The sequence below is a fragment of the Bacillus infantis genome, from assembly GCF_008180445.1.
Lineage (GTDB): Bacteria > Bacillota > Bacilli > Bacillales > Cytobacillaceae > Bacillus_AB > Bacillus_AB infantis_B.
In genome coordinates this window covers 115,344-230,686 of the sequence record NZ_VTER01000007.1, presented here as the reverse complement: position 1 = coordinate 230,686, position 115,343 = coordinate 115,344, and the positions used below count along the sequence as shown (strand labels likewise).

123 protein-coding genes, 1 tRNA gene and 1 pseudogene are annotated in these 115,343 nt (G+C 41.7%); 21 read left to right on the top strand and 104 right to left on the bottom strand.

Features of this window, described 5'->3' with window-relative positions; translation table 11 throughout:
* Positions 1–249: 249 nt before the first annotated feature.
* Positions 250–1,500 carry an MFS transporter gene (locus FZD51_RS15190; RefSeq protein ID WP_148975552.1) on the top strand — a complete coding sequence of 417 codons (1,251 nt, stop codon included), beginning with the start codon at positions 250–252 and terminating at the stop codon, positions 1,498–1,500.
* A 389-nt stretch (positions 1,501–1,889) separates the two neighbouring features.
* Here the strand turns inward: FZD51_RS15190 and FZD51_RS15185 are convergent, their stop codons facing one another.
* Positions 1,890–2,207 carry a hypothetical protein gene (locus FZD51_RS15185; RefSeq protein ID WP_148975551.1) on the bottom strand — a complete coding sequence of 106 codons (318 nt, stop codon included), beginning with the start codon at positions 2,205–2,207 and terminating at the stop codon, positions 1,890–1,892.
* A 438-nt stretch (positions 2,208–2,645) separates the two neighbouring features.
* On the opposite strand from FZD51_RS15185, the gene FZD51_RS15180 reads away from it, so the two are divergent.
* On the top strand, positions 2,646–3,017 hold the full coding sequence (locus FZD51_RS15180) for a hypothetical protein (protein ID WP_148975550.1): 372 nt from the start codon (positions 2,646–2,648) through the stop codon (positions 3,015–3,017).
* A gap of 258 nt (positions 3,018–3,275) precedes the next feature.
* On the opposite strand, the gene FZD51_RS15175 is transcribed toward FZD51_RS15180, so the two are convergent.
* Positions 3,276–4,535 carry an MFS transporter gene (locus FZD51_RS15175; RefSeq protein ID WP_148975549.1) on the bottom strand — a complete coding sequence of 420 codons (1,260 nt, stop codon included), beginning with the start codon at positions 4,533–4,535 and terminating at the stop codon, positions 3,276–3,278.
* A 207-nt stretch (positions 4,536–4,742) separates the two neighbouring features.
* Positions 4,743–5,732: a selenide, water dikinase SelD gene (gene selD / locus FZD51_RS15170; protein ID WP_148975548.1), complete on the bottom strand. Its 990-nt coding sequence runs from the start codon at positions 5,730–5,732 to the stop codon at positions 4,743–4,745.
* Positions 5,733–5,852: 120 nt separating this feature from the next.
* Between selD and FZD51_RS15165 the strand changes: the two genes are divergently transcribed.
* Positions 5,853–6,743: a LysR family transcriptional regulator gene (locus FZD51_RS15165; RefSeq protein ID WP_148975547.1), complete on the top strand. Its 891-nt coding sequence runs from the start codon at positions 5,853–5,855 to the stop codon at positions 6,741–6,743.
* A 65-nt stretch (positions 6,744–6,808) separates the two neighbouring features.
* Here the strand turns inward: FZD51_RS15165 and FZD51_RS15160 are convergent, their stop codons facing one another.
* The 16 genes from FZD51_RS15160 to FZD51_RS15085 all read right to left on the bottom strand — a co-directional run bounded on the left by FZD51_RS15160 (position 6,809) and on the right by FZD51_RS15085 (position 21,453).
* A complete protein-coding gene (locus FZD51_RS15160) occupies positions 6,809–7,135 on the bottom strand; it encodes a YnfA family protein (protein ID WP_148975546.1) in 327 nt (108 codons plus the stop codon).
* Positions 7,136–7,642: 507 nt separating this feature from the next.
* Positions 7,643–8,179, bottom strand: coding sequence for a CBO0543 family protein (locus FZD51_RS15155; RefSeq protein ID WP_148975545.1), 537 nt, complete (start codon positions 8,177–8,179; stop codon positions 7,643–7,645).
* Positions 8,180–9,367: 1,188 nt separating this feature from the next.
* Positions 9,368–10,642 (bottom strand): IS110 family RNA-guided transposase, encoded by a 1,275-nt coding sequence (locus tag FZD51_RS15150; RefSeq protein WP_148975544.1) that lies wholly within the window; start codon positions 10,640–10,642, stop codon positions 9,368–9,370.
* Between the two features lie 567 nt (positions 10,643–11,209).
* Positions 11,210–11,629 carry a protein-tyrosine phosphatase family protein gene (locus FZD51_RS15145; RefSeq protein ID WP_148975543.1) on the bottom strand — a complete coding sequence of 140 codons (420 nt, stop codon included), beginning with the start codon at positions 11,627–11,629 and terminating at the stop codon, positions 11,210–11,212.
* On the bottom strand, positions 11,626–12,591 hold the full coding sequence (trxB, locus tag FZD51_RS15140; RefSeq protein WP_148975542.1) for a thioredoxin-disulfide reductase: 966 nt from the start codon (positions 12,589–12,591) through the stop codon (positions 11,626–11,628). The genes FZD51_RS15145 and trxB overlap by 4 nt, the downstream gene beginning before the upstream one ends.
* Positions 12,592–12,604: 13 nt before the next feature.
* Positions 12,605–14,377: an arsenical pump-driving ATPase gene (gene arsA, locus FZD51_RS15135; RefSeq protein ID WP_148975541.1), complete on the bottom strand. Its 1,773-nt coding sequence runs from the start codon at positions 14,375–14,377 to the stop codon at positions 12,605–12,607.
* Positions 14,378–14,392: 15 nt separating this feature from the next.
* On the bottom strand, positions 14,393–14,752 hold the full coding sequence (arsD, locus tag FZD51_RS15130; RefSeq protein WP_148975540.1) for an arsenite efflux transporter metallochaperone ArsD: 360 nt from the start codon (positions 14,750–14,752) through the stop codon (positions 14,393–14,395).
* A 90-nt stretch (positions 14,753–14,842) separates the two neighbouring features.
* Positions 14,843–15,262 carry an arsenate reductase (thioredoxin) gene (arsC, locus tag FZD51_RS15125; RefSeq protein WP_009792031.1) on the bottom strand — a complete coding sequence of 140 codons (420 nt, stop codon included), beginning with the start codon at positions 15,260–15,262 and terminating at the stop codon, positions 14,843–14,845.
* 28 nt (positions 15,263–15,290) lie between these two features.
* Complete coding sequence (locus tag FZD51_RS15120) at positions 15,291–16,586, bottom strand: arsenic transporter (RefSeq protein WP_148975539.1); 1,296 nt, start codon at positions 16,584–16,586, stop codon at positions 15,291–15,293.
* Positions 16,587–16,602: 16 nt separating this feature from the next.
* Positions 16,603–16,947 (bottom strand): ArsR/SmtB family transcription factor, encoded by a 345-nt coding sequence (locus FZD51_RS15115; protein ID WP_148975538.1) that lies wholly within the window; start codon positions 16,945–16,947, stop codon positions 16,603–16,605.
* 692 nt (positions 16,948–17,639) lie between these two features.
* Positions 17,640–18,137, bottom strand: coding sequence for an arsinothricin resistance N-acetyltransferase ArsN1 family A (locus FZD51_RS15110; RefSeq protein WP_148975537.1), 498 nt, complete (start codon positions 18,135–18,137; stop codon positions 17,640–17,642).
* An 80-nt stretch (positions 18,138–18,217) separates the two neighbouring features.
* Positions 18,218–18,523, bottom strand: a complete 306-nt coding sequence (locus FZD51_RS15105; protein WP_262380927.1) for a hypothetical protein — start codon at positions 18,521–18,523, stop codon at positions 18,218–18,220.
* Complete coding sequence (locus tag FZD51_RS15100) at positions 18,492–19,805, bottom strand: NAD(P)-binding domain-containing protein (RefSeq protein WP_148975770.1); 1,314 nt, start codon at positions 19,803–19,805, stop codon at positions 18,492–18,494. The genes FZD51_RS15105 and FZD51_RS15100 overlap by 32 nt, the downstream gene beginning before the upstream one ends.
* Before the next feature lie 179 nt (positions 19,806–19,984).
* Complete coding sequence (locus tag FZD51_RS15095) at positions 19,985–20,434, bottom strand: MarR family winged helix-turn-helix transcriptional regulator (protein WP_148975536.1); 450 nt, start codon at positions 20,432–20,434, stop codon at positions 19,985–19,987.
* 179 nt (positions 20,435–20,613) lie between these two features.
* Positions 20,614–21,045: a hypothetical protein gene (locus FZD51_RS15090; RefSeq protein ID WP_148975535.1), complete on the bottom strand. Its 432-nt coding sequence runs from the start codon at positions 21,043–21,045 to the stop codon at positions 20,614–20,616.
* A 171-nt stretch (positions 21,046–21,216) separates the two neighbouring features.
* Positions 21,217–21,453: a hypothetical protein gene (locus FZD51_RS15085; RefSeq protein ID WP_148975534.1), complete on the bottom strand. Its 237-nt coding sequence runs from the start codon at positions 21,451–21,453 to the stop codon at positions 21,217–21,219.
* Positions 21,454–21,659: 206 nt separating this feature from the next.
* Here FZD51_RS15085 and FZD51_RS15080 point away from each other — a divergent pair, with 206 nt between their 5' ends.
* Entirely contained in the window at positions 21,660–23,018 is a 1,359-nt protein-coding gene (locus tag FZD51_RS15080) for an IS4 family transposase (protein ID WP_148975533.1), read from the top strand.
* A gap of 119 nt (positions 23,019–23,137) precedes the next feature.
* Here FZD51_RS15080 and FZD51_RS15075 read toward each other — a convergent pair whose 3' ends face one another.
* The 3 genes from FZD51_RS15075 to FZD51_RS15065 form a co-directional block, all read right to left on the bottom strand.
* A complete protein-coding gene (locus FZD51_RS15075) occupies positions 23,138–24,913 on the bottom strand; it encodes an AIPR family protein (protein ID WP_148975532.1) in 1,776 nt (591 codons plus the stop codon).
* Between the two features lie 244 nt (positions 24,914–25,157).
* Positions 25,158–25,254: transfer RNA gene (locus FZD51_RS15070), tRNA-Sec, on the bottom strand.
* A gap of 80 nt (positions 25,255–25,334) precedes the next feature.
* Complete coding sequence (locus tag FZD51_RS15065; RefSeq protein WP_148975531.1) at positions 25,335–25,679, bottom strand: hypothetical protein; 345 nt, start codon at positions 25,677–25,679, stop codon at positions 25,335–25,337.
* 160 nt (positions 25,680–25,839) lie between these two features.
* Between FZD51_RS15065 and FZD51_RS15060 the strand changes: the two genes are divergently transcribed.
* The gene (locus FZD51_RS15060) at positions 25,840–26,274 is read left to right on the top strand and encodes a DUF2621 domain-containing protein (RefSeq protein WP_148975530.1); all 435 of its coding nucleotides are present in this window, start codon (positions 25,840–25,842) and stop codon (positions 26,272–26,274) included.
* 81 nt (positions 26,275–26,355) lie between these two features.
* Here FZD51_RS15060 and FZD51_RS15055 read toward each other — a convergent pair whose 3' ends face one another.
* The 3 genes from FZD51_RS15055 to FZD51_RS15045 all read right to left on the bottom strand — a co-directional run bounded on the left by FZD51_RS15055 (position 26,356) and on the right by FZD51_RS15045 (position 28,282).
* Positions 26,356–26,850 carry a CcdC family protein gene (locus FZD51_RS15055; protein ID WP_148975529.1) on the bottom strand — a complete coding sequence of 165 codons (495 nt, stop codon included), beginning with the start codon at positions 26,848–26,850 and terminating at the stop codon, positions 26,356–26,358.
* 135 nt (positions 26,851–26,985) lie between these two features.
* Positions 26,986–27,345 carry a response regulator gene (locus FZD51_RS15050; RefSeq protein WP_148975528.1) on the bottom strand — a complete coding sequence of 120 codons (360 nt, stop codon included), beginning with the start codon at positions 27,343–27,345 and terminating at the stop codon, positions 26,986–26,988.
* Between the two features lie 229 nt (positions 27,346–27,574).
* Complete coding sequence (locus tag FZD51_RS15045) at positions 27,575–28,282, bottom strand: cytochrome c biogenesis CcdA family protein (protein ID WP_148975527.1); 708 nt, start codon at positions 28,280–28,282, stop codon at positions 27,575–27,577.
* 322 nt (positions 28,283–28,604) lie between these two features.
* On the opposite strand from FZD51_RS15045, the gene FZD51_RS15040 reads away from it, so the two are divergent.
* Positions 28,605–28,778 (top strand): aspartyl-phosphate phosphatase Spo0E family protein, encoded by a 174-nt coding sequence (locus FZD51_RS15040; protein ID WP_009790949.1) that lies wholly within the window; start codon positions 28,605–28,607, stop codon positions 28,776–28,778.
* 49 nt (positions 28,779–28,827) lie between these two features.
* On the opposite strand, the gene FZD51_RS15035 is transcribed toward FZD51_RS15040, so the two are convergent.
* Both FZD51_RS15035 and FZD51_RS15030 read right to left on the bottom strand, forming a co-directional pair.
* A complete protein-coding gene (locus tag FZD51_RS15035; protein WP_148975526.1) occupies positions 28,828–30,627 on the bottom strand; it encodes an ABC transporter ATP-binding protein in 1,800 nt (599 codons plus the stop codon).
* Entirely contained in the window at positions 30,617–32,380 is a 1,764-nt protein-coding gene (locus FZD51_RS15030; protein ID WP_148975525.1) for an ABC transporter transmembrane domain-containing protein, read from the bottom strand. The genes FZD51_RS15035 and FZD51_RS15030 overlap by 11 nt, the downstream gene beginning before the upstream one ends.
* Before the next feature lie 204 nt (positions 32,381–32,584).
* Here FZD51_RS15030 and FZD51_RS15025 point away from each other — a divergent pair, with 204 nt between their 5' ends.
* Positions 32,585–32,854 (top strand): hypothetical protein, encoded by a 270-nt coding sequence (locus FZD51_RS15025; RefSeq protein ID WP_148975524.1) that lies wholly within the window; start codon positions 32,585–32,587, stop codon positions 32,852–32,854.
* Positions 32,855–32,899: 45 nt separating this feature from the next.
* Here FZD51_RS15025 and FZD51_RS15020 read toward each other — a convergent pair whose 3' ends face one another.
* The 7 genes from FZD51_RS15020 to FZD51_RS14995 form a co-directional block, all read right to left on the bottom strand.
* Positions 32,900–33,097: a hypothetical protein gene (locus FZD51_RS15020; RefSeq protein ID WP_148975523.1), complete on the bottom strand. Its 198-nt coding sequence runs from the start codon at positions 33,095–33,097 to the stop codon at positions 32,900–32,902.
* 408 nt (positions 33,098–33,505) lie between these two features.
* Positions 33,506–33,709: a hypothetical protein gene (locus FZD51_RS15015; RefSeq protein WP_148975522.1), complete on the bottom strand. Its 204-nt coding sequence runs from the start codon at positions 33,707–33,709 to the stop codon at positions 33,506–33,508.
* 65 nt (positions 33,710–33,774) lie between these two features.
* Positions 33,775–33,906: a hypothetical protein gene (locus tag FZD51_RS26665; protein WP_262380926.1), complete on the bottom strand. Its 132-nt coding sequence runs from the start codon at positions 33,904–33,906 to the stop codon at positions 33,775–33,777.
* 67 nt (positions 33,907–33,973) lie between these two features.
* Complete coding sequence (locus tag FZD51_RS15010) at positions 33,974–34,684, bottom strand: replication-relaxation family protein (protein ID WP_148975521.1); 711 nt, start codon at positions 34,682–34,684, stop codon at positions 33,974–33,976.
* 12 nt (positions 34,685–34,696) lie between these two features.
* A complete protein-coding gene (locus tag FZD51_RS15005) occupies positions 34,697–35,884 on the bottom strand; it encodes an FtsK/SpoIIIE domain-containing protein (RefSeq protein ID WP_148975520.1) in 1,188 nt (395 codons plus the stop codon).
* The gene (locus FZD51_RS15000; protein ID WP_148975519.1) at positions 35,884–36,216 is read right to left on the bottom strand and encodes a hypothetical protein; all 333 of its coding nucleotides are present in this window, start codon (positions 36,214–36,216) and stop codon (positions 35,884–35,886) included. The genes FZD51_RS15005 and FZD51_RS15000 overlap by 1 nt, the downstream gene beginning before the upstream one ends.
* Positions 36,195–36,389: a hypothetical protein gene (locus FZD51_RS14995; RefSeq protein ID WP_148975518.1), complete on the bottom strand. Its 195-nt coding sequence runs from the start codon at positions 36,387–36,389 to the stop codon at positions 36,195–36,197. Before FZD51_RS14995 ends, FZD51_RS15000 begins: the two co-directional genes overlap by 22 nt.
* A 249-nt stretch (positions 36,390–36,638) precedes the next feature.
* Here FZD51_RS14995 and FZD51_RS14990 point away from each other — a divergent pair, with 249 nt between their 5' ends.
* Both FZD51_RS14990 and FZD51_RS14985 read left to right on the top strand, forming a co-directional pair.
* Positions 36,639–36,851 carry a helix-turn-helix transcriptional regulator gene (locus FZD51_RS14990; RefSeq protein WP_262380925.1) on the top strand — a complete coding sequence of 71 codons (213 nt, stop codon included), beginning with the start codon at positions 36,639–36,641 and terminating at the stop codon, positions 36,849–36,851.
* A 92-nt stretch (positions 36,852–36,943) separates the two neighbouring features.
* Positions 36,944–37,306, top strand: a complete 363-nt coding sequence (locus FZD51_RS14985) for a hypothetical protein (protein WP_148975517.1) — start codon at positions 36,944–36,946, stop codon at positions 37,304–37,306.
* Positions 37,307–37,336: 30 nt separating this feature from the next.
* On the opposite strand, the gene FZD51_RS14980 is transcribed toward FZD51_RS14985, so the two are convergent.
* The 7 genes from FZD51_RS14980 to xerA form a co-directional block, all read right to left on the bottom strand.
* Entirely contained in the window at positions 37,337–38,035 is a 699-nt protein-coding gene (locus tag FZD51_RS14980) for a M15 family metallopeptidase (RefSeq protein ID WP_148975516.1), read from the bottom strand.
* Positions 38,032–38,430, bottom strand: a complete 399-nt coding sequence (locus tag FZD51_RS14975; RefSeq protein ID WP_420886261.1) for a phage holin family protein — start codon at positions 38,428–38,430, stop codon at positions 38,032–38,034. Before FZD51_RS14975 ends, FZD51_RS14980 begins: the two co-directional genes overlap by 4 nt.
* A gap of 26 nt (positions 38,431–38,456) precedes the next feature.
* On the bottom strand, positions 38,457–38,777 hold the full coding sequence (locus FZD51_RS14970) for a hypothetical protein (protein ID WP_148975514.1): 321 nt from the start codon (positions 38,775–38,777) through the stop codon (positions 38,457–38,459).
* A gap of 13 nt (positions 38,778–38,790) precedes the next feature.
* Positions 38,791–42,762 carry a hypothetical protein gene (locus FZD51_RS14965; RefSeq protein ID WP_148975513.1) on the bottom strand — a complete coding sequence of 1,324 codons (3,972 nt, stop codon included), beginning with the start codon at positions 42,760–42,762 and terminating at the stop codon, positions 38,791–38,793.
* A gap of 12 nt (positions 42,763–42,774) precedes the next feature.
* Entirely contained in the window at positions 42,775–43,491 is a 717-nt protein-coding gene (locus FZD51_RS14960; protein ID WP_262380945.1) for a M23 family metallopeptidase, read from the bottom strand.
* A gap of 89 nt (positions 43,492–43,580) precedes the next feature.
* Entirely contained in the window at positions 43,581–44,546 is a 966-nt protein-coding gene (locus FZD51_RS14955; RefSeq protein WP_148975511.1) for a hypothetical protein, read from the bottom strand.
* 53 nt (positions 44,547–44,599) lie between these two features.
* Positions 44,600–45,589, bottom strand: a complete 990-nt coding sequence (xerA, locus tag FZD51_RS14950) for a site-specific tyrosine recombinase/integron integrase (RefSeq protein WP_148975510.1) — start codon at positions 45,587–45,589, stop codon at positions 44,600–44,602.
* A 112-nt stretch (positions 45,590–45,701) separates the two neighbouring features.
* Between xerA and FZD51_RS14945 the strand changes: the two genes are divergently transcribed.
* Positions 45,702–45,920: a helix-turn-helix domain-containing protein gene (locus FZD51_RS14945; RefSeq protein ID WP_148975509.1), complete on the top strand. Its 219-nt coding sequence runs from the start codon at positions 45,702–45,704 to the stop codon at positions 45,918–45,920.
* Positions 45,921–45,974: 54 nt separating this feature from the next.
* On the opposite strand, the gene FZD51_RS14940 is transcribed toward FZD51_RS14945, so the two are convergent.
* The 15 genes from FZD51_RS14940 to FZD51_RS14875 form a co-directional block, all read right to left on the bottom strand.
* Entirely contained in the window at positions 45,975–48,479 is a 2,505-nt protein-coding gene (locus FZD51_RS14940) for a WD40/YVTN/BNR-like repeat-containing protein (protein WP_148975508.1), read from the bottom strand.
* A gap of 10 nt (positions 48,480–48,489) precedes the next feature.
* Entirely contained in the window at positions 48,490–50,310 is a 1,821-nt protein-coding gene (locus FZD51_RS14935) for a hypothetical protein (protein ID WP_148975507.1), read from the bottom strand.
* Complete coding sequence (locus FZD51_RS14930) at positions 50,310–50,690, bottom strand: hypothetical protein (RefSeq protein WP_148975506.1); 381 nt, start codon at positions 50,688–50,690, stop codon at positions 50,310–50,312. The genes FZD51_RS14935 and FZD51_RS14930 overlap by 1 nt, the downstream gene beginning before the upstream one ends.
* Positions 50,691–50,749: 59 nt before the next feature.
* Positions 50,750–50,872, bottom strand: a complete 123-nt coding sequence (locus FZD51_RS26660; RefSeq protein ID WP_262380924.1) for a hypothetical protein — start codon at positions 50,870–50,872, stop codon at positions 50,750–50,752.
* A 36-nt stretch (positions 50,873–50,908) separates the two neighbouring features.
* Positions 50,909–51,739 (bottom strand): major capsid protein, encoded by an 831-nt coding sequence (locus FZD51_RS14925; protein ID WP_148975505.1) that lies wholly within the window; start codon positions 51,737–51,739, stop codon positions 50,909–50,911.
* A 27-nt stretch (positions 51,740–51,766) separates the two neighbouring features.
* Positions 51,767–52,561 carry a hypothetical protein gene (locus tag FZD51_RS14920; protein ID WP_148975504.1) on the bottom strand — a complete coding sequence of 265 codons (795 nt, stop codon included), beginning with the start codon at positions 52,559–52,561 and terminating at the stop codon, positions 51,767–51,769.
* Between the two features lie 92 nt (positions 52,562–52,653).
* Positions 52,654–54,360, bottom strand: coding sequence for a portal protein (locus FZD51_RS14915; protein WP_148975503.1), 1,707 nt, complete (start codon positions 54,358–54,360; stop codon positions 52,654–52,656).
* 3 nt (positions 54,361–54,363) lie between these two features.
* Positions 54,364–54,579 (bottom strand): hypothetical protein, encoded by a 216-nt coding sequence (locus FZD51_RS14910; RefSeq protein ID WP_148975502.1) that lies wholly within the window; start codon positions 54,577–54,579, stop codon positions 54,364–54,366.
* 1 nt (position 54,580) lies between these two features.
* The gene (terL, locus tag FZD51_RS14905; RefSeq protein ID WP_148975501.1) at positions 54,581–56,107 is read right to left on the bottom strand and encodes a phage terminase large subunit; all 1,527 of its coding nucleotides are present in this window, start codon (positions 56,105–56,107) and stop codon (positions 54,581–54,583) included.
* Positions 56,108–56,124: 17 nt separating this feature from the next.
* Positions 56,125–56,331, bottom strand: a complete 207-nt coding sequence (locus FZD51_RS14900; protein ID WP_148975500.1) for a hypothetical protein — start codon at positions 56,329–56,331, stop codon at positions 56,125–56,127.
* Positions 56,332–56,385: 54 nt separating this feature from the next.
* A complete protein-coding gene (locus FZD51_RS14895; RefSeq protein ID WP_148975499.1) occupies positions 56,386–56,991 on the bottom strand; it encodes a recombinase family protein in 606 nt (201 codons plus the stop codon).
* A 172-nt stretch (positions 56,992–57,163) separates the two neighbouring features.
* Positions 57,164–57,571, bottom strand: a complete 408-nt coding sequence (locus FZD51_RS14890; RefSeq protein WP_187445777.1) for a terminase small subunit — start codon at positions 57,569–57,571, stop codon at positions 57,164–57,166.
* Positions 57,561–57,824 carry a hypothetical protein gene (locus tag FZD51_RS14885; protein ID WP_148975497.1) on the bottom strand — a complete coding sequence of 88 codons (264 nt, stop codon included), beginning with the start codon at positions 57,822–57,824 and terminating at the stop codon, positions 57,561–57,563. Before FZD51_RS14885 ends, FZD51_RS14890 begins: the two co-directional genes overlap by 11 nt.
* 58 nt (positions 57,825–57,882) lie before the next feature.
* Positions 57,883–58,083: a hypothetical protein gene (locus FZD51_RS14880; protein ID WP_148975496.1), complete on the bottom strand. Its 201-nt coding sequence runs from the start codon at positions 58,081–58,083 to the stop codon at positions 57,883–57,885.
* 420 nt (positions 58,084–58,503) lie between these two features.
* Positions 58,504–59,109, bottom strand: coding sequence for a type II toxin-antitoxin system PemK/MazF family toxin (locus FZD51_RS14875; RefSeq protein ID WP_187445776.1), 606 nt, complete (start codon positions 59,107–59,109; stop codon positions 58,504–58,506).
* A gap of 129 nt (positions 59,110–59,238) precedes the next feature.
* On the opposite strand from FZD51_RS14875, the gene FZD51_RS14870 reads away from it, so the two are divergent.
* Positions 59,239–59,643: a hypothetical protein gene (locus FZD51_RS14870; protein WP_148975494.1), complete on the top strand. Its 405-nt coding sequence runs from the start codon at positions 59,239–59,241 to the stop codon at positions 59,641–59,643.
* Between the two features lie 9 nt (positions 59,644–59,652).
* On the opposite strand, the gene FZD51_RS14865 is transcribed toward FZD51_RS14870, so the two are convergent.
* The 9 genes from FZD51_RS14865 to FZD51_RS14830 all read right to left on the bottom strand — a co-directional run bounded on the left by FZD51_RS14865 (position 59,653) and on the right by FZD51_RS14830 (position 68,000).
* The gene (locus FZD51_RS14865) at positions 59,653–59,892 is read right to left on the bottom strand and encodes a hypothetical protein (RefSeq protein ID WP_148975493.1); all 240 of its coding nucleotides are present in this window, start codon (positions 59,890–59,892) and stop codon (positions 59,653–59,655) included.
* Between the two features lie 77 nt (positions 59,893–59,969).
* On the bottom strand, positions 59,970–60,605 hold the full coding sequence (locus tag FZD51_RS14860; protein WP_148975492.1) for an HNH endonuclease: 636 nt from the start codon (positions 60,603–60,605) through the stop codon (positions 59,970–59,972).
* Positions 60,606–60,994: 389 nt separating this feature from the next.
* Positions 60,995–63,616: a hypothetical protein gene (locus FZD51_RS14855; RefSeq protein WP_148975491.1), complete on the bottom strand. Its 2,622-nt coding sequence runs from the start codon at positions 63,614–63,616 to the stop codon at positions 60,995–60,997.
* A 293-nt stretch (positions 63,617–63,909) separates the two neighbouring features.
* Complete coding sequence (locus FZD51_RS14850; protein ID WP_148975490.1) at positions 63,910–64,455, bottom strand: hypothetical protein; 546 nt, start codon at positions 64,453–64,455, stop codon at positions 63,910–63,912.
* Between the two features lie 1,151 nt (positions 64,456–65,606).
* A complete protein-coding gene (locus FZD51_RS26225) occupies positions 65,607–65,750 on the bottom strand; it encodes a hypothetical protein (RefSeq protein ID WP_187445775.1) in 144 nt (47 codons plus the stop codon).
* Positions 65,751–65,783: 33 nt separating this feature from the next.
* Positions 65,784–66,923, bottom strand: a complete 1,140-nt coding sequence (locus FZD51_RS14845; RefSeq protein WP_148975489.1) for an AimR family lysis-lysogeny pheromone receptor — start codon at positions 66,921–66,923, stop codon at positions 65,784–65,786.
* Between the two features lie 26 nt (positions 66,924–66,949).
* Positions 66,950–67,243 (bottom strand): hypothetical protein, encoded by a 294-nt coding sequence (locus tag FZD51_RS14840; protein ID WP_148975488.1) that lies wholly within the window; start codon positions 67,241–67,243, stop codon positions 66,950–66,952.
* 76 nt (positions 67,244–67,319) lie between these two features.
* Positions 67,320–67,565, bottom strand: a complete 246-nt coding sequence (locus FZD51_RS14835) for a hypothetical protein (protein WP_148975487.1) — start codon at positions 67,563–67,565, stop codon at positions 67,320–67,322.
* A 90-nt stretch (positions 67,566–67,655) separates the two neighbouring features.
* Positions 67,656–68,000 carry a hypothetical protein gene (locus FZD51_RS14830; protein WP_148975486.1) on the bottom strand — a complete coding sequence of 115 codons (345 nt, stop codon included), beginning with the start codon at positions 67,998–68,000 and terminating at the stop codon, positions 67,656–67,658.
* A gap of 186 nt (positions 68,001–68,186) precedes the next feature.
* On the opposite strand from FZD51_RS14830, the gene FZD51_RS14825 reads away from it, so the two are divergent.
* Positions 68,187–68,435, top strand: a complete 249-nt coding sequence (locus tag FZD51_RS14825) for a helix-turn-helix domain-containing protein (RefSeq protein WP_148975485.1) — start codon at positions 68,187–68,189, stop codon at positions 68,433–68,435.
* A 643-nt stretch (positions 68,436–69,078) separates the two neighbouring features.
* Here the strand turns inward: FZD51_RS14825 and FZD51_RS14820 are convergent.
* The 7 genes from FZD51_RS14820 to yneA form a co-directional block, all read right to left on the bottom strand.
* Positions 69,079–69,987, bottom strand: coding sequence for a tyrosine-type recombinase/integrase (locus FZD51_RS14820; RefSeq protein ID WP_148975484.1), 909 nt, complete (start codon positions 69,985–69,987; stop codon positions 69,079–69,081).
* 181 nt (positions 69,988–70,168) lie between these two features.
* Positions 70,169–70,384 carry a YneF family protein gene (locus tag FZD51_RS14815; RefSeq protein ID WP_009790944.1) on the bottom strand — a complete coding sequence of 72 codons (216 nt, stop codon included), beginning with the start codon at positions 70,382–70,384 and terminating at the stop codon, positions 70,169–70,171.
* 86 nt (positions 70,385–70,470) lie between these two features.
* Positions 70,471–70,908 carry a sporulation inhibitor of replication protein SirA gene (gene sirA / locus FZD51_RS14810; RefSeq protein ID WP_148975483.1) on the bottom strand — a complete coding sequence of 146 codons (438 nt, stop codon included), beginning with the start codon at positions 70,906–70,908 and terminating at the stop codon, positions 70,471–70,473.
* A gap of 199 nt (positions 70,909–71,107) precedes the next feature.
* The gene (tkt, locus tag FZD51_RS14805) at positions 71,108–73,108 is read right to left on the bottom strand and encodes a transketolase (protein WP_148975482.1); all 2,001 of its coding nucleotides are present in this window, start codon (positions 73,106–73,108) and stop codon (positions 71,108–71,110) included.
* Positions 73,109–73,287: 179 nt separating this feature from the next.
* A complete protein-coding gene (locus FZD51_RS14800; RefSeq protein ID WP_009791601.1) occupies positions 73,288–73,527 on the bottom strand; it encodes a DUF896 domain-containing protein in 240 nt (79 codons plus the stop codon).
* A 130-nt stretch (positions 73,528–73,657) separates the two neighbouring features.
* Positions 73,658–74,305, bottom strand: a complete 648-nt coding sequence (locus tag FZD51_RS14795) for a YneB family resolvase-like protein (RefSeq protein WP_148975481.1) — start codon at positions 74,303–74,305, stop codon at positions 73,658–73,660.
* A gap of 15 nt (positions 74,306–74,320) precedes the next feature.
* Positions 74,321–74,653: a cell division suppressor protein YneA gene (gene yneA / locus FZD51_RS14790; RefSeq protein ID WP_148975480.1), complete on the bottom strand. Its 333-nt coding sequence runs from the start codon at positions 74,651–74,653 to the stop codon at positions 74,321–74,323.
* Between the two features lie 158 nt (positions 74,654–74,811).
* Here yneA and lexA point away from each other — a divergent pair, with 158 nt between their 5' ends.
* On the top strand, positions 74,812–75,435 hold the full coding sequence (lexA, locus tag FZD51_RS14785; RefSeq protein WP_009791598.1) for a transcriptional repressor LexA: 624 nt from the start codon (positions 74,812–74,814) through the stop codon (positions 75,433–75,435).
* 13 nt (positions 75,436–75,448) lie between these two features.
* Here lexA and FZD51_RS26220 read toward each other — a convergent pair whose 3' ends face one another.
* Complete coding sequence (locus tag FZD51_RS26220) at positions 75,449–75,595, bottom strand: hypothetical protein (RefSeq protein ID WP_187445773.1); 147 nt, start codon at positions 75,593–75,595, stop codon at positions 75,449–75,451.
* Positions 75,596–75,688: 93 nt separating this feature from the next.
* Here FZD51_RS26220 and FZD51_RS14780 point away from each other — a divergent pair, with 93 nt between their 5' ends.
* Complete coding sequence (locus tag FZD51_RS14780) at positions 75,689–75,970, top strand: DUF4257 domain-containing protein (protein WP_094767396.1); 282 nt, start codon at positions 75,689–75,691, stop codon at positions 75,968–75,970.
* Positions 75,971–76,175: 205 nt separating this feature from the next.
* The gene (locus tag FZD51_RS14775) at positions 76,176–76,718 is read left to right on the top strand and encodes an IseA DL-endopeptidase inhibitor family protein (RefSeq protein ID WP_148975479.1); all 543 of its coding nucleotides are present in this window, start codon (positions 76,176–76,178) and stop codon (positions 76,716–76,718) included.
* Between the two features lie 117 nt (positions 76,719–76,835).
* On the opposite strand, the gene FZD51_RS14770 is transcribed toward FZD51_RS14775, so the two are convergent.
* Together FZD51_RS14770 and FZD51_RS14765 are read right to left on the bottom strand one after the other, a co-directional pair.
* The gene (locus FZD51_RS14770) at positions 76,836–77,369 is read right to left on the bottom strand and encodes a helix-turn-helix domain-containing protein (protein WP_148975478.1); all 534 of its coding nucleotides are present in this window, start codon (positions 77,367–77,369) and stop codon (positions 76,836–76,838) included.
* Positions 77,370–77,444: 75 nt separating this feature from the next.
* Positions 77,445–77,885: a hypothetical protein gene (locus FZD51_RS14765; RefSeq protein ID WP_148975477.1), complete on the bottom strand. Its 441-nt coding sequence runs from the start codon at positions 77,883–77,885 to the stop codon at positions 77,445–77,447.
* Positions 77,886–78,077: 192 nt separating this feature from the next.
* Here FZD51_RS14765 and FZD51_RS14760 point away from each other — a divergent pair, with 192 nt between their 5' ends.
* A complete protein-coding gene (locus tag FZD51_RS14760; protein ID WP_148975476.1) occupies positions 78,078–78,599 on the top strand; it encodes a hypothetical protein in 522 nt (173 codons plus the stop codon).
* A gap of 391 nt (positions 78,600–78,990) precedes the next feature.
* Here FZD51_RS14760 and FZD51_RS14755 read toward each other — a convergent pair whose 3' ends face one another.
* On the bottom strand, positions 78,991–79,428 hold the full coding sequence (locus tag FZD51_RS14755; RefSeq protein ID WP_148975475.1) for a hypothetical protein: 438 nt from the start codon (positions 79,426–79,428) through the stop codon (positions 78,991–78,993).
* Positions 79,429–79,730: 302 nt separating this feature from the next.
* Between FZD51_RS14755 and FZD51_RS14750 the strand changes: the two genes are divergently transcribed.
* Positions 79,731–80,960, top strand: coding sequence for a glycosyltransferase family 4 protein (locus FZD51_RS14750; protein WP_148975474.1), 1,230 nt, complete (start codon positions 79,731–79,733; stop codon positions 80,958–80,960).
* Between the two features lie 316 nt (positions 80,961–81,276).
* On the opposite strand, the gene FZD51_RS14745 is transcribed toward FZD51_RS14750, so the two are convergent.
* The 6 genes from FZD51_RS14745 to hflX form a co-directional block, all read right to left on the bottom strand.
* Complete coding sequence (locus FZD51_RS14745) at positions 81,277–81,966, bottom strand: N-acetylmuramoyl-L-alanine amidase (protein WP_148975473.1); 690 nt, start codon at positions 81,964–81,966, stop codon at positions 81,277–81,279.
* 28 nt (positions 81,967–81,994) lie between these two features.
* A complete protein-coding gene (locus FZD51_RS26215) occupies positions 81,995–82,138 on the bottom strand; it encodes a hypothetical protein (protein WP_187445772.1) in 144 nt (47 codons plus the stop codon).
* A 47-nt stretch (positions 82,139–82,185) separates the two neighbouring features.
* On the bottom strand, positions 82,186–83,520 hold the full coding sequence (gene glnA, locus FZD51_RS14740; protein ID WP_148975472.1) for a type I glutamate--ammonia ligase: 1,335 nt from the start codon (positions 83,518–83,520) through the stop codon (positions 82,186–82,188).
* Between the two features lie 34 nt (positions 83,521–83,554).
* A complete protein-coding gene (locus FZD51_RS14735) occupies positions 83,555–83,959 on the bottom strand; it encodes a MerR family transcriptional regulator (protein WP_009791586.1) in 405 nt (134 codons plus the stop codon).
* A gap of 158 nt (positions 83,960–84,117) precedes the next feature.
* Positions 84,118–85,386, bottom strand: coding sequence for a methionine gamma-lyase family protein (locus tag FZD51_RS14730; RefSeq protein ID WP_148975471.1), 1,269 nt, complete (start codon positions 85,384–85,386; stop codon positions 84,118–84,120).
* A gap of 47 nt (positions 85,387–85,433) precedes the next feature.
* Positions 85,434–86,690: a GTPase HflX gene (hflX, locus tag FZD51_RS14725; protein ID WP_148975470.1), complete on the bottom strand. Its 1,257-nt coding sequence runs from the start codon at positions 86,688–86,690 to the stop codon at positions 85,434–85,436.
* A gap of 294 nt (positions 86,691–86,984) precedes the next feature.
* Between hflX and FZD51_RS14720 the strand changes: the two genes are divergently transcribed.
* Positions 86,985–87,596 carry a trimeric intracellular cation channel family protein gene (locus FZD51_RS14720; protein ID WP_148975469.1) on the top strand — a complete coding sequence of 204 codons (612 nt, stop codon included), beginning with the start codon at positions 86,985–86,987 and terminating at the stop codon, positions 87,594–87,596.
* 206 nt (positions 87,597–87,802) lie between these two features.
* On the opposite strand, the gene spoVK is transcribed toward FZD51_RS14720, so the two are convergent.
* From spoVK to miaA, 3 genes are all read right to left on the bottom strand, one after another.
* On the bottom strand, positions 87,803–88,753 hold the full coding sequence (gene spoVK, locus FZD51_RS14715) for a stage V sporulation protein K (protein ID WP_094767522.1): 951 nt from the start codon (positions 88,751–88,753) through the stop codon (positions 87,803–87,805).
* Positions 88,754–89,052: 299 nt separating this feature from the next.
* Complete coding sequence (gene hfq, locus FZD51_RS14710; RefSeq protein WP_022543740.1) at positions 89,053–89,286, bottom strand: RNA chaperone Hfq; 234 nt, start codon at positions 89,284–89,286, stop codon at positions 89,053–89,055.
* A gap of 28 nt (positions 89,287–89,314) precedes the next feature.
* Positions 89,315–90,316 (bottom strand): tRNA (adenosine(37)-N6)-dimethylallyltransferase MiaA, encoded by a 1,002-nt coding sequence (miaA, locus tag FZD51_RS14705; RefSeq protein WP_262380923.1) that lies wholly within the window; start codon positions 90,314–90,316, stop codon positions 89,315–89,317.
* Between the two features lie 255 nt (positions 90,317–90,571).
* Here miaA and mreBH point away from each other — a divergent pair, with 255 nt between their 5' ends.
* A complete protein-coding gene (gene mreBH / locus FZD51_RS14700; RefSeq protein ID WP_148975468.1) occupies positions 90,572–91,579 on the top strand; it encodes a rod-share determining protein MreBH in 1,008 nt (335 codons plus the stop codon).
* Positions 91,580–91,725: 146 nt separating this feature from the next.
* A complete protein-coding gene (locus tag FZD51_RS14695) occupies positions 91,726–92,262 on the top strand; it encodes a CBO0543 family protein (RefSeq protein ID WP_148975467.1) in 537 nt (178 codons plus the stop codon).
* Positions 92,263–92,310: 48 nt separating this feature from the next.
* On the opposite strand, the gene FZD51_RS14690 is transcribed toward FZD51_RS14695, so the two are convergent.
* Together FZD51_RS14690 and FZD51_RS14685 are read right to left on the bottom strand one after the other, a co-directional pair.
* A complete protein-coding gene (locus FZD51_RS14690; RefSeq protein WP_148975466.1) occupies positions 92,311–92,997 on the bottom strand; it encodes an HAD family hydrolase in 687 nt (228 codons plus the stop codon).
* A complete protein-coding gene (locus tag FZD51_RS14685; RefSeq protein WP_148975465.1) occupies positions 92,984–93,535 on the bottom strand; it encodes a GrpB family protein in 552 nt (183 codons plus the stop codon). The genes FZD51_RS14690 and FZD51_RS14685 overlap by 14 nt, the downstream gene beginning before the upstream one ends.
* 217 nt (positions 93,536–93,752) lie before the next feature.
* On the opposite strand from FZD51_RS14685, the gene FZD51_RS14680 reads away from it, so the two are divergent.
* Complete coding sequence (locus tag FZD51_RS14680) at positions 93,753–94,157, top strand: nucleoside 2-deoxyribosyltransferase (protein WP_148975464.1); 405 nt, start codon at positions 93,753–93,755, stop codon at positions 94,155–94,157.
* Between the two features lie 59 nt (positions 94,158–94,216).
* Here the strand turns inward: FZD51_RS14680 and FZD51_RS14675 are convergent, their stop codons facing one another.
* From FZD51_RS14675 to pgsA, 17 genes and pseudogenes are all read right to left on the bottom strand, one after another.
* Positions 94,217–94,756, bottom strand: coding sequence for a helix-turn-helix domain-containing protein (locus FZD51_RS14675; RefSeq protein ID WP_148975463.1), 540 nt, complete (start codon positions 94,754–94,756; stop codon positions 94,217–94,219).
* Between the two features lie 106 nt (positions 94,757–94,862).
* Entirely contained in the window at positions 94,863–96,785 is a 1,923-nt protein-coding gene (gene mutL, locus FZD51_RS14670; RefSeq protein WP_148975462.1) for a DNA mismatch repair endonuclease MutL, read from the bottom strand.
* Positions 96,786–96,803: 18 nt separating this feature from the next.
* The gene (gene mutS, locus FZD51_RS14665; protein WP_187445771.1) at positions 96,804–99,455 is read right to left on the bottom strand and encodes a DNA mismatch repair protein MutS; all 2,652 of its coding nucleotides are present in this window, start codon (positions 99,453–99,455) and stop codon (positions 96,804–96,806) included.
* Between the two features lie 161 nt (positions 99,456–99,616).
* Positions 99,617–100,057: a VOC family protein gene (locus FZD51_RS26895; protein WP_262380944.1), complete on the bottom strand. Its 441-nt coding sequence runs from the start codon at positions 100,055–100,057 to the stop codon at positions 99,617–99,619.
* A gap of 288 nt (positions 100,058–100,345) precedes the next feature.
* Positions 100,346–100,657: pseudogene (locus tag FZD51_RS26890) on the bottom strand (VOC family protein); the annotation flags it as partial.
* A gap of 162 nt (positions 100,658–100,819) precedes the next feature.
* Positions 100,820–101,368 (bottom strand): outer spore coat protein CotE, encoded by a 549-nt coding sequence (locus FZD51_RS14655; protein WP_009791515.1) that lies wholly within the window; start codon positions 101,366–101,368, stop codon positions 100,820–100,822.
* Between the two features lie 252 nt (positions 101,369–101,620).
* Positions 101,621–102,049, bottom strand: coding sequence for a YlbF/YmcA family competence regulator (locus tag FZD51_RS14650; RefSeq protein WP_148975460.1), 429 nt, complete (start codon positions 102,047–102,049; stop codon positions 101,621–101,623).
* Complete coding sequence (gene miaB, locus FZD51_RS14645) at positions 102,049–103,593, bottom strand: tRNA (N6-isopentenyl adenosine(37)-C2)-methylthiotransferase MiaB (protein ID WP_148975459.1); 1,545 nt, start codon at positions 103,591–103,593, stop codon at positions 102,049–102,051. The genes FZD51_RS14650 and miaB overlap by 1 nt, the downstream gene beginning before the upstream one ends.
* A 778-nt stretch (positions 103,594–104,371) precedes the next feature.
* Positions 104,372–105,238: a 2-oxoacid:ferredoxin oxidoreductase subunit beta gene (locus tag FZD51_RS14640; protein ID WP_009791518.1), complete on the bottom strand. Its 867-nt coding sequence runs from the start codon at positions 105,236–105,238 to the stop codon at positions 104,372–104,374.
* Positions 105,239–106,975 carry a 2-oxoacid:acceptor oxidoreductase subunit alpha gene (locus FZD51_RS14635; protein WP_148975458.1) on the bottom strand — a complete coding sequence of 579 codons (1,737 nt, stop codon included), beginning with the start codon at positions 106,973–106,975 and terminating at the stop codon, positions 105,239–105,241.
* A gap of 245 nt (positions 106,976–107,220) precedes the next feature.
* The gene (locus FZD51_RS14630) at positions 107,221–108,165 is read right to left on the bottom strand and encodes a dipeptidase (protein ID WP_148975457.1); all 945 of its coding nucleotides are present in this window, start codon (positions 108,163–108,165) and stop codon (positions 107,221–107,223) included.
* Between the two features lie 232 nt (positions 108,166–108,397).
* Entirely contained in the window at positions 108,398–108,658 is a 261-nt protein-coding gene (gene spoVS / locus FZD51_RS14625; RefSeq protein WP_009791522.1) for a stage V sporulation protein SpoVS, read from the bottom strand.
* 199 nt (positions 108,659–108,857) lie between these two features.
* Complete coding sequence (locus FZD51_RS14620; RefSeq protein WP_148975456.1) at positions 108,858–109,655, bottom strand: TIGR00282 family metallophosphoesterase; 798 nt, start codon at positions 109,653–109,655, stop codon at positions 108,858–108,860.
* A 113-nt stretch (positions 109,656–109,768) separates the two neighbouring features.
* Positions 109,769–111,331 (bottom strand): ribonuclease Y, encoded by a 1,563-nt coding sequence (rny, locus tag FZD51_RS14615; RefSeq protein WP_009791524.1) that lies wholly within the window; start codon positions 111,329–111,331, stop codon positions 109,769–109,771.
* A gap of 324 nt (positions 111,332–111,655) precedes the next feature.
* Positions 111,656–112,702 (bottom strand): recombinase RecA, encoded by a 1,047-nt coding sequence (gene recA / locus FZD51_RS14610; protein WP_148975455.1) that lies wholly within the window; start codon positions 112,700–112,702, stop codon positions 111,656–111,658.
* A gap of 757 nt (positions 112,703–113,459) precedes the next feature.
* The gene (locus FZD51_RS14605; protein WP_148975766.1) at positions 113,460–114,701 is read right to left on the bottom strand and encodes a competence/damage-inducible protein A; all 1,242 of its coding nucleotides are present in this window, start codon (positions 114,699–114,701) and stop codon (positions 113,460–113,462) included.
* 47 nt (positions 114,702–114,748) lie between these two features.
* Positions 114,749–115,327 carry a CDP-diacylglycerol--glycerol-3-phosphate 3-phosphatidyltransferase gene (gene pgsA, locus FZD51_RS14600; protein ID WP_009791529.1) on the bottom strand — a complete coding sequence of 193 codons (579 nt, stop codon included), beginning with the start codon at positions 115,325–115,327 and terminating at the stop codon, positions 114,749–114,751.
* Positions 115,328–115,343 lie beyond the last annotated feature (16 nt).

Sequence of the window (115,343 nt, the reverse complement as noted above, 5' to 3'; positions counted from 1 at the left end):
TCCATTTGTAAATCACTTGTTGTTTAGATTATAACGTTTCATAGGGAAGGAATTAACTACTTAATCATTTTCCCCATACCAAAAGTAGTAAATTTAAAGTAAGATTGCTAAGGTGGAAAATAACAATTCTACTCAATAATGGAAATTTCCAATAAGGCTGGTGATTGTATTTGGGAGAGCAGCACAAGTTCAATGAATTATCCAACTCAGCGTTCGGCTGGAGCTTGATGAAACAAGGTGTAAAAGCGTATGAATAAGAGAGTTAGCATAATAGTAATTGCTTTAGGGACTCAGTCCTTGCAATCGAGCATTGTTTTCTTAACACTAGCTTGGTATTTCACTAATATAACAAATTCTCCTTTGGTATTTGGATCACTTATGGCTTTCCGTTACATACCGGGCATTTTATTAACTACTTTAAGCGGAATTGCCATTGACCGTATGAAAAAAATACCTTTAGGACTGTGGTCAAGCACCTGGCATCTTTTTTCTCTTTTGCTTTTGCTGGTGGTGGGATGGTTAAAGATTGATCCATCCGGAGCTAATTATTGGATATATGCTGGAGTCGTCATATTTATAGGGATCTCATCCGCTGTTCTCCCTCCCCTAGAAAGAACTCTGGTACCGATATTATGCAATCCTGGAGAATTAAAGTCCGTTAATAGTGTGATAACGGTTGTCACACAAGTGTCCAATTTATTAGGAACCAGCACGGCCGGGATACTTCTTCTGACAGGCGGTTTTACCTTATCCATGATTGTGGCTGTTATCCTGTCATTTCTTTCTGTCCTTTGCTATATCGTTCTGTTAGTTAAAGTAAAGATTCCTCACACCTCTAATCAAAATAATAGTGTGATGACTGCCTTTAAGATAACTGTCAGAGATCTGAAAGAACAAAAATGGATTTTCATTGCTATTTCTTCAGCTGTATTTACGAATATGTCATTTGTTATGATCATGGATGTTCTTTTGCCAACTCTATTTTCTGATCTGAAAATTAATGGCTCAGCTGCTCTAGGAATGTGCTTCACTGCCATTGGCGCTGGCACCTTAATAGGGGCAGCTTTAACCTACAAATTTAAACACATAAATTTTAATACCTCGATATTTTTATACATTGGATCAGCATTAGCGGCCATCATGGGCAGCTATTTCTTAGATTCAATCGTATTCAGTTTAATAGCTTTCGGCCTATTTGGATTGCTCGCTGCACCAATAACGATCATTTTTCAAACAACTCTGCAGGAAGCTATACCAGTTAACATTTTAGGAAGCGCAATGGGGGTATTATCTTCAGGAGCAACTGTAGCTCAGCCAATTGGTGTTTTATTGGGAGGAGTTCTTTTATTAAAACTTGAAGGAGCTACTGTACTCACAATTACGTGCGCATGTTCCATTATTGCGGTTTCAATCGGATGGTGGAGGTTGAGACTGCAGCAAATGCAATCGCAAGATCGTTCAGAGCCTATCATCGAGAAAGTGAACTCGCCTTCAGCATAGGCGGGTTTATTTTTTTGATTGTATCAGTAAAGGACACATCATTTACATCAAGATTGAGCACAACTTATTTGTAAAAGGAAAATGATGCACCGGGACGTATCTCGCTCTGTTCCGTCTCTGCTGGTCCATAAATGCCGTCAGCTGCTTAGTCGAATATAGCGGCTTACAAATTACGTTCAATTGCTGTAAATTCCATTGTGTCAGGTAAAAGTCTTTGCCTCTCATCACCCATGAAATGGTCAGCAACAGCAGCGCTTTTTGCTCTCAGGACTTCTTCAGAGATGCTGTTGTTGTTGTTGTTTTTATTCTTTCTATTCTTTCTTTATTTCTTTTCTCTATTGTGTATTCAGGTTCGATTCACGAGTCCTTCATGACCGATTCACATGCAGTCAGAAAAAGAGGATTCTGTCTGTTTTTAGACTGTAACCCGCCTGTACTTGCCTTTTCCGTTTCAGCCTGCTTTCGACCATATATAAAGACTCCTCCACACCAGGGGACGTAAATAAAAAACCATGCGGAAAAAGCTCCGCCGTAAACAGACCGAGCTTTTTCCGCAGCTTTATCGAAAGCTGAATCCTTGCATGAATATAAACATTCATCTTCTTCATGTAAAAAAACCACAGGTCTTCCCGTAATAATGGAATAGAACGGATAAACTGCTTAGTATTCAGCATAATCCCTCCGCAAGCCACTCCCTCCTTCAACATCCCATCACTCCTCAGCAGCATGTATAACCACAAGACCACCACATGATGATACACAACACTCCACCGAACCAGACTTTTGAACTGAGTCCACCCTTTGATCTGCATTCATAATCACTCCTATATGTTTGTTCATCTCTTATATATGGATTTAGATAGGAATTGGACATGGTGGGAGAAGAATTTTTCTTGCGACACAGGAGCAGGTCCCCTAGCTAATCTCTATTTTAGGTTCATACTCACTTAAAATCTCGTAAATAATTTCTGACGTAGCAAACATATGGTGCTGAACATGTGGGTACTCCTTACTTCCTGGACCAGGTAAGGTATCATACCACTGCAAAAAATCTGAGTGATCCACGGCTTTATACAATTACCAAGGAGATGTGCGGGAACCTAATCCCCTTTCTCTTGCATCTGCAGTAAGATGGAGTGATCAGCTTGAAAGAAATGATGCTTGAAGTTTGGAGACCTCATAAAAAGATATTGGGTGAAATGGAGTATGTCGAAATTATCTTATCTAATCATCTTACATTAATCTTTGAGGACATAAAAGGAACTAACTATTTAATTTTATCTTTGCCATACCCCACACACACTAAAGCAACAACCAATAAAAAAAACCGCACAGTTATACCACTGTACGGCGCTACTATGTATATTTGGCGGGACCGCCTGGGAATCAACCCAGCTGACCTGGCACGCAGGTCACGAGCGGTTTTGAAGTTTGCTGGCACCTGTTTTTATAGTGTCCTCTGGTTACTGAGAATGCCGACATATCAAGCTTCCTTGTCATCTTGTATTTTCCTGTGATCTTAAATTTTTTTAAATATGGCACCAAGCATGGCACCTTTTAGAAGAATCGTTCAACCTATATGACAACAATCATGTGCATTTTTATGGAGTATTTATTCACAAAATGTTGATCTTGTTAGTTTAATTATCAATTTAAACTAATTGAAAAAGCCACCTGAAGACGCGGCAACTCTATTCTTCAAACTTAAAAGAAGAAAAGCTGCCTGGTTTGGCAGCTTTAAGCTAGGTTATAAACATTCATATATATAAGACGAACTAGCGGCGAAACTTTAGAACCACCGGAATTAAAACTAAAGATAACAATCCTCCAGCCAATGATAAAATGGAGTAACTTGAGTGTGCAACCACCATGCCGGACAAGGCTCCTCCAGAAGCCCCTGCTAATGCAATGAAGACGTCTACTGCTCCTTGAGTCTTGGCCCTTTTAGTCGGTTCTGTCGAGTCAACAATTTGAGCAGTACCACTAATCAGGCCGAAATTCCACCCTATCCCCAGAAGGGCAAGAGCAATCAATAAGGATATCATAGAATCCCCAGGTGCCATGGCAGCCAGAATGCCTGAAGCAAGAAGGGTAATCCCAGAAGCACAAGCCATCGCCATTCGCCCAATCTTATCGACAAGAATTCCTGTTACAAGAGAAGGAAGATACATAGATCCAATATGAACACCAATCACTAAACCAATTGCATCTAGACCATGTCCATGATGTTCCATGTGTACGGGGGTCATGGTCATGATTGCGATCATGACCATTTGAGTAAGGATCATAATGGTCGCTCCCACCGTGATTCCATTTTTATTATTCAATGGTTGGTCATTCACTGTTGAGACTTCTTCATGCTTCGGTTTATTCGTTTCCGATGCTTTTACAATTAAGAAGGGATCAGGCCGAAGCATTAGAAAGATGACCAAACCTGCAGAAATGAATGCAGCTCCAGATAAAATAAAAGGTCCTGCAAGGGCTGGAACGCCAATGGAAAGAGCTAACCGTCCCATGAAGTCCACTAAATTAGGACCTGCAAAAGCACCGAATGTGGTAAATACCATTGCTGTACTGACAGCCGTTGCACGCTGGTTCTTATTTGCTAAATCAGTACCCGCATACCTTGCTTGTAGATTTGTCGCTGTACCAGCTCCATATATTAAAAGTGAAACAAATAATAACAAAATACTATTAATGATTGCAGCAATCACCACACCTAGTGCCCCTAGCCCTCCAACCGTAAAACCAATCGTTAAGCCAGTGCGTCTACCGTATCGTTGAGATAGCCTACCCACTGCATAGGCTGCACCAGCTGAGCCTAAAGTGAAGAGAGCAGCAGGAAGACCGGCATATGCATCGGTTCCCATCATCTGTTGAGCAAGGAGAGCACCCACAGTTATTCCCGCAGCTAAGCCAGCCCCACCGAAAATCTGAGAAATACTGACAGTTATTAATGTTCGTTTATAAAGCTTTTTTTGCTTTTCAGGAGAATCTATAAGGCTTTGTTCCGGAGGTGAAGCTTTACTAGACATATATTACCCCCTGCCTTTCTAATAAGAATCATCACGGCTAAATGCCAAAGAGGTCTAAAATTCCTTATAATAATAAGTTGAATCCCCAGTGCTTTCATTGTAAGACGATTCAACTAATAAAGGAAATGCATTATAATTATAGTTGTAATGCATAATATGCATTAGTTGAAAATAAAAAAGCAACCAAAGCGGTTGCTGAGGTTGCTTTTATATAATTGAATTTTTAGTAATAACGGAGAAATCACTTTTAACAATCACTTTTCCAATTACATGAGACTTAACACCGGCATTTGAAAGCAATAACTGTAGCTTTTTGGCCTCGTCTTGTGGCAATACAATGAGCAAACCGCCCGATGTTTGCGGGTCATGAAGGAGCCATTCTTCTTCCGGTGTAACTGTGGTAGTATACCGCACATTATTTTTATATGTAAAAAGGTTATTGAACATTCCTTCTGAAGTTGCCCCACTTTTTAATAATGAAAAGACATCATTCAGATAAGGAACTTTTTTCAAATCCAATTCAATAGAAATTTGACTTTTGTCGGCTATTTCAAATAGATGTCCGAGCAAGCCGAAACCAGTGATGTCTGTACAGGCATGTACATTGACTTTTCTCATAGCCAAGGAAGCTTCTTTATTTAATTGCATCATTTGTGCTACAACAATTTCCTGCTGCTCCCTATTGGCGGTTTTCTGGTCAATCGCGGTGGTATAAATACCATTTCCTATTGGTTTAGTTATAACAATGGCATCACCTGGGCATGCTCCATTCTTCTGAATAAATTTTTCACCCGCAGGTATTTTGCCCGTCACAGCTAGACCATACTTGGGACTGGTGTCGTCAATTGTATGTCCTCCTGCAATATACGCACCCGCTTCTCCTATTTTTTCTACTCCGCCCTTGATAATCTCCTCAAGGTAGTGCAAGGGGAGGGAAGATGAAGGAAAGCCAATGATGTTTAAACCAAATATTGAATCTGCCCCTTTTGCATAAAGATCACTCAAAGCATTAGCAGCAGCAATTGCTCCGAATTGATACGGATCGTCTACGATAGGTGTAATAAGAACAACTGATTGAACCATAATTTCGTTCTGCCATTTATATCCGAGGGCATCCTCGCCTAATCCAGCTAACAATTTATCATCTTGCGGTATGGGGATATTACGCAAAACTTGCGTAAGGTCTGAGGACCGTATCTTACTCGCTCAGCCAGAACCTGTTGAGTATGAAGTCAATGAGATTTGAGGTTTCACTCTAACCCCTCCTTTCTCTCTTATGCTAAAGTTTATCATCTTTATTTTAAGGAGTGAATAGACATGGAAATTCACCGATTAAAAACATTTTATGCTGTAGCGGCTCATTTAAATTTCACCAAAGCTGCTGAAGAACTGTCTTTAAGCCAACCAGCTGTATCAAGACAAATTGAAGCGTTAGAAAGCTATTACAAGATTCCCCTGTTTTACCGCACAAAGAAAAAAGTAGAACTGACTGATGCGGGCAAACAACTTTTAAGGTATGCCATACAGATAATTTCATTAGCTGACCAGGCGGAAAAGTCACTTTTATCACTCTCCAACCTAGAAAGTGGGGACCTCTCTGTCGGATGTGGTACCACGATAGGAACTTTTGTCATAACTAACATGGTGATTGAATTTCAAAAAAAGCACCCTAATATAAGAGTGAATTTGGTAATCGATAACACCTCGACCATCATTGAAAAATTGACAGAAAATCAAATTGATCTTGCAATCGTAGCCAAAAGTATGAACGATTCCAGATTTAATTATCAACCTTTGCTTCAGGATAGAATAAGTGCATATTGCTCTTTTCAAGCAAAAGAGAAGTATGAGGATATACAATCTTTGAAGGATTTGGAAAATGAAACGCTTTTACTGAGGGAAAACGGCTCACATACAAGAGAATGCGTTCAGAGTGAATTCGATAAATCAAATTTTAAGCCAAATAATATCTTTGAAGTCACGAGTAATGAAGGAATAAAACAAGCAATTTTGAATATTTCGGGCATAGGATTTCTTTCCTCCACCACAGTTCGGACAGAGTTGAAGCATGATTTGATGTTCGAAATACCTTTGCTGGAGGAATGCAAAAGGGAATTTTGCATAATAACCCCAAAAGGAAAATATCCTTCCCCTATTTTGCTCATATTCAATTCCTTTTTATTGAAGAATACAAGGAGATTGATTTAATTGCGTTATCAAGCTCTGATCAGGAACAGCAAAAAGAAAAGCTGCCTTATTTGGCAGCTGATCATTTATTGGCGTGGGGCAAATAACATCACAGAAACACCTATTAAACATAATCCTGCACCTGCCCAATCAAATATATCAGGTGTTTTTTTATCAATTCCCCATCCCCATAGAACAGACAAAACGATAAATACTCCACCATAGGCAGCATATACTCTTCCGAATGAGGGAAAGGTTTGAAAGGTGGCGATTACACCGTACAGGGCTAACGCTATTCCACCAGCTACTCCCCAATAATACGGCTTCCCCTCTCTTAGCCATAACCAAATTAAATAACCTCCACCAATTTCACAAACTCCTGCAAGTATAAATAAAGCTATTACATGAATCACCTAATACACCCTTTAATACTAAGTTGATATTTTGAATATATCACATATTGTCTAACAAAAAGGCCCTTTTAATGAAATAAAACATAAATACCCTATAGTTTAGTTGCATCCTTTAACAAATGTGTACACTCACCAATATTTATTAGAGGGTGTTGCTTTGAGACGGGGATGTTGGTATATATAATAGTTAAAGCAATGGGGAACGTGGAGGTCAATATGTAAATCGTGAAAGAATACACTCAAACTAAGCTTCCCCTTTTATGAAATAAGAAAAGCTGCCTGGTTTGGCAGCAGATCTGGAACATAAGCACCCGTTCGTAATATAAGGTTAGCCGGATTTTTCTGAGTTTAAGTACAATCATTCACAGATGAAACTAATTACAGAAATGATATCTCTTTTTTAAATAGAGATCTGTCTGTTTTGGCAGCTGATCTTCACCATAGGCCCCTAATTTAAATTCGGAGACACATTTAGTTAAATGATAAATACTTGGAAACATTTCAAGGCTATATACTCGATTTAAGTCTGGCTGTTATCACATACACAATCTGAGATAGAAGAATAAATCCTAAGAAGGACTTTGTATGTGTCCAGTTATGTAAAATAAACATTTCTCCCTTAATAAATAGGGGTTCAAAGACATAAGCAAACAGTGCCGATCCTAGCACAGACAAAATAAAATAACTATAAAACTTTTTAGAAAGCTGGTAAATAAACATAAATAAAACAGGAATTACTGTAATATCTGCCGGAAACAAAGGAGGGACCATTGGCAACAATTTGTCTGGGTATCCCCATAGGATCAATTCTCCGCCAATGACATCAAAAAGTGAAGCCGCAGTTGCCCAGATAAGTCCATAGCTTAAAATTATAAATGTTCTCCTTTTATCATGAAATTTAAGCCATAAAATCCAGGGTATAATTGTGGCAGCAAGTAATACCCACCATTTCCAAGTGAATAAATCATCTTGAATCCAATGTTTAAAAGCAACTTCTTTTAATAATTCTCTAGCTTCTTTAACATCTTCATACGATGGTTTCATCCCTTATCAACCTCTATCCCTAAACATACACTTATCCATTCCGTTATTATATGTTAATATCCATATCCCAATTCAAGCTGCACAAAATTATCATGGAGCTGGCCGCTTCCCTTGCTCCCCTACGCTATCATCTTAATGTCTCTTTTATGCCAGTGGTTTATATTTTATTATTCAATGATAGAAGAATTATTATATTTGGATGCTTCTGCTATGTCATGCTTTATCATTTGTATTAAAGTTAACTATGGTTGGGTTTGGATTGTTTCAATTTCGTTAAAAAAGATATATATATTCGTATCCCTTATCTTTAAGTTGCTTACGGACATGTTCCTTTAGCGAAAACGAAGAAATGGAGGCTTTATCTTAAGTGAGGCAGATTATCTCCCTTACCTTATAAAGAACTCTATGCGTAATTTATAAAGTGGCTTTTAATCAGAGATTTTTACCAACTGCCCTGTTTGCAAAAATAGATTTGACTTGTTGACAATCTAATACATATTTTTATCGTTCTGTTCGTTGGTAATTGGATACTAAAGTGTTAGTGTTAAAAGACATAGTGTCTTGTCCTATGTAAAGGAGAGATCGCTATGGTAAGTGTAGAGGAACGCTTACTAATAATTAAAGAACTTGGTCGCTTACTAATTGATCTCAATAATTGCAACGATAGCCAAGTCCGTACCAACATCTACCTTGATATTCTTTTACTTCGGGAAGCCTTAAGAATGACTGCTATTTATTAGCAGTCTTTTTCAATGTACAGGGTTTCAAAAATAATTAAACGGCCTTCTTCAACTCCCTCAGTTTAATACGATTTTCTCACGAATACTCGCTTATTCGCAGGATTTCATCCTCTATGGATATAAAGTTTTTAATTGATAGGAGTGGATTCTGGACAAATGGCTACGTGAAGACATAGTTAAATAGAGGAGTAGGATTATACTCCATATTCTACCATATAATGTACTTCTCCACGCCGCCCCTGGAGGCTATCCCTCCCATGTCTCAACGGGTCAATTGCCCTCTCATTCCTTCGTCATGCCTATCCAAGGGGTGGAGGCCAGTTTTGCTAACCTGATGGGTCAGTGCCCTTTTGTTGAAGAAACCTGGTACTCCGTACATATTTGAAATCCTGCGAATAAGCCAACACTCGATTCAATAGCTCTCTTCGAGAACTAACGATTGATTTGCCTAAGCTGCCAACTCCGTAAAAGGTTGAACTTTCTTGGCACAATACGATTCATTTTTACGTGCTATTCCTACAAATATTCTGGCCAACTTACCAACTAATTTCATAATAGATTTCATCTTTTTCATTTTCTTGACTTTCACATTGTTGGAATGAATGGCTTTGAATTCCGGGTTGTTCATCACTAGGCTCATAGTGGCTAAATAAAGGAATCGCCTCAGCCTTGATCTTCCACGCTTGGAAATGACAATTTGTCCTTTCCACTTCCCTGAACTAGCTTCAGCGAGATGCAGTCCTGCATGGCGAAGTAGAGAATTGCCGTGTGAAAATCCACTTAAATCTCCTGCTTCCCCTAATATACCAGCTAACGAAATTTCACTAATTCCCTTAATCATAAGCAACTTATTTGCGAAAGGTATTTTAGGTAGTTCATCCTTAATTGCCATTTCAACTCTTTCAAGTTGTTGAATCGCAAGATCATACTCTTCGAGTAATTGCTCAAGATGAAATTTATAAGCATCTAATGCTTGTCTTGTACCAACTGATTTCCTGGCTACATTGAGGAGTAAATAGGCTTTCTTTAATCCAGGCTGCCGCTTCATGAGTGACTTCCACCCATCCACGACCTCTTCCGGCTTCATGGAACCCAGTTCCATTGGAGATGGGAAAAGCCGAAGTGTTGCGATGGCCCCTTTAGCAGTGATGTCTTTAAATACTTGCCTAAGCTCGGGGAAGACAATATCCACCCAGCGATTCAATTGATTAATCGAGCTTACAAGCCTCTTAACAATTACATCCCGATTTGACATGAGTACCCTGAGCTTTTCAAACGACTCAGAAGTATTCCTTACAAAAGCGTAGTAACCGTTCTTCACCATATCAGCTATTACAAGAGCGTCTTTTTTATCACTCTTTGATTGGGTATTATCACGGTTTTCTTTATTTCTTTTCACCAAATGAGGGTTAACTGTCACTACCTCAATATCCTGTTTCATCAGCCATTTAGAAAGGTTAATCCAATAATGACCGGTAGGTTCCATACCAACTATGGCAGCCTCAAGTTTATGTAATCTTTTAAGGTTATTAATCCAGATTAACAGGGACGAAAATCCCTCTTCGTTGTTTGGAAAAGTGATTGGATCTCCTACGACAATGCCACGGAAATTCACTGCTCTGGCTACGTGAAACTGTTGTGCTATATCCACACCAACCACAAGATGTGTATCTGTAATTCTTTCTATTAGTTGATTTTGTTTGTCCTGCATTTTAAACTTCATAGTAAGGGTTCCTCCTTAAGGTTGAGTTTGAGTTTGAGTCGTGTCTTACTCATATCTTACTGAGGAGCCCTATTTTTATCAAAGCTCAAAATTAGTGATCTACAGGAATGCTAACCTGTCCCTATTGTTAATTAAGAAAAAAGCTGCCTATAGTTTATAGTGTAAAACTTCACAAAGAAGATGGTTCAAACTTATTAGAAAAAAGAGGAGATGGCATTTCCCCATCTCCTCTAAACAGGCCTAACAGCAATCACTTTCATTCCCGGATAGCACAAGTCCATTGGCTTCCTTGCTAAAGTCTAATACGAGGTCTTGTGCTATCGTTTCGATGTTAGGTTCAATTGCCACCGTAATGCTGTTTACGTTAATAATTTTGTCCTCTTCACCTGGTTCATCCAGAGCCAGTCCTACCTTTGGCTGTCCTCAGCCAAAGCCTGCAAAATAAAAACGTATGTTTTTGGCATTGTGTTCTTTAAACAATTGTTTCAAGAAATCACGAGCCGGATCTGTGATATTCACGTTCTCCTCACCCTCCAGTATTTTATATAGACTGACTTATTATTTTAATCAAGCATTAGGGAAAAGGCGCTGAAGGGACTCTTTCATCTCTGGCTTCACATTGATTTTTGGCCGGACGGCCTTAGCCATTTCTTCTGCTTCCCCAATCGTCTTGGCTTTCCCTAAAGAGAGTAATGTACCAATCGCAACAGTCCCTGTACGATTGCTTCCGCCTCCACAGTGGAAGTATACTTTTTCCCCTTTATTATAGGCATTTACCACATGCTCAACAGACTGTTTAATGGATTCATCCTGTTTCCCGGCATCATCTACAATCGGGCTGTGAATCCGCTCATAGTCCGCTTCAGAAGCCTCTGCCCGAAGATCGAAAATTACATCTGCTTTTTCATTTTTCATCATTTCTTTCACATCATCTGCACCGCCAATGTAGATGCGATCTTTAATAAGTTCATGATAATTTTTTGTCATGCTGTTCCCGCCTTTTTTAATGATTTGCTCCAATCATGTGTTGCCGTTCCTTCAAGATATCGTTCGGCATCAAGTGCTGCCATGCATCCTGTCCCTGCAGCTGTAATTGCCTGGCGATATTTCTTATCTTGTACATCCCCGCAGGCAAAAACGCCAGGGATATTGGTTTCTGCTGTACCAGGGACAACATGAATATAGCCTGTTTCGTCTGTTTCAATTTGCCCATTGAGGAAAGCTGTATTTGGTGTATGTCCAATCGCCACGAAAATTCCGTCTGTTTCAATTACCTCTTCTTTTCCAGTCACATTGTTTCGGACTTTTAAGCCTGTTACTTTGATTTCATCTGATACCACTTCAATCGGTGTGTTGTTAAGCGCCCAGGATATTTTCGGATTCTCTTTCGCGCGGTCCTGCATAATTTTTGAAGCACGGAGTTCGTCACGTCGGTGAACAATGGTCACTTCGGAAGCAAACTTCGTTAAGAAGCCTGCTTCTTCCATAGCCGAATCTCCGCCTCCAACGATTATTACTTTCTTGCCCCGATAAAAGAATCCGTCACAAGTGGCACATGTGCTGACTCCCCGTCCGATATTTTCTGATTCACCAGGAACATCCAGAAGTTTAGCAGATGCACCGGTGGAAAGAATCAGCGCTTCTGTTTGTATCTCTCCTAATCCGCTCACATTTAGTATAAATGGCTTTTGCGAGAGGTCTGTTTCAGTGACCCATCCCCTTTCAAACCTGGCTCCAAATCTTTCTGCCTGTTTTCTCATATTGTCCATTAATTCAGGACCCATTACACCATCAACAAACCCGGGAAAATTCTCTACTTCGGTTGTTAACGTCAATTGTCCTCCTGGCTGTGTGCCCTCAATCACCAGCGGCTCCATATTTGCTCGCGCTAAATAGATGGCAGCTGTCAATCCAGCTGGACCGGTCCCTAAAATAACGACTTTTTCCATCCTAATCCCTCCATTAGTGGTTGATGAACTTCTTCAATTCCTGATATCCAGTGCCTGCTTCGCCCTGAATCGGGACAATGGCGCATTTCTCGCTCAGCTCATCGGCCACTTTTTCAATCCAGCTAAATTCGGCACCTGCTCTTCCGTTTAGAACAGGATCCTTTGTTTCTGTCGCATACAGACTTTGGTTAATCAGCCACCACTTGGGTGTGATATCCGCACGTTTCAAATCCTCCTGCAGCCTGCCAGCTTCCAGCACAGGAGTTACTTCAGCCAATGTCACAATGACGACACCCGTTTCCTTTGGGTTCCTTAACCTTGGAAGAAGCATTTGGACACTTTCAGGTATATCACCCGTAGAGCGGGCAAGTTCTTTATGAAACGACTGTGCTGCGTCCAAAAGCAGCAGGGTATGTCCTGATGGGGCAGTATCTATGACCACCACTTCATTCTCCGATTTCGCCACAACTTCTGCGAATGCTCTGAATACGGCAATTTCTTCAGTACATGGGGAATTTAAGTCCTCTTCTATATAAGCTAAAGACTCATCATCCAGTTCATCCCTTACATTGGACAGTACCTCGGCCTTATAGGCCTCAACTTCTTTTTTCGGATCAATCCGGCTGATAGTCAGGTTTTGATTCAACTGGCTGTTCTGAAAAACAAATTCAAGATGAGCAGCAGGATCAGTGGTGGTCAAATGCACACGAGGACCTTTTTCTGCTAAACCAACTGCAATGGCAGATGCCATTGTGGTTTTACCAACTCCACCCTTGCCCATTGTGAAGATGACCCGGGTGCCGCTGGACGAAAAGTCTTCAATAACATCACTTAATCCAGGCAAATTGAAGAACTTTTGATCAATAGCCAATCCTGTCTGCGGAAGCGTAAACTGCTTAAATAGGTAGCGCAGATTGTTAAGCCCTGTAAGGGAATATGATACAAACGGAATAGAATAAGCAGCCACTTGCTTCAATTCGTCCGGCATCCTTTTTAATGCACTCCGCTGACGGTGGAAAAAAGATGCTGAAACCTCATCATCAGGAATATGCGACTGCATGAACCCATTGATAATCAGACTTTGGTTCTTGATTCCAATCTCTTTTAATTCCCTGGAAGCACGGCTTGCTTCCAGCAAAGATGAGTCATCCGGCCTTGCCACCAGAATCAGTGTGGTCAGGTCTGGATTGGCCAGTGCTTCCATGGTTACGGAGTAAATCTGCTTCTTCTCCGCTAGTCCGGATAAAGGACCCAGACATGAGGCACCATGTGTACTTTCCTCCAAAAAGCCGCTCCAGGCTGTTGGCAGCTGAAGGAGGCGAAGGGTATGCCCTGTTGGTGCTGTATCAAAAATGATGTGGTCGTACGCTTCTACAACAGAAGCATCTGAAAGCAAGCTGGTGAATTCATCGAACGCGGCAATCTCGACTGTACAGGCACCTGACATCTGTTCTTCCATTGTATTTACGACTGAATCCGGAAGCTTGCCGCGATAAGGCCCGATTGTCTTTTCGCGATAAGCGCGTGCAGCCTCCTCCGGGTCAAGATTGCAGGCTGAAAGATTGGAAACTCCGGGAATGGGCATGGGTGTGTTTGTTAAAGCAACCTCCAGCACATCCTGCAAATTCGATGCAGGATCTGTACTGACGAGCAGCACCTTTTTTCCTTCATCAGCCAGCTTTACAGCAGAAGCACAAGCGGTTGAGGTTTTGCCCACCCCACCTTTCCCTGTAAAGAAAAGGAATTTCGTGTTCGCAACAGCCCTTGTATCAAAAGGTTGAAACATGCTTATTCCTCCTTCCTAGTTCAGGTCGATTTTGAATTTAACACTGGGCTTTTTCTCAGCCAGTGAGTCAGCATCCACCCCGAACCATTGAGACAATTCCTCGTTAGATGGGTATCTGCCCGCTTTGGCTACTGATCCGTTTACCAGCGTAACCGGCAGGGCGTCTGGCCCCTTTTCATGAAGAACCTTGTTGACTTCTTTATTGTCGGCAAATACAGCAGGTTCATTTGCCAAGTTAAATCGTTTAATGTCAAAGCCCTTTTTTTCCAGAATAAATACGGCAGAAGCCATTCTAGTCAGTACCGGATCCACACTTGGTCCGCACACACCTGTAGGGCAGCATAGGGCCGGATCAAAAATTTCCACTTTTGTCATTTAAATCGCTCCTTTAAAATAAGATAAGCATATACTTATACACAAGGTGAAAGGATAGCCAAGAGAGTGATTTCTCTTGGCTATTTTCTTTTACTTGCCAGTTTCGGCAAACGTCTTGATGCGGTCGCCGATTTCGTCGCGTACACGCTGGAAGAATGCCCATTTTTCTTCTTCGGTTCCTTCGGCTTTGGCCGGATCGTCAAATCCCCAGTGTTCGCGTTTTACATGAGGAGGAGTCATCGGGCACTTGTCTGCTGCATCACCGCAAAGTGTTACAACCAGGTCCGCATTGTTTAAAATTTCAGTGTCAATGATATCAGAAGTCTGATTGGAGATGTCGATGCCGGCTTCCTTCATGGCCTTTACAGCATTCGGATTTAAACCATGTGCTTCAATTCCTGCACTGTATACATTCCACTCATCACTTAAATGCTGCTTAGCCCATCCTTCTGCCATTTGGCTGCGGCAAGAGTTTCCTGTGCATAGAAAGTAGATTGTTTTTTTAGTCATGTTGAGGTTCTCCTTTTAGGTAAGTTTTTTAGATGATCATTAACCAAATATATAGACCAACTAATGTGATGAACAATGTTGGAATGGTTAGCACAATTCCAGTCTTGAAATAGGTTCCCCAGGAGATTTTCACTCCTTTTAGAGACAATACATGCAGCCACAGAAGGGTTGCCAGGGATCCAATAGGTGTAATCTTCGGCCCCAGATCAGATCCAATGACATTTGCATAAATCAGTGCTTCCCGGATCACTCCACTAGTATCAGTGTCAGCAATGGCCAGTGCGTCAATCATGACGGTTGGCATATTATTCATCACAGATGAAAGAATGGCTGCAATGAATCCCATCCCGATGGTTGCCGCAAATAGTCCCTGGTCTGCTGTCATTTGAATCACATCAGCCAGCACATTGGTAAGGCCCACGTTTCTCAGCCCATATACCACTACATACATGCCGATGGAGAAAAACACAATTGCCCAAGGTGCCCCTTTAATGACTGTGCGGGTATTGACGGCTGGGCTCCTGCGTGCCATTACTAAGAAGAAGATGGCAACGACTCCGGCAATGATTGACACAGGCAATCCAATAAATTCACTTGCAAAGTAGCCGATTAATAAGATTCCCAGTACAAGCCATGACAGCCGAAACATCTTGCTGTCCCTAACCGCTGCGGAAGGTTCTTTCAGATGGGATAAATCATAATTCTTCGGTATGCTTTTTCTAAAGTATAAGTACAGGACAATGATGCTTGCTGCGAGTGAAAAGAAGTTTGGAATAATCATCCTCGATGCAAATTCCACAAACCCGATTCCAAAAAAGTCAGCCGAAACGATATTAACAAGGTTGCTGACAACCAGCGGCAATGATGTTGTATCGGCAATAAATCCACTCGCAATGATGAATGGGAAAACCATTTTTTCATCAAATTTCAGGTTTCTGACCATCGCAAGCACAATTGGCGTAAGAATCAGTGCGGCTCCATCATTGGCGAAAAATGCCGCAACCAACGCACCCAAAATGGAAACATAAACAAACATTCTAACGCCGCTTCCTTTTGCTGCTCTTGCCATATGGAGAGCTGCCCATTCAAAGAATCCAATTTCGTCCAGAATCAGTGAAATAATGATGATGGCAATGAAAGCAAGCGTTGCATTCCAGACAATGGATGTCACATCAATCACATCATTGAAGTCAACTACTCCTACAATCAAGGCAAGAATAGCTCCCCCACAAGCAGACCAGCCAATCGATAATCCTTTCGGCTGCCATATTACCAATATGAGGGTGGCCAGAAATATCAATGATGCCAAAACTATTTGAGTCAAAACATGTTACCCCCTCTTACTCACATGAAATTCTTAATCCCCGTTCTTCAAGTTCTTTCAATTTATAATCCTGGCTCGGAAGGTGATCCAGTACATCCTTCACCAGCGGGTAGTAGTCGCTCGCTTTGTTCAGAGAATAAATGATCCACTGGCCTCTCCTGGCTTCCCTTACCACATCTGCATCCTTTAGCTTTCGGATATGCTGGCTGATGGCTGGCTGGCTCATTTGAAAAATCTCAACAAATTCACAAACACAGCAATCATTATTATCCAGAATCTTCAGCATAGTTAACCGCGTTTTATCACCCAATAACTTTAAGATACTGGCAGCTTTTTCAACTTCAACTGTGGACACTTTCAACGTGTATTCACCTCCCGCTTTACGATATCAATATATAATAATTTACTTATGTGCGCAATAGATTTTGCTTTTTTTTAGAAACCTTTACTTATTTTTAATGTCCCTTTTTAGGTTTTTCATCATGCCTTTTATACTTCTTCGTCGTCTTTTCCTGAAGTCTGTTCTTTGGGGCCATGTTAAGAATCATTATAACAACACCAAAAAACAAGGCGCAGAAAAGGATAGGAAGGACAATTGCAGTCATATTCTCAGCCTCCATATTATATCTGTTCATATTCATAGATTGATAATTGAATGTTGAATAGTGTCCGGTGATGATAATTTTTTTGATGAGACACTATTTTATAAGCATATGTTTATGAACCAATGAAGGTGAAAGGATACAAATATGGATTAGAATCATTCTGTTTATGTTTTTTTGGGGGTGGGAATGACCGTTAATTAAAGGACAGGTATCAAGTATAAATCCAAGCATATAGATTCCTTTGTATTGACCTATCCTTCTGTGGCATTGGAAGAAGTAAAAAGGGAATTACTGCCTATGGGGGAATTGTTTCAAAAGGTTTTGGTGAAGTGTTAGCTTATCTTAAAAGACGCATCGGAGAGCATGGAGTTAATATCGCTGAAACACTCACGGACACAGAGTAATCAAATGGCGGCTGTTCAGCCGCCATTTTAATATGCGATCAAGGTCATAGAAGTTTTTCCATAGCCATTACATCAACAAACTCCCCGTCTAAGACACCTTGATTCTTAAAAATTCCCACTGCCCGAAATCCCAGTTTTTTATAAAGCCCCTGTCCTAATCCGTTAAATGGGAAAGTAAAAAGAATTAATTTGTGAAAGTTATTTTCTCTGGCTTTGACTTCTAAGGCAGAAAGGAGTTTCCCCCCTACTCCTTTCCCCCTGAATTGCCTCGAAATATAAACTGAGATATCTGCTACCCCATTATATGCACAACGGTTATTATAGGGGTTTAAGGAAGCCCAGCCGATTATGCTTCCTCCCTCTTCTGCAACTACGACACTATATCTATCCTGATGCTGCCTGAACCATTGTGTCATATATAGAAGGTCTTTTGCTTCTGTTTCTAATGTGGCTATCCGATCTGCTATTCCTTGATTATAAATGCTTAGAATAGCAGTTAAGTCTGATTCTCTAGCTCTTCGAACAACGGTTTCACTTATCATTGATTTCCTCCACTAAGATTATACAATAGGGCTCACAGCCCCCATTTTAAAAGCACGAGTCGCCATTTAGGAAAAAAGCTTCAAGATTCTTTGGAGCGCTTCAATAATTCTTGATACGCCAAGTGAAATTGTGCAAATGTTTCCTTGCCCATTTCATTTTCATTTAGACGAAACAGCCGTTCAAAGGTTCTCTCTTTAGCTTCATCAACTGAACATTCAAAAGCCTTCATAAGTAAGTTCATATAAGAAATAAAATATTCTTTTTTAAGTGATCCAGCATGATTAATAGTCATTTGCCTCACCTTTACTTTTGTCTTAGGGGCAGCGCCTGCTTCCCCTTTAATAAAACTTCTGCTAATTGCAGCAGGAAGTTGAAGATTCACCACAAGAGGAACTCTTACTATTAAGATTGACGCTGCAGACACCTGTTTCCGGCAGATCCAGCTCCACTTTTTCAGCAGCCGCCAAGTCACCGCTTAAATAAGCCGCCACTGACCTAACCTGTTCATATCCTGTTGCCATCAAGAAGGTTGGCGCACGGCCATAGCTTTTTGCACCCACAATATAAAAATCTTTTTCAGGCTGTCTTAATTCCATTTCTCCGTGTGGACGGACAGTACCACAGCTATGAATATTGGGATCAATCAAGGGTGCTATAGCTTCCACACTTTCAGTCGCTGTGTCTATAGAGGTCCGAAGCTCATTTATGATTGTAAAGTCAGGACGGCTTCCCGTATTGACAATCATTTCGTCAATCCCGGTATAGCTCTTCTGTGTGCCATTTTGGTCGCCTGCTAACTCAATTCTGTCTTCTCTCTTTTTGACTAATTGGATTCGGAACGGAGTAATGACCTTCAATTGCTGATGATCTACCAGATAATGAATCCTGCTGCCGAGAAGTCCGCGGGCTTCAAGGGCATCCTTCTCTTCACCGCCGTACGCATCCTCAACCCGCTGCCTTCGCATCATCCATAAAATCTCCGTATCAGGATAGGTCTCCTTCAATTTGGCCAGATCCAATAATGCGTTAATGGCTGAATGGCCGCCCCCAACGACAGCTATGCGTTTATTGGCATAACGCTGCCGTTCCTTTCCCAGAATATCTGGAATTCCATAAAATATCTTTTCCTTAAGGGACTTTTCTTCAGCGAGCCATATACCGCTTGAAACAGCAGGATTGGGATTTCCCCATGTCCCTGTAGCATCTATGACTGCCTTGGCCTCAAAGGTTTTATACTCTCTATCACTTTCAGCATGGATGACGAATGGGACACTTTCCCGGTTTGCCGTCTTCATCTTATCCATATCTTTTCTGCCTATTGATAAAACTTTAGTATTGAGATGAACGAAAGGTTTAATTTCTGGTACCATAGACAACGGCTGTAAATACTGTTCCACCAGCTCCAGTCCAGTCGGCAAACTTTCTAAATCCGGATGTATCCAACCGCTGGCCCTCAACAAGTCCTTAGCAGCTTTATCAACATTGTATTGCCAGGGTGAAAATAATCGTATATGTCCCCAAGTTAAAATGTTTGCACCTATTTGTGAACCCGCTTCTAAAAGGATGAATGGAATTCTGTTTTTCGCCAAATGCGCTGCAGCTGCCAACCCTACAGGACCTCCGCCTATAACTGCAACGGGAAGTATACTTGTTTCACTATCAACCATAATACTCTGAGTTGATGGGCAAACATTTGTACCACAGCAGACATTTTCATTAATTAAAATATTATTTTTCTTTGCCAAAATAATCTCCTCTTTTCTTTTATTTAAATATTGATAACGCTTGTTCAGCTGAACTGTATATATATATTATTTGCAATTTGCAACTATTAATCACAGGAGCATTATCCCTGTATTGGTTTGCAGCATACACTAGAGTTAGCCATCGCGTTATTCAATAATTGAATCGAGTTGATGACTGTCTCTCTTTCCTGCTCATCCATGTGAGAAAAAACTTCGTTCAAGAATGAATTCATTTGCTCATCAATTGTCGCTGCGATATATTTTCCTTCTGTAGTCAGTGAAAGAATATTGATCCGTTTATCATCTGGGTCTGGTGTTTTCTTAACTAAATTCATCTTAACTAATGATTGGACCTGCCGGCTAAAGGTAGTAATATCTGTCCCCAGGGTTTCAGCAATTTGTTGTATGGATGGCTTGTGCCGATTATCAATTTCATAAAGAATGTGACTCTGAATGAGAGAAATATCGCATCCTCCTACACTGCAGCAATTTTTGTTAAGCAGGCCAAACCGGCGTGTCATTACTTGAAACATCCCACGAATATTTTCCAATATTTTCACCTCTTAATCACATTGTATGAAAATTATTTGCAAATTGCAACCATTTTGTGAAAGAGCCAAGGGGACAGGTCCCTTGGCCCAATATGAATATGATCCAGGGAACCTGCCCCCTTGGATACAAGAACAAATAAAACAATTAAAGCCTCTCTATAACATGAGGGGCTTTATAGTTAGCTGATAATCTCTATTTTAGGTTCATACTCACTTAGAATCTCGTAAATAATTTCTGACGTAGCAAACACATGATGCTGAACATGTGGGTACTCCTTACTTCCTGGACCAGGTAAAGTATCATACCACTGTAAAAATGTGGAGTTATCCACCACTTTATACAATGACCAAGGAGATGTACGGGAACCTAATTCCCTTTCTCTTGCATCTGCAGCAAGATGAGAAATGTCTCCTCTAATAAAGTCATCAGTAAAGCGGCTTGCCCAAACAACACTTCCATCAATATTTTGATCATATATAAACTTTATTTTAGTTCCTTTTATGTCCTCAAAGATTAATGTAAGATTATTAGATAAAATAATTTCGACGTACTCCATTTCACCCATTATCTTATTATGAGGTCTCCATACTTCAAGTTTCATTTCTTTCAAGTTTATCACTCCAGATACCTAATTTCCCTTTGCCACGTCGCGTCTCAAACCATTCTTACCCGGACAAATTTGTCTCTTCTACTGGTTCCGTGAGCGAATTTGAAAACTCCGATGCATTAGGAAAGAATGGTGCCAGATCCCGCACACTTTAAAGCTTTAATAAATGTGGGGTCAGGCACCTATATTTCTTGAATATAGAGGGGCCTCTTGAAAGCAAACTACCTCTTGTGATCCAATAATAAAACCTTTAGTGCTACCTGCAAGATTTTTTTCATTGAGGATCTTTATTAAAACATCTATTGCATTTAAATTCTTGTCATCCTGCCTTCTAGTTAAATGTGTTAACATTCCCGTTAAATCAGAGCGGGTTTTTTGAATCACTTTCCAATCCATTGCTTGAAATGCCACTGTCCGCCACCCCCTTCCCTCTATTAACGTATTAATATTATTACTCAACTTTCGCACCTTAAAATAGCTGGTCTAGTCGGTCGTCTCTAGGTACCTTGTCTATAAAGAAACACTCTTGATTTTAAAATTGAATATAAAAAAAGCACCCTTTGTTTGGTATAGTGAGATTGTCGAGAAATCACTAAAACAAAAGAGGTGCTCTCCTTATGATAGCGAATTCGAACCACTTTAAGCAACTACCAAATGAAATTAAATCTGCATTTACTGAGTTGAATGTTCTTCAACACTTGCGAAAAGCCGGAATCACAAAGTCATTTGGGTTTTCTTGTGCATATGTGTTCCAGTTGGTTTTCTGTTTAATTTTCGAGCATAAAAACTGGTTTCAGACTCTTAAAGGAAAGAGGTCAAACGAGCTGCCTGGGAAAGATGCTGTTTATCGCTTTCTTAATCCATCAACCTTTAATTGGCGGCGTTTCCTCACTCTTTTAAGTACACATACGATTCAAAAGGTCACCCAGCTGACGAATCACGATCGGCCAAAAGTATTAATCCTGGATGATTCCGCTTTTGAAAGAAATAGAAGCAAAAGTGTTGAACTTTTATCCCGCTGTTTTGACCACGCATCTCAGAAAATGCGTTTCTATAAAGGATTCCGTATGCTTACGCTTGGCTGGTCCGATGGTTCTACGTTCATGCCTCTTGATTATGCGCTATTGAGTTCCAAGAATCGCCTGCAAGAAATATCTGAACACATTGACAAGCGCAGCTCAGGGTATCGCCGTCGAGCAGAGGCATTGAAACCGGCTCCTGAAGTGATTCCACCTATGATTCAACGTGCACTTGATACGGGGATTGATGCCTCCTATGTCTTGATGGATACTTGGTTCACCCAACAACCGTTGATTAAAGCCATTACCGACCAAGGTTTGGATGTCATTGGGATGGTTAAAAACCTGAAACAACGCTATATTGTGAATGGAGAACGCGTGAGCTTAAAAGAACTTTACCGGTTTGCCAAGCCGACGAAAGGAAAGAAGGATCTTCTGCGATCCATTCATACTGTCCAAGCCAATGGAGTTCCCGTCAAGGTGGTATTCGTCCGCAACCGCAATAAAAAAAGCGACTGGCTCGCCATCTTAAGTACCGATGGTACTTTGAGCGACCAAGAGATTATTCGTATCTATGGCATCCGATGGGATATCGAAGTGTTTTTTAAAACGACCAAGTCTCTTTTACGTCTTCAAAAGGAATTCCAAGGACGTTCGTATGATTCTCTGATCAGCCATACAACCATTGTGTTCAGCAGATATATCATATTATCCTGGCAGAATAGGTGTAGCACCGACGACCGCACGCTGGGTGGAATGTTTTATGAACTTTGTGATGAAATCAATGACCTTGATTGGGCTGTAGCTCTTCAACAGCTGATTGAGCTTCTTGAAGATGTTTTGAAAAAGACCAACAAACAAGTACAAAAAATGATTACACGTCAACTACAGCAATGGATTGCAGGTCTTCCCAGCTATATCAAGGGATACCTGTCTATTTCAGTCTGCGAAAGTTGAGTTATTATATATGAAATTTATGGTTATTTTTCAAAAAAATGTACATACCCCTTTCTAAACATTCATAATTAGGTTAACTCATATAAAAAGCCCTCCTAATTTAGAAGGGCAAATAATCTTTATTCTTCATATCGGTGGTTAACTTTTTGAATAAGTGCCTTATGAAAGGCTTGACTTTTCGTTAGTGTTGCAACTTGCTTTCCACTTGAATCTTCCGAAAGACACTCATACATAATTTGTACACTTTCTTTAAATATGTCATCAAAAGCTTGTTCAACCTCTTCAGACCATAAATTAAAGTTGACTTTTCCCTTTTCACCTATTACAGGTAGTTTACCGAAACGCTTTTGACTTATAGCAGAAAATGTAGATAAAATAAAGAAATCACCGGTGTTTAAAAAGGAGTAGTCATTTATTTCTTTACCTTTAATATCAAGGTATTTTAGAATATTTCTGTTTTTCTTATTTCGTTTATAACTCCTATACTCGCTAATCTTCTCCATCATTTTATTATAGATTTCAAAAGCAAATGCCACCCTTGAGGCATTAATATTTTTTAGAATTGTTTCTAAATTTTTTCGTTCAAACAGTTTTGCTTTATTCAACTTCGCTACCGGGGCTAATCCCTCATAAAAACTAGCCTGTAGTTGTATTGCTAAATCAAGTTGTATTGCCTTGCTATTGTTGACACCTAAAAGCTGGGTTTTTTCTTTCCTACTAAGGCGTTTTTTCAATAAATCCAGATTATTAGCTTGTCTTTCAAAAAAATAACCCATTCTTTTTAAGTCATCTTCCAGGGTCCTTATAATTGGCAAGTTAGATATTAAATAACTATCTTTTATTTCTGTTTGTGAATTCAAGTATATCGAAATATTTTGTTTAATGACCGAATCTTTAATATCTATAATAGTTACCTGAACTAATCCTTCTTTTAATGTTCCTTGGTTTTTAGCTTCTAATAGACTATTCATAGTTTGACAGCCATTTACAACCATTGGATTTTTTATTTTAATAATTTTTCTAAGATCAGAGTTTTGAACTTTGGGAGATACAATAACTATTCCGTTATTGTACAAATGGAAGTGACTCACATCATTTCCAGATGCAGTTTCAATAATTCCCTTATTGAATTTATTTTCTATTCCGTGAAAAAGTCTGACGTTCTCATCAAAAATTACACTTTGATATTTTTCACAGAGATCTGCTAGTTGCTGTAAGGAAGCATAAATAGTATAGGTTGTCGAATCCTCATCCATTAATACGCCCGTGCTTGTTCCAAATTGTTGTAACTCAACTGTAAATTCTTGCTGAAATTTACCTTTTTCATAAAGGATATCAGTTAAGTCTTTTTTATCTAAAAGTACCCAATCCAGATTATTCCCTGTTCCTTTAATCTTCTCTAATTCTGTTTGTAAGGTTATTTCAGCTGTTTCACTCAAATTATCAGTATAGGATACAAAAGTTAATCTAAAAGAGAAAATGTTACTTTCATTAATCTCTGCTACTTTGAGTCTTAATTCCTCATTTGCATTTGAAGGCACTTTGCCACTCGAACAGATATTGTAACCTCGGAGAAAACTTGATACATCTTCCTGTGTTATTTTTTTTGATATATTTTCTTCCTTATCAGGAAATTTAAATTGATATATATTAATTAACTCGTTATCATCATCAATTATAACAGCATCAATTCCCCAGTCATTATGACCGTCTGTTATTGATTCTTGAACTATGTTCTCATTGAAGCCTTCTACGTTGTGGAGATACCAATGTGCAAATGCCTGACTCTTCTTTTCATAATCAATCTTATTCTTTATTTCTATCACTTCTTCACATATCCTTTGATAATACGAATTATATAAACCCTGATAATCATTAGAGATGTTCTCTAACATTTAAACCCCTCCGAAATTTTCATTTTTAGTATAATTTTACCTTATAATAAAAAGTTTGTCGAAGTTACTATTATTGACTATTTTTTATAATCGTCCTCCCTATCGTTTTGTGATTGTAGAATTACAAAAAAAATTATAAAAATTTGTTGAACAAAGTCAGGGGCCTGACCCCACACACATTAAAGCAGTAAACTACAAAAAACCGCACAGTCTCACCAACTGTACGGCACTAATATGTATATTATGGCGGGACCGCCTGGGAATCGAACCCAGCTGACCTGGCACGCAGGTCACGAGCGGTTTTGAAGACCGTGAGGGACACCAGTACCCCATTCAGCCCCGTGAGTAAAGCAGTTATGTGCTGCTCTTGTTATTTGGCAATAATGATATTATGCCGGATTTGAGCTGAATTTTCAAGCCTTTAGCTCCAGCTGCCGGTTCCTTTGCCTTTATTCTGCGCCTGGTCATCTTCCGCAATCATTTTCAGCAGCTTTTTATTATTCTTGTTAATTTCAAATTGCACCTTGTATACCCGGAAAAGCTGCACCATGAAGCGGATCCATAGAAAGACGGCCAGTGCTGCCAGGACAAAGAAGATGATGGTTTCGACGGCTCCTTCAATAGGCCTGAAAAAGCTCATGAAGAGTCCATAGGCGATACCTGCTGCCACGAGAAGAGCGATGCGCAGGAAAATCTGCAATAATAGCCCATCCTTTTGTTTTTGAAGCTTTTCTTTTTCCTGCTGAAGACTGCTTCTGCTTTCCATTATGTTCTCCTCCTCTTTTTCCTTATTGTACCATCAATTAAGTTTTTATGGCTTGGCCATTTCCCCTATGTTTCACTTTTTATACAGGATTCGGCTTGTCTCCTTCCCTTCATATGCTTATAATAAAATTAAATAAGAGAATGTAATGTAGGTGAATAGAATGACAACAGAGCTTACTGGCTGGTTTTTGGTATTTATTTTGTTTTGGGTGGTTGTGCTGGTATCACTGTTTGCGATCGGCGGCTTTTTTATGTTCCGGAAGTTTTTGAAGCGGATGCCTAAAGAGGATGGGAAGTCGATCCTTGATTGGGAAGAGCATTATGTGGATAAGACGAGGAGCTTATGGGCCCAGGATCAGAAGGTGCTCTTGGAGGATTTGGTGAGTCCGGTGCCTGAGCTTTTCCGTGATGTGGCTCGGCAGAAGATTGCCGGGAAGATCGGCGAGCTGGCATTGAATGAGAAGGCGAAGCGCATTACGGAGGATCTTATCATCCGCGGTTATATTCAGGCGACTCCAAAGCGTGACCATAAATTCCTGCGCCGCAAACTGACTGAAAGACAAATTGATATGGCTCCTTATGAGCATTTATTCTAGAAACCATTCTGCTGTACGTGGAATGGTTTTTCATTTTTGCCCAATAAAAAACACCGAAAGCGAGTTCGATGTTTTCACTGTTTATACGGTTGTCTTTGTATCCAATGATGTACCATTGAGCTCATTGTAGATCTTTTTGTAGTTCAGGTACATGGCGATCCGCCAAGGGACGATCATGCCGAAAGCAAGGATCCAGAACATGCCGCTCAGCTGTCCGACGTCGATCGAGGAGCTGAGGATCAGCTTGGCCACAATCCGGACGACAAGAAGGCCGACCAGGATAAAGGCAAAGGCCTTTGATCTTTTTAAGAAAATATCATTATCACGCACTTCAAATGCCGAGGTTTTGATCAACAGGATTGAAAACAGCATGCCGACTCCGGCAGCTTCTAATATCTCAAGCGGTGTGACGCGAAAGTACGGAAAGACGAACATCAATGCGCCCGTGCTCATGAATAGCGGCGGCAAGATGATCTTTTTGGCTGAAGCAGGTTTCTTGGCTGCCCGCATCCGGATGAACATGACAAATACAGCCATGCAGATGGCTCCGATCGAAGAAGCTACAACCATGTTCATAGCATTCATCCTTTTTATGTTTAATATTTACCATTATATTATATCCTAAATTCCTCTGTTTAGAAAATATTTTTCAGGACTTTGGACATCGGTGCAAAAAGAAAAGCCATTTAAGCAGGCTTAAATGGCTTTGGGTCAGCTGAGGACCCGGTTGACTGCATCGAGCACGCGGCCTTCATCAAATGGCTTTACAATAAAATCTTTGGCGCCGGCTTCGATGGCTTCAACGACCATCTTCTGCTGGCCCATCGCTGAGCACATGACTACCTTGGCTTCAGGAAATTCCTGTTTGATTTCCTTCATGGCTTCCAGGCCGCTCATCTCCGGCATGGTGATATCCATGGTTACAAGCTCCGGCTTGAGCTCGCGGTAAAGGTCAATTGCTTCGCGGCCGTTTTCGGCCTCCCCGACGATTTCATGTTCGGCTTTCTTTAAGATGCCGGTTAAGGTGAGTCTCATGAATTTTGCGTCATCTACAATTAATATTCTTGCCATGCTGGTTCCCCCTCGACACTGCAACAGAAATCAATCTATTATTATGTATCTTTCTATATTTACACACGTCAAAAAACAGTTTCAGATAAAAGAGCACATATTTCAATATAACGGAATATGAGGGAGAATTCAATCCATAGAATCCGACAAATTTCGCTTTTTCTTCATTTTTCAAGTTGTAAATGATGGAAATATAAAAGAAGACCCGGCAATTTCGCCGGGCCGTCCTTTAGAAGCCTTTAAATCCGCCAAACATAGCTGTGAATAATGAAATGATCTGTGTCATCCAGTCAAAGAACAGCACAATACCCATGACAATCATCACATAGCCGCCGATCTTCATGATTTTCACGTTATTGCGGCGGATCCATTGCATTTTGCCGATAAAGAACGACAGCACGAAGAATGGAATCGCAAATCCGAGTGAATAGGCGATCATATACACAAGGCCTGAGCCGGGATTAGAAGCAGCGAGCGCCCATACCGACATAAGGATCGGTCCTGTGCATGGCGTCCAGCCGGCTGCAAAGGCAAGGCCGATCAGGACTGAACCCAGGTAGCCGCCAGGCCTGTTCTTGAATTCCAAACGCCTTTCCTTCATAAGCGCCTCCGGCTTAAAAACGCCTACAACCATCAATCCGAAAATGACGATGAATATGGCTCCGATCTGCCTGATCAGATCATTATGATCGCTGAATATTCTTCCGATAAAAGATCCCCCAAAGCCGAGGGCAATGAAAATAATGCAGAACCCGAGCAGGAAGAAAAGGGTATGCAGCATGCTGCGCTTCTGCAGCATCGCGTTTTCTTCTTTAAGCTCGCCCACTGACATGCCGGTTATGTATGATAAGAATGCGGGATACAATGGCAGGCAGCAGGGAGAAATGAAGCTCAGGAAGCCCGCTCCAAGGGCGATGAATATATTGACATCTGTCATTCAAGACACCTACTTTTCCTTGATTCTTTACCATTTTAACAAAATCTCGCCAAGAAAGATAATGGACACCCTGTGAACACTTTGTGACCTACAATAACTATATTAAAAACATATAAAGGACATGTTATAATTTTGATAATGTTTTTGTCATATCCGGGAAACTTTCTTTTGAATTAATTACCATTATTCGATATACTGTATGAGTAACTAACATTATTTGTTATAATCTTTCATGTTTTTACATGGTTTTGATTTGGAAACATACATAAGGACAATAATAAAATGGTGCCTCTTTTAAATCCACAGGAAAGGACTATCAGCCGTGGCAGGAAAACAAGAATTACTGTCTCTGATTGAGAATAAGCGGGCTGAACTAATCCAAGTCGCCATGAAAAATGGCCTGCATTCAACTGCTGCGATTAAGTACAGTCAGGAGCTTGACCATCTCTTGAACGAATATAACCGTATTTTTATAAAAAAAGTTCAGACACAATAGAAAAACAGCTTGGAAGCTATATAAGCCCAAGCTGTTTTTATTTTGTCTGCTAAGCATTGCCGACTGCGTCTTCCACCCTATCGACTGAGCCATTCTGCAGCAGGTACATTTTATGGTACAAGCCTTTTAATGCGAGCAGTTCCTGGTGGGTGCCCCGTTCAACGATTTCCCCCTGATGAAGGACAAGGATCAATTCGGCATCCTGGATGGTGGAAAGCCTGTGGGCGATGGCAATGGTTGTGCGCCCCTTCCTCATCTTTTCCAGGGCCGTCTGGATGGCCTCTTCTGTCTCAGTATCGATATTGGCGGTCGCTTCATCGAGCACAAGGATTTTCGGGTTGGCTGCAATCGTCCGTGCGAAAGCGATCAGCTGCCTCTGTCCGCTGGAGAAGGTCGAGCCCCTCTCAACCACCTTGTGATCGTAGCGGTCATCAAGCTTCTCAATGAAGGTATGCGCCTGAACGAAATGGGCAGCTTCTTCTATTTCCTTATCGGTCATCTCCTTATCATGGAGGCGGATATTGTCCTTGACCGTTCCATAAAACAGGAAAGGATCCTGGAGGACAAGGCCAAGCTTTTCCCTCAGCTCTTCCCTTGGATAAGACTTAATCGACTGCCCGTCAATCAGAATGTCGCCCCTTGAGAATTCGTAAAATCTCATCATCAAATTGATGATCGAGCTCTTTCCGCTTCCTGTATGGCCAACCAGCGCCACTGTTTCGCCCGGCTTGCTAGTAAAGCTGATGTTTTTCAGCACATCCCGCTTCCCATCATACGAAAAGCTGACATCCTTGAATTCAATCTGTCCATCCCCGATTGAAAGCTTCTCTTCCTTCTGCGCGGGCGCAAGCTCTTCTTCATCCAGGAGCCTGAAGACCCTCGAGCCTGCAATGATGGCCTGCTGGTACATGGAAAGCCGCTGCATCATATTGTTGACCGGCTCGAAAAAGCGGTCCAGATAGCTGACAAACGCGAACAAGACCCCGACTTCAATCGGATTGCTGAATGAGGTGATCCCGAAAAAGCCCAGGACTATTACAAGCGCAAGTGTATAGACAAGATCGATTGCCGGCCTGAGGAGCAGCCCATCGACCTTGATGTTCCTCATCCCTGCATCATAATGCTTTTGGTTGATGTCTGCGAACTCTTTGCGCAGGCGCTTTTCCTGCCTGAACACCTGGATGATCCCCATTCCCTGGAGCGACTCGCTGAGCTTCGCATTGAGCTGGCTGAGCCTTTCTCTCATATCCTGATAAAAGCGCGAGCTGTATTTGCGGTACATCTGCATGATCATAAAGATGATCGGCAGGATCACCAGACAGAATAAGGCCAGCTGGACATTCAGGGCAAACATCGCGATGAATATCCCGATCAGGAGGAAGCCGCTCTGGATGAAGATGACCAGTACGCTGACAAACATATCCTTGATGGCCTCTGTATCATTTGTGACGCGAGAGACGATGCTTCCGGCCGGCGTCTGGTCGAAATATTTCAGGCCGAGCGACTGCACCTTTGAAAAAACGTCGATCCGCAGCTGCTGAATGATTTTTAAAGCGATCTCCTGGAACTTGAGCAGCTGGAAATAAGAGATCAGGACATTCATGATCTGGATGCCGATATAGCCTGCACCGAGCAGGAATAAAGGCTCAAATGACAGATTCCTTGGGGTCAGATAATCATCAATGAATATTTTGACAAGGATCGGCCCCATGATATCGCCGATCGTTGTCAGCAGCAGCAGGCTGAAGGCGAAGATAAGCGTTGCTTTATGCGGCTTTGTATAAGCAAGGAGCCGGTATAGGACGGTCCGCTGTTCTTTCTTATTGATATCCTGCTGGTTATGCTCCATGATTTCTGCCTCCGTGCTCTACAAGTTCTTCAAGCTGCTGGCGGAGATACATGCTCTTATACCAGCCTTCTTCTTCCATCAGCTCGTCGTGTGTGCCTTTTTGCGCGATCCTGCCCTCATCGAGCACAAGGATCAGATTGGCATGCTGAATCGCACTCAGGCGGTGGGCGGTGATGATGGTCGTCTTGCCTGCCCTGTTTTTCCTGAGGCCGTTCAGGATGGCTTCCTCTGTCTTCGCATCAACTGCTGACAGGGAGTCATCCAGGATCAGCACTTCCGGGTCCATCATGAGCGCCCTGGCAATGGAAATCCGCTGCTTCTGCCCGCCAGACAAGGAAACGCCTCGCTCACCGACAACCGTTTCGTAGCCTTCCGTAAATTGAAGGATATCTTCATGGATATTGGCAAGATTTGCTGCCTTGAATACTTCCTCCCGCTCAGAGGAAGGATTCGCAAAGGCGATATTTTCTGCAACCGTGGCTGAAAAAAGGAAATGATCCTGCGGCACATAGCCAATGGCCTCATGCAGCTTTTCGAGCGTATAATCATTGACTGAGTGGCTGCCAAAGCGGACATCACCTTCAAAACCGTCAAATTCCCTGATCAATAGCTTTAGGAGCGTTGTTTTCCCGGCACCTGTCTTCCCGACGATTCCAAGGGTTTCCCCTCTTTTCAGTTGAAAATGGATGTCTTTGAGGACAGGTTTTTCCTCGTTAGGGTAATGAAATTTATTGATATCATAAACAAGATCCCCGCTCGGCACGCTTGCGAGGGCCCCCTCCTTGTCAGCCACCTCTGCCTTTTCGGCAAGCAGGCTCATGATCCGGTCATTAGAAGCCCGCCCTCTTTCGACTATGTTAAAGAGCCAGCCAAAGGCAAGCATCGGCCAAATCAAAAGGCCCAGATAAGTTGTAAATGAAACCAGTTCCCCGATCGTCAATTCGCCTGAAATCACATATCCGGCACCAAAAGCGACTGACAGGAAAAACGAAACCCCGACGATGATGCTGATTGTTGGATCGAATAGTGAATCTACCTTGGCCACTGAAATATTTTTCTCCACCACATCATGTGATTGCTTGCGGAAATCCTCTATATCTTCTTTTTCCTGGCCAAAGGTCTTAATGACCTTGATGCCTGTGATGCTCTCCTGTGTCTTATCATTTAAAGCAGAAAAAGCTTCCTGTGCCCCATGGAAGCGCTTATGGAGGAGCGTCCCATACCAGCTGGTCAAAATCGCCATGAGAGGCATCGGGATCAGGCAGATGAGCGTCAGCTTCCAGCTGATGGTCGCAGCCATGGCGATAATGACAAATCCGCCTGTGGCAAGCGAATCGACAAGGGTCAAAACGCCTGAGCCGGCCGTCTGCTGGACCGCCTGCAGGTCATTTGTCGCATGAGCCATCAGGTCCCCGACCCGCCTTCTTTGGTAAAACGATTGCGGCATTTCTGTAAAATGCCGGTACAGCCTGTTCCTCAGCTGCCTGGACAGCTTGACGGCAGACCCGAAAATCATGATCCGCCAATAATAGCGCAATATGTACATCATGAGTGCGGCTCCGATCAATATCAGGAGCCAGTTGACAAGAAGGCCGCTGGTCAAAGTATCGTTTTTGATATGATCAACCACAATCCCGATGACTTTTGGCGGAATCAGCTGCAGGAATGCTACAAACAGCAGCAGGAAAATCCCTGTCACATACGATTTCTTCTCTTGCTTAAAAAACCACATTAAATCTGCAAATACTTTCATGCTTGCTTCCCCCGGCTCTCATGTTCCTGAATTTTCCTCCATTATGCTCCAAATAGTTTATCAAATATTTTAAAAATAAGAAAGATTTTTCAAGGGTCACACTAAAGACAAATTCATCATTTATCTGAATCCGTGACATTGGCAGGGACAAGTTGGAGCGTACAAGCATTAACTATAGAGATAAAAAGGAAAAGAGGTGTTTAAATGTCTGCTGGTATTCCATCTTTGCCAAGCCTTCCGACTGTCGTAACAGTCTGCTGGTTCCGGAACCCATTAAGTCCTGTATCACTGAGAAGGATTTCCCAGGCGACTGTTCTGGGAAATGATGCAGAAGCCTGCCTTGAGACACTTGAAACAGGAGCCCTTTATGGCCCGGCATCAGAATGTCTTCTGGCTAACGGCTTTCAGCTCGTGACTCTTCTTGATTTCGGCATCTACGGATTTTCCGTTTTCACATCCACGCCGGAAGAATAATAAAAAGAGGACAAGTATCCCTGTCACCCAGGTGCTTGTCCTCTATCAGCTTCCGTTTCCGTCATAAAGACGCACAAAATGCTTTATCAGCTCTTCTTCTGAAATTTGGATCCGGTGCTCAAGGTCTTTCGTCCGCAGGACATATTCCTTAATGCCGATAAATTCGGATTCAGCAATCAGCCAGAATACTGTACCAGGTTTGAATCTGCCGTTAAAGCCGGTTTTCAATCTGTATTTTTTCATGTTACCCTCAGCTTAACATTTACTATATTTATCTAAAAAGCCGCTTCCTCTGTCATGATCACAGAAAAAGCGGCTTTCTTGATGTACAGTGATGGCCCAGTAATAGATTCTATTACAACCAGCAGTCCTATGTAAGCCTTACTTGCCGGACTGCTTGTTCATGGCAGACATCATCTGATTGATTTTCTTCTGGGATGGTTAAAGTCTTTAACAGTAAATAATACGAATAAATACTGTTATATCAACGTTTTGTTAACTACACGTAACAACTTTTTCTACTAAGAAAAATATACCGTATATTTACTAGATTGTCTAACCTTTTCTATCAAATAGTGGCTAATCTTTCATACTATATAATAGAAGGAAAAATAAAAAGCACTACTCCTTTTATAGAGCAGTGCTGGTTAATCAACCTTGAATCTTCAATGTCCTTCCGTCAGCCTGTAGTTCTAAAGTTTTGTTTGACTCCATTCTTACTTTTCCTGCTTCATGAATAAATTTAATCCATGTACCATCATCATACTTGCTAACTGAAACCACTCTTTCCGGTTTCATTTCTAAGGCTTCTGATTCAACTAATGTTCTTCCATCTAAATCAAGAACCCACTCCATGAAATCACCTCGCTTTCCATCTGTATATTCGACAATTTCTCCTATATTCCTTCCTGATTATTCCGTCACAATATTTTTAAAAGCACCTCATAATTCATCCTTTTAAGCTCACTATCCAAGTGCTGATCCATTAACTCCAATAGGTTATCAACGTCATCTTTTGTTATCTCTAGGGTGCGTGCTTCAACTTGTGTCATATCACCCACTCCCTTCTACCTATAAATTCTATATAGAAGAGTAGTTTTCCTTTTTTATCCATTAAATTTAGAAAGAAAACTTTATAACGCCATTCTGACTCTTTATAACAGGCTCTGAGACTGCGTTAGAGACCGACACAGGCGTTTTAACAAGTTGCTTAACATTCCCTTTAAATTTAGAATACTGTAGCTCCTTAAAAGTTTTAATGGTGTCTCTGAGGTCATCAATACAATGCACCTGTTTTACCTTAAAAGGATAGTCATCAGGATTAAATTTCATATTAATTTTCCCAACAATCAGCACCCTTTCATTCTTCCATAGTCCTTTATTGTAATAGGTAACATACCTACTTAGTTTGTCGTAAAGTTGCTTAGTGCTGTACAGGCTATTCTGAAACTCAATGTACCATTCATTATCTAGCCAAGAGGCTTTTACATCAGGTATAAAGTCGGCATTTTCAATCTTAGGCTCAATCTGATATTCCTTGATATCTGAATATCTTTGCATATCAATGAATCCCTGAGCAATCATCAGATAGTGGTCAGTTTTCTGGCTATTAATTTTTATTGGTGCTGGATTATTGTAGTAAAGGTACTGCTGGAATGATCGGTTAGTGTCTGCAATGATATACTGACTATTTCTTAATCGTTTGAGTACACGGTTGGCTGTTACTTGTGGGTAGGCATTCTCTTTGAAATGTAACTCAGCAATTTGACCAGATGAAAGTACTTTGAATTTTTCTAATGACTTCAATATCTCTAAATCCCTTTTCTTCATGAATTACTCCCCCTATAGAAATAAGTCGATTTCTTTATTTTCCTCTGGCGCAGACGGTGGTTCAACCTGAACTGCTGACTGTTTAGGTTCTCTTTGACCCTGAGTAATCTTAAAGTCATGATTCTTCCACTTATCAACCTTGAAAACATCCAGTATCTTTTCCGTTGCATCCTCATCCAAGTATGGAGATTTCAATTCAATTAGCTCATCTAGGTTCAGTAAAAATCTACCCGGATCTTCCTTGCTTATCTTCTCAGAACCCGGAGTCTCCCCTATCTTGGCGTTAGTTTTATCAACTGTTCTAAAGCCCATTCTGACAGATATAACTCCCCTTACATCCGTACTTAATATTTTGTGTGATGGTCGCTGCATAGACAAAATTACATAGATCCCATATGCCCTTCCGAGTGAACAGACCTGCAGCAAATCAGCCATAATGTCATCATCTTTAATCATTACAAATTCATCTATAGTCAAAAGAATGTATGGTGGCTTCTTATCCTTAGGTAGCTTGTTAATGTGCCTAACTTTATTCTGCTTCAGTAGCTCCCCTCTTTTAGCTAATTCATTTTTCAAGTGTGTTAATACTGGTGCTAATTCTTTCGCCAAATAGCAAACAGATTTAACATGCTTTACACCTTCATACACGTTAAACTCGCTCATCTTGAAGTCTGCCATATAGATGTGTAATTCTTCTGCAGAATACTTCTGAATTAATGTAGAGTGAATTACATGTAATATAGAACTTTTCCCCGATCCTGGCTGCCCGAATATAAGCAGATTAGGGTTATTAGTGGCATCATACATGTGAAAATTATTACTCCTATCCATACCTGCAACGATTGGGAATAAATATCCCTTTTCGTCTATCTGTTCCTTTATAAAGTTGTAATCGTACAGAATAGAATCTTGCTGCGAATTTTTTTTATAGATGGTCAAAACGTATTTTTTCAAGTCGCCTTTTAACTCGATATTCTTCCCGAAATACTGCATAAAAACAAACTCTTTCTTTTTGACTAGCTTTGGATCAGTGCCATTTAATAAGTTGAAGATAATCAACGTTTTGTTTGGTTTTCTCAGGATAGAATTGATTGTAGGGTAGATGTATTGAGTGTGATTATTATGCTTATAAGTTAGACATAATTCAGCAGCCCTGAAGCAGTCGTGTAATTTACTTTTAAGGATATACTTACCGAACATCAGTAAAACACCTTTGTAATTCCGAATATGAGGAAGCTGTAGAATGCAACAGGTAGCAGGAAACTTGTCATTGATGCAACTCTTTCTGCCGTGCTAAATTTACCTTTATTTATCAATGTTTTTTCAATCAATGTGGATAGGATAACTACTCCTGCAACAATGAAAACGCATGTATAAGGAGCATTAAAGGAGTTAATAGGCATTATTGATTGAGCGTGCATATCAAGTCCCATAAAGCCGTATAATGGCATCAGAGACTTTTCTTCTATCGTGTGTGTCCGGGCAAGGAATTCACGAAAAGGAATTGTCTCTATTTTGTTGTGACTAAACATTTCTCCTCACTCCTCTTCTTTAGTTCCCCTTCAACTATTTCCAACATTGTTATGAGTTCTTCGGACTCTTCTCGTTCAAATTTCACCATGATTTCATACCAGAATGCCTGCAAAACTGTTTCTGAGTATTCAGTTAAATCATCTTTTATAATTCTCGCTTTATCGTTCGCCATCCGTTATCACTCCTGCCTCTCTCTAAATGAATTTGCAAATATGGCTGTATTCATTTCCAACGGACTATTAATGTATTTGGCTGCAATTAATTTGGAAATATATTTGCTGATTCATTTGCTGATACTGCATTGTATGGGCAAATGACTATATTATTGCCTGTCTTCCAAGAAATATTGTGCAAAATATCTCAGAAAAATTGGGAAAGGATAATTAGTAGCGTTTGTAGAATTAATCATTGGGTGAGGTATATGGAAATTAGAAGTAAAATTGGACAGTTAATTGATGAATCCCCCTACAAAAGAGAGTACATAAGAAAGAAGTTTAATAAATCCAGAAACACGATCAGTAACTGGGCAACAGGAAAAAGTTATCCTTCAGTTCCTGAAATGTTTGAACTTGCTGAACTACTTGAGGTTAAAATTGATGATCTTTATGAAGTGATAAAAGAAGAAGAATATTAGTTTATTTTGTATTGGGAATAAATTCAAATTATTGGTGATTTTAGGTATTATTCAGTGATATAATTCTCCTATAAACAAATCAGGAGGATATCATGATACTTGAAACTGTAGGCAGTATTATCGGTTCATTGGTGGGTGCGTGGATTGTATTTTCTTTGTTTTCCTTTTTCCTTGCAACTATTACAAGATATAGATGGAGTATCAACAAAAACCTAAACTTTTCACTAGGTTTGTCGATTATCTTTGCTTTATTCTGGGGAGATTTTTGGGGATTAACCCCTGATCAATCAATTTTGCTATATGTTCCAGCAATTATCGTAATCTACTTCATTGATAGAAGACTAAAATTATCTAAAAAGTGTCCTAATTGCAAAGAACGAATTAAAGTTGATGCTGAAAAGTGTAAACATTGTCATACTGAAAATTTAAATAGAAATGTAGCATTAGAAGGATAGCCCCTCACAATTAAGTGAAGGGCTTTATTATTACTTTTTACTACCTTGTATCATTTCTTCTTTAATCGCATGGAATAGGAGTCCAACAGCATCGTCTAGAGACAGTTCACCATTGTTCAACTTTTCCCTATGTACCTTATCAATGCTTTTTTCTCCTTTATTCTCAAAACGAGCCAATACAGTTTTAGTGTCATCTAAGAATACTCTACTTGGTTTATACATGCGTACACTCTCCTTTTCTTCTTCGACTGCTGCCTTAAATACAGGTGGTTTCTTTCCATTCCTTAAATCAGCACAAGATAGGCCGTATGTCAGCTGGAAATGAGGTATATCACGGAAGCCACTCCATGCGCCTCCCCATTCCATTTTTAAATCCTGACCAATCTTACCTACTTGATACCAATCCTTTTGCCTGTCTTTGTTCGTATCAACGTTAGTATTCCAATAGATAACCGTTCCGTTACTATTAGCAATTGCAAAATCAAACGCAAGTCCAAAATTGTGGTACGAACTTCCGCCGACAGCGTTAGTCACTATTTCACCCGGAGCAGTTCTACCTTGTGCATACAATGCATTCTGTTCAGCAATCGTCCTTAAGCCTTGTGTAATTACAACATAAATCCCCATATTAAAAGCCCGTGTAATTAGCTCACGAGCCTTTAAGCGTAACTCTGGATGTATAAGGGATAGTTTAGGTTCTGCTTTGGCGAGTAATTGTTCTAAATTCACTCTTTATCACCCTTTTCTTGTTGAATAACAAGTAATTTGTCCTTAATGAATGAAGGGACTTTAACACCTAGTTGAGTAAGGTTTTCGAGTATTGATAAGCCTTCATTGGCAATATAAAAAAGCACTGTAACAAATGCTACAGAGCCTTTAAGATCCAATACAACATCAATTACATTGGCAAGAATTATAGCTCCGAAGATTCCTAACTTCCTTGCATAACCGAACCATGCTGTACGACTTCTCAGCTTCCCTTCCTTATATGCTTTTGCGACTCCTGTTACAATATCAACTATCATTAAAACGAAAAGCAGGTCTAAGTATTTTACGCTGCCAAACAAGTAAGCATGAAATACTTCTAAGTTTGCTCCAATTATCATAATTTCCACCTCCAAAATAAAAAGAGGACTGATTATTCAGCCCTCTACATGATATCTGTGAAATTCTTATTTACATTACTGTTTCCTGATGGATCATCGTCACCTTTTCCATGTACTCTGAATCCACCTTCCCAGAAGAATTGAATGGCAGTAATGAGGAATACTCCACCTAAGAATAAAACTATAGGCCAAAATTCTTCAGGGTTAAAGAAGTGAATCAGATAGAAAATTGGGTAAGTCCAAACTATTGTCCAGAAAAGATATTTAATCCTCTTCTGCCACTTTTCATTAAACTTCCCAAAAATGTATAACGGCAGCATTAAAACTAATAATGCTAACGCCACCATAAATGCATTTTCAACCAAAAAGACCATCTCCCTATTGAAGCGATTGTAATTCCTGATAATACTTCATGATCTTTTGCATTTTTTCTTTATCAGATAAAGATTTATCTTTTTCTACTTCCTTTATCTTATTCTCAATCGTCTTTACTTTTCGTTCGGACATGAGATTTTTATAATACTCTTGCTCTGTTCCAGTAAGTTTTGCATCCTCATATTCTGCTGTTTGGTTTTCGCTTAATGGTCTACGTCTTTCATCATAGTAGTCCCTGGCCTCATTAAAAGCACCTGCACCAAATAATAAACCTTTAGTGTTATTCCAAAGGTTAGGATCAACCGGATATTTCAACTTCTCATTATCTCCAAGCATAGGAATACTTACTGGAGAATCTTTCTTGTAAGAACCTTCATTGTTAATCGCATCTATTCCACTAAGTGTTTTCTTTAACTGATTCCCACCAAATGGAAGTGCAAACTTAAATAAAGCATCATTTACACTGTTAGCTGCGACCAATCCAGTACCAAATCTTTGAGGATCTCTTTCTCCAAATAATTCTGCTCTTGTTGGGCCTTTGATATTAAGAACCTCTCCATATTCAGGATATAACCCAGCAATATGCTGACCTAGTGGGACGTTTGTTAAAACTTCTCCAACTACCCTTCCTGCTTTTTGAGTATTGCTCAATTCATCATTACCTAAGGCATCAGCTAATGCATCAATTGGATCAAAAGTAACTGCAGAACCTCTTGTTTCTTCCATACCCTTATTAAGGATGTAGTTAGCTACAAAGAGAGTGGCAATTCCACCAAAATCTTTCTTTTTACCCATATCTCCAATTACTTTCCAAAGGTTAGCTACTTCCAGTGTAAAGGGCATTACCAATTGAGTAGTTTTAGCTTTTTGGAGTAAAGGAACTTCGCCAACTCCTCGACCTGCAATTAACTTCCTTGTTTCATCATCTGCATATTTAATTGGATTCTGAACACCTTGCTTCAATCCTTTTTCATAAACAGAATTCCAAACAAATGAAGAACCAACTCTGTCTGTTGTTTCAATCAACCAACCTGCTAACTTCTCAGGCTGATCAATTAACCTTTGATCAAATTCCCTGAACAATTTACCTAAGTAACGCTCTTTAAGGAAATCTGACTTGTGAATTGGTGCATTTTTATCGAATATTGATGTTAGTGTCCTCGAAGCACCTTTTACAGAATATTGCTTTGCAAATGCTACTCCATTCGGAATATTAGCCATCTGAGCTAAGACAGATCCAACGTTACCTAAAATAACGTTCTTTTTAACTCGATTGTTTACCCAATTCAATACAGACATCGTTTTCCTTCCAACTAATTGCTGAAGGTTTCTGTCAAAGTATGGATTGGTTTTTCCTGCCAAGTCATTAGAGTAATTATACAGGAATTCAATGAAATTGTTAATATTTCTTGAATCTTCTGTACCATCTGCTAATTGCCTACGCAGGTTTTTAAAAACAGGTATCACTGGATCAATATTTGTTGCGAACGAAGCACCCGGTATGTATTCCAAGAAACCTCCAACAGCGTCCTCTTTATATGGCCCCATTCCTCGTTTTTGCATGAAACTATGCCATTTACTACTAGGATTTGTATGCTGTGACATCCCTGCTAAATGAGGGTCAATCTGTGAAGGTGAATCAAAGATATTCTTCAAACCAGTCAGACCATTCATTTCCCTAAAGTGACGATAGTAATTATCAAGTTTAGGAACTTGTTTATCAGGACTATTAGGGTAAGCCGTTTGCCTAGCCTTATTAACACCTTCGTAAATATTGTCATAAGATTGACGGAACCATTGATCAGCTTTAACAATGTCTTTCCATTTGTCAGGTGAAGCTGCTTTTAACTCATCCAATGTCATTTTCTTTTCACCATATCGCTGAACAAGTGCTGATTCTTTACTTCCCTTTTTAATACCCAATTTGTCTACAACTTCAGTTTTCAATTTATTCAACCATTGTTGCTGCATGTTTACATACTGACCTTTAGCAGAATCAAGTTTGTTTACAATTGGCTTTCCAACAGTCTCATAGTCTTTACCAAAGGCATCCCTGAAAATGCGATAAACATCCGTTGTGGCTGCTTTAAATCCTGAAATATCCTTCATTTTCTTAGGATCAAATGTCATATCAGTAATTGGATCATCTGCCCTTAATAAAGGTGGTTCACTTTCAACCATTGCAGGTTCAATAGCTTCAAAATCTTTCCCAGCTTTAATTTTTTCTGATGTCGGTTTTACTTGCTCAACTGCTGCAGCTGCCTCAGGATTCAATCTTTGTAACAGTCTTTCAGTCACATCAGGAGTACCTTGAGACTGTTGTCCCTTTTTTGGCGCAATCTCCTCCAGCCTCCGAACCATTTCATCTAGATTTGCAGGACGAGAAATTTTAGGCTCTGAATTAACTTTAGGAAATAACCCTTTAACCATATCATTGATACGTGGGTCTTCTTTTAAGTCATCCTTAATTGTTCTAGCAGGTTCTTTAACAACAGGAGGAGCTTCAAAACCTTTCGGATAAGCTAAATCAACTACATCTTCAAGTTTTACAGGTTCATCATACCTTGCAAAAGAACTCCATAAGTCTTCAAGTGCTTCAGGTGTTAAGGAATTCAAGTCATGTCGAGCATTAACTTGCTTTGCGAATTCCTCATATCTGCCCTGCCAATAAGCCTGATTCCTATTCATAGGATCAATTGATGCAGTGACAGGTGATAAGTCTTTTCTAGCCTGTGGAGCATTCTTCGTGTTAAATCCAAAGTTTAACCCTTGTGATTCAAGACGATTCCTTGTTAAAGGTTGACTTAAAGCTTTTGGCATCGGTGGAATAGGGTTATTTAGACCAGTAGGACGTTTAAATGTGTTGTTTAAGGCATCAAGGGAAGGAGTAACTTTTCTAGGCTCTGATAGTCTTAATTGAGGCTCAGGAAGTGCTTTTTGTGGTTCAGGTAAGCCTAATAGAGATTCCTCACTAGTATTTCCTTTAGGTACTCTTCCACGCTTAATAATGTTGGCAATTCCATGTAAAGCAGGATCTAAAATAGCTCCACCAGCAATACCTAGACCTGTACGGATAGCATAATCCCTCATGTCGTTAGCTTCAGAGTTTGCTAATTCATTTGTTGCAGATATTCCAGCTTCAGCCATACCACCAGCTAATGCTCCTGTAACAGCCTTTTTAGCATATGGATTAGCAATGTTAGCAAGCTTAGGAACTTTGTTCACTGCTAAATTAGCAGCCTTGTAAGCTCCTGAATATGGAGCAGCAAAAGCACCAATCATACCTGCAGCATTCAGAATATCCGTTTCCAATCCCCTATCCTTCTGAGCAGCCTTGACTACAGGGTTATCAGGATTGTTTTTAGACATTCTTTCAGTATTCCCCGGAATAATTGAATCTGTCGCACCCTTAGAAATAGGAACAACAAAACGGTCTATAGCTCCAAGCAATCCATCACGTTCACCATCATTATCTACGTCTTTACTTGTTAGGAAATCACCAATTTTACCAAGTACACTCTTTTTCTTCTTATCATCCTTTTTCTCATCCCAAGAAGGAGTAAGACCCCTTTTCTGCTTCTGATAAGGAGTTAACTTAGTAATATCAACCTTTGCACTATCTGTCTTTTTCTTCTCTTTCATTTGATTTTCACGAGTTGGCAGATGTCCACCACGACCTTGAGCCTGTGCTTTTTCTTGCTGTGCTGTAATTTTCCCCTGTTCCTTCAATCGAACTTCAAAAGTTTCCTTGCTAACTCCGCCATATGTCTCTTGCTCTTCAAGTTGCTTTAAATATTCCTCTTGAGCTTTCTTTAATGCTTTTAACCTTGCATCGGCTTCCTGTTTAGCAAATGCTGCTTGGGCTTTTGTAGCACCAATTTCTCTAGCTTTGGAAAGACCCGCATCATACGAGCCTTTCCCAAATCTTTGTTCAAATAACTGTTTGTATTTCGATGAATTAAAATTTGAAGCCACTTAACCACCCCTTTAGTAATAATTGTGTTTATCCCAAAACACTAATGCTTTTTCAGGTGAGCCGTATCTATCTTTAACATACTGAGCAGTCATAATAATTTGGTTAACTGGATCATTGTATTTCAACCCTGTCTTCTTTTCATAAGCAGCACGAGTCTTGTCAATAAACTGACCATATCCGAATGCAGAACTTATATCGTTTTGTGCTGAAGGATTCCAAGAAGATTCCCGTCCAATCAATTCAGTCAATCCAACAACCCAATTTGCAGGAATCTTACCTGACTGTAACGCCTGGGCAAGATGCTGCTTATAAGTTTGATATGTTGGCGTCTTTAAAGCTTGGTAAGTTGTCTTGTAAGTATTCTTGTATGTACTTCCGCTGGCAGGTTGTTTAGCAGCAGTATTGTTAGTAGGCATACCTTTTATATAAGCTGTTGGATCAATGGAACTTCCATTAGCAGTAGTTACACCATAGTCAAGGTGATTTCCTGTAGATTTACCTGTACTACCTGCCCCACCTAATAAAGCTCCCGCAGGAACCTTTTGACCCAATTTAACTTTGATGCTATCCAAGTGGGCATATCTATGTATATTTCCATTAGCATCTTTAACCGCTACTGTATTGCCGTATCCACCATAGCCCGAACCTTTTTCGCCAAAATCAGCAAAGACAACTGTTCCACCTACTGTAGCAGTTACTGGAGCACCTTTAGGCATTGCTATGTCAATTCCATTATGGAAAGCTTTCTGGCCTGAAATAGGATCATTCCTAGTTCCATATCCTGAAGTTATCTTGTACTTATCATACCCCCCTCCGTTTACGGTAGAAAACCCAAGGCATTATAATAATCCATTTCAGCTTGTGATTGAGATAATGCCAGATTTCCGTTGTATTCGAGTTGATACATCTGCCAAGCTTTATCTTCACCATGTTGCTGTTTAGCCCAATCCATTTGAGCTTTCTCAGATGCAGACATGTTCCTATAGACGTATTCTCTCCATGCTTTATCTTGTGAATTAAGACGTCTCGTGTATTCGTAATCACGTTTATCAATTTCTTTCTTGTATTCAAACTCATTCTGATAACGATTATCTGAAACTTTATCACGGTATTGTTGATACCCGACATCCTGAGAACGGTTAAAGGCATCAAATAACGCCTGTGACTTCTGAGCTTCAATAGATGCAATCAAAGCCTGTTCAGAAGCAGGATTATTCAAATCAGAAATCTGACGGTCAATGTCATTCATGGTTTGTTGTTCCTGTAGGTTCAATGAGTTAATGGCGTTAGCACGTTCATTATTCATTGCTACATTGGCAGAAACATTCTCTCCACTAGATGTAAGGCCAGCAGCAGCGATTACTTCTTTTAATCGCTGGACATTTTGTGCATTTACAACATCAGACTGATTCCTTTTATCTTGATATTGTGGAGCAACTTGTGTCTTTTGCTGATTCAATTGACCAACAGCCTGATCACGTTGAGCACGTATCTGAGCAAGTTGTGATTCTTTTTGCTGATTGTACATGTTCTCAAGGTAACTTTTCTGTTGATTGAACATGTCGTTTATCGGCTGTTGTTGATACTGCTGATAAAGATTGTTCTTGTACTCATTTGGCTTATCTAACGATTGACCAGAGTACACTTTCTGCTGAATCAAGTTGTTCATGTTCTGCTGATAGGTATCATACAGCTTTTGCTTCTCAGGCGTTACTACTGCTAATTTTTGACCACTTTCAGCCTTTTGTTTGATTAGTGCCTGAGTCCTTGGATCAATTGCCATACTTTCACTCCTTTAAAAATGGCTAAAATAAAAAGACCAGCAAAATGCTAGTCTTATAAAACCAAATGTTTTTTATGTTGTTCTCTTTTTCTCTCTTCAGTAATGCGAGCGTATCTGAGCGTTGTATCAGGACTACTGTGCCCAAGAAGCTCTTGAACAGCCGTGATTTCAGCTCCGTTATTTAATGTTAAACTGGCGAAGGTATGTCTTAATACGTGTGGACTTACCTTGCTTTGTAACCCTGCATTTTTTGCGATTGCGGCTATTTCCCTCTGAATGCCTCGCTTAGTAAGCCTCCTGTATGGTTTCCTGTGTGTGACCATCAATGCTTCACAATCATCAGTCCTTGTCCCAAGATATTTTCTCAGATGGTACATAGCTTTAAATGAGAAGTACACTTCTCTCTCTTTATTGCCTTTTCCAACTACATTGGTGGACATAGATTGAATATTGATGCTGTTTCTATCTAGCTGATGAATTTCAGATAGCCTACATCCTGTAGCATAAAGAACTTCGATAAATGCCCTCTGCCGAACCGTTTGACAGCTTTCTCTAAGCAATTCAAGCTCTTCAATAGTTAGAGCCTTAGGCATCCTCTTTTCCGTTTTTGGTGACTTTAATTTAGCTGTGGGATCTCTTGGAATGATTTCTTCTGAAGCAAGCCAAGAAAAGAAACTTTTTAAGACGGATAACTTCCTTCCGATTGTACTCATCTTCAATCCTTGCAAAGAACCTAAGTACACCCTAATGTCAGCAGCAGAAACATTTTCTGCTTTCTTTTTTATCTTTTCAGCGAAAAGCTTTAACTCTAAATCATATCCTTCAAGAGTTATAGAACTTAAACCTTCGAGTTTCTTAGTTGATAAGAAGAAGCTTATTTTTTCATAAAGGTCTGGATGAGTTTCATCTTCTTCAACCCTTTGAACATGGTATTTAGATGTAATTACGGAAAGTCGATTTCTAACGTCATCCACATTGATAGGCACTAATTCAGAGATATATCCAACGACATCGGTTAGTAATTGCTCGCTTGAATTATTCATGATTACCTCCTAATTTGATACGAATAACGTATTGATAGTTTGAGTATAATATAATACACTTACCGTATCAATAATTTAAACGTATCGAATTTAAAATCAGGAGGATTGTCCTATGGAAGTGATTATCAAGCTTGATCAAGTTCTTAAGAAGAAAGAGATGTCACAGCATGAACTTTCCAGACTCACTGGTATTAGACAGCCATCTATAAATGAAATGTGCAGGAATCAAACTGTCAGGTTGCCATTACCTAATCTGGCTAAAATATGTGAAGTACTTGAGTGCGACATCACAGACATTTTAGAGTTAAAAATAAGCAATCCCGACAGTTAATTGTCGGGATTTTTTTGATACTTTGCTTAGTGAACTACATCGTCCGATTGTTCCTTAGACTTCTTTAATAATCGGCTTTGTTATCTTACTATTTCCAAGATAAATGAAATCTTTTGTTTCTATAAATTTATAAGGAGAATCAATCAACTCATCTCCAATATCTTCGAGCAATAAAGGAGTCGAGCCGAAATCTGGTGAAATAAATAATGCACTGGAAACATTGGTCTGATACTCTTTATGACCAAACCACCATAAGTACCCACTGCTATCAGTATTAATAGCATATACGTTTTGAAGATATTTGGATGTTGGATTGGATAACATCCTAATTGTTTGCTTGTTTTTTTCATAAATTCTGATATGTGTCCCGCCAGTAATTGTGTCAGAACCAAGAAGAACTGCGTTTTCAGTGAAAGCAATCGGCATATTTTGATGATATGATTTATCAGTAACCATAATCCAAGTTACTCCCATATCAGGGGAATACTCCGTACCTTCAATGTTATCCCCCCATGTGATCCATAGGTATCCTGTAAAAGGATCAAACTTTGAACTATGCACATGTCTTGAATCAGGTGGTAAAGTCTTTATTACATTAAAGCTATTACCTCCGTCTGTACTAAGAAACACTCTCGCCAAGTTCACTCCATCGCCACTTCCGTACTCACTTACAACGATGTTCCCATTGTAAGAATCGAAGTTGTATCCATTTGCCATTAGGAATCCTTTGTTAAAGGTTAAAACTTCGGTGAAAACAGGTGAATCAATTGAACCTTTCCGCAATTCAAATATATCTGTGGCTTCTTCCTCAACCCCAACATATATGTCACTGCCTACAAAATCAACAGAATAGATACGATAACCTGTTGTAAAGTCGTAGTATTCAGTCCATGTTTTTCCCTCATCAGAGGAAATTAATAATTTGTTGCGAACACTACCGTTAATTCCGTACAATATTCCTTTGTGATAGTTAAGCACTACTGTACCCTGCAATTCTCTCTTATAACCAACTACATTAAAACGCTGTTTATAAACAGAGGAGTTGAATATAGTTTCCATGTTTATAGGGGAACGGTGCAATTTCAATATCCCTGATGTATCCAGCTTATCAAATGTAATAAATACAGATTCTATAACGCATTGCGCAGGTCTATTTAAGGCAGTTTGATTTCCTATAAGGATTTTATCTGCATCAATGGGTACATATATTGAAGAAAATGTTGTAGAACGTTCAATCAAACCATCAATGTAGAAAGATATATTTCCGTCACCATTACCATCGTAATTCCATGTAACTGCCATAGAGTAGACTGTATCATTCTCAAACTCCAAATTATTCACTGTAAGTCGTTTAAGGTCAGAACCGTTTCTGATAATCACTTCAACTCCGTTGTATCCTTGTGCATCTAAATAGTGAAGTTGTGCAGAAACAGCAGTAGACCCATTTGAATCATAAAGATTAAACAACTTATATTCCATATTTAAAGAGTCATCGAATTTTTGCAGCGTCTTAAATCTCATAAAAACAGTTCCAGATTTTAATGAAGAAGATTCAGCCACGGGTATTTCAAGAAGTTGACCTGCATCAAACTTCATTCCTTTATAAAACAAAACATCTTCGTAAGTAGGTGAGCCAGTGATAATACCGTTCTGTCCTACATAGTTACAAGCGTTTTCACTTAATGGTGCTAATACTCTATGTTTACTTGGAGGTAAAACTGAAGGCACTCCAAGTCTAGGTAATGATGTTTGTAAATTATTGATTTTTTCGCCACTATATTGAGCATTTTCTGCCAAGAGTTCATCAAAGGCATCTTGTCTATCCTTGAACTGAACCGCAGATAAACCATTCAAATCTTCAAGCCTTTGCTTTGTGACTTCCCCTTGTTCCTTTGCAAATGTAGCTTGGGTTTGAGCTTCCTCAGCAGCACTAAGGGCTTCGTTTTTAACGGTGGAAAAATCATTCTTCATACCAGCAATTTGATCCTTTATTCCACCTGTTGAATTAATGGCATATTCCACATCATACAGGGAATCCATAGCTTCATTCATTGTCCGTCCATTAGGGTTATCATAAAGAATGTCAGAAGAAAGAAATCCATGTTCATCTAACTGAACTTTCTTTTGTTCAACTGTAGACAATCGACTAGTCAGGCCATTAATATCGGTTTGAATGTCTTGGGTAGTATCAATCATGCCATTATGTAAATTCTCAACATAATCAATATCAGCCTTATCCCTCTGCAACTGTCCTACACTTTGATCAAGTCCAGTTAAGTGAGTACTAGCCGCATCATCTTTTTCCTTAAGTTTTTGTAACACTGTTTGAACATCGCTACCTGCAATTCCCTCAATAGTACTGACCCCTATATTCTTCGCTCCTGAATCCCCTGAAGTAGTCTTTCCAAGGTCATCAATTAGCGTGTTAACGGTCTTCTTTAACTCTTCGCCCCTGCTGTCAAAATCCTTTTTAATCTGAATTGAATCCTTTACCCTATATAAATCATCCTGTTGGTCAGTATGATTAAATGGAAATGTTCCTTGTTTCTTTAATGGCAAATCTAAACACCTACTTCACAAAGTTTTGATAGTTGTATTTAATCCCCAATGAATACAAACCAAAGCTTTCATCAAGCTTGTCGTTCCGTATCTCCAACTGGAAATATACAATTTTTTTAGCTTTTATCTTGTTGCTGGCTTCCTGCGGAAATTCATTCGTACCATAAGAAAAAACGCTATAATCAAAATGACTATAGTCGTAAAGGTCTTTCCTTGTAGTTTTTATGAACTTCCTAGATTTCTTATCTGATATATAGTAAAGGTCTGCACTTGTTCGGATATCAGGCTTCAAGGAGAAAAACACTTTTTCAACCATTTTTCTTCTTTCATCTGCTCCAAAGCTCATCAATTTACTAAACCAATGTGCTTTAATTGGCTGCCCATCATCGTTGTATGGATATGGTTCATCAGGCGTTTTAAAACGATAAACAAACCCTGTAGTCTTATGACCAAAATAGAGGAATCCATCGTCATGCTCAAGGAAACAGGATGCCTGGATACCGTCATACATGTACCATTCCTTTAGCACATAATCGAAGATATAGACATTTCCATTTACAGCAAGCCAATATTTTTTATCGTAATCCACGGATATAGCCTTTTCTAAATTCGGCTCCTTCAGTAACTTTCCGTCAATTGCTCTAGAAATATGCTGAACATTCCGTTCATCCCTAACGTTTGAGGAAATTAGCATATAGACCCCATCTTTAGTAAGCCATACCGGGTTATTTTCAATGATTTGTATACTTTCAGGTGCAAGTGTGGTGATATTGTCGTTAATTGGTTTTATCGGGAAGCTAGCTGATCCATTATTCAATTCATAGCTCATATTCCAAAGGGAATATTTCTTGTGAATGATTAAGGTATCATACTGTTTACTGAATCCCTGTATAGGATCTGTATCCTGGCCTATTTTATAAAATCCATTCTCCGGGAAATATGTAGGGTCATATAAGCCACTTCTCCACATTTGACTAGGATGATTGGGGTTTCCACTTACAAATAAACGAGTATCATTTTGTCCACCGTACATTACACTGAATCGGCAATTTTTGATTCTGGATTGAAAATCTGAAAAGTATTTTGATGCTTTTATAATAATGTTGTTTGTTCCCTTTGCTGGAGGAGTCTTAAAAGTAACTTTCCCAAGTGATCGGTTAACTGTATAATCACCTGCTACCTCTCTTTTTTGAAAGGTTGCTCCACCATCATATGAAACCTCAACCTCTCGACCCACGTCTAAATCCTTTAGAGACAGGAGGTATTCCACGCTTGTTCCATCTCCGCTGAATGAATCCTTGAACCAAGTGCCCAAAAGGTTAAAATCTTCATAGGCTGTTCCACCACCAGCAGGATTCTTGGAGATTGAAATAGTGGGAATGTAAGGTGTGACACTTTTTAGATTAGTACCATCAAACTCATAGTAACTTACCCCATCCATGACATAACACTTGTCATTCATATTAAAGAAAGTAACTCGATCCATATTGTTGATTGGACTTATAATTTCTACGGGTTGCTCTTCTCCGACTTGTTTAAATATATTAAATCCATGAGTAATCAAGTTTACTCTTGAGCCATCCCTCTTTCTGTACTCAAACATACCGCTAACAGGTTTAACTTCAGCGTATTTTTCTTGTAAAGTACTGGGATGAGCTTTTTTAAATCCTGTTCTTTTGTGAATAGAACCATGCTCATCCAAATTAATGTTTAGCATATCTGGTGAACGATGTTCGTCTAATAAGGTTGGTGAAGTACTTAAGTCCATACCTCTAAATGGTTCAATTTTTAATAAGGGAGGGCTATTTTTTGAAGACCTAATAACAGCCATTACATCATCCCCTTCAATACCCCATACTTATCTTCAATTAAAGTAGGTGTAGTTGGTATTCGTCTTTTTAATTCCTCATATCGACTATTCAGGAATGCAGCGATATCCGTATCCTCAGTCATTGCAAGGTGTGCTGCTAATCCATATGGAAGCACACTTAAACAAACTCGATCAGATAATATTAAGTTTTGGCTTAAATCAGTTATAGGCTCAGGAGATTGTGATGCAGGAAGTAATTCAGATTGCAGAGAAGTTAGAATTGATTTAGACCTGACCTTGTAATTTTCAGGATTTTCAGGGTTAATTGAACCAACTTCACTGACTTCATCCATCAAAATCAAAGCCATGTCGTATACTTGTTGAGCAGTAACTGCCATCATTTCCACCTCATTTAACGAAAAATAAAAAAGGGCAGGATTTCTCCCACCCTCAGTTTAGATTACTTCTTTTTAGCTTCTACTTTTTCTTTAAGTCCTGCAGAAGAAAAGGCTGCTGCTTGAATTTCATTAGATGCAATCAACTCAATTCCTTCTTCAGAAACAAAAACTTTAGGAAATTCCATTTTTCTTCACCTCACATTAATCAATTTACCATGTAATTAAGCAGTTTTGTGGACATATAGAGCTTTCTTCTTTTGCTCAAGAACGAATGCATCATAAACAGTACGCCCTTCAACCAACCAACCGTTGATTCCAGGAGGGTTATCATGTGTTTTGTAATCCTCAAGCTTATCTGCCGCAACAGTTGCAACCTTATGAGTAAGCAAGAATGGAGTATTCGCAGGTAGGTAATTTGCTGGAACTTTAATGATTTTCAGGCCATCAATTTCCCCTACAAGACCCGATGCAACAATCTTTTGAGAAGTATCGGACTGTTTCACGAATGTTGGATCAAGTTTAATAAAGTTATAGAATGCTGGTGTAACGAATGCAATACGACCACCTGTAGGTACACTATTATTATCAAGATATTCAGTACCTTTTAAGAATTGAGCATATGCATTTGAAGCAGTAATTGCTGTAGCTGCAGAAACTCCACCCGCTGCAACAGCCGCTGCAGACATTACTCCAAGACGATAAATATCAATCTCCGGTGTAATTACTTCATCTTGTTGACGTGCAAGAGCTTTACCTGCTTCCTGTGTCATTTGTGTATCAAGGTGATTCCTGCGGTCAATTGTAAATGTAAACGCACGGTCACGAGTTACAATCATATCTTGCTTTGTATTATCTAATTCTGCAGGAGTACCGTATCGGTTTGCTCCAGTCATTGTATAGTTACCCATTGCAACTGTTGGTACAGAGAATACGCTTATAGAACGTACACCCGTCCATTCGTAATCACGGTTTACAGCGATTTCCGTAAATGATTTATTTTTAAACCTCTCATCAACCTTACTTGAATACTTGCTCGCTAAATTTACTGCCATTTTTTATTCACTCCTAATTTGTGTGTTTTAGATTGAGTTAAATCCTTTAAGGAAATCATCATCTACAGCAGTTTCAGTGCTGCCATGTGTAGTGACACTTCCTACAGGAGAACTCTTTGCATTTTCTTCGTTTTGTTTAAGAATCTTAACTTGTGAAAGCAATTGATTGTTATGATGCTCCATGAATGCATACTTCAAAGGAACTCCACTCTTATTCGCTTCCCATACTTCCGCAGGAATCTGATCAGTATTTGCATCAAAATCCTTTCCATTGACAGACTTGTAATAATCAAAGAAATCAAGGTATTCAGCATTAGCTTTTTCCTGATTAGACTTCTCTTCCTGTTCCTGTTTCCGAGTTTCACGGTCTTTACGACTTTCAAGGATTTCCTTCGCTAACTCTTCAGGAATATTTTGCTGAATCAATTCATTCAGCCTTTCTTGTTCCTTTTGTTGCTGGACTGCTTCCAAATATTCAGGGACAGTCATATTAAATTCGCTTGCTAGCTCTTCAACAAATGTAAGACGAGGATCACTTTCCAGAGCTTGTAAACGTTCAAGTGTTTTATCATAATTTAAGCCTTTTTGAGCAAGTTCCCTTGCCTCATCTTCACCTAAATCTAATTCCTCTTTGTTGTACTTAACCTTTAGAAACGCTTGTCTCTGTTCCTCTGCTTGTTGTTCACTTGTTGTAGAATCTTCTGTTTGTCCGGTGTCAGTGGTATCCTCAACCGTTTCAACAGTATCTAAATCATCAGACTGTGGTAGGTCTGCAGCTTCCTGAAAATCATCAGGAAGAATCATATCTTCATTTTCAAACATTAAAAATTTCCTCCTTCGCTCTGGTTGGCGACGAATTATTAAAGGGCTAAGGAACTCTCATCCCTAGCCCAATTTGAACATAATAAAAACACCTACATTTGAGGTGCTGGCGGTTGTTGTACTTGTGCTAATATCTGCTGCTGTACTTCCGGTGGAGCATTATTGAACGCTTGTTGCTCCTCAGGTGACAATTGTGCTATCAAAGCAGAAGGATCATTTGCTACCTGTTGTTGTGCTGCCATATTTTCTTTAATCTTAGACATTAGTTCTTGCTTCTGAGGTATGTATTCTTCTGGAACACGCTCTAGGTAATCAAGGAAATCAATCTTGTCTTGTGCAAGAAGGTTATCAAGCGTTTGAATAGAAGCAAGTTCAGACCAGTAAGTTGATTCACCTACATCCGCCCTAATATCTAACCAAGTATCTTTAAATTGACTGAAATCAAATTCAACAATTTCCTTTTGTCCATTTCTTTCTATTTGAATAGGACGAACCCCATATTTAGCACTCATCATGTCAAATAATATTTCACCGATAGTTTCTATCCACTCATATAGATTAGCTTTAGGATTCTCTAGAGGGATTGCTGAACTTTTCTGAACGGCAATTATGGCACTCGTATTTTTCGGGTCTATTTGTCCCAAAGCAGCATCTGAGATACCAAGTGTCTCCTTCGTATATTGCATGGCTAACTCAATGATATTATTAATCTGTGAAGACATGTTACCCGGCTCAAGATAACCTGCAATACTCTTAATATTTGCAGTTTGATCCAATCCCCTTACAGGAATAGCTTCACCTATCTGATTATTCCAGTTTGGTATTACATCGGCATTGTATACCGCTTTAGGAAATGCAGTAAGCATTGAATTGTACATCACCATTGCAAACATACGGTTAATGTAAATCTGATTAGGAATGATGCCTGTACATAATGCCCTTCCATGATACTGATTCTTCTGTTTTTCCCAGTTAAACCAAGCAATCGGATAATGTGATAACCCTGTATCAATATCCTTGTAAATATAGGCGTTTTCTACACTTTTTGAAGCTAGGATTCTACCTGTCTTCTTGTCCTTGCGGTAAACAATAATGTAAAGTGCTTTTCCATAATCATCGGCATCAACTTCAATTTTACCTGAGTCACCAGCTTGATCTTCATAATCACTGTCTGATTTAATACTGTCAATTTCCTGATTTTTTTGCTTATATAGTTTAGCTTCAGCCTTTAGGTTATCGACCATATCTCTTCCTGACAAGATAATGTAAGGTTGATTTGAAACTAAAGATGAGTTAGCATTCCCAAAGAATACGTTAGTACCATCGACAAGTTCCATCTCAATTTCACCTTTAACATCTTTCACAGCTCCACCATAAGGCTTTTTGTTAACATTGAAGAAGAAATGAGCACAACCATCACCAGTTGAAGCACCATCAAATAATACATCTTTAATTTTGAAATCAAATTTAAACTTTTCCAAAAGGTTCTGAACCTGTGCATTAGCAATATCTGCAGGTGTGATTTCCTCATCATTTTTCGCTGCTTCACTATACAGTAATGGTTCAAAGTGAATCTTAATTTTACTTGATGTTAAACTAGCTACGAAGAATTGAAGGACACGTTTAATAATATTGAACGTAGGTTTAGGGATCTCTTCACCTTCCAACCCTCTCCACTGATTACCCTCAACAAAGGCCAGGTTAGTATCAACAGTTGAGTAATATGAAGGTTCAAGCCTGTTGTTGTAATTTCTTCCTGCTTCATAAAGTTGCCAGTCTTTTGTTCGTTTGTCGCTCAAATATTACACCTTCTTCCTCTTGTAAGCTGTAGTCACATCATAGTTCATCAATTTCTCAAAGGATTTCTGTAAAGATTCATTCCTTCTTATTTCTTCATCTGTAGGTTTAGCAATAGGATCAGGCTTACGTTTAATTCCCATCTTATAACCATTGATGAAGACAACTCCAAGTAAAATAAAAAAGACTACTCCTGAAAGTAATCCAATTACAAATTCCATATTATCCCCACTTCATCATCTGACTTGGAGGAGCACCCCCAGTTATTTTCTTTAACATTGAAGAATGTTTCTCTTCTGGTGTAGGAACGAATGGATCAGATGGTTCAGGTATCTCAGCATAGTAATAAAACAATTTATTCAGTGCTTGGGATGCTGAGTCAACATCATCATCATTCTTACCTTTTGGAAATGCTGCCCATTCTTCAATAAACTCTTCTGTCCAAGGCTCATCCTTAGGCAACCATACATTTCCTGCTTGTATGTAATCTGATACAGCATTTACACGAGATATTTTCCCACCTTTAGGGTTAACAGGAATAATACCAGGCATCTTACTTCTAAGCATGGATATAATGGCTGAACCATTTGCTTTATCTTCAATGAATATCCCACTTATATCAGGATGTTTAGCTTTCATTTCCTTTATTGATTTAAGTGTTGTTGGAAAATCCATACGTGCTTTCTTACGATCAATGAGGTAAGCATTTACTCCTGATTTACCCCATACCTGAATAGAAACAAAGTCAGATGTATCAGCATCCTTGAATGTAGCATCAACAGACATTATTTTTCTGGGAATACGAGGTAATTCAATGTATTTCTTCCACCATTCTCTCTTAACAAGATTACCCTCTTGAGAGGTTGGTCTACCTTGATATAGTGCATGGAATGAGGAAGCAGACATTTTCTTACGTGTAGCAATGTATTCCTTATCAAACCTATCCCACAGTGGATCACCTATTTTTCTACCTAGTGGATCATTCTCATCTTCACATTCCATAGGTAAATTGATAACTTTCCACGGTAAAGGTTCACCATATTCAGGGTCTAACAGGCGGCCTACTAAGTCATTCTCATGCCATCTGGTCATAATAATGATAACAATTGCTCCGGGATGCAGACGAGTAGAGAATGAATCAATCCATTCACCCCATATCTTATCCCTTGTTACCTGACTATCAGCCTCTTCCCTTGTTTTAACAGGGTCATCAATGATCATTAAGTCAGCACCTTCACCAGTTACACCTGATAAGATACCACGGCTAATAACTCCACCTCTATGACCTTCAATATCCCAGTCTGTTGCGGAAGATGAACCTTTCTTCAGTTCATTACCGAATATTTTCCTGCCGAATCGTTCAACTTTTTCCTTATTCTTCTTACCAAATTTAGTTGCAAAGTCCGTATTGTACCCTGCAAGTATTACTCGATCATTAGGGAATTGACCTAAATAGAAACTTGGTGCAGTTTCCGTTATAGTCATTGATTTGCCATGTCGAGGTGGGATTGATAAGGCTATGTATTGATTCCTCAAAGGCATCTCACCAGAAAGCATACGTTTCTTATTATCAATTGCTTCCTGTACAATGTTACATAGGTATCTGGTGTGTTTTGCGTGCTGATATAAGCCCTCATGGACGTATTCAACATACTCTGTGTAATCATCTTTAACTAATCCAAGCTGCTTCTTTTCGAGTAGGAATATTAATTCCCTTTTTTCCTTCTCTGTTAAGTTGTTTAGGCTCATATCATTGCTTCACCTACCTAATTAACCTGATTCTTTACTGTTTCTACAATATATCTTGGCTTTGATTGATCCTCACCAGCATAATTTTCACACTCTGCATTCAAACAAAGCATAGGCATATTAATGAAAGCAACGATTGGTGATTCTTCTGTGTTATTTCCATCAAAAGTGTAAAATGTCTTACCTATTCGCAGCATACCTTGGCATTTCGGGCATGAATCCATTCATTAACCTCCCTTTTTAGGCATAATAAAAAGACCTTTCGCAGTGGAAGGGTCTTAAAGTGTCGCCTCATATTCTTTAACTTTCTTATAAAATGTAGCTTTTTTCATACTAACCTTACCCATGAATTCGACAGCAGTGATTTTACCGGATTTCCATTCCTTATAGAATTTACTCCACTCTTTAGGTAACTCCATAACTGGTCTTCCCAGATGCTTACCCTTAGCTTTAGCAGATGCAATTCCTTCTGATTGGCGTTTTAACAGTGTTTCCCTTTCTTGTTCAGCCATTGACGTATAAACCTCTATAATAATGTTATTTATCATGTCTATGACCCACTCTTGACCTTCTGGTTGATCCTGCATTGTTGTAGGTAAGTCGATTATTTTAACTCTTACACCTTTTTTCTTGAATACCTCTAAGTAATCCTTAATTTGCTGCTTATTTCTTCCTATCCTGTCAATGGATTTTACGTATAGTGTATCGCCTTTCCTTAAAGCTCTAAGCATATTCTTAAAGCCTTCACGCTCCATATCCTTTCCAGAAGCCTTATCATGATATAAATTATCAGGATCACTTACATAAGGCTTTAAAGCATCATATTGCCTATCTAAGTTTTGTTCCTTTGTACTAACCCTTATATAACCGAAGTTTTCTCCCATAAAGCAACACCTCACCCATTTGATACCATTATTGTATCAAGATAGTACATAAAGGTCAATTACTTTATAGACGTTTATAAAGGTTTATTTTTCATTTAAATAGACACATGAAACAACCTAATTCAGATAGTCTACAAAGGTACACCATATTAGACGCTATAAAATACAGTTTTTATTTACCTTGATCTAATTTAGACTGCAATTCCTTAAGTCGCTTATTTAACTCATCGTCAGATAAATCATCAGATGTCTCATTCTTAATGACTTGCTGATCAACCCAGCCATAGTTATTTTTAAGGTTGAAGATTCCACCAACAACTGACTTGCCTCGAAAAAGGAAACTTTCTGCAAAATTCTCACAGCGAAGTTTTGCCCTTTTTATCGTGTTACTGTATTCATCTTTATCTTGATATTCAAGTAATACCTTCCTGCTGGTATCTAACGCTAAAGCTAATCCAGTAATAGTATACGGCTCTTCTTTTTCATCGCATTTAGTAAAGTAAGCTTCAATCTTATCCTCTAATGCTTCTACAGACTCAAACTTTAAAGGTCTACCTACTTTCCTTTTCTCATCCGCCATTTTCCTCAACTCCATTCAGATTCTTCTTTAAATCCATTACCTCAAGCTCTAAGTTTAGAATTCTTCTCTTCATTAATAGTTCATTCACATACACCAAAGGATCTTTATCAGCAGCTTTAATTTCTTCATTAACATGCCTGATACTCATCTCCATAGCTTCACACCTTAATCTATCTGACTCTGCAATTATCCTCTTAATAATACTCAACTCATCCATTATCGCTTGATGTATATCCATTGATTTATTTAACATTAACTTTCATCTCCCATTAAACAAAATAAAAAGCACTCCCGAAGGAATGCTTAACTCATTATCCAAATGTTGCGGTTCCAGAATCTTTTTTGAGGGTTTGAATCTGGCCTTCTACAGATGACATTCTTCCTTCTAAAGAAGGGATTCTACTGTCGTGCGAAAAGGTTTTACTTTCAAGATTGTTTATTCTTTGTAATAGTTCATTTTCAAGTAGTTGCACTTTTTGCTTAAGTAGCTCTAACTCATTGTTCTCAGACATATTAACACCTCCCATCTTCTTACAACATTCTTCAAAAAAGGGAGTATTTCCTGCAAATTTGTATTAATTTGTAAAATAAAACCACAACAAAAAACACACTCCTTCAACCCAGAGTAGGGAAGAGGGGAGTGTGTTTTATTTATGAAGTATTTAGTTTTTGGACAATGTAAAAGACCTCTCACATGGTTAGTGAAAGGTCTTCAGATATTAGGAATAATCAATATCCCCATATTTGAAATCAATATGCCCAAAACATCATGTTTCAGGATATTTGTATTAACTTATGCAGATCTAGATATATTATGCAAGATAATGATAATGGGGAATCGTCATGACTCCCCATCTTTGAAAAGTAGTATTATTTACTCGTCATGAGCAAATGTATTTGTAAGGATATATTCTCATATTATTTTACTGATGTCAACTCTTTTGGAAGAATTCCTCAATTTTTGCTAAAATATCCTCATCATCGCCAATTTCTAATTTAGATCTGATATCTTTTAACAGTTTTTTATTCGTGTAATTTTCATTTTTAATGCGTTCAATGAATTTTTTATCTCTCTCTAACTTATCTTTCAAGTTTTTAAATTTAGCATACAATCCTAAAGACACCATCATTTTCTCATCTACTTCAATTAGTTCATCAGTTGGTAAAGTGGTTATTAAATTACCTAGCCTAGCCTTACTAACTGTTACAATATTGCCCAGTAATACATTTCCGGACAAAATCACTTCGGAACCGTCATACTGAGTTACAATAGGCACTGTAACCTTTTTTTCTCCGGGAGTATTGGTAATCGGAGCAACAATTGTATTTGGTGACTTTATATTACCAACGTCATTCTGCAGAATTAAACAGGGTCTTTGCTTACTTTCTTCACTACCTATATTTTCCCCGAAATAACACTCGTAAACTTGCCCTCTTTTTACCTTCCTACTTTTTGCGCTTTCAGCTCTGGAATGTAAAGATATCTTTAAACTAGACCAAGTAATCAGCCTTGAAACTTTTGATAAATCTACTTTCATTATATTCCCTCCCATTCTTCTCTATATTTTACCATATTTCGAGAATTATAGGAGATTTGTTGTATGAATTCGACTATAAATTTGTTATATTGTAGGTATATAGTTAAATATTACAAATGGAGGTAGTCAATGTATAGGAATGATGGCCCGTATTATAGCTTGGTTGTGTTTGGATTAATGATGTTAGGAATATCAATTTATCAATATCGAACTAATCCCCCTATTAAAAACCTGCCTGATTTTTTAGAGTTAACTCAAGCGAGTCAGTTTAAGCCAGCCATTTTATTAGCTCTTTTTGTAGGAACAGCTTTAATAATTGCCTATATAGCGTATCAGTCAATAAAAAGAGCTTGGTCAAAATTTTATGAAGGTGAAATGACACACGGTTTAATCTCTTTAGCAATTTGCGGAAGTGCAGCAGCCGGATGCTATAGTTTTTCGTCTTATACACTAAATAAATTTACGTTCTTAATTGTCGCTGGAGCATTAGTAGCTTTTTTCATGATAGATACAAATTCAACAAGAAAAAACTGAAGAGTCCATTTAGGACTCTTTACTATTTTGTTCAACAGCATCCACACCTTTGTATGTAATGGTGATTTCCCATCCCTTTTCAGGATCACTATCAGGTATTCTGATATATCCACCATCTTCAAGATAATACAAGTCAAATCCACTTGCAGCTAAATCCTCAACACTATATTTAACTCCTGCATCGAATGTTCCAAAGGATACTGCTTCATTGTATATTTCTTCTAGAATATTCAATCTTTCCTGCTTCATCTAATCAATCTCCCTTTAATATAAATAAGGTATATACATTGTATACACCCTCAGTATGTATTAAATAAACCTATGTATTAATTATCTTTTGTTACTTTGGAATTACTATAGCCCAGGACTGTATATTGAATTGTTTGCCATACACAACCAAGTTCAGATGCCATCTTCTTATAGAAATCTCCTTTTCGTCCGACCCAATCGGCAAAAGAATTGAAAATGTAGATAACTTCCTCTTTTGTCAGTCTTCTGCTTGGCTTCCTGTTACTGATTAGTTCATGATTTTTTTCCTTAGTGACCAACTGTAAATTTTTAAATGCATTATCATGTTTTACTCTGTTGCGGTGATGGATCTCAAGGTTCTTCGTTTTCCACCAGTTCATAGGAAACTCAATGGTTGCTGACATAACAAGCTCGTGAATAAATACCATTTCAAATTTATCATCATCAGATTTGAGAGTAGTTTTAACATACCCAATATCATTAGGTTTTTGTCTCAACCACTTACCTTTTCGTTTCTCAGTTGGCTTCCTGTAGACTTTTCCCTTTGCAGTATCACATAGATACCTACTAAAACCCGGTATTTCTTTAACTGTTTCGCTTACCCGTACTTCATTACTCATTGCCTTTTCTAACTCCTTCAAAGTGAATTCGGAGGGCGTTTCACCCCTCCTTCTCCTCACTGTCGCTAAGCATTTCACCTTAGCTTTATTCACTGTTTGAAGGCACTTCGGATATTGCGCAACCTGCTACATTACAGATTAAGAGTAGTTTTCACCTCTAAAAGGGATGCCTTACCCAGCCCAAATGAGGGAGAAGCATCTGAGCAGATAAGAAATCCCTTTTACAAATGAAAATTTCTTTATTTAATACTTGCTTAGTAAAATCCATTCTGTTATACTTTGGTTAAGTAGCATTTGATAATTGCGGAATCGTCTATACTTTTTTAGGCGAAATAAAAAAAGAGAAGGACAAAGTTTGCCCTAAAACGCATATGTTAACTGTCTTTTTCCTTCCCTTAAAGACCATTATCTACAAAAATAGAAAAGCACTAGAAAGCTTGATATTACTAGCTTTCTAGTGCCTATTTGAGTTTATGTCACGGTTATGCGATTGTCTTATTTCTTTGCTTTCTTTTCCTCAAGGTTGTTAATCTTGTTTCCCTTATCTTCTGGCAAGAATCACTACATGCCCGTTGTGTCTTTCTGTGTGGTCTAAACTTACTATTGCAGACTTCACATTCACAAGCTTCCTTTAAATTCTTCTCTAAACTATACTCGATGGTTTCTCCAAAGCTTCCCCATAAAGTATCCTTATAGGCACTATCTTCAATCCCATACAGATATTCAATTAACATGTCAGCAACATTAACTGGGTTAGGATCAATCTTTAACAATTCACCCTTAACATACTTATAGAAATACTGTTTCCCTTTCTTCTTATTATCGTCAACCTTGATGAAGTCCTTTTTCTCTTTGTTGAGGCTATTGTATTTTTCAATTACCTCATCATTAATTTGAACCTTTTTCTTTCTCATCAACATTCTGTAATCGAATTTACCACCTGAAACTTTACGGAAGTAAATATTCTTGTTCGGAATAATATCTTCCAGCCTGTTCACTGTACTGTTGGTCTTTTCTTCTGTCTTAGCTTTCTTTACAACTCTCCCTACCTTCTTATTCTTCCTCTTATCATATTTGAAGTAATAAGGAAGCTTCATGTTGACATACTCTTTCACTTTTTCATCAACATGCGGTGGCCTTGTTAATCGGAAGAGGGTTTTTGCAAAGTCGATTTCAAAATTCACTTCCATACACATCCACTTAATTACATCTAAATCAGGCTTTTCAGATCCCCACACCTTTGTAATATTGTTTGATACTTCTCCTATTGCTCCATTAGTATCAAACGCTGCCTTTAAACCTTCATAGATATTTTCCTCATTAATTTCAACAGCTTTTGCTTTCTCCATCTCATAGTACAAAGGTACAATGTTATCGTTCTTCATGTTCCTCTCTGCTACTTCAATGAGTTTTCTGTCCTTATGCTCACTCAGCACTAATACCTTATCACCGTCCCAATCGCACTGGATTAATTTGGACAAGAGGCTTTCATTGGACACGTAGAGGGCATCTGTTTTGAAATATTCACTTTTGTCCACATTATTTTTCAATCCCCATTCACGGCTTAAATGAGGTGCTCTGAGTATACCTACCCTTCCTTCATCATGCATTTTGCAATAAACTTCATCTTCGTTAAGTAACGGTTTAGCTTTTCCTTTGAATAAGTACTCTGAGAAACTGTATAAGTCAGGAATGATAAATGTGAATGATCCATTGACATTTAACTTTCCTGTTCTAGCCTCATTCACAAGTGACTTTTTCTTGGTCTTAATCGTTTCCTTAGAGTACTTGTCATTTAATAACTCAGGGTACATCATTAGGGCTTTCTGCAGACTTCCCTTGCGGTCATTTCCACTAGTAGCTCCCAATACCTTCAGCATTGTTTCCTGGCTCTCACCGATGCTTAAAATGTCCTTAGAAGTCGATGCAGCAATCTCTTCTAATTCAGCATCAGTAACATCCGTTAAACTCTGGAGCATCTGATAACTGATTTTACCTTCATTTAATTCGTCTTCCTCTTCATTTAACTTAGCAGCCTTGCAACCAAACTTTTCAAACCTGTCTTGATAATCTTTCCAAGAATCGAAGTAAGAGTGCATTTTCCATTGCGACTTAGTAAAAATGATTGATATTTCTTCTTTAATCACATCATGAGTCACACCGTCAATATCCTTCACATATCGGCCATGTTGAGCAAAGTCATAGCTTGCCAATAATCCTTTAACATAAGGCAACCTAACCATGAAATTCTTCTTTGATACAGAAGGTAAGATCATCCCACATCCATCAGTAGCAGTAATTGGAATAGATTTAGGTACATTCGGATCAATCTCATATGTTTCCCGGTTTATGTAATCCACTTCAGATTTAACTACTAATTCCATATCATCAACACAGATAGCTTTTCTAATATCAAAGTCTTCCCATTCTTCTGAAGCTGAGAAGATTAAAGCTTTGTACGCAAGTAACTTATTTACATTACAGCCGCCTTTTTCATTTATCTCATCCAACGTAAGTCCACATGTTAAGGAATTAATGTGCTCTAACCAAGCATCCTCCCTGATCCAGACTCCCCGTTTTTGTCTAATTTGGCCAGCAGATGAACTTAGATAAATATACTTTTGTCCTGATGCATCATAAAATCCGTCTTTAATTAATCCCTCTAATACCTTTTCGTGATAGGACTGGATAACCATTATCTCTTTTGACAGCTCATCTTTCTCTAATCCAAGTGTCCTTGTTAACACAGAGGAAAAGACAGAGATAATATTATTCTTTCTTAATTCTTCAATCCTAAGTGCTCTAACTCCCTTGTGAGCATCAATCAATTTGTATAAATCTATTTTTAACTGGTTCATTCCCTTTTCAATTTCTGATCCATGAATGACCCTTTTAATTTCTGCGTTGAGTTCTTTCTTCATTAAACGGATCTTACTCTTGCTTAATGAATTATCTTTCTTCAAATTATCCTTGCGATACCTTAAATGTTTCTTATAACTCTTTAAAGTTTGATACCTTTTGAAAATTTTATATTCCTCATCTGTAAAAAACGAATGGGTACCTAACGAAAAAATATATACCTGATTTTCTAAAGCTTTTGACATTTAACATTCTCCTTCACATGTGTAATTGTATAAATTTAAACTGACCAAATTATGTACAAATTTTTCAAGTTCATCGGAATGAGCAAACTTGTTTTGCGCATTCTAATACTGGTTCTGATATGTATCTGAAACTGAATCTGATATGTATATGGTATGTATCTAATTATTACTCTTATTAGTCTGTAATTTATCCCGGAAAATGTTCCAAGTTATCTCGGAAAAAAGGGATTATTATCTAGGTATTTTTTCTATGTATCTAGGAATTATTTCTTCACATCTCGGAAATTTTACAACTAAGCGTTTTGAGTTAAATTCGACCTATGTTCCTCACAAAATTTATCAATCTCATCTTGCCTCAAAAAGTAGTGATTATTGTACTTAGTGAAGAGTAATTGTTCTTGCCCATGCTTATTGTCACCGTACCCATGACCCACTTCATGCTTATCAATTTTTAAAAACTTCCACTTTTTCAGTAAAGTGTTGTATTTAATAATCGTCTTAACAGTTATTCCTAAATCCTCTGCTGCTGTTTCCTCTGCAACAAAGCAGTATTGTTTAGACCAATCTTTAGCATTTATGTAGGACTTATAGTAATAAAGCATCCTTACACCAACATGACCAGCAACCTGAATAACTTCTCGATTCAGCACATTGGTAGGTAATTGTGTGAAGAAACCACGTTTCTTATTTAATTCTGGAATGACTAATTCATTCAGTGTTATTTCTAGGCCGTTTTTTCTAGGTAATGATTTAATCTCATTGGTAATAATCTTCTTTTCACACAATCCTTGGAGATGCTTTTTAAACGTCTTATTATCCTCAAGGAAGAGGTAGTACATTATAGATTTGTGATCTACCTTGAAAGTTAGCTTCTTTTCTCCTTTCTGTGCGTAATAACTCTGAATCAATTTGGCAAGTAGGATAAACTCACCAGAAGTAAATTTACTGCTGCGTATTACCAGAATCTTCGCTGATCATTACTGATTGCTGTTGTTATGTACTTGATTCCTTTGGCCTTTATTTTGTTTTTAAGTGCAAAATCATAGCAGAAGAATAATTGGTCTTTTGTCATTTGTTTTCACCTCCCTCAAAGTCCTGTGTTAGTTTATTTCTTATTGCGAAATTATTTCGTAATTGATTTAAATTGTCCTCACCCCTTTCAAGGTCAATCTCATTGACTAGAAGCCTCTAAGACATTTCAGCTTTCTATATGAATTATTCATATAGGACTTGCTTGCGAAATTATTTCGCCTGCCACATATGAATTATTCATATATGCCTTTTTAGAATAAGAATTATTCATACTCTAAAATGAATCACAATTCACGAATAACAGGTAGAAGCAACGTTCTGCGTACATTTTCTGTTGACTCTGATTAAATCAGATGCTAAAATAGGGTCAACAAGTTGTTATTAGTTTAATTTTTATTAGATTTTCAAAGAACAATAGATCAGCACCCCATATTTGAGGGATAGGGATTATACCCAAACCTGATGCAAGAATTGTTTGCATCAGCTTTAAAAGGTAGCAATAAAACGTAGCCACCTGATTGAATTATCAAGTACCCCTGCCCGTCTAATTATACGGCAAGGTACCTCAAATTTGTGACACCCTAAAAAATGAATATGCAAAACTAAGACATCACCAAAAAGGAATGTCTATTTGACGTTCGCTCACTTTTTTTGCTGTCCACTTCTTATTATATCAGTTTATTTATTTTTGACAACCAAGTTTTGTAAATTTATAGTTTATTTTGTATTAAGTAGTTTGAACCATGCTTTGATGTATTCTTTATGTAGGTTTCTTTTCAGATTTGAATAATTCCTATCTGATTCTAATCGGTGCCCCGGGGCACCAACATACCCATAATACTCTCTATAAGCCTTCTCAGCCTTATGCTGACTCAATTTAACTACTCCCATGGCAATTCCCCTTATTATGAAGGAAGCACCCTAAAGTGCCCCCTCACAGTCTTATGTAACCCTCAGATTACATGTCTACTTTAACTGATGTTGGGATAATACGCCCTCCACCGCCTGGATCTGCAGTGTGCGTATCATTGTTTCCAAGAATACCTACAGACCCAGCAAGGATTAAAGCTGCTGCTACGATTTTAATTACATTCTTCTTCATTATTAATCACCCCCTTTCAAGCTCCAAGTAATATTACGCACTAAGAGCTTTTAACACGTATTCTTTAACTCCAACACTCTTTAAGGCTTTGATAGGAATTTGAATAAACAATCTTTCCCCGGCCTTTTTGAAGTGCTCAATTGACTTGTACAGCATCGAAACATCATTGAATAGCAATGACCTATAGTACCAGTGGAAGCCCTTCTGGTGCTCTGTCAGGGCTTCTATATCGGTGTATTCTAGAATCTCCATAGCCTGTTCCCTGTTGTTTAATTTAATCTGATAGAATAGCTCATTGCTTTCTGTTCCATCTGAAATGTAAGCATCTAACTTGTCCCAATATATAGCAGCAAAATTCATACTCTGACGGATTTCATTTTCTGTTTTTTGATTAGCATATTCGAGAGCGAGGTTAAAATACTTCACAGCTTTGTTGTAGTCCTTCATGATGTACGAGTTTCCAATCTGCAGATAAACAGCACTCTTAGTAGGATCATGTGCATTCTCTAATTGAAAGCCTGAAGATAGGACTTGAGCTAACTTGTCCGTATGGAGATTAATATCCACCTTAATTCTAAATATCCTTCCCTCATAGGCGTTCCTGAGGAATGGATTCTTTATGAGTTTTAATTCATGTTCAATCTGAGGTAATGCACAGTCAATCATATGGATATTCCTCATGTCGTAATAACAGTATATTTGAGCTATCCTTTGATATACTCTAGCCTCCACTTTCTTAACCGTCCTGGAGAAAAGAGTATCAATCCCTTCACATAGAGGCAGATTTCCCATAGCAATATCATCATCCGTACTATAAACAAAGTACCAATCCATTGTTTCTTGCTTAGTGCTGCTTTTCATCTTATTGAGCAAAATCCTTTTAATGTAGTACAGGTGATGAAGGGTTGCGTATTCAAGGAGTAATCGGCATGTTAACCTGTCTGGATTCAACTGCATTGCAAATCGTACTAATAACTGCTGATAATCGCTTGGAAAAAGGTACTGGACAACTTTTATAAATCCGTCAATCTTTTCAATATCCTTTGATTCATCCTGAAGGATCTTCCTGAAATTTCCTCCAGTAGAATAACCACTCATTTCTGCTAGTTTAGTCGCTAATCCATAATTCAAATCCAGCTCATTAACAATCATTTGCCGAAGTGATTTCTCCACTTAATTTCCCCCTTCACCCATTTACCTTAATTCCATGAAACTTTACCGCCTAAAGCTTTTACATACTGCTCAAGGCGGATACGTCCTAGCCAGCTTGTAGAAATATACCCGTATTCCTTGTCATATTTAAAAGCACCGATAACTTCATCATCATCTTTGATGGTAAATTCAACCGAGTACTTGTTTTCTTTAGCGGATACAGGTTTATAAGTCTCGTTCTCAAGCTGCCCTTTGATTAGATCAGTAAACTTGTCTGATGTAAGTTCTTTCAGAGCATCGAAATCGACAGTTCCATTAGCAATAATTTGATCAGTATTCATCTTATTCACTCCTTTTTAAGTGGGAGAGAGAAGTCAACTCCCCCCCACTATTCAGATATTTAAAGATAATTGAGTATCAAACAATATCACCAATGTAACTGTCGTCATAAATTTCATCGTGTGTGTAAGGATCAAACGCTGCTAACTCAACTTCGTGAAACTCATTTACTGTTGCTTCGATTTGCTGACCATTTGACAAGACAAGAATTAATTTACCGCCAATAAGTGTTTGCGGATGAAGATTTACTTTGCTTTCCCCAGCAGACATTTGAGTAAGTGTACTAACATTTAAAGTAACCGTTCCGTTTAATAGAGTATTCATTTATGTAACTCTCCCTTTGAGTTAGATTTTTTGGTGAGGTAGCACTGAATATCGTGCAGCCTCTAGTTTTAATTAGTGAGGCAAACTGCTCTACACTTTTTTAATTCTGGAACCGTTCACTGGCATAATTCCAAGGCTACCTTCTGGACAGTATTCGTATACTTTTGTTAGGTAATCATGGAAAGATGCTTTAAGTATCATTTCTTTTGCTTCCTCTAACTGCTGCTCTTCATCCACTTTCTTGATGTGTGTAGCTAGGTATATCCTTTTATCCCCCTCCACGTAAAGCAAGCTGGATTCACTTGTAGGATAGACTCTGGATAGGTTGAGCGTGTATTCCGTGAAGAATAGTGCGTGATCATCGTCTAGCATTAAGCAATTGTAGGCTTGATACATGTTGTCTTCCATGATGAGTACCTTGTTTAACAGCGTCACTTCTTAACCTCCTATGTTTGACTTCGAGTTCTTTTTGTTCGACTTGTTGTACTTCCTGTACTTAATATACAACACGCTAAATCAGTTGTAAATACTTTTACGTAAAAAATATTTGAGATATCGAACATTTAGTCAGCAATGTGATATAATTTATCTGTAATCAGTTATTGTTGTTGAGGTGGGAAAATGACGGAGATTAAAAAGAGAAAGAAACCAGAAACAATTCGTCCATCGTATAAGCCAATGGAAATCACACTTATTAAAAGGGATAAGACAAGAAGTCATCTTAGAAATGAGTTAGGTATCTCACCATCAACCCTTGCAAAGATGAGCAGCAATGAATATGTTGCTTTAGATGTAATTGGCCTAATTTGCGAATACTTAAGTTGTACAATTGGAGAAGTAGTTGAGTTTGTAGAAATTGACGGTCAATAATGATCGTCTTTTTTTTATCTATATATGGTACAAAGTTCTTGCATTTGGTTTTGGTTTTTGGCTTGATGGGTGCGAAAGTAAGGAAAACGGATTTGAACGAAGATTGGCTACCTGCTAACGAGACATAAAAAAAAGAATCGTTAGCAAGCAGCAGACGATTCGTTTCTTGATGGTATGCATCAAGTTAAGGTATCCGGTATATCACGCCCTATTAATCGTCAGAGTTTCCTCTGAACAAGCCTACTGTTTCAAGTAGCCCTCACAGGTTCTGATAACGCAAAATTGCGTTCTCATATTTATGGCTTGTCCTACAGCGTCCGTAAACGCTCTACCCTTCCTTCGACAGCACTAAGGTAGCTTTCACCATTCGGACAACAGAACGCAATAGGGAGCGTTTAAACGTGTCCTATCCCCACTTTATGCAAAGGCTGGGTCATTACCTGACGATGGTTATTTATAGTCGATTTATCGGCAACCTCGACTGGATTACCCTAAAAAAGACAATAAGTAAATAAGCCTTGCATCATCTAAATTTTTTAGATAAAATGAGGTTAGGGTATATTCCGTATGCAATTGTATATGGGGTAACAATCAGAACCGAGAGTCACTGTGGGGACAGTAGGCTCTCTTTTTTTGTGCTTTTTTAGATATTCATCAACGGGCTGCTCTTTATCGCTTTCTCTGATAGCTGCTCTAGTGTCATTGATGATAGATACCGTTGTGTTATTTCTACAGAGCTATGACCCAGAAGCATACTAAGACTATGCAAATCTAATCCATTCTTACCAGACAAACTTTGAACAGAATAGAAATGTCTGAAACTGTGTGGGCTTACCCTTTTATTAGCTATCCCAACCCGCCTTCCAGCTTCTTTAATGATATTAAATAAGGCTACATGTGACAGACAACTTCCTGTGTATGTAAGAAAGTAATGGTCATCTGATGTAGGCCTGTCAGCAAAGTACTCCTTTTTCAGACGCTCATATCTAATTAGAATCTTCTTTAACTTTGGACTGATAAAAACAGTCCTCTCTTTATTTCCCTTACCGTTCACCAATAAAGTTGTAGCATTGACATTTGATGTCTTTAGCCCTCTTATCTCCATTGATCTGAGGCCACAATCAGCAAGCATAGCAACGATTGCCTTATTCCTGACTTCTAGGTAGTCTTTATTAGAAAACGCCTCTATCATGCTCTGTACCTCTTTAGGAGTGAACCCTTTTAGTACCTTTTTAGGGACTTTCGGACGTTCGACTTTTTTCATAAGATTTTCAGCCAAATAACCCTCATTATGACACCAGTTAAAAAAGGCGGTAATCATCTTATGCATGGAAACAATACTCGAAGGTTGAAGACCTGCTTTCTGCTTTTCACGGAAATGGGCTTTTAAATCAAATGCGGTTATACTTTCCAACTCAGTGATGCCTCGTTTTTCTTTTAGGAATCGTTTTAATTGTTTGTATTCCTGAAGCTTATTTTTCATCGTCTTAGCTGTAAATCCTTTGGCTAAACAATGATATTCATACTCCTCAAGAGCATCTTCCAACAACAAAAAAACCACTCTCCCTATGAATCATTCTCATAGAAAAAGTGGTCTTATGTAGTCTGGCGAAGGATTAAGTAAAATCAGGGCAAATTTATGTAGAAAGATTAAGTCTACAACTCAATTGCTGAGTAATATTTGTCCTAATTTAACTTAAAAATCGTCTTCAAACCGTTGATATTACTGACTTTTACTTGCCGGACTGCTTGTTCATGGCAGACATCATCTGATTGATTTTCTTCTGGGATGGTTTCATGCCCATTTGCATCATCATCATTTTAAGCATTTGTTCGTTGATTGGCGGATTTTTCTTTAAGTAGCTCATCATATATTTACGAGCGATGAAAAATCCTAGTGCTACACCGGCGATCAATGCCAGTATACCAACTAGAATAACGTCCCACATTCAAAACTTCCTCCTTCATGTTGTCTATCATACAGTGTACTAAACCAAAGGTTATTATACAATATTTGCACCTGTTTTTCCCCTATTTAAATAAATTTTCTTTCTTTGATCGGCTTCAGCCAGCCAAAGCGCCTGTTGGTCATATCAACCGCCAGATAAGAGGATTCATTTTTCCGGAGGATTTCAAAGAACACCGTTTCTGCATCATAATTCCCATGTGATTCAATCACTAAACATCGGTCATAGATTTCAAGCCGCGCCGAACTGTTTTTTCCGTTTCGGATTACATAGGCCCCCTGATCGGCTGATGCTCCTTTTTTCCTTGAAAGCTGCTGTGTAAGATACTGGTGAAGCCTGAGGGCGGGGATCGGCCTTGTGATAAACTCAATCTGGCGTGACAGGATCGATCTCAGCTCTCCCTTCGAACGGCTGTATTCCTGAAAGAGCTGGTAGAACATCCGCTCTCTGCCGAAATAATGGGAAGCAAATTCGTCTTCTATTAAATAAAGCTGATAGGTTCTCACCAACATCTCCTCCAATATCTTCTATATTGCTTCAAGTATAAGGGAACAGAATCAGTTACTTTGTCTTTCAGCGTCAAAAAAGGGCACTAATTTTGTCGAACAGGCTTATTTGCGTACAAATTATATAAAAAATAAAAATATTCAATCTATTATAAGGAAATAAAAAAGAGAGCGTACTCTGACGCTCTCTTTATACCCTTTACAGAAGGGCCTTTAAACGTGCAACCACGTTTTCTACTGCGAAGCCGTACTCTTCGATAATCTTCTCGCCTGGTGCAGATGCGCCGAATGTATCGATCGCCAATACTTCGCCTTCATCACCGGCATAACGGTGCCAGCCAAGTGAAGAGCCCATTTCAATGGCAAGGCGCTTCTTGACAGCTTTCGGAATGACGCTTTCTTTATATTCCTTGGACTGTGCTTCAAAGCGGTCCCATGCAGGCATGGAAACAACAGCTGCATCGATGCCTTCTTTCTTCAGGGCTTCCTGAGCTTTTACAGCCAGATGCACTTCAGATCCGGAAGCAAGCAGCAGGGCATCTGCCTGATCTTTGCCAGCCGGTGAGACAACATAAGCCCCTTTAGATACGCCTTCATACGCGTTTTTGTCTGTATCCTGGAGGGTAGGCAGGTTTTGGCGCGTCAGCACAAGAGCTGTCGGCTTATCCTGTGATTCTACCGCCACTTTCCAGGCAGCTGAGGTTTCATTGCCATCAGCCGGGCGGATGACAGACAGATTAGGCATCGCACGAAGTGATGCAAGCTGTTCAACCGGCTCGTGTGTAGGGCCGTCCTCACCAACAGCGATGCTGTCATGCGTGAATACATAAGTAACAGGCAGACCCATCAGGGCAGCTAAGCGGATTGCCGGGCGAAGATAGTCAGAGAATACGAAGAATGTTCCTCCGAATACCTTTAAGCCTCCATGAAGGGCCATACCGTTTAGGGCGGCACCCATGGCGAATTCCCTTACGCCGAACCAGATGTTGCGGCCTTCGAATGAAGCAGGGGTAAAGTCGCCTGAGCCTTTGATCATCGTTTTGTTTGAACCGGCAAGGTCAGCAGACCCGCCGATGAAGAACGGAAGATTCTGCGCGATTGCGTTCAGTGCTTCGCCTGAAGAAGCGCGGCTTGCCAGGCTTGAGCCTGTTTCGTATACTGGAATATCCTTATCCCATCCTTCTGGAAGCTCGCCTTTCATTGCTCCTTGAAGCTGGGCGCCGAGCTCAGGGAAGTCCTGCTTGTAGTTTTCAAGCATAGAGTTCCATTCCTGCTCAGTCTTTTCTCCGCGTTCTGCGATATGCTTCTTGAAGTGGCTGTACACTTCATCCGGAACATGGAAATCTTCTTCAAAAGTCCACTTGTAAGCTTCCTTCGTCAGCTTCAGCTCATCTGCACCAAGCGGTGCGCCGTGAACATCTGATTTCCCGGATTTGTTAGGTGAGCCGAATCCGATGACCGTTTTTACTTCAATCATAGTCGGATGGTCAAGGTCGCCTCTTGCTTCCTCAAGCGCTTTCGCCACTTCGTGAAGATCATTGCCGTCTTCAACACGGATATACTGCCAGCCGTAAGATTTGAACCTTTGCTCCACACTTTCAGAGAAAGAGCGGTCAAGGTCGCCGTCAAGGGAGATATCATTTGAATCATAAAGGACAACGAGCTTGCCAAGCTTCAGGTGGCCTGCAAGCGATGCCGCTTCAGCAGATACACCTTCCATAAGGTCACCGTCGCCGCAAATGCTGTATGTAAAGTGGTCGACTACATTATACTTGTCTTTATTATAGACGGCTGCCAGGTGGCGCTCAGCCATGGCCATGCCGACTGCCATTGAGATTCCCTGTCCAAGCGGACCAGTTGTCGCGTCAACGCCCTTTGTATGTTTGTATTCAGGGTGGCCGGGAGTCTTGCTTCCCCATTGGCGGAATTCTTTCAGGTCATCGATCGTGAGACCATAGCCTGATAGATGAAGCAGGCTGTATAGAAGCATGGAACCATGTCCTGCAGATAGGACAAAACGGTCGCGGTTAAACCACTCAGGATTGGCCGGGTTATGGTTCATGAAACGGCTCCAGAGTGTGTACGCCATAGGAGCTGCCCCCATAGGCATGCCAGGGTGGCCGGAGTTTGCTTTTTCAATAGCATCGATAGATAGAGTTCTGATCGAGCTTATGGACAAATCATCGATAGATTCAAACATATACTACATCCTCTCTTTAAAAAAATCCTGCTCAATTAATTTTATAGCGGCTCTTTATTTTACACAACTGAGAAGCTTCTGTATATCTTGTGCATTTTGGAAACCTGTATGTAAAAAAGAACCAAAAAATAAATCCAAAAAGGAACACAGTTTGTTGTATTCCTTTTTGGCCTGATGCATTAATGAAGGCGCTTCTTCTCGTCCTCACGCAGCTTTTTTATCTTTTTCGGTGTAACATCATTCCCCTTTGGATCCATGATGGTGACACCTTTTAAGGTTGTGAGCATATTGGAACGGAATGTCTGCAGATATTCGCTGCGAAGCTTTGTCTGTTCCTTTGCCTCTTCATTCGTCAGCCCTGCGGTCTTAGCTTTGTTTGCCAGCTCATTGATTCTGGCCATTTTATCTTTAGGCAGCATAATAACGCTCCTTTTTCATTCATTTCATTTGGCTTTCCCTAGTCGTCTTCCCCTTTGGACCCTGGTCTAAACGGCCGGAGAATATATCAAATGTTACTATAAAAAAAAGCGTTTGCCAAGGCAAACACTCTTACTCTTCCTGTGCATCTATGTATTCCTGATAGCGCCTGTGCACCGTCGCCTTGGAAATGGGATAGCCGAAGCCCCTCAGAGTAGCCGCGATCTCTGAAAATGTCAGCCTGCTGGCTCTCAGGCGGACAATTTCTTCTATTGGAACTTCGATCCGCTCCCTTCCAGAGTGCTCCCCCAGATTCTTCAGGTTCTTCTCTGGCCTGAACCCTTTGTCCACTGCCCTTTTCATGCCTCTTTTGATCTTGATATTATGCAGCTTGCGCTGATATTCTTCCACCATCGAGACGATATTAAGAACCATGGAATCTGATTCGGAAAGCTGCAGCTCACCATTGTGGGAAATGCTGTAGAGCACAGCGCCCTCTTTATATATGAAGTGAAGCAGGGCGATTTTGGCATTGCCCCTTCCGAGCCTCGTTTCATCCTGGATAAGGACCGCTTTGATGCCTTCATCCTTTATAAGATCAAGAAGCTCGAGCACACCGTCCCTCTCCAGGTCGTACCCGCTGGCCTGTTCCCTGATGATTGCGGCTACTTCAAAGCCTTTTTCCCCGGCAAGCGCAGTCAGTTCCTCCTCCTGCCTTTCCAGGGATGTTTCCTGCGTTTCTTTTGTTGTCGATACCCTGCAATAGATTACTGCTTTCATATATGCTCCTTTATGTCATTCACCTGCAAAGTTCTGCAGATCATCCTGCAGCTGCCTTGTATGTCTGTCTGCTTTAACCGGGATCATAATCTGCTCCCCCGCTTGGATTGCACTGCCGGCGATTCCATTCTCCTCTTCCACCCACATCACAAAGTCTTCTGCAGACAGCTTATGCTTGTCCGAAAATTGCTGAGACAGCCCCCATAATGTATCTCCTTCGTCTACCGTCACCTTTATGTAGTCTTCTTCACCGAAAATTTTATCGTATCCGGCAAGCAGCAAAGCCGCCCCAAAGCTTAAAACGATAAGTATAATAGCATATGAGTATTGATTCCACAATTTTTTCATACAAGACACCCCGCCGTAAGAATATATGTTCGCATTTCGTTAAATTCATTATAAACCGAACATGCGTTTTCCGTCAACAAAAATTCGAACTTATGTTTGTATCTGTTCCGGGTACATGCTATAATTTAATCAATAATAACCATACGGGGTGCGAATACATGGCTAAAATATCAAAAAGGCAGCAGGATATACTTGAATTTATCAAGGAAGAAGTGAAAGCGAAGGGCTATCCCCCTTCAGTCAGGGAAATCGGGGAAGCAGTCGGCCTGGCCTCCAGCTCGACTGTGCATGGGCATCTTGCCCGCCTCGAAAGCAAAGGGATGATCAGAAGGGATCCGACAAAGCCGCGCGCAATTGAAATCCTGGAGCTTGATGAAACATCTCACATCCCTAGGAATAATGTCGTCAACGTTCCTATTCTCGGGAAGGTTACAGCAGGACAGCCGATCACTGCGATTGAAAATGTGGAAGAGTTCTTCCCGCTTCCTGAAAGCATGGCACCGGCAGCAGAACAGGTCTTCATGCTTGAAATCATGGGTGAAAGTATGATTGAAGCCGGCATCCTTGACGGAGACTATGTCATCGTCCGCCAGCAGCAGTCAGCCAACAATGGCGATATCGTCGTTGCAATGACAGATGAGGATGAAGCAACTGTCAAGCGTTTCTTCAAGGAAAGGGATTATATCAGGCTTCAGCCTGAAAACTCTACAATGGAGCCTATCATTCTCAGGAATGTTTCCATTCTTGGCAAGGTCATTGGCGTATACCGCCATATCCACTGATTATATGATTCTCTCAGCCCGGGCCCTTTGCCGCCTGGGCTGTTTTCTGCCCGAAAAGCCCTGCAGGCACTAGAATAGTCGCATATATACTGCTTATTTTTTCCTGAAGAGTACATATGTACCATTCTTTATAGACTGAAAATTCAGTCGATTTATGCATATCTTTCCCCTCCCGGTCTGTTATATAATAGAGACAGCACCATGATTGACCTAAGGTCGCTCCAAAAATTCCGGCTTTAGGAGTGTGAGGCAAATGTGGCAGCATGTCGTCTTCGCAATATTCATTGGTGGCCTTGTCGGCGCGGTTGGGCATCTTAAGAAACACGGGAAGCTGATCATGCCGAAAAGAACAAAGCAATTCATCTATCTCGGCTTTTTGGAGGAAATGGTATTAGGATCACTCGCCTCCGCGCTGCTTGTACTTTCATCAGATGCAAGCTCCCTCTTGAAGGTAGCATTCCTGTCCATGCTGGCAGGACTTGGCGGTGAAGCTCTGATCCGCAGCCTTGACCTCATCAGGGCCGAAAAGAAATGAAACAGGAGGAAATGCAGAAGCTATGCTTAAAACAGCAAAAGTAAAGACGTAAGAAGCCTCTCCCTGGAAATTGGGCAGAGGCTTTTTTTATGTCTGAAACTGTAAACAATCCTCTGCATTTTAGTAACCTTTCTGTAATTCTTTTGAGGAGAAGTGAAGGTAATATAAGGATAGCAAGTGACTACAACTTATTGGAGGCTTTAAAATGAAAAAGTTATTATCCATCCTGCTGGCTGCTGCCGCCCTGTTTACATTCAGTCTTGGCGCCTCCGCCAAATCCGCGAGCGGAGATTTAAGCAGCAAGAAAGCAGCCGAACTGGCACAGAGCGCACGTGTACACCACTGGAATGCTATGAATGGACATATCCCATCTAAGAAGAATACAGCCTGCCCCATCAGAACTTTTCAGTACAAAGGGACAGAATATCGCTATCTCTGCAGTGAAATCAATACGAAAGCAAAGCTGACCAAGTACCTTAATGAATCTTTCACCTTGAACGCGATTGATAAAGGCTACAAGAAATACAGATTCATTGAGTATAAGGGAAAAATGGCACAGCCGAATGCCGATGGCGGCAGCCTGCTGGAATGGAATAAAGCTAAGGCTAAGCTGATCTATTCCAGGAAAGATATCCGCCAGTTTGAATTCACGGTGCCTTACGGCGAAAAGCAGCATGAAAAGAAAAAGGTTACGTTTGTAAAGGTACGCGGGAAGTGGCAGATCAATGCTTTTGATGCGGTGAGATAGTTTAAGAAAGAAAAGGGAAATGCCTTGGACTTTTGTTCAAGGCATTTCCCTTTTTTCCTGGCAGCGCTGTTTGTTTATGACCACTTGGAATATCTGCAGCCCACATTAAACCAGGAATCATAAACCTAACGCATTTATTTTGATCCCGAATGTGCCAATGCCAATTAATTCGCCTTCTTCCCCCAGCAGGGGATATCCTACTATGTAATGCGTGTGTACTTCATTGTTATATTCATATTCTGCAAATGTTCCTGATGTTTCTTTTGTATCCAGTACTCTTTGTTTGAGAGATATCAATTTTTGGGAATCAATGCAAAAACTTAATTCATCATCCCTGGCACCGATAAACTGATTAACTTCCTTCTGATTGGCCGAATCAAAAATCCATGTATATCTCAGCTCAAGGTCACTGTGTGCAAGCATGCATTTCGTTTGCGTAAACACCTCTTGAAAGGCGGCTAAATCAGACAATAAAAGCGAAGGGTTTATATCTAAAACCTTAGCAAGGTTCCTGCTTATATCTACACTGGGATTTCTTGTACCAGATTCGATCTGCGAATAATAGGCCCGGTCGATAAAAATCGAGTCTGCCACGTCCGCTTGAGTCATGTTCTTGCTTTTCCTAAGTGTGATCAGCCAGTCGCGCTTCATCTCATTCCTCCTCTTTCCCATAATAAAGCCCTTCTGAAGAAATGAGAAGGGCTGGTCATGGTTGAATGTGCTATTTTAATAAAAATTTTTGCTGCAATCTGCCGACCTTTCATTGGAATCCAAATCTTGATTGAGATAAAAAAATCTTTCCATAGGAATCTCTTCGCAACTGCAGCCAATTTTCCTTTTGATATGGTCATTCAGCGCACATTCTATATCTCCCACAGAAAAATTCATTCTAACATGGCAATGTGCATGTGCAAGATGATCAGTAAAGCTTTTTGCCAGCTGATCCAGGTGATAGATATGATCATCGAGTACCTTTTCCTCTGAGTAAACTTCTGCTTTGATGATGTTTGATTTCATCTCGTCAGATAGTACATGATCTTCCTGAGAAAAATCAGCAGGAGTGCTGGCCCTTTTTTCATCAATGATAATCATCCGATAAGTTCTATTATCTAAAAAAATATCCCAAGCTTCCAGTTCAGTTAAATTCAGTATCCTGCCAAAGTGCATGCACATAACCTCCCTATAGAATTTTAGGTTTGTCTGTCTTCAATCCTTTTAGAAACGGTGTCCATCCCCTCTTGAGAAAGGAATGCCACTATATAGAGCAAAGGCTATAAAAATTTCCCAACCCTCTTGATATTCCTGTTATTTAAATATCAGGTTATAATTGTATAAATTATACAGTTGGGAGAGAAGTAATTGAAGAAATTTTTAACTATTCTACTAGTAATGCTATTTTTAAGTTCAGGATGTTCTAATGAAAATAATAAAGAAGACCTTCCTGCTGTAAGCCACAATTCTACAGAAGAACTGAAAACCTGGTCGCCTACATCTCACACAGCTATAGAACTGGATGGGAAGTCTTTAAATTTATATGGAGAATTAGGAAAGTATGCCCTTTCTCCGGATATATTCAGAGTAGATACCGAAGGATTGCACACTTGGTATTTGTGGGTGACACCAGAAGAAAAAAAGGAAATGCTGCATAAGAAAGTTACAATTAAGGGGATTAGCGAGAAAGATAAAAACGAGGAAATATACCTTGCAGACACCAAGGTGGTTGATTTGTCCAGCGCTGAAAAACAAAAAATGCCCTATTCGGAAAATGCACTAAAATTTATAGCAAATATTACTCCAGTCAGGGAAGGACGCTGGAAAATAAACGCGTATGTGGACAACTCATTACTCGGAACTACGGTCACCGAGGCACAGCCGAAGTAAGGATCGATCCGGCCCTTTAATCTTAAAAGGGCTCTTTTTGTGAATAAAAAAAGCTCTTTCGGATACGAAGGTTTTTTCATTAAAATAAAAAAGATTGTGCCGATTGAAAGTGACAATCCGAAGGAATATAAACATCACAATGAAAATATTAAATGTCTTATCGCAGTGCAAAAAGTTTATGCTTCTAACAGTCAATGAAATGACATATTCATTATCCTAAACAGCAGGTGTGCGGCAAGCCTCCCTCGACTATAATTTGATTTATTTCTGATAAAGAATGAAAAAAGAGGACAAGATTTGAATCTGTCCTCTTTTTTCTATATAAAGTGAAAAGTCAACGATTTAGAGTAGTAAATCGTTCCAAGTGTTAAAAAAGGCTTAGTTAGATTATTTATCCAGCCGTTGCATAAGCACTGAAGCTTTCAGGACCGACTCTTACTGTTCCGACTGCCGATGCAGTAATGTAGGCTCGATAGACTAGTTGTCCATTTGCTGGCTTAGGCGGATTAAAATCTGCTCCATTGAAGCTAATGACTTGAGGGCCTAAAATTTCTAAACTCAACTGCTGTTCAGCACTATAAACAGTTGTTAGACCAGTTTCTTCAGTACCCCTTACAACTTCAATTGTAACTGATGTTAAAACAGGGAGCAGTGGTAACTGAACGGCTATAGTACCGTTGAAGTTAACCCTGATAATCCCAGGAGGTTGTTGTCCAACTTGAAGACCCACGCCTCCAAACAATGATTCAGTTCCTACAAGGATAGGAACTGCTGATGAATTGGCAAGACTAGCATTTTGACTAGTGCGACCGTCTAAAAAAATCCCCATATTGTTCACCACCTTTCTAATTTTATTCTATGCAAGTCCCAATAAGGCGGATTGGGTTAAGACTATAAAACAAAAACCTATTTTTAAGTATTTTTTTGAATCACAGCATTCGATTTAAACACCTATTCACAATGATCTTTAGGGATTCGGCTGATACCCAGCACCTAAAAAGATTAAGTACATACTCTAAAATAAGGTAATGTAATCCAATTTTTTTCTGCCAAATTACTATTAACTCTTAGCTAAGTTAAAAGGGAGATAAATAATATGAAGGATTATAAAAACATAAACAGTGATCAATTATGAAAATATTGATTGTATCCTATTATCCGCAACCCTCAGTAGGAGGCATTTGGACGTACGTGTCCAAGCTGGTTAATCGATTACGCTCACTTAATCATGAGGTGTCTATCCTTAGCATGAATATCCAAACGTATAATTACAGAATTCATGACAGGATTGAAGAGCTTACTGAACAGAGTGCCTTTTCTTCTAGTGAAATCCTAAAAGCATATCCAGATTACAAGCCGGATAGCTTTATATTCCAGACAGAGGTATATCGGTACTCTCTTTATAATGCTGCTAAATATTACGGTCTGGAAGACTATGATCTCATTTATGCTCAAGATGTCATGTCAGCAGGAGTAATCGGGAGAATTAAACCTTCTAAAGTCCCCATGGTAATGAGCGCACATGGATATTTGCTAGGTGAAATTTTATTTTATCTTAAGAGTAAATTTCCAAATGCCTCAGATGAAACTCTCCAAAAAACTGAAGTATACAATTTTTTTCAATCTCTTGAAAAGCTGGGGTATCATTACTGTGATATGATTCATTCCCAATCCCAATGGATGAGGGAGCTGATAGTAAACGGCTCACAAGTTCCGGAAGAAAAAGTTGTTTTATTCCCTTACGGAGTAGATACAAGCAGCATTCTTGAAACATTTGAAACCAGTGAGAAGTTGGATACTGGAGGAAAGAAAGTCATTATATTCACAGGCAGGCTTGTATACTTAAAAGGCGTGAACATCCTCATATCAGCTCTTGGCTTGCTGGATAAGGAAAGGCAGGATTGGGAGTGCTGGATTTTGGGGGACGGCGAGGAAAAAACTAATTTGGAACAACAGTGCAGCAACCTTGGGATTACCAGTTCAGTAAAGTTTTTTGGAAACGTCAAGAATGTTTTTCCTTACCTGAAAAGTGCTGATATTTTTGTCCTTCCAGGATTGCAGGACACCCAGCCTCATTCAGTCATGGAAGCACAGTTAGCCGGGCTTCCAGTTATCGTAAGTGATGCTACTGGTCTCCCCGAAATGGTTCAGCATCAGATAAACGGATTTATTTTTCGGGCTCATAACATTGAGGCTTTGAAAATGCAGCTTCATTTTCTCCTGGATGACGAGCAAACAAGGCGTGAGTTCGGTGAACAGTCCATCCGATGGGCATTGAATAATTGGGACTATAATGAGATGGCAGAAAATATCCTTACAATGTTCACTCAAGCAATCTCAAAAAGTCAGTTTGGTTCATAAACATTTTACATTTTACTAGCAAGTTTCCTATTTCTATTTTAAATAATTATATATTTAGATTTTGGGGAGTAAGGGTTAGTGGTATATGAGTAGATGGCTGCACAGTGAAAGAAGATTGTATTTGCTGCGAAAAAGGCAATACTTGCTGCTCGTATATTATAGTTTTTTTCATGCAGAGACAGCATTAATGATTTTTCAGAGGAAATATTGAACCCACCCATAAATGGGTGGGTTGAAATTGGACTTTTATTAATTACCATTCAGCATATTCTTTTAACAATTACTTTGTGAATTGTCTTATTTTTTCGCAAGAGGATTATTTCACTCTAAGGCGATGGCCAACATATATGGTATAGCTGCCATCAAGATTATTCCATTGCCTGATTTGATTTACTGTACTGCCGTATCTCTTGCTTAATCCATACACCGTATCGCCTGCAACAACTGTGTGAAAGACTGCAGTGGCTTTCTTAGGAAGATTAAAGCACTTCACGATTCCATTCACATGGCCGAGGGCAATTGACTCTAAGAAAGATGCTGACTTCAACTTAGCTGCATCATTAACATTATCAATGAACCCATTCTCCGTTAATAGTGCCGGCATATTCGATTCCCTGAGCACATGAAAATTCCCGCTTTTCTTTCCCCGATCAGCAAAATTGACCAGCTTCAGAACTTCTGCATGAATGGTGGACTGATAGGTAGAAGTTTGGGAACCGGCACCAGGATAAATGTAGTCCTCATAACCTGTGCCGCCTCCGGCGTTGACATGTATGGACAGGAAAAAATCTGCCCCCCAGGCATTCGCTTTGCTTGTCCGTTCATTAAGTGTCGGGAGGGTATCACCAGTACGGCTCAACAAGATGGAAACATTGTCATATTCTGATGTCAATATATTTTTAATTCTTCTGGCAATTTGAAGCGTCAGGTTTTTCTCCTGCAGACTATTTCCTGCTGCTCCTGAATCTGTACCCCCATGACCCGGATCAATAAAAATCTTTACCATTAATATCACCTCATTATGATTTATGCTTCTATTCAAAAACTGCTTGTACAATACCCCACTTCACTAAAAATCTCATATAAATCTTCTTTTCAAGCCAAAATAAATAAGCCGCCAGCAGGCGGCCATTTCTAATAAATATATTTCTGGCAGAGGCTAACATTTGAGAATGCATGAAATAAAAAACCCCTAAATACCAATGGTATCAAGGGGCACAAACTATTAATACATCTGCAGGTACTGCTCGCGCTCCCAAGGGTGAACTTGTGTGCGGAACATATCCCACTCAATTTCCTTCGCTTCGATGAAGTGTTCGAAGATGTGCTCGCCAAGGGCTGAAACCATGATTTCATTGCTCTTCAGCTGGTCAAGAGCCTGGGCAAGTGTTGCCGGAAGGTCTTCGATGCCTTCTGCGACGCGCTCTTCTTTGTTCATTACATAGATATTGCGGTCGACCGGTGCAGGAGGAGTCAGTTTGTTCTTGATTCCATCAAGTCCTGCTTTTAACAGTACAGCCATAGCCAGGTATGGGTTTGCTGCCGGGTCAACGCTGCGGACCTCAACACGTGTGCTCATGCCGCGTGATGCCGGGATGCGGATCAGCGGTGAACGGTTCCTTGCAGACCATGCCACATAGCAAGGTGCTTCATAGCCTGGAACAAGGCGCTTGTATGAGTTCACTGTCGGGTTTGTTACAGCTGTGAAAGCTGGAGCGTGCTTGATGATGCCGGCGATGAATTGGCGGGCAGTGTCGCTCAGCTCAAGGTTTCCAGTAGTATCATAGAAAGAGTTCTCGCCTTCATTGAACAGGGACATATTGCAGTGCATCCCTGATCCGTTTACGCCGAACAATGGCTTCGGCATGAATGTTGCGTGCAGGCCGTGCTTGCGGGCGATCGTTTTGACAACAAGCTTGAATGTCTGGATCTGGTCACATGCAGTCAGTGCATCTGCATATTTAAAGTCGATTTCATGCTGTCCTGGAGCCACTTCATGGTGGGAAGCTTCGATTTCAAAGCCCATTTCTTCAAGCTCAAGCACGATGTCGCGGCGGCAGTTCTCGCCAAGGTCTGTCGGCGCAAGGTCGAAGTAGCCTCCGTTATCGTTCAGTTCAAGAGTAGGTTCGCCCTGCTGGTCAAGCTTGAACAGGAAGAACTCAGGCTCAGGTCCGAGGTTGAAGTTTGTGAAGCCTAATTCCTTCATCTCATCAAGGATCCTTCTCAGATTGTTGCGCGGATCGCCATCGAATGGAGTCATATCCGGATTATAGATATCGCAGATCAGGCGGGCAACCTTGCCTTTTTCAGCTGTCCAAGGGAATACAACCCAAGTGCTGAGATCAGGATAAAGAAGCATATCTGATTCCTCGATGCGGACGAAGCCTTCGATGGAAGAGCCGTCGAACATCATTTTGTTGTCGAGCGCTTTTTCAAGCTGGGAAATCGGGATTTCCACGTTTTTGATTGTTCCGAGGATATCCGTAAATTGAAGTCGGATAAATTTTACGTTTTCTTCTTCAGCAATACGTTTAATGTCATCTTTAGTGTAGTTAGCCATTAGTTTTTCCTCCCTTAGGACACATCAATTTTATTTAATGGAAAAAGCGGGACATATCTCCCTGGCGGAGTGAATGCCGGTTGAATCGGCCGGCCTGCATCATTTCCTGCCTCAGGAGCTTTCTCAATTCATCATCAGACAAATCGCGCCTTACTTTTTCTGCTTGCTGCTGTACTTCAGCTGATAATGTTTGTTCCTGCATGGCGAATAATTGCTTGATTCCCGCCATATTGACTCCCTGATCGATCAAATCCTTGATCTCCAGGAGCTTATCAATATCGTTCAAGGAAAAAAGCCGTCTATTTCCGTCAGTTCGTGCTGGAGAAATCAATTGGTGCTCTTCGTAATAGCGGATCTGCCTGGCCGTCAGCTCAGTCAGCTGCATTACAGTCCCAATTGGAAATAGCGGCATGGAACGGCGTATTTCACTGCCTTTCATCCGATTTCTCCTCCTTTTCAATCATTCTTGTGTTTATTATATGTAATGTCAGATTTGTTGTCAACCTTATGTAAGGTTTTATAACATCAAAACACAAAAAATTTTCACTGATAAAAATTAAAAAGGACAGCCATGCTGCCCTTTTATATATTCACCTATTAAAGTTGTATTAAACCTTTTTTTGCTAAAGAGCTGATGGCTGTGCAAATGGCAATTTTTACATGCGAATAAGTGAGGCCGCCCTGGACATAGGCAACATACGGCGGACGGGTCGGTCCGTCGGCGGTAAGCTCGATGCTTGCACCCTGGATGAATGTGCCTGCAGCCATGATCACGTCATCCTCATAGCCCGGCATATAAGCAGGATACGGGGTGACATGTGAATTGATGGGAGATGCGTATTGAATGGCCTGGCAGAATGCCACCATCTTATCACGGTCATCGAACTGGACGGATTGAATCAGGTCCGTCCTCTCCGCATCCCATTTTGGCGAAGAATTCATCCCGAGCATTTCAAGCAGCGCCGCTGTGAATACTGCCCCTTTAAGTGCCTGGCCGGCAACATGCGGAGCAAGGAAGAAGCCCTGGTACATCTCCTGGAGACTGTAAAGTGAGGCTCCCGCTTCCGCTCCGATCCCGGGCGAGGTCATTCTGTAGGAGCATGCCTCAACCAGTTCCTTTTTGCCGACAATATAGCCGCCGGTCTTGGCAAGGCCGCCGCCTGGATTCTTGATGAGGGATCCGGCCATCAGATCAGCGCCCACATGGCAGGGCTCCAATTCCTCGATGAATTCCCCATAGCAGTTGTCCACAAACACAACCACATCCGGCTTGATTTCTTTTACAAACTGTATCATTTCCCTGATTTGGTCAATTGTAAATGAAGGCCTTACAGCATAGCCTTTGGACCGCTGAATCCCGATCATCTTTGTATTCGGCTTAATGGCGCCCCTGACAGCTTCAAAATCCACATAGCCATCCACACCTAGCGGAACGCTGCTGTAGCTTATGCCGAATTCCTTCAGAGAGCCTGTCCCTTTGCCCCTGATGCCGACGATTTCTTCAAGAGTATCATAAGGCTTACCGGTCATATAAAGCAGTTCATCCCCTGGGCGGAGGATGCCGAAAAGAGCGGTGGAGATGGCGTGTGTTCCTGAGATGATCTGCGGCCTTACAAGACCCGCTTCCCCTCCGAACACTCTCGCATATACTTCTTCGAGTGTATCCCGGCCGATATCATCATAGCCGTACCCGGTCGAAGGAATGAAATGAGAATCGCTTACCTTATAATGCTGGAAGCTTTCCAGCACCCTGAACTGGTTGGCTTCAATCCTTTGGTCAATCTTCTTATGAACGGATGCAATTTTTTCTTCTGCCTGTGAAGCCAGTTCTTGAATCCGGCTTCCGTATTCTAAATGCTGAAACATGCTGTTCTCCAATCCAAGAGCCGGAGGGTTCATCCCCTCCGGCCTTTTTATACTGTGTATTTGTTTAATTCTCCTGTGATCTGGTGATCTTCAAGGGCGTATCCTTTGCAGAGGTAGACCTCTGTCTCTTCCTGGAATGAGAGCTCCCTCAATATCGTCTCATTTTTGAGCTGAGACAGGAGCCTTCCTTCAGTTGACGGGATTTCCACTTGATAAGGCTTCATCATGCCCAGGACCAGCTCCTCGATTTTCCGCTTCAGCATGCTGCGGTCCTGATCCGCAAATGCGCTGATCACAACGGATTCGGTCTTAGCTGAAGGAACGAAATCCGGATGCACCTGGTCACTTTTATTATAAACCGCCAGCTGCGGGATGTGCTGGATATCAAGATCCTCGAGCAGCTTGTTCACCGTTTTTTCATGCTGGAAATAATCCGGATTTGATGAATCGATGACATGGAGCAGCAGATCTGCTTCACTCACTTCCTCAAGCGTCGACCTGAAGGCCGCAACAAGCGTTGTCGGCAGATCCTGAATGAACCCGACCGTGTCGGTTGCCAGCGCCAGATAGCCGCTTGGGAGGATGAGCTTCCTTGTCATCGGATCAAGCGTCGCAAAGAGCTGGTTTTCTTCAAAGGATTCAGCTTCGGCAAGCCGGTTGAACAGAGTCGATTTCCCGGCATTCGTGTAGCCGACAAGGGCGATCTGGAACGCTTTATTTTTTTTGCGGCGCTCGCGGTATCTGTCCCTGTGCTGCACAATGACTGAAAGCTGGGACTTGATATCATCAATTTTCCTGCGGATATGGCGGCGGTCGGATTCAAGCTTCGTTTCCCCCGGCCCCCTTGTCCCGATTCCCGCACCAAGCCTGGAAAGCTGGATACCCTGCCCGCCAAGCCTTGGGAGCAGATACTGCAGCTGGGCAAGCTCAACCTGCAGCTTCCCTTCCTTCGACCTTGCCCGCTGTGCGAAAATATCAAGGATCAGCTGAGTCCGGTCAATGACCCTGCTGTTCACCTCGTTGGAAACATTCCTGACCTGGCTTGGTGAAAGCTCATCATTAAAAATGATCAGGTCTGCTCCAACCTCTTCCTCAAGCATCTTTAATTCTTCAACCTTGCCTTTTCCTATATATGTAGAAGGATGGATTCTTTCTCTTTTCTGGGACAGCTCGGCAAGCACCTTGCCGTCGGCTGTTTCTGTTAATGAGGCAAGCTCTTCCATTGAATACTGGAAATGCCTGTCGTCCTCGCCAGTCTGGCAGCCTACGAGAATGACCCTTTCGAATTCCGCTTTATTTTCCAAGTAATCCCTCTTTTCTGTATAAGTCTTCAAACTTAATCACGTACAGCTGACCTTCAAATATCATACCAAAAATATGCTTTCCATCCTACTATTTTCACCAGCAAAAGCCCTTTAAAACCCTTCTGTTTCTTATTCTTTTCCGCTGCTGGAAAATAAAGATTGAAAAATCATATTTGCATGTTAAAATCATATTTGGTTTGAATAGAATTTTTTGCAGGGAAACACGCAAAACTCCCTGCCTGATATAAATGAAAAGCTGGCCGGGGACGGCCTTCACCAGAGGAGAAATGCACCATGACTTGGGAAGTATTGAGCATGATTGGCACGATTGCTTTCGCAGTAAGCGGCGCGATCATTGCCATGGAAGAAGAATATGATATTTTAGGGGTTTACATACTCGGGATCGTGACCGCGTTTGGCGGAGGCGCCATCCGCAACCTGCTGATCGGGGTGCCGGTTTCAGCCCTCTGGGAGCAGGGGATGTTCTTCCAGATTGCCCTGCTGTCCATTACTGCGGTATTTATGTTCCCTAATAATCTGTTAAGGCACTGGCAAAAATGGGGGAACTTCTTTGATGCAATCGGCCTTTCTGCCTTTGCGATCCAGGGTGCGATTTACGCATCGGAAATGGGCCACCCGCTCAGCGCGGTCATCGTGGCTGCTGTCCTGACCGGAAGCGGCGGAGGCATCATCCGCGACCTTCTTGCCGGGAGGAAGCCGCTGGTGCTGAGATCGGAAATCTACGCAGTCTGGACCATTCTCTGCGGCTTTGCCATCGGGCTCGGGCTGGCAGACTCTGCCGTCGCATTATACAGCCTGTTTGTGTCCATCACCCTTCTCCGGGTGCTGTCATACACCTATCACTGGAAGCTTCCGGCGAGGCGGCTTGGCGCAGCCAGGCAATAAAATACAGAAAGCAAAAAGCAGGCCCGGCAGCCTGCTTTTTTTTCTTACAAGATAAGAAAATATAACTTTTACGAATTTGATTACTGTCTAGCTCCAGCGCCTACCCCCTCGAGGTCACAAGCCAATCATCCCAAAAAGGCAAAGAACGCCTTTCCGGGATGATCGTCTTGTGCTTGTCGGGGGTGAGCAAGGCGCTTGCGCTTTTCTTACATATCTTCTTCAAACATTAAATCATTGCTTCTGATCGTCATCAGCTCATGCCGGTCAAAATGGCTTTGCATCAGCAGCCTCATCGCCTGGGCACGGATCGATTTTTCAAGGATATTACGGATATAGCGCCCATTGGAAAAAGCGGTGGTGCTGATATCCGATTTTGCCCAAACAAGATGCTCCCTCAGCTTCTTCTCCGCTTCATGGCTCAGGGAATATTCTTTTTCCACCAGCATCTTTTGCGCGATTTCCATCAGCTGCTCGATTGTGTAGTCAGGAAAATCGATGACGAGCGGAAATCTTGAATGCAGGCCGGGATTGAGTGTGAGGAAATAGTCCATTTCCCTGGAATAGCCTGCAAGGATCAGGATGAACTCATGCTGCCGGTCCTCCATATGCTTGACAAGCGTATCTATCGCTTCTTTGCCGAAGTCTTTTTCCCCTCCCCTGCCGAGTGAATAGGCCTCATCTATGAAAAGAATGCCGCCGATTGCCTTCTTGATAAGGTCACGGGTCTTTTGTGCAGTGTGGCCGATATATTCACCGACCAGATCGGCTCTTTCCGCCTCGATCAGATGGCCTTTGGCAAGCACATTCATTCTGAGGAAAAGCTTGCCGATCAGCCTGGCGACCGTCGTTTTCCCTGTACCCGGGTTGCCCTTGAACATCATATGCAGAGCCTGCTTCCCCGCCTTCAGGCCTGTTTCTTCCCTTTTCTTGTTCACATATATCCATGCATAAATTTCTTTTATCATCCGCTTCATTTCTTCCATGCCGACAAGAGCTGCGAGCTCTTCCTCAATTTCTTTAAGTGCTGCATGCTCCTGAGGCAATACCCTTGGAACAACTTGGATGTCCGGGCTTTCCTTTGTGAATGGCTTCCTTTTCTGCGAATTGAGCACAATGCTGATCTGGCCATTATTTTTCATGCGTATCGGCTGGTCCAAAGCTTTCACCTCACTATTTCCCACCAGTATACTCCCTGAAGCTGACTCTTGTGACAAATGCCTATCTTTCAGGCAGAAAAAAAGCCACATTTACTGCTGAAGCGACATAATATCGGGTTTTTCTCCCTGCAGGAGCCTCCAGATGTCATATCCTGCGGTTTCCCGAGAAATAACCGTTATTTTTATATATATTCACAAGCCTCCAAAATCATTAAAGAAAGTTGCTGAAAAGGGAAATTGTTCTTTTAATATAAAAAGCCCGCTTCCCGGAAGAAGCGGACTTGCGTTTATAGTATGGACTATTGCTGTCCTTCAAGATCGATCTGGACGTTGCGCTGCGGAGAAAAAGTGGAAATGGCATGCTTATAGACCAGCTGCTGCTTCCCTTCTGATTCAAACAGCACCGTAAAGTTATCAAACCCTTTGATCTGGCCGCGCAATTGGAATCCGTTCAAAAGGAATACAGTCACCCCTGTGCCGTCCTTGCGAAGCTGGTTTAGAAATTGGTCTTGAATATTAACGGATTGTTTCATGATAAATCCTCCTCTTTTGTCTCTAATATTATGTATTCGATTTTATTTGAAGCTTTCCTTCAATATACGCAGAAATTTCCGCGATTTTTTTTTCAAGCAAGCCTGGATCGGATACATGTGTCATATCAAACCATTCCACATTCATCTTGTTTCGAAACCAGGTCAGCTGCCTTTTTGCGTATCTGCGTGAATTTTGCTTCAGATTTTCGACCGCGCCATCTAAAGAGATGCGGCCGTTTATGTATTCGTAGACTTCCTTATAGCCGATTGCCTGGATTGACTGGCAGTCCTTCAGCCCCTGCCTGTGAAGGGCTTCGACTTCTTCGAGAAGGCCTTCGTCCATCATTTTATCGACCCGGCTGTTGATCCGCTCATACAGCTTTTCCCGGTCCATGGAGAGCCCGATGATGCTTGTATCATACAGCAGCTCAGGTACCTGCTGTTCCTGGTACTGGGACATGGTCTTTCCTGTACAATGGTATACTTCAAGTGCGCGGATCACCCTTCTTGTATTATTGGGGTGCATTTTTTCGGCACTGGCAGGATCGATTTCACAAAGTTCCTTGAATAGGCTCTCTGCCCCTTCTGCTTCAAGGCGCTTTTCCAGCTCACCCCTGAATATGTCATCTGACGGGGCTTCGGAAAATTGATAGTCATATATGACCGATTGTATGTAAAGGCCTGTTCCCCCGACAATCATAGGCATCTTCCCCCGGGAAGCGATGCAGGCGATTTCCTTTCTGACGAGCTCCTGGAATTCAGCTGCTGAGAAGGGTTCATTCGGCGCTTTAATATCAATCAAATGATGGGGAATCCCATCCATTTCATTTTCTGTAATTTTGGCTGTCCCTATATCCATGCCTTTATAGATCTGCATAGAGTCGCCGCTGATGATTTCGGCACCAAACCTTTTGGCCAGTTCGATGCTGAGCCTGGTTTTGCCGACAGCTGTCGGGCCGATCAGCACGATCAATTTCTGCTTTGTATCCAATCCATTCACACTGCCTTTATCTTTCATTCTCTGGGCCATAAAGGCTGATGATCCTTTTGGCTTTCCTATATCCTACCATAACTTGCCGCTGCAGTTGAATATCTATGCAGTATTGCCATCAAGGATTTTCTTTATTCAGCCAATTCCTCCCTTTTATTTTACCATTTATGATAAAAATTTCATCATTCATTACATTTATTTAACGATTCGATAACATTCGTCAGAAGACCCCCTTTTTCGTGCTAATGTTACAGAAGATTATTAGGCAATCATAATGAAAGAATAGGTGATAGGATGATTTCAACTTCTGAAATTGGAATTGACTTAGGAACTGCTAATATACTGGTATACAGCAAAAATAAAGGCATCGCCCTCAACGAACCTTCTGTTGTGGCCATTGACACAGATACAAGGAAGGTGCTTGCTGTCGGCACGGAAGCAAAGGAAATGATAGGCAAGACGCCAGGCAAAATCGTTGCCATTCGTCCTTTGAAAGATGGAGTGATTGCAGATTATGATATTACGACCGAGCTGCTTCGCCATGTCATGAGACAGGCATCGAAAAAGCTTGGCTTTGCCATCCGCAAGCCGAATGTGGTGGTCTGCACACCTTCAGGCTCAACAAGCGTTGAAAGAAGGGCCATCCATGATGCTGTCCGGAATGCAGGAGCAAAGAAGGTTCACCTGATTGAAGAGCCTGTAGCTGCAGCAATCGGGGCAGGGCTTCCGGTCGATGAACCGGTCGCGAATGTAATCGTCGATATCGGCGGAGGATCGACAGAAGTGGCGATCATTTCATTTGGAGGCGTGGTAGCCTGCCATTCTGTCCGCATAGGCGGGGACAGGCTTGATGACGATATTATCCAATATGTACGCAAAGAGTACAATGTCCTGATCGGGGAAAGAACAGCCGAACAGGTCAAAATGGAAATCGGCTATGCACTCATCGATCATGAAGAAATGAAGATGGACATCCGCGGCAGGGATCTGGTCACAGGACTTCCGAAGACCATTACTCTTACATCCTTTGAAATCAGGGATGCAATGAAAGAATCCCTGCTTCATATCCTTGAAGCGATCCGGGCCACTCTTGAAGACAGCCCGGCAGAGCTGAGCGGCGATATTGTAGACCGCGGCGTTATCCTGACAGGAGGCGGCTCACTGCTGAATGGCATGCAGGACTGGGTTTCACAAGAAATCGTCGTCCCCGTCCACCTCGCGTCCAGCCCGCTGGAATCTGTAGCAATCGGGACAGGCAAGGCGCTTAAGTTTATTGATAAACTGCAGACAGCAGTAAGATAAAGTGCTGCTCTTAAAAATACAGCCCATAAACGGACTTTCAACTAAGCCGTTTTATGGGCTTTTTTTTATGGACAGCCGCTGCTGCATAATTTTTTGCCTCATTGGAAATAATCAACAACTAGGTAACATGATAGGAGGCGCGCACTATGTTCAAAATGGTCCAGGACCTGAATGAAAGAGCCAGCCGGCTGGAATTGGAATACTGGCTGAATGAAGATTTATTCAGTCCGCACTGGTGGTTCATTACTATCTTAAATCTATTATTCGTACTTCTGTTATTGGTTCTGATTGACCGCTGCAGACTGACGCAAATGAGCCTTGCTTTCCTTATAAGTTTTATCCTTGTCGGGATTGTGGATGAATTAGGCTATTTTTATGGCCTGTGGACTTATCCGCATCAGTTTATAACCGTCCTGCGCTCGTTCAATGCTGTCGATTTTGCGGTTATCCCGGTGATGATCACTTTAAGCTACCAATTCTTCCGCAAATGGAAAAACTATCTGATCGCCAACGCTGCCGTTTTTCTATTCGTCTCATATATCATGATTCCATTGTTTGTCCATTATCGTTTATACATTTTGTATAAATGGAATTATACTTATTCGTTTTTATCACTATTTGTTTTAAGCATAGTGGTAAAAGCTTGCTCCGACTGGATTTGCAGACGTGCAAAGAATCACTAAAAGACAGCTTCCTGGGCTTTGCCTGTTTGTTTATCCCCAGTCATGGGTTCAGTCGGACAGATTTTTTTGCAGCAGGTTATATTTTATCAGAAGAGCGGCTAGGTCCATTTTGCTTCGGTCCAGGTGAAAAGCTTTTATCCCAGACCTGCCGGCTCCATCAATATTGATCATTATGTCATCTATAAAGACACTTTCCTCCCCTTTAACGTCCATACAGTCAAGGGCTTTCTGATAGATAGCAGGATCCGGCTTTTCAGTATATACAAAAGCCGAAAGGATAATGCTTTTAAAATAATGCCGTATCCCCAGCCTGCTGAAAACCTTGTCCATGCTCGGCATCGCATTCGAGATGACGGCAAGTTGATAGTTCCTGCTTAGCTTTTCCAATAAAGGAATCACCTCAGGGTAAAGCTCACAGTGGGCTGCATAATGAGTTGCAGAAAACAATTCATCTCCTAGTGCCTCATCACCGAGCTCCCTTGCCATCGTCCCATAAAACCTTTTATAAAAGTCCTCTTCTTCCTGAAAAGACGTCACAAAGGGTGTCTTTATCCCTTTAGCCGCCATAATGCTCTTCTCTATTTCTGAAAGGCTGTATCCTTTCTTCACCAGAAACTCCGTAACCCTTTTCCCCAGTTTAACAGGTGTATCAAAAAGTACACCGCCAGCATCAAAAAAGATGCAACGGACTTTTTGCTCCGATTTATCTATTTTTTCCTTCTCAGCATTCCCCATATTTTTCCTCTGTTTCTCTCAGCTCTGCAATCCTTTTCACAAAGCTTTCCTTGTACTCTGTATACGCTTTAATGCCTGTGGAGGTCTTCTTTATATAATCAAGCTTCAGCTGTACATATTCTTTTCTTGCATCTTCGTTCTCATTTAAATAGTCCCTGAAGAAAAGGAGATTCTTCCAGAGTTCTCCTTCATATTCGACAAGATGCAGGAAATGGGTTTTGATTTTGTAATCTACATCCGCAAATCTGGCAAAAACCATTTCCCCTGCTCGTTTGACTTTCAATTGAAGAAATCCTGCGGCTCTCAGTCCGCTAATCAATTGTTTATCAATAGCAGCCAGATCTTCAACAGCTAGCATAACATCAATGATCGGTTTGGCTGGGATGTCTGTGATGGCCGTGCTGCCAATATGCGCGATATGGCTGTCAGGGATATTTGTGTTTTTCAGCAGATCTTTGCGCACCTTTTGAAATTCTGTTTTCCAGCCTGGTGAATGGTCTGCCAGCCTCACTTCATCAGGATTTAAGCCGAGCAGCATACCATATCCGCCCCCTTCCAGTTCTTATTCTTTATTTCGCTGTTCTTGCCTTATTTCCCTTCTGCCGAAATCATTCTGTAGGTGTGTAAAAGGGATGCAGGCAGAAATCAGGAGCTATGTTTACATAATGTTATTATTGTAAACTTTAACTTTAGCTCATATTGACAAATTGTTCTGACACTATACACTATGAATAACCAATTGAAAGGATGATCGGATGAAATTTTACATCGGCTCAAGTTTTGCCAATACTCATCAGGTCCGGGAGCTGGCGGCATTCTTAAAGGAGCAGGGTTTTCGGCAAACCTATGACTGGACCAGCAATAGCCGGGCTGAAGATGCGGAGGAGCTCCGCTCAATCGGGGAAGCTGACTTTGCAGCAGTGAAGGAAGCTGACTTTGTTGTCATTCTCCTTCCGGCAGGTAAAGGAAGCCATATTGAGCTCGGGCTCGCCCTTGGCTTTGGAAAACGGGTGTATCTATACGCTGAGGAAGATTTGAAGGATAGCCCGGCTGAAGCTTCCACCTTCTATTTTTTGCAGCAGGTTATCCATCTGAGCGGCACATTTGAAGAGTTGAAAAAGGAGCTTATTAAAAGAGAGTGCATAACAGAAAGCAGATAAGACAGGAAATCGGGCGTTAAATGCATGGCTGCCCTTCCTGCCAGAAGGGCATATCGTGTTTATTCTTCCATTGCCATATTATCCATCCTCATGGCGATGGTACCTACCCCTATCAATACGCCTGACTGATCGACCAGAGGATAGCCGATGAAGCAATAATTATAAGATTCTCCGTTGTGGAAACAGCTGTCATAGATGGAGATGGTCTTTTGAGTATCGATGACCTTCTGTTTCAGGTTGAGTATTTTCTTTGCATCAATCGTGTAATTAAGCTCATCATCCCTGGCACCGATAAAATGCTGGACCTTCTCCATGCCGGTCGGATTATAGACCCATGTATAGCGGAGGTCCAGGTCGCTGTGGGCAAGGATGCTCCGGGTCTGGAAGAATGCATCCTGAAAAGCATTGGTATCTGAGAAAAGGAGCAAAGGATCAATGTTAAGGACCCTGCCGATCGATCGGCTGATTTCTTCGCTCGGATTCCTCAAGCCTGATTCAACTTGTGAATAATAGGCTCTGTCTATATGAATCAGCTCTGCAATTTCTGCCTGGGTCAGATTTCTGTTTTTCCTGAGTTTCACAAGCCAATATCTTTTCATTTCATTTCGCCTCCTTTTCTATCATATAGAAAGCCCTTCCTCTGTGGGAAGGGCTTTCTGCAGGATTTCATAAAACTTTTAAAATATAGGTAAGACATGACAGACTCTACATGACTCTTTTAAACATCTTTTCCATTTCATAGGTAGAATAATGGATGATAATCGGACGGCCATGCGGGCATGTGAACGGGTCCGATGATTTGCGGAGCATATCCAGCAGAGCCTGTATCTCATCATTGCGTAAATGGTGGTTGGCTTTAATAGAGGCTTTGCAGCTCATCATGATGGCTGCCTCTTCCCTCAGCTTTTTCACATCGGCCTTTTTCATGGAAAGCACTTGTTCAATCATATCCTCTATGATCTGCTGCTCTTCTCCCTTAGGAAACCACTGGGGGTGGGACCTGACAATGAATGTGTTCTGCCCGAAGTGTTCCAGGAAGATCCCGACCTTTTCAAGCTCAGCAATATGCTCATTGATCTTGATATATTCATCTGCAGGGTACTCAAAGGTCAGCGGAACGAGCATTTCCTGAAGCTCGCTTTCCACCTGGCCGACTTTGTCCCTGAAATACTCGTACTTGATCCGCTCCTGGGCAGCATGCTGGTCAATGATATAGAGTCCGCGGTCATTTTGGGCAAGAATATAGGTGCCATGCATCTGGCCGACCGGATATAATGGCGGCACCCTGTGAACGGCAGCAGCTTCCGGCTCGGCTGTCCCCTCGATTACCTCTTCTTCATCATCTTCCAAAAAGGGTTGGCTTCCTGCAGGCTGTTCTGCCTTGAATGGAAAGGCAAGGCTGTCCTTCCGCAGTAAGTCCTGCGGCTTAAATGCCGGTGCTTCCTCATGCTGCTGGACTGCTGTTTCCTCTTTGATGAACATCGGCTGTCCGGATTCAGATGGGGCCTGCATTCTGTCATTCTGCCTGTGCTGAGCCTGTTCCTTATGTTCCATCTCCTTTTCCGGAAGATGGTCAAGTTCAAAAAAGGTCTGCTCTGACTTCGGCTTTTCCGCCCTTGCCGGGGCAAAGCCGGCAGGAATCAGTTCCTGTGACTTGAAGGCCTCTTTAATGGTACCTGCTACAAGCTCATTCAGTTCATGCTCCTTGCTCAGCCTGACCTCCATTTTGGAAGGGTGGACATTGACATCCACAAGCAGCGGATCCATCTGCACATTCAAAAGCACAATCGGATAACGCCCGATCGGCAGCAGGGTATGATAGCCTTCCTGGATCGCTTTAACCAGCGGGTAATTCTTGATGAACCGGCCGTTGATCATCGTTGAGATATAATTGCGCGAAGCGCGGGTGATTTCCGGGAGCGCGATATAGCCATGAACATGGAAATCCAGCGAGCTTGCTTCGACGGGAATCATTTTTTTGACGATATTCATGCCATAAATGGAAGCCAGCACCTGCTGGACATTTCCGTTCCCGGCTGTATGCAGGAGCTTCCGGCCATTATGGACAAGGCGGAAGGACACCTCGGGATGGGCAAGTGCGAGGCGGTTGACCACGTCGGTAATGTTTCCAAGCTCCGTGTGGATCGTCTTCATATATTTCAGGCGGGCCGGTGTATTATAAAACAGATCGGAAATGGTGATATCTGTCCCTTTCCGGCTCGCCGCCTTTTCAAATTCCGCAACCTTTCCGCCTTCAATCAGGATCCTTGTGCCTGCATCGCCTGTCGAGGTCTTCAGCTCCAGCCTGGAGACAGAGGCGATGCTGGGCAGCGCCTCACCCCTGAAGCCGAGCGTCCGGATGCGGAACAAATCATTTTCATCTTTGATCTTGCTTGTGGCATGGCGCTGGAAGGCCGTCATCACATCGTCTTCTTCAATGCCTTCCCCGTTGTCAATGATGCGGATTTTTGCCAGGCCCGCCTCTTCTGCATCAATTTCGATCATGGTGCTTCCCGCATCAATGGAATTCTCCACCAGCTCTTTTACGACAGATGCCGGCCGTTCGACCACCTCACCTGCGGCAATTTTATTGGAAAGGGCATCATCGAGCTGAACTATCTTCCCCACGAGCAACACCTCCTCTTTCTATTTCTTCGTACTTTTTGCCGTTTTTTGCAGTTCATATAAAGTGTTCATTGCATCAAGCGGCGTCATTTCAAGAATATCCATCTTGGCCAGCTTGTCCAGGATTTTCTTTTCGGCCGGGCTAAAGCTTGCTTTCTTCGGCTCTGCCGGGCCATCAAAGAATGACAGCTGGGCATCGTGAACTTCTGGAGCCGGTGAAGGTGCTGAGTCTGCCGAGGGCAGTTCCTGTATGCCTGCCGCGACTTTTTCGCGGACGGGCTTTTCAGCGGGTTCTCCCTCTTTCTTTTCAAGCTGCTCCAGTATTTCATTTGCCCGGTCAATCAGTTCTGCAGGCAGCTCAGCCAGCTGGGCGACGTGAATGCCATAGCTTTTGTCTGCTGCTCCTTCTTTAATTTTATGAAGGAACACGACCTTGCCGTTTTGCTCGATGGCACTCACATGGACATTCTGCAGATCAGGGAGCTCTTCTGCAAGCACCGTCAGCTCATGATAGTGGGTCGAGAACAGGGTCTTGGCCCCGATCCGTGAATGGATATACTCGATGATCGCCTGGGCCAGCGCCATTCCATCATAGGTGGAAGTCCCCCGGCCGATTTCATCGAAAAGGATGAGGCTGTTCTGTGTTGCATTGGCAATCGCATTCTTCGCTTCCAGCATTTCAACCATAAAGGTACTTTGGCCGGAGATCAGATCATCCGCAGCCCCGATCCTCGTGAATACCTGGTCAAAAATCGGCAGCACCGCCTCTGATGCCGGAACATAGCAGCCGATCTGCGCAAGGATGCTGGTCAGGGCAACCTGGCGCATATAGGTGCTCTTACCGGACATATTCGGTCCTGTGATCAGGAGCAGCTCGCGGCCGTCTCCCATCACACAGTCATTCGGGACATATTCCTGGCTGTCCATCACTTTTTCCACGACAGGATGGCGCCCTTCCTTCACGCTGATTTCCCGATTATCGGAAAAAACTGGGCGGACATAGTGGCGGTCCTCGCTGATCTGCGCAAAGCACTGCAGCACATCAAGCTCGCTGACTGTCCTTGCGAGTGACTGCAGCCTCGGGATATATTCCTTCACATGGTCGCGGACATGGCAAAACAGCTCATACTCAAGCTCGGTAATGCGCTCTTGCGCTTCAAGGATCAATGTTTCCTTCTCCTTCAGCTCAGGGGTAATATACCGTTCGGCATTGGCGAGGGTCTGTTTCCGGTCATACCGGCCTTCCTCAAGGAGGTGGATATTAGCCTTCGTTACTTCAATATAATAGCCGAATACCCGGTTATAGCCGATTTTTAAAGACTTGATGCCCGTACGTTCCCGCTCCTGGGCCTCGAGCTGTGCAATCCAGGTCTTACCGTTCCGGCTCGCATCGCGGTACTGATCCAGCTCATCATGGTAGCCATCCCTGATCATATTCCCGTCCTTCACGGAGATCGGCGGATTATCGACAATCGCGTTTTCAAGAAGATCCGTGATTTCTTCACATGCATCAAGCTTCTCAGCCAGTCTTTGTGCATCCTCATTCTGCAGGCTCCCGACAAGTTGCTTCAGCAGCGGGACCTGAAGAAGCGAGCTCTTCAGCTGGATCAGATCGCGGGCATTTACATTTCCGAATGCGACACGTCCGGCAAGGCGTTCAAGATCGTATACCTCTTTCAGTTTTTCACGCAGATCCTGCCTGGCGAAATAGTCATCCAGCAGGGATTGGACAAGCGAGTGGCGGCGTCCGATCGCATCTCTGTCGATTAAGGGGCGGTCGATCCACTGCTTCAGCATCCTTGCTCCCATCGCCGTCTTTGTTTCATCCAGAAGCCATAAAAGCGAACCTTTTTTCCCTTTCGATCTGATCGTTTCAGTCAGCTCCAGATTCCTTTTGGAAAAATAGTCGATCTTCATGAATTGATGCACCTGGTATGTGGAGAACGGCTGCAGGTGGTCAAGGCTCCGTTTCTGTGTTTTGAACAGATAATTCAGCAGCCTTGCCGCTGTCTCCCTGAGCTTGTCCTGATTAAGGCTATCCAATAGGGGAGCGCTCATTTCCGTTATGCCTGCGTCCTGTTCATAAGACACGGCCGCGACAGAACGCTCCCTGAATTTGCGTTCCATTTCCGGGTCGAAGCCGGAGGAAACAATCACTTCCTTGGCACCTGACATCGAAAGCTCATTCAGAACTTCTTCCTGGCCGGCAAGTAAGGTGATTTTATTTTCTCCTGTGGAAAGGTCATTGCAGGCAAATCCAAACGAACCGTCTGAAAATGTGGAAATGGATGCAATATAGTTATTTTCCTTTTCATTGAGCCCGCGCCCTTCCATCAAGGTACCGGGCGTGACGAGCTGCACCACTTCCCTCTTTACCACACCCTTGGCCTGGCGGGGGTCCTCTGTCTGTTCGCAGATGGCTACTTTATAGCCTCTTTCCACCAGCTGCTCTATATATTGCTGCGCTGAATGGTAGGGAACCCCGCACATCGGGATTTTCTCTTCCACTCCGCCATTCTTGCCTGTTAGTGTAATCTCCAGTTCCTGTGACGCCCTGATGGCATCCTCAAAAAACATTTCATAGAAATCCCCGAGCCTGAAAAATAAAAAACTATCAGGATAGTCTGCTTTTACTCGTAAATACTGCTGTATCATCGGCGTGTAAGCTGCCATAATATCCTCCAAACAACATCTCTCATTATTTCTCTTCAGCTATCTATTATAGCATAAGCGAAGCTATCATTGTTTGCTGAGGGACATGATGACAGCAGGCAGAAATACGGGTTAGAGGGGATATCTGGCATTACTTTTTTTCTGGCAAAATATAATTTATCTCAAATCCCAGCTGTATTCATCAGCACAATCCTCCAGCCGTCAGGATCTTCGATGGTAATACCGCCCCTTCCCCAGTAGGGATTCTCCGGCTCTGCTTCCTGATAGCCCAAGGCTGAAAGCCGGGCAGCAGCCGCATTGAGTTTGTGAAGGTCAGGGATGTAAAGGACGAGCAAATGGTCTTTGGCAGGTGCTGGGAGTTCGTGTCTTTCATCCGTCTGGGTGAATTCAAGATGATATTGCCTGTCAGGAAGCCCGTACATAATGCCTTTATATCCTTCATGGTGGAATCCCCCCAGCTCCTTGAGCCCAAGACCATCTCCATAAAATTGCTTTATTTTTTCCAGCTGGTTTGTCGGCCTGGCGATCCTGACTTGAACAGCAGATACCGGCTGCTCCCACTCCCCTCTGACCTGTATCTCGTACGGAAGGTCATCGTCCATATAATGGGCATCCCTGCTGCCTGAGACGATTAATGTAATCGGATGGATCTCGGCTCCCCTGTCTGTCGGATACCAGCAGCGCCCTTCTTTTACGAGGACAAGGACACCTGCATCGTCCCCGTAAAAAGCAAATGAGCTGCTGTCTTCTGCATATCTATCCGCAAGAATCGGCTTCAGCTTCGCCTGCATTCCGGCAACGTCAGCCGAAGGGAAGCCGACTTCCCCGACATCATGCCAGCCCCCTGCCTGGCATCGCAATGCAGGACGCTCAAGGCACTCCAGTATATTGCCGTCCGGATCAGTGAAATAAGCCTGCTTTCCTTCCCAAAACATGCTGTATTCGCCCTCTTCGTTGGCAAGCAGGCAGCTTTCTGCTCCAAGCCTGCTGAAAATATGTTCAAAATAAAGTGCATCTGTCCGGAAGCAAAGGTGATAATAAGGGACTGTTTCCCCTTTTTCAAAAAACAGCTTTGTGCTTCCTGCCCTGACGGAAAACCACCTCTCAGTCTGGTGAATCAGCTCCATCTCAAGCACTTCTGTATAAAAGGCGCACATCTCTTCCAGATGGAAGCACTGCAGGTTAACCTGGTAAATCTGCATAAGAATCTCTCCTTTGTCTGCCAGTTCGGCTTCAGATTCATTATAAGAGAAACACTACACAGAAAATTCAGCCTAAGGACGGAGGCCGCCTTCGTCTTTTTGACTGGCTGATTCCTGAGAAAACAAAAGAAAACTAGGAAGCGGAACCTTCCTAGTTTACGATTATTCCTCTTCTGTTCCGACCAGGAAGTGGGGATTCAAATCCTCAAATTCCTCATCCTCGACATCAAGGCCCCATACTTCGTCATCATCGCAATCGCATTCGCCGTGGTACACAGCTACACAGACTTTCGTCTCGCCGATTACTTCCACAAGGAATTCCCTTTCCACGTGGACGATGATTTTGTTTCCGTTCGGGGAAATGACTGCTTCAACACAATTCGGCTGCTGGAGTACTTTGGCAATGACATCCTGATCATCTAAGCAGTCATGATCACGGTATTTAAGTTTGATGACATCTTTATATTCAACCCGTTCAGTAACGACTTCCGTCTTTGTGTTATCGTTATAGGAATACCAAACGTTAATGTCATAATAGCCGCAGATTTCAACTGTCTTGCCGACCTTTTTCGCCTCATACTTGTGGTTGATGATCCAACAGCCAAGGATGCTTGACGGGTGGTGTGCCGGGCATATCGTATGATTGGACTGGGTGAATTTGCGTCCCTTCGCTACGACGGCTTTTGTAATTATCTCTCTGTATTCTCCCATTGCGAGCGAACCCTCCTCATTCATTTTCAATTCATCCTATGCGGGATATTAGACTAGTGTGATTACAATTTTAAGGGTGCATGCAAAGCTTCTTGTAGGGTGCGATATACGGTATTCTATGCGGATACCCATGGTTTGGTGCCATGGGAACGGACCGGGGGAGCAACGGCTTAGGGAGACAGATGCCGTCCGTTTTAAAATAGGCAAAAAAAAAGACCCCTGCACCCAAAAGGGATGCAGGGATCTGCAGCATTAATGCTGGCAGCTGTTTTTGTTCTGGAGTTCTGCTCCTGTTTCACCGCTCAGGATATTGCCCCCTGTTGAAACGAGGATTTCATCTGTGACTTTATTGCTGATGGTGTTCGCAACAAGCTGAAGAAGCTCATTCACTTCCACCTGGGATTGCTTGAATTCCTGGACAACCGGAATCTCATCAAGCTGGCGCTCAAGTTCCTCGATTTTGGCTTCGGTCTTTTTCAAAGCTTCTTCTTTGCCAAAATGCTGCAGATTGACTGCCTGCTTCTGAAGTCCTTTTATGCTGGTGATCGCTGTGCGGACCTTTTCATTGCTTTGGATCTGTGCTTCCGCTCTTTTGAAAAAGTCCACTTCTTCTGTTTCTGCTATAATTTGTGCAAGCTCCCTTGCACGTGCAATGATATCGTCTTTAGTATATTTTCCCATTATTTCACCTCAGCTGGTTGAAGCTCTTCAACCATTTCTCCATTTAATGACCATGTTTTTGCATCTGTAATTGTAACAGAAACAATCTTTCCAATCGCTGACTTTGGCCCTTTAAAGTTTACAAGCTTATTCTTTCTTGTATACCCTGCCAGAACTTCAGGATTGTTTTTGCTTTCGCCTTCAACCAGGACTTCAACAGTCTGGCCGTGATACTTCTTCATCGCTTCTGCCGACATTTCACTAACAAGGGCATTCAGGCGCTGAAGGCGCTCTTTCTTGACCTCCATCGGCACATTATCCTTCATCTTGGCAGCTGGTGTGCCTTCACGCGGAGAGTAGATGAAAGTATAGGCAGCCTCGTATCCGACTTCCTTATAGAGGGAAAGAGTTTCCTCGAACTGCTCATCCGTCTCATTCGGATAGCCGACAATGATATCTGTTGTAAAAGTAGCATTCGGAATGGCCGCCCTGATTTTCCTTACCAGCTCCAGATACTGTTCGCGCGTATATTTCCTTGCCATGATTTTCAGGACATCTGTTGAGCCTGACTGGACAGGAAGATGGATATGCTCAAGAAGGTTGCCGCCTTTGCTGAGCACTTCAATCAAATGATCATCAAAATCACGCGGATGGCTTGTAGTGAAGCGGATCCTCGGAATATCAATCTTCCTGATTTCATCCATCAGATCGCCAAGGCCGTACTGGAGGTCTGCAAAATCCTTGCCGTACGCATTGACATTCTGGCCAAGAAGGGTGATTTCCTGATACCCCTGGGCGGCAAGCTGGCGCACCTCCTGGATGATTTCTTCAGGACGGCGGCTCCGCTCCTTGCCCCTTGTGTAAGGAACAATGCAGTAGGTGCAGAATTTATCGCAGCCGTACATGATGTTGACCCAGGCCTTGATATTGCCTTTGCGGACTTTAGGAAGATTTTCAATGACATCTCCCTCTTTGGACCACACTTCAACGACCATCTCTTTAGACATATAAGCTTCCTGGAGAATGTTCGGAAGTCTGTGTATATTATGCGTGCCAAAGATCATATCCACCTGGTCATAGGTCTTGAGGATTTTATTGACCACTGATTCTTCCTGCGACATGCAGCCGCATACGCCAAGCAGCAGGTCAGGGCGTTCTTTTTTCAGGTGCTTCAAATGGCCGAGCTCGCCGAATACTTTGTTTTCGGCATTCTCACGGATTGCACATGTGTTCAGGAGAATGACATTTGCATCCTCGACAGTATCAGTCGGCTCATAGCCGAGACTGAGGAAGATGCCGGCCATGACTTCGGTATCATGCTCGTTCATCTGGCAGCCGAATGTCCTGATATAGAATTTGCGGTTATTTCCCATGCCCTGGAATTCAGCCGGAATATTGAAATCTTTATGATAGCGGACCTCTTCTTTCCCGCGTTTTTTTGCATCTTTCAAGGAAGGAGGCGCATATACGGTTTCAAAGTATCGGCTGTAGTCCTTTTCGGATTTTTTGTCCGAAGGATCGGCAGCAGCAGCCAGCTGGCCTTCCATCCGCTGTTTTTCGTTCATAGAAAGTACCCCTTTCTTCTGTCTATCCAAACGCTAATCGCTGTTTTCATTTCTATCATGTAAGCGCAGTTAAAATGTTGTACACATTATAATAGTATAAGGGTTTAAAACGCTGAAAACAATAGAAATCCTGTAAGGATACTGACTCTATTGGCACTTTGGCTGCTGAGGCTGATGGATGGATTAAAAGGCATGGGCTTTTCAGGCAAGTCGTTCACTTTCCGTGGAGAAACACTGAAAATGGCATATGAGACGCTTTGAGTGCGTACTTGCTCTTAGCAAATACAGCAGATGGAAAGCTGAAGAGTGAGTAACCAGTGATAGAGAACTAAGGGGAAATTTTACTGCTAATCGCAGATTAGAGCGGTTTTTGGGTAAAATAAGAGGAGTTTTTCCCTCTATTAAAAGAAAAGCCCTCTATTTTCACACTTCCAAGTCCAATAAGAGGAATTTCTCCCTCTATTTAAGGGGTTTTCAGTGCTATTTTTCAAATAAGAGGAATTTCTCCCTCTACTTTTCTTCATCAGCAGGGAACCTGGTTTTACAGTTCAATTATCCAGAGATGGGAGCATAAGATCAACCCTTTAAAAAATAGCCCGGGATATCCCAGGCTATTTTGGTTTATTAATTATCATGCTATTTCCATTACTAAACGTGTGTTGTTCAGGTGTTGGCTCTATATTATCTGAACTATTTACTTAGCAGGGACCCTGCCTTTCACAGTGTTTTCCGTTCCAGGACCTCCGCTTTCCGCGGGGCGGCCCAGCGCTGTTCCAGCTCACATAAATTCAGCTGTCAGTTTGCCGAAATGCTCTTCATCGAGCTTCAGGTCTGCATGGGCAAGCGGTGTTTCGGAATAGCCAGGGAGCATTTCCTGATAAGATTTGCGCTCTGTATCCTGGTAGATCAAGCCTGTGACAAGTCCGTCATGCTTCATGAGCGTCTGCATGGCCATGGAGCGGTCGGAAGAGTCATAGCCTTCTACATCTGCGAGCTTTGTCAGGTTTTCCTTGAACCAGTCGTACGTATTCACTTTATTATAAGTCACGCACGGGCTGAAAACGTTGATGAGCGAGAAGCCTTTATGCTTGATGCCCGCTTCGATCAGCGCAGTCAGATCCTTCAGGTCAGTCGAGAAGCTTTGGGCTACAAATGTTGCCCCGGCTGTCAGCGCCATTTCCATCGGTGAAATAGCTTGCTCGACAGAGCCGTGCGGCGTGGACTTTGTTTTGAATCCGGCTGCAGACCTTGGTGATGTCTGCCCTTTTGTCAGTCCGTAAATCTGATTGTCCATAACGATGTAGGTAATATCGACATTCCGGCGGATGGAATGGACGGTATGCCCCATCCCGATGGCAAAGCCGTCACCGTCGCCGCCGGAAGCGATGACTGTCAGATCGCGGTTCGCCATTTTAAGGCCCTGGGCAATCGGGAGTGCGCGCCCGTGGATGCCATGGAATCCATAGGAGTTGATATAGCCGGAAATCCTGCCGGAACATCCTATGCCGGAAACCACCGCAAGGCTGTCCGGCTCGAGACCGACATTGGCAGCTGCCCGCTGGATGGCGGCCTGGACAGAGAAGTCTCCGCATCCAGGGCACCAGTTAGGCTTGACGTTATTGCGAAAATCTTTAAATGTGGCCATTTAGAACAGCTCCTTGCAAGTGGTATGGATTTCATTCGGCAGGAACGGATTCCCGTCATATTTCAGGATCTTATTGATTTTTTGATGCTGGCCGACATTCATTTTGATGATGTTTGCCAGCTGGCCTGTTGCATTGTTTTCAATCACAGCCACCTTTTTGCTAGACTCCATCAGAGGTCTGAGCTCTTCTGCCGGGAACGGGTGGATCAGGCGGATGTGCGCATGATTTACCTTCAGGCCATCCTTTTCAAGGCGGCCCATTGCTTCTTCTATCGCTCCCCTTGTGGAGTTGAAGCCGACAATCAGGAGATCTGCTTCCTCATGCGGCGCATTTTTATGGATCGGATTGCTGAATTTGATATTTTCGACTTTCCGGAAACGCTTATTCATCTGATCTCTGCGGTTTGCTGCGGATTCAGAAGGCTTTCCAGTTTCGTCATGCTCCACGCCGGTTACGTGGTGGATGCCGTTCTTCGTGCCCGGCACCACGCGCGGGGATACGCCGTCTTCTGTCACTTCATAGCGCTTGAAGTATCCTTTGTTTTCGATTTCAGGCAGCTCTTCATCCACAAGCTTGCCTCTGCGGATTTCAACTAGGCTGAAGTCCAGCGGTTCGACTGTCTGTTTGCCGAGAGACAGCTGAAGGTCAGAAAGCATGATGACAGGGCACTGGTATTCTTCTGCCAGATTGAAAGCTTCTGCTGCATCATAGAAAGCTTCCTGGACCGTGCTTGGCGCAAACACGATCTTAGGGATTTCCCCATGGGTTCCATAGATCATCGCCATCAGGTCAGACTGCTCCTGCTTTGTAGGCAGGCCTGTAGAAGGTCCTCCGCGCTGTGTGTCTACGATCACAAGCGGCGTTTCGGTAATGCCGGAAAGGCCGATCGCTTCCATCTTTAATGAAAGCCCGGGTCCTGCAGAAGCAGTCATAGCCCTGACACCGCCATAGTTGGCGCCGATCGCCATAGTGACAGCCGCAATTTCATCTTCTGTCTGGATAACGCTCCCGCCAAGCGGAGGAAGCTTCTTGATCAGGTACTCCATGATCTCGGATGCAGGAGTAATCGGATAGGCCGCCATGAAGCGGCAGCCGCCGGCAAGAGCACCAAGTGCGATGGCGTCATTCCCGATCATGAACATGCGCTTTTTCCCATCAGCCTTTTCAAGCTCCATCAGCTCAGCGCCTTCGCCAGCCAGTTCCTTCATCCTGTCGAATCCGGCTTTGATGGCTTCCATATTCTTATCGACAACCTGCTGCCCTTTTCTGCCGAAAATCTCCTGGACAACTTCTTCAAAAACTTTGATATCCAGGTTAAGAATGGCACAAGTCGCGCCGACAGCGACCATATTTTTCATCAAAGAAGTCCCAAGCTCTGTGGCAAGCTCAGTAAAAGGTACAGCAAACAGCGATGCATTCGTATCCTCAGGCTTCTTCGGATCAAATTTTGCATCGGCGATGATGACGCCTTTATCATGAAGCTCTTTATAGTTCACATCGATCGTTTCCTGGTCAAAAGCTACTAAAATATCAAGATCGTCGGAGATTGAGCGGATCTGGGACGTACTGACCCGGATCTTATTATTCGTATGCCCTCCTTTGATCCTGGAAGAAAAATGCCGGTACCCATATAAATAATAGCCAAGGCGGTTAAGGGCTATTGAGAAGATTTCCCCTGTACTCTCAATTCCTTCCCCCTGCTGTCCGCCTACTTTCCAAGAAAGCTGCTTTAACATTCATTACACCCCTTCGGATTGTTCTATATATGTATAATTGTATGGTCTATTAATAAACCCCCGCAGCCTATCAAACAATGGAAAATAGCTTCAAAAAAGGTGCAAAAGGGTACTAAACGATTTCAATTCTAGACCGAACCCCCGAAAAAAGCAACCCTTTCCAAAGAATAAATCCCGGGAAAGGAGGTGAGCCTGAGACATTCCCGAGGCCCCGTCTGAGTGGTATTTTTGAAGGTTGTCCTTCATCAGTCCATCTCGTTTTTTCCTGCAGGAGGCAGCCTTTTTTCCATATTGCGAAAAAGGAATTTTTCTACTTGTATCTCAGAATAATGTTTTTGAAGTTCGTTTACTAGGTTCCCATAATATTGAAAAGAAGACAGCCCTTTTACTGTATCATCAATGCCGTCAAAATCTGATCCAAAACCGGTATGGTCTTCTCCTCCCAGGGAACAGACATGTTCTACATGCTTAAGGATGTCAGAAATCGCGGATTCTTTGGTCCCTGTCAAAAATTCCGGAACAAATGTCAGCCCGATGACACTGTCCCGCTCAATCAGCGCCTTCAGCTGATTGTCGTTCAAATTCCTTGGCACAGGGCAGAGGGCATGGCAGTTGGAATGGGAGGCAAAAGGTAATTCGGCCAGTTCCATCACATCCCAGAACCCTTTCTCAGAGAGGTGGGATACATCGCATAAGCACTGCTTTTCATTCAGGATCCCGACCGCTTTTTTTCCAAATGAAGATAGTCCTGCGCCTCTTTCCTCAAGGGCGCCATCTGCTGCATAATTGCTGTAATTCCAGGTGAGCCCCACAGAAGATACGCCTAGCCTTATCAGGGTTTTCAGCTTAAGGAGGTCATCTCCGATGCAGTCGCACCCTTCAAGTGTCAGGACTGCGCCGATTTCGTCCTCCTTCAGCTGATATGCCTGCCCTCTTTCCCTGATGTGCTTCATCTTCGGGAACGGCTTCAGCACCCTTTCGTAAAAAAGTTCAATCATATACAGTGCAGCATGGAACTTCATGTTCGGATGGACCGATTCCGGGACATAGACGGCAAAGCATTGAACCTTGGAGCCAGCTTTCTTAAGCTTCTCATAATCAATATGCAGCCGGCTGCTGCTCCTGAAATCAATTGAAGGATTAATAAACATTTTATAAAGGACGTCGCAGTGAGAATCAAAAATGTTCATGTTTTCCTCCCCTTTCAATATATCTGGATAGCAACTATATTCGATGGATGCTATTTCAATTCCTTTATTGGGACAGCACTGAATATAAAATAAAAATGGAACGGCACATGCATGAATGGAAAAAAGCCTGTTTGCTCTTTTTAAGCAAACAGGCAAAAATGATGTACTGCCGGCTATTTATTGCCCAAAGCAAAGGGCCGCTATATTTTGTATGCCTCTACTTTCCCTTTTGTTATCTTGGCTCAACAATCAGCTTGATCGCTGTCCGCTCTTCACCGTCAATCTTAATATCGGTGAAAGCAGGAATGCAGATCAAATCCACTCCGCTAGGCGCTACGAATCCTCGGGCGATCGCTACTGCTTTAACCGCTTGGTTCAATGCACCCGCACCAATTGCCTGGATTTCTGCGCCGCCTCTTTCACGCAGAACACCAGCAAGCGCACCAGCTACAGAATTAGGATTAGACTTTGCTGAAACTTTTAATATTTCCATTCCTAGCTCCTCCTTGTTTATCCCCTCCTGCATGCCCTCGGGATATATGCCCCGGGCACATCAGGTATATCATTCCATTGCTACTATATTCAGAGGATAAAAAACATATTCCAGCTTGGACAAAATATTGGAAAATTCCGTGCTTTCCGGGTTCACATAAACAAAAGAGACTGCCCATGGAAAGGCAGCCCCCTATTATTCAGCTGAAAAAAGGATGATCTTCGTTGATAAGAATTCTTTCTATTTTCCTGGCAAGCCCTGTTTTCCGGTCCAGTTCAACCGATACAGCGCTAAGCTGGTCCCTGCCTTCCGTCGGCACCTCAAAACGGACTGGAAGATTTGTCATGAACCTTTTCAATACAGCTTCCTTCTCAACACCCAGGATTCCGTCATAGGGGCCAGTCATGCCCACATCGGTGATAAAGGCTGTCCCGTCAGGAAGAATCCGGTTATCTGCCGTCTGGACATGTGTGTGCGTGCCGACCACTGCAGATACCTTACCATCGAGATACCAGCCCATTGCCTGCTTCTCGCTTGTCGCTTCTGCATGAAAATCGACAAAGATGAAGGGAGTGCGCTGCCGCGCTTCCTCGATGAGCTCATCCGCTTTTTTAAACGGACAATCGGATGGCTGTAAAAAGGTCCTGCCCTGAAGGTTGATAACAGCCACTTCATCATTGTTCACCTTTAAATAGACAATGCCTTTGCCAGGGTTATTATCCGGGAAGTTCGCAGGCCTGATCAGATATTTCGCACTCTCAATAAACTCGAAAATCTCTCTGTTATCCCATGTATGATTGCCAAGGGTCACCGCCTGCGCACCTGCTTCCAAAAACCCCCGGTAAATCTTTTCAGTGATTCCTTTTCCGCCTGCAGCATTTTCACCATTAATAATGGTCACCTGTGGACGGTACTTATCTTTCAGTTTGGGCAGATATTCTTTTACCATGTCACGCCCGGGAGAACCAACTACATCTCCAACAAACAAAATATTCATACAGCAAACCCTTCCTAACTTCAATTTCTTCACTTTTATCATTGTAACACAAAAAGGATGATTTCCATTCGTATCGTTACGGCAAAAAAATAAAGCAGCGCCGAAGCACTGCTTTATTTTGCGTATTCAACGGCTCTCGTTTCACGGATGACCGTAACCTTGATATGTCCTGGATAATCAAGCTCTTCTTCAATCTTCTTGCGTATATCCCTTGCGAGCCTGTGTGACTCAAGGTCATCAATCTGATCAGGCTTAACCATGATCCTGATTTCCCTTCCGGCCTGGATGGCAAATGATTTCTCGACCCCATCATAGGATTCGGAAATCTCCTCCAGTTTTTCCAGACGGCGGATATAGTTTTCAAGTGTTTCCCTTCTCGCTCCAGGCCTTGCTGCTGATAAAGCATCTGCTGCAGCAACAAGTACAGCGATAATGGATGTAGGCTCTGTATCGCCATGGTGGGAAGCAATGCTGTTGATGACAACCGGATGCTCTTTGTACTTAGTCGCAAGCTCAACACCGATTTCAACATGGCTTCCTTCTACTTCATGGTCGATTGCTTTACCGATATCATGAAGCAGGCCGGCGCGGCGGGCAAGCGTTTCATCCTCGCCAAGCTCAGCAGCCAGCAGCCCTGAAAGCTGGGCAACTTCCATTGAGTGTTTCAGCACATTCTGTCCGTAGCTGGTACGGAATTTCAGGCGGCCGAGAATTTTGATAAGATCCGGATGAAGTCCGTGTACGCCGACCTCAAAGGTCGTCTGCTCACCGATTTCACGGATATGCTCGTCCACTTCGCGGCGCGCTTTATCCACCATTTCCTCAATCCTCGCCGGGTGAATACGTCCATCCTGAACTAATTTTTCGAGAGCAAGCCTTGCTGTCTCACGGCGTATTGGATCAAACCCGGATAAAATGACTGCTTCCGGAGTATCATCGATGATAAGATCAATTCCGGTAAGCGTTTCGAGTGTACGTATATTACGTCCTTCACGGCCGATGATACGTCCCTTCATTTCATCATTAGGCAGATTGACCACTGATACGGTCGTTTCTGCAACATGGTCTGCAGCGCAGCGCTGAATGGCCAATGACAATACTTCCTTCGCCTTCTTGTCTGCCTCTTCCTTTGCGCGGTTTTCCGTTTCCTTCACCATTATGGCAATATCGTGAGCAACTTCCTGCTCGACCCGATCTAAAATGATGGATTTTGCCTCTTCACGAGTTAAGCCTGAGATGCGTTCCAGCTCAGATTGCTGTGCTCGTACCATCTCGTCCACTTTGCTTTCCATCTCTTCAATATGCTGTTGTTTTTTGTTAAGAGAATCGTCTCTTTTCTCCAGGATTGATTCACGCTTATCAAGCGATTCATCTTTCCGGTCAAGATTCTCCTCTTTTTGCAGTAAACGATTTTCTTGTTTTTGCAGCTCATTTCTTCGATCACGAACTTCTTGTTCAGCTTCAGTCCGAAGCTTGTGAATTTCATCTTTTGCTTCCAGCAGGGCTTCCTTCTTTGAAGCATCAGCTTCACGCCTTGCATCCTCAAGGATTTGCTCAGCAGCGTTCTTAGCTCCTGCAATTTTTGCTTCGGCAATCGATTTGCGAATAAAATAGCCAACAACTGCACCGACGACTAGGGCAAGCAAAATGGAGATGACTAATAAAATATCCATCATTTCACCTCCTCTTGCTATGAACTTTTTTGTGTTACGTTTCTAAAGTGTCGGCATGTACGTTGTTTAAGATCAACATACAGCACTAAGGCTTTAAACGTTTTCAAATACTCATAAAAATGTAAAATATACAATATAATTGTAAAGCTGTGGATTTTTATTGTCAAGGGTTTGTCCTTGCAGCTTTTTTTAATATTTCGGACAAGTCTGGCAACTGTGCCGGATGTATCCCCCATTTGACGTATCCCATGCCAAATGAGCTGCCCTTTGTTTCATTCTAACCTCAATAAAAGCAAAAGGCAAAGCCTGTGGCTTTGCCTCAAGTGATCAGTCAATCAGTTCGAAATGCTCCTGATCCTGATCCTGGTTTTCTTCTAATGTCTTCTCCTCATCAAGACCATAGTGGTCGCGGATCTGCTTTTGGATAGTCAGCCTTAAATCAGGATTCTCCTTAAGGAACTGTTTCGCATTCTCACGCCCTTGGCCCAGTCTCTCTTCATTGTATGAATACCAGGAGCCGCTCTTCTGGACAATATCCAGTTCAGAGCCCATATCAATGATTTCGCCTTCTTTTGAGATGCCTTCCCCGTACATGATGTCAACTTCTGCGACACGGAATGGAGGAGCAACCTTGTTTTTGACAACCTTGATTTTTGTTTTGTTTCCGACCATTTCATTGCCCTGCTTTAACGTTTCAGCACGGCGCACTTCCAGACGTACGGAAGAGTAGAACTTAAGAGCACGGCCGCCTGGAGTGGTTTCAGGATTTCCAAACATGACTCCGACTTTTTCACGAATCTGGTTGATAAAGATGGCGAGCGTCCTTGATTTATTGATCGCACCAGATAATTTACGAAGGGCCTGGGACATAAGGCGGGCCTGGAGACCGACATGGGAGTCGCCCATTTCTCCTTCAATCTCTGCTTTCGGTACAAGTGCCGCTACTGAGTCGATGACAAGGATATCGATGGCACCGCTTCGTACAAGGGCTTCAGCAATTTCAAGCGCCTGTTCCCCGGTATCAGGCTGGGAAAGCAGCAGTTCATCAATATTTACGCCCAGCTTTTGGGCATATACAGGATCAAGGGCATGCTCAGCGTCGATAAAGGCAGCTTGTCCGCCGTTTGCCTGCACCTCGGCAATCGCATGAAGGGCAACAGTCGTTTTACCAGAGCTTTCCGGACCATAGATTTCGACTATGCGCCCCTTAGGGTAGCCTCCGACACCAAGTGCAACATCCAGCGCCAGGGAGCCGCTCGGAGAAGTTGAAATTTTGCGGTCAGTCTGCTCTCCAAGCTTCATGATCGAACCTTTACCAAATTGTTTTTCTATTTGCTTTAAAGCCATATCTAATGCAGCTTGACGTTCACTCACTAGTGATTTCCTCCTTTATATATAAAGAAAAATATGCATTGCATATTACAAAATCTATCTCAAAGAACCTATCTTTACTATATACTTTTTCCGCTTGTTTGTCGAGTAAAAAGTCGAACATTCATTCGTTTTTTTTGAGAGGGATATTGATGGGTAAATACCCCGGTTCCCTCAAGAGAAAACTCTTTTCTGAAGCCTCTTTTAATACTGAAACGGCAAAACGGGAAGCTTTCTGAATATTGAAAGGGAAGTTAAGGAGTTTCGCAGTTTGCCATATTGCCAGATCAGTTATCTGACTAACGGGGCGGAATCGTGAAGGAATGGTTTTAAAATCAGGCAGTCTTTTCCTAGATTGAGTAGCCGGCAAGCCTTAAAATAAACGGAGAATTTCCGGTTATACTGCTGAACAAGGCCCGGCTGGGTGTAAATAAGCGGAAAAATTCCGGTTAAGCGGATTGAAGTTGGCCATTTTCCTGTTTTTTGAGATGATAGCAGGAAATTCTCCGTCTATTTGAACTGTTTTTTGAGTGTTTATGAAAATAGGGGGAATTCCTGTGCTTATTTTTCAACCTGTCACTGATTCCCTCATAAAATCCGGGATGTTTCTCCGCTCTTTTATGGTCGGGAGAGGAGAAAAAACTTGCTCTTAAACTGCTTTTCTTAATGTTGCTCTAATTGAATAAGAACAGGACCGTTCAAAGTAGATCTTATACCAGAAAAATAGAAAACAGGCCATATTCCAGCGGCCTGTTTCCTTTTATATCTCTTCCAGCTCTTTCATTAAGAAATGGCAGCCGTACTTCACCGATCTTGATCGGTTGGCTGCACGCGATCCGCCGAGGTTCAGCTTCTCCACATGTGCCGGCCTGCCTTTGATGGCTATCCCGATATAGACCGTGCCGACTGGTTTGCCTTCAAGCTCATCCGGACCGGCTACCCCGGTAAAGCTGATCCCAATGTCGGCGCCTGTCAGGGAAGCTGCATTTTCAGCCAGTTCTGAGGCACAGGCTTTGCTGACAACGCCATCTTTTTCAATGGTTTCCTTTTTTACCTTCAGGACTTTTTCCTTTACTTCGTTCGTATAGCAGACAACTCCGCCCTTAAGAAGGCTTCCCGCTCCAGGTATGGAAGTGAATTCCTGCTGGAACATGCCGCCTGTCAGACTTTCCGCACAGCCGATCGTCAAGCCCTTTTCCTTCAGACGCTTTGTCAGCTCATTCATTAAGGAAGTGTCATCATAGCCGTAGAAAAATTCGCCTGTCCTGCTGAGTATCTTCTCTTCTGCCTCTTCTATCAGCTGCAGTGCCGCATCAAGGCTTTGATGCTTGGCTGTCAGCCTCAGGGTCACTTCCCCGTCTGCAGCGAGGGGCGCTATCGTTGGATTGGACTGGCTGTCAATCAGGTCCTCGATTTCTGTCTCAAGCATAGCTTCCCCGATCCCGAAGAACCGGAGCACCCTTGAGAGGATTTTGTCCTGGGAATCCATCCTGGCAAGCAGTGCAGGGTGGCCGTATGCGAGGTACATCGGCTCCATTTCCTTTGGAGGGCCGGGAAGGAGCATATACGTTTTAGTCCCTTTTGCATATACCATTCCAGGTGCCATGCCATGGTCATTCGGAAGCACTTCAGAGCCTTTAAGTACAATAGCCTGCTTCCGGTTGTTCTCTGTCATCACCCTGCCGGTCCTTTCGAAATACAGCTCGATCTGGCGGAGCGCGTCTTCATTGTGGACAAGCTCGGCGCCCAGATGCTCTGCAATGGCCTCTTTTGTCAGATCATCCTTGGTCGGGCCGAGGCCCCCTGTGAAGATGACCAGATCAGAGCGCTCCTCGGCTATCCCGATCGCCGCTTTAAGCCTGGAGGGATTGTCTCCAACAACTGTATGGTAAAACACATTGATGCCGATATCCGCCAGCTGCCTGGAGAGGAATCTGGCGTTTGTATTGTTGATCTGTCCAAGCAAAAGCTCTGAACCCACCGCAATGATTTCTGCATTCATATCCTTTGTCCCCTCCTGTTGACGCCTCATCTTACATCTCTTGCCTATTACTTGGAATTGATGAAAGCTGCTCGATTTTTATAGAAATAATCCCAGCCTGACCAGATTGTAAAGATCATCGCCACCCAAAGCGCAATGTCATCGAATGGCACTGAAATTAATTCAAAGATGATGTTATGCAGCAGGAGTGCCGAAATGGCGACAATCTGCGCCCATGTTTTCACCTTGCCAAGCATATTGGCTGCCACAACTTCCCCTTCGCCTGCAAGGACAAGCCTGAGGCCTGTAACCGCGAACTCACGGCTGATAATGACGATGACAATCCAGGAAGCTGCCAGTTCAAGGTCGACCAGTACAATCAAGGCTGCTGATACAAGCAGCTTATCTGCGAGCGGATCAAGGAACTTCCCGAGATTGGTGACCATGTTCAGCTTCCTCGCGTAATAGCCATCAACCCAGTCTGTTGCAGAAGCAATGATAAAAATCAAGGCTCCGACAAGATGTGTGACAGGCATTTCAGCCCCTAAAAAGGCTGCCTCCCCCCATGAGAAGGGAACAAGCATCACAATTAAAAAAAGCGGAATCAAGAAGATCCTTGATACGGTAATTTTATTAGGCAAGTTCATTATGTACCTCCAAAAA

Bases quoted from the DNA above. Each gene is read 5' to 3' on its own strand.
- FZD51_RS15190 (WP_148975552.1), top strand. From the start codon at position 250: ATGAATAAGAGAGTTAGCATAATAGTAATTGCTTTAGGGACTCAGTCC.
- FZD51_RS15185 (WP_148975551.1), bottom strand. From the start codon at position 2,207: ATGTTGAAGGAGGGAGTGGCTTGCGGAGGGATTATGCTGAATACTAAG.
- FZD51_RS15175 (WP_148975549.1), bottom strand. From the start codon at position 4,535: ATGTCTAGTAAAGCTTCACCTCCGGAACAAAGCCTTATAGATTCTCCT.
- FZD51_RS15165 (WP_148975547.1), top strand. From the start codon at position 5,853: ATGGAAATTCACCGATTAAAAACATTTTATGCTGTAGCGGCTCATTTA.
- FZD51_RS15155 (WP_148975545.1), bottom strand. From the start codon at position 8,179: ATGAAACCATCGTATGAAGATGTTAAAGAAGCTAGAGAATTATTAAAA.
- FZD51_RS15150 (WP_148975544.1), bottom strand. From the start codon at position 10,642: ATGAAGTTTAAAATGCAGGACAAACAAAATCAACTAATAGAAAGAATT.
- FZD51_RS15145 (WP_148975543.1), bottom strand. From the start codon at position 11,629: ATGACAAAAAATTATCATGAACTTATTAAAGATCGCATCTACATTGGC.
- trxB (WP_148975542.1), bottom strand. From the start codon at position 12,591: ATGGAAAAAGTCGTTATTTTAGGGACCGGTCCAGCTGGATTGACAGCT.
- arsA (WP_148975541.1), bottom strand. From the start codon at position 14,377: ATGTTTCAACCTTTTGATACAAGGGCTGTTGCGAACACGAAATTCCTT.
- arsD (WP_148975540.1), bottom strand. From the start codon at position 14,752: ATGACAAAAGTGGAAATTTTTGATCCGGCCCTATGCTGCCCTACAGGT.
- arsC (WP_009792031.1), bottom strand. From the start codon at position 15,262: ATGACTAAAAAAACAATCTACTTTCTATGCACAGGAAACTCTTGCCGC.
- FZD51_RS15110 (WP_148975537.1), bottom strand. From the start codon at position 18,137: ATGATAAGTGAAACCGTTGTTCGAAGAGCTAGAGAATCAGACTTAACT.
- FZD51_RS15100 (WP_148975770.1), bottom strand. From the start codon at position 19,805: ATGGTTGATAGTGAAACAAGTATACTTCCCGTTGCAGTTATAGGCGGA.
- FZD51_RS15080 (WP_148975533.1), top strand. From the start codon at position 21,660: ATGATAGCGAATTCGAACCACTTTAAGCAACTACCAAATGAAATTAAA.
- FZD51_RS15075 (WP_148975532.1), bottom strand. From the start codon at position 24,913: ATGTTAGAGAACATCTCTAATGATTATCAGGGTTTATATAATTCGTAT.
- FZD51_RS15065 (WP_148975531.1), bottom strand. From the start codon at position 25,679: ATGGAAAGCAGAAGCAGTCTTCAGCAGGAAAAAGAAAAGCTTCAAAAA.
- FZD51_RS15060 (WP_148975530.1), top strand. From the start codon at position 25,840: ATGACAACAGAGCTTACTGGCTGGTTTTTGGTATTTATTTTGTTTTGG.
- FZD51_RS15055 (WP_148975529.1), bottom strand. From the start codon at position 26,850: ATGAACATGGTTGTAGCTTCTTCGATCGGAGCCATCTGCATGGCTGTA.
- FZD51_RS15050 (WP_148975528.1), bottom strand. From the start codon at position 27,345: ATGGCAAGAATATTAATTGTAGATGACGCAAAATTCATGAGACTCACC.
- FZD51_RS15045 (WP_148975527.1), bottom strand. From the start codon at position 28,282: ATGACAGATGTCAATATATTCATCGCCCTTGGAGCGGGCTTCCTGAGC.
- FZD51_RS15035 (WP_148975526.1), bottom strand. From the start codon at position 30,627: ATGGAGCATAACCAGCAGGATATCAATAAGAAAGAACAGCGGACCGTC.
- FZD51_RS15030 (WP_148975525.1), bottom strand. From the start codon at position 32,380: ATGAAAGTATTTGCAGATTTAATGTGGTTTTTTAAGCAAGAGAAGAAA.
- FZD51_RS15025 (WP_148975524.1), top strand. From the start codon at position 32,585: ATGTCTGCTGGTATTCCATCTTTGCCAAGCCTTCCGACTGTCGTAACA.
- FZD51_RS15020 (WP_148975523.1), bottom strand. From the start codon at position 33,097: ATGAAAAAATACAGATTGAAAACCGGCTTTAACGGCAGATTCAAACCT.
- FZD51_RS15015 (WP_148975522.1), bottom strand. From the start codon at position 33,709: ATGGAGTGGGTTCTTGATTTAGATGGAAGAACATTAGTTGAATCAGAA.
- FZD51_RS26665 (WP_262380926.1), bottom strand. From the start codon at position 33,906: ATGACACAAGTTGAAGCACGCACCCTAGAGATAACAAAAGATGACGTT.
- FZD51_RS15010 (WP_148975521.1), bottom strand. From the start codon at position 34,684: ATGAAGAAAAGGGATTTAGAGATATTGAAGTCATTAGAAAAATTCAAA.
- FZD51_RS15005 (WP_148975520.1), bottom strand. From the start codon at position 35,884: ATGTTCGGTAAGTATATCCTTAAAAGTAAATTACACGACTGCTTCAGG.
- FZD51_RS15000 (WP_148975519.1), bottom strand. From the start codon at position 36,216: ATGTTTAGTCACAACAAAATAGAGACAATTCCTTTTCGTGAATTCCTT.
- FZD51_RS14995 (WP_148975518.1), bottom strand. From the start codon at position 36,389: ATGGCGAACGATAAAGCGAGAATTATAAAAGATGATTTAACTGAATAC.
- FZD51_RS14990 (WP_262380925.1), top strand. From the start codon at position 36,639: ATGGAAATTAGAAGTAAAATTGGACAGTTAATTGATGAATCCCCCTAC.
- FZD51_RS14985 (WP_148975517.1), top strand. From the start codon at position 36,944: ATGATACTTGAAACTGTAGGCAGTATTATCGGTTCATTGGTGGGTGCG.
- FZD51_RS14955 (WP_148975511.1), bottom strand. From the start codon at position 44,546: ATGGCAATTGATCCAAGGACTCAGGCACTAATCAAACAAAAGGCTGAA.
- xerA (WP_148975510.1), bottom strand. From the start codon at position 45,589: ATGAATAATTCAAGCGAGCAATTACTAACCGATGTCGTTGGATATATC.
- FZD51_RS14945 (WP_148975509.1), top strand. From the start codon at position 45,702: ATGGAAGTGATTATCAAGCTTGATCAAGTTCTTAAGAAGAAAGAGATG.
- FZD51_RS14935 (WP_148975507.1), bottom strand. From the start codon at position 50,310: ATGGCTGTTATTAGGTCTTCAAAAAATAGCCCTCCCTTATTAAAAATT.
- FZD51_RS14930 (WP_148975506.1), bottom strand. From the start codon at position 50,690: ATGATGGCAGTTACTGCTCAACAAGTATACGACATGGCTTTGATTTTG.
- FZD51_RS26660 (WP_262380924.1), bottom strand. From the start codon at position 50,872: ATGGAATTTCCTAAAGTTTTTGTTTCTGAAGAAGGAATTGAGTTGATT.
- FZD51_RS14925 (WP_148975505.1), bottom strand. From the start codon at position 51,739: ATGGCAGTAAATTTAGCGAGCAAGTATTCAAGTAAGGTTGATGAGAGG.
- FZD51_RS14920 (WP_148975504.1), bottom strand. From the start codon at position 52,561: ATGTTTGAAAATGAAGATATGATTCTTCCTGATGATTTTCAGGAAGCT.
- FZD51_RS14910 (WP_148975502.1), bottom strand. From the start codon at position 54,579: ATGGAATTTGTAATTGGATTACTTTCAGGAGTAGTCTTTTTTATTTTA.
- terL (WP_148975501.1), bottom strand. From the start codon at position 56,107: ATGAGCCTAAACAACTTAACAGAGAAGGAAAAAAGGGAATTAATATTC.
- FZD51_RS14900 (WP_148975500.1), bottom strand. From the start codon at position 56,331: ATGGATTCATGCCCGAAATGCCAAGGTATGCTGCGAATAGGTAAGACA.
- FZD51_RS14895 (WP_148975499.1), bottom strand. From the start codon at position 56,991: ATGGGAGAAAACTTCGGTTATATAAGGGTTAGTACAAAGGAACAAAAC.
- FZD51_RS14890 (WP_187445777.1), bottom strand. From the start codon at position 57,571: ATGGCGGATGAGAAAAGGAAAGTAGGTAGACCTTTAAAGTTTGAGTCT.
- FZD51_RS14885 (WP_148975497.1), bottom strand. From the start codon at position 57,824: ATGTTAAATAAATCAATGGATATACATCAAGCGATAATGGATGAGTTG.
- FZD51_RS14880 (WP_148975496.1), bottom strand. From the start codon at position 58,083: ATGTCTGAGAACAATGAGTTAGAGCTACTTAAGCAAAAAGTGCAACTA.
- FZD51_RS14875 (WP_187445776.1), bottom strand. From the start codon at position 59,109: ATGAAAGTAGATTTATCAAAAGTTTCAAGGCTGATTACTTGGTCTAGT.
- FZD51_RS14870 (WP_148975494.1), top strand. From the start codon at position 59,239: ATGTATAGGAATGATGGCCCGTATTATAGCTTGGTTGTGTTTGGATTA.
- FZD51_RS14865 (WP_148975493.1), bottom strand. From the start codon at position 59,892: ATGAAGCAGGAAAGATTGAATATTCTAGAAGAAATATACAATGAAGCA.
- FZD51_RS14855 (WP_148975491.1), bottom strand. From the start codon at position 63,616: ATGTCAAAAGCTTTAGAAAATCAGGTATATATTTTTTCGTTAGGTACC.
- FZD51_RS14850 (WP_148975490.1), bottom strand. From the start codon at position 64,455: ATGTACTACCTCTTCCTTGAGGATAATAAGACGTTTAAAAAGCATCTC.
- FZD51_RS26225 (WP_187445775.1), bottom strand. From the start codon at position 65,750: ATGAAGAAGAATGTAATTAAAATCGTAGCAGCAGCTTTAATCCTTGCT.
- FZD51_RS14840 (WP_148975488.1), bottom strand. From the start codon at position 67,243: ATGAATACTGATCAAATTATTGCTAATGGAACTGTCGATTTCGATGCT.
- FZD51_RS14835 (WP_148975487.1), bottom strand. From the start codon at position 67,565: ATGAATACTCTATTAAACGGAACGGTTACTTTAAATGTTAGTACACTT.
- FZD51_RS14825 (WP_148975485.1), top strand. From the start codon at position 68,187: ATGACGGAGATTAAAAAGAGAAAGAAACCAGAAACAATTCGTCCATCG.
- FZD51_RS14815 (WP_009790944.1), bottom strand. From the start codon at position 70,384: ATGTGGGACGTTATTCTAGTTGGTATACTGGCATTGATCGCCGGTGTA.
- tkt (WP_148975482.1), bottom strand. From the start codon at position 73,108: ATGTTTGAATCTATCGATGATTTGTCCATAAGCTCGATCAGAACTCTA.
- FZD51_RS14800 (WP_009791601.1), bottom strand. From the start codon at position 73,527: ATGCTGCCTAAAGATAAAATGGCCAGAATCAATGAGCTGGCAAACAAA.
- FZD51_RS14795 (WP_148975481.1), bottom strand. From the start codon at position 74,305: ATGAAAGCAGTAATCTATTGCAGGGTATCGACAACAAAAGAAACGCAG.
- yneA (WP_148975480.1), bottom strand. From the start codon at position 74,653: ATGAAAAAATTGTGGAATCAATACTCATATGCTATTATACTTATCGTT.
- lexA (WP_009791598.1), top strand. From the start codon at position 74,812: ATGGCTAAAATATCAAAAAGGCAGCAGGATATACTTGAATTTATCAAG.
- FZD51_RS26220 (WP_187445773.1), bottom strand. From the start codon at position 75,595: ATGCATAAATCGACTGAATTTTCAGTCTATAAAGAATGGTACATATGT.
- FZD51_RS14780 (WP_094767396.1), top strand. From the start codon at position 75,689: ATGTGGCAGCATGTCGTCTTCGCAATATTCATTGGTGGCCTTGTCGGC.
- FZD51_RS14775 (WP_148975479.1), top strand. From the start codon at position 76,176: ATGAAAAAGTTATTATCCATCCTGCTGGCTGCTGCCGCCCTGTTTACA.
- FZD51_RS14770 (WP_148975478.1), bottom strand. From the start codon at position 77,369: ATGAAGCGCGACTGGCTGATCACACTTAGGAAAAGCAAGAACATGACT.
- FZD51_RS14765 (WP_148975477.1), bottom strand. From the start codon at position 77,885: ATGCACTTTGGCAGGATACTGAATTTAACTGAACTGGAAGCTTGGGAT.
- FZD51_RS14755 (WP_148975475.1), bottom strand. From the start codon at position 79,428: ATGGGGATTTTTTTAGACGGTCGCACTAGTCAAAATGCTAGTCTTGCC.
- FZD51_RS14750 (WP_148975474.1), top strand. From the start codon at position 79,731: ATGAAAATATTGATTGTATCCTATTATCCGCAACCCTCAGTAGGAGGC.
- FZD51_RS14745 (WP_148975473.1), bottom strand. From the start codon at position 81,966: ATGGTAAAGATTTTTATTGATCCGGGTCATGGGGGTACAGATTCAGGA.
- FZD51_RS26215 (WP_187445772.1), bottom strand. From the start codon at position 82,138: ATGCATTCTCAAATGTTAGCCTCTGCCAGAAATATATTTATTAGAAAT.
- glnA (WP_148975472.1), bottom strand. From the start codon at position 83,520: ATGGCTAACTACACTAAAGATGACATTAAACGTATTGCTGAAGAAGAA.
- FZD51_RS14735 (WP_009791586.1), bottom strand. From the start codon at position 83,959: ATGAAAGGCAGTGAAATACGCCGTTCCATGCCGCTATTTCCAATTGGG.
- FZD51_RS14730 (WP_148975471.1), bottom strand. From the start codon at position 85,386: ATGTTTCAGCATTTAGAATACGGAAGCCGGATTCAAGAACTGGCTTCA.
- FZD51_RS14720 (WP_148975469.1), top strand. From the start codon at position 86,985: ATGACTTGGGAAGTATTGAGCATGATTGGCACGATTGCTTTCGCAGTA.
- hfq (WP_022543740.1), bottom strand. From the start codon at position 89,286: ATGAAACAATCCGTTAATATTCAAGACCAATTTCTAAACCAGCTTCGC.
- miaA (WP_262380923.1), bottom strand. From the start codon at position 90,316: ATGGCCCAGAGAATGAAAGATAAAGGCAGTGTGAATGGATTGGATACA.
- mreBH (WP_148975468.1), top strand. From the start codon at position 90,572: ATGATTTCAACTTCTGAAATTGGAATTGACTTAGGAACTGCTAATATA.
- FZD51_RS14695 (WP_148975467.1), top strand. From the start codon at position 91,726: ATGTTCAAAATGGTCCAGGACCTGAATGAAAGAGCCAGCCGGCTGGAA.
- FZD51_RS14690 (WP_148975466.1), bottom strand. From the start codon at position 92,997: ATGGGGAATGCTGAGAAGGAAAAAATAGATAAATCGGAGCAAAAAGTC.
- FZD51_RS14685 (WP_148975465.1), bottom strand. From the start codon at position 93,535: ATGCTGCTCGGCTTAAATCCTGATGAAGTGAGGCTGGCAGACCATTCA.
- FZD51_RS14680 (WP_148975464.1), top strand. From the start codon at position 93,753: ATGAAATTTTACATCGGCTCAAGTTTTGCCAATACTCATCAGGTCCGG.
- FZD51_RS14675 (WP_148975463.1), bottom strand. From the start codon at position 94,756: ATGAAAAGATATTGGCTTGTGAAACTCAGGAAAAACAGAAATCTGACC.
- mutS (WP_187445771.1), bottom strand. From the start codon at position 99,455: ATGGCAGCTTACACGCCGATGATACAGCAGTATTTACGAGTAAAAGCA.
- FZD51_RS26895 (WP_262380944.1), bottom strand. From the start codon at position 100,057: ATGGACGATGACCTTCCGTACGAGATACAGGTCAGAGGGGAGTGGGAG.
- FZD51_RS14655 (WP_009791515.1), bottom strand. From the start codon at position 101,368: ATGGGAGAATACAGAGAGATAATTACAAAAGCCGTCGTAGCGAAGGGA.
- FZD51_RS14650 (WP_148975460.1), bottom strand. From the start codon at position 102,049: ATGGGAAAATATACTAAAGACGATATCATTGCACGTGCAAGGGAGCTT.
- miaB (WP_148975459.1), bottom strand. From the start codon at position 103,593: ATGAACGAAAAACAGCGGATGGAAGGCCAGCTGGCTGCTGCTGCCGAT.
- FZD51_RS14640 (WP_009791518.1), bottom strand. From the start codon at position 105,238: ATGGCCACATTTAAAGATTTTCGCAATAACGTCAAGCCTAACTGGTGC.
- FZD51_RS14635 (WP_148975458.1), bottom strand. From the start codon at position 106,975: ATGTTAAAGCAGCTTTCTTGGAAAGTAGGCGGACAGCAGGGGGAAGGA.
- FZD51_RS14630 (WP_148975457.1), bottom strand. From the start codon at position 108,165: ATGAACATTTTTGATTCTCACTGCGACGTCCTTTATAAAATGTTTATT.
- spoVS (WP_009791522.1), bottom strand. From the start codon at position 108,658: ATGGAAATATTAAAAGTTTCAGCAAAGTCTAATCCTAATTCTGTAGCT.
- FZD51_RS14620 (WP_148975456.1), bottom strand. From the start codon at position 109,655: ATGAATATTTTGTTTGTTGGAGATGTAGTTGGTTCTCCCGGGCGTGAC.
- rny (WP_009791524.1), bottom strand. From the start codon at position 111,331: ATGATGGATATTTTATTAGTCATCTCCATTTTGCTTGCCCTAGTCGTC.
- FZD51_RS14605 (WP_148975766.1), bottom strand. From the start codon at position 114,701: ATGAATGCAGAAATCATTGCGGTGGGTTCAGAGCTTTTGCTTGGACAG.
- pgsA (WP_009791529.1), bottom strand. From the start codon at position 115,327: ATGAACTTGCCTAATAAAATTACCGTATCAAGGATCTTCTTGATTCCG.